99 protein-coding genes, 3 tRNA genes, 2 pseudogenes and 1 riboswitch (1 of these 105 cut by a window edge) are annotated in these 112813 nt (G+C 57.1%); of the genes and pseudogenes, 30 read left to right on the forward strand and 74 right to left on the reverse strand.

Annotation, left to right across the window (positions count from 1 at the left end; genetic code table 11):
* A protein-coding gene (locus FHC49_RS12590; protein ID WP_185668028.1) for an iron ABC transporter permease crosses the window boundary here: on the forward strand, positions 1-521 show its 3' portion. It extends 475 nt beyond the left edge of the window; 521 of the gene's 996 nt are visible here — the last part of the coding sequence; its start codon lies off the left edge, out of view; its stop codon occupies positions 519-521.
* The gene (locus tag FHC49_RS12595; RefSeq protein WP_220439929.1) at positions 514-1293 is read left to right on the forward strand and encodes a heme ABC transporter ATP-binding protein; all 780 of its coding nucleotides are present in this window, start codon (positions 514-516) and stop codon (positions 1291-1293) included. Before FHC49_RS12590 ends, FHC49_RS12595 begins: the two co-directional genes overlap by 8 nt.
* Positions 1294-1357: 64 nt before the next feature.
* Here FHC49_RS12595 and FHC49_RS12600 read toward each other — a convergent pair whose 3' ends face one another.
* The 3 genes from FHC49_RS12600 to yedE all read right to left on the reverse strand — a co-directional run bounded on the left by FHC49_RS12600 (position 1358) and on the right by yedE (position 4500).
* Positions 1358-2902, reverse strand: coding sequence for a DUF1593 domain-containing protein (locus FHC49_RS12600; protein WP_370631764.1), 1545 nt, complete (start codon positions 2900-2902; stop codon positions 1358-1360).
* Between the two features lie 156 nt (positions 2903-3058).
* The gene (gene yedF / locus FHC49_RS12605) at positions 3059-3292 is read right to left on the reverse strand and encodes a sulfurtransferase-like selenium metabolism protein YedF (RefSeq protein ID WP_035892595.1); all 234 of its coding nucleotides are present in this window, start codon (positions 3290-3292) and stop codon (positions 3059-3061) included.
* Positions 3289-4500: a selenium metabolism membrane protein YedE/FdhT gene (gene yedE / locus FHC49_RS12610; protein WP_185668026.1), complete on the reverse strand. Its 1212-nt coding sequence runs from the start codon at positions 4498-4500 to the stop codon at positions 3289-3291. The genes yedF and yedE overlap by 4 nt, the downstream gene beginning before the upstream one ends.
* Before the next feature lie 303 nt (positions 4501-4803).
* Here yedE and mutS point away from each other — a divergent pair, with 303 nt between their 5' ends.
* Complete coding sequence (gene mutS, locus FHC49_RS12615) at positions 4804-7365, forward strand: DNA mismatch repair protein MutS (protein ID WP_185668025.1); 2562 nt, start codon at positions 4804-4806, stop codon at positions 7363-7365.
* Positions 7366-8110: 745 nt separating this feature from the next.
* Here the strand turns inward: mutS and FHC49_RS12620 are convergent.
* The 3 genes from FHC49_RS12620 to FHC49_RS12630 are packed head-to-tail and all read right to left on the reverse strand — an operon-like array spanning position 8111 to position 10378.
* Complete coding sequence (locus tag FHC49_RS12620; RefSeq protein ID WP_035892892.1) at positions 8111-8347, reverse strand: non-oxidative hydroxyarylic acid decarboxylases subunit D; 237 nt, start codon at positions 8345-8347, stop codon at positions 8111-8113.
* A gap of 10 nt (positions 8348-8357) precedes the next feature.
* The gene (locus FHC49_RS12625) at positions 8358-9785 is read right to left on the reverse strand and encodes a non-oxidative hydroxyarylic acid decarboxylases subunit C (RefSeq protein ID WP_185668024.1); all 1428 of its coding nucleotides are present in this window, start codon (positions 9783-9785) and stop codon (positions 8358-8360) included.
* Complete coding sequence (locus FHC49_RS12630) at positions 9785-10378, reverse strand: non-oxidative hydroxyarylic acid decarboxylases subunit B (RefSeq protein WP_185668023.1); 594 nt, start codon at positions 10376-10378, stop codon at positions 9785-9787. Before FHC49_RS12630 ends, FHC49_RS12625 begins: the two co-directional genes overlap by 1 nt.
* Before the next feature lie 152 nt (positions 10379-10530).
* On the opposite strand from FHC49_RS12630, the gene FHC49_RS12635 reads away from it, so the two are divergent.
* On the forward strand, positions 10531-10935 hold the full coding sequence (locus FHC49_RS12635) for a MarR family winged helix-turn-helix transcriptional regulator (RefSeq protein WP_220439930.1): 405 nt from the start codon (positions 10531-10533) through the stop codon (positions 10933-10935).
* A gap of 61 nt (positions 10936-10996) precedes the next feature.
* Here the strand turns inward: FHC49_RS12635 and rpoS are convergent, their stop codons facing one another.
* The 12 genes from rpoS to cysD all read right to left on the reverse strand — a co-directional run bounded on the left by rpoS (position 10997) and on the right by cysD (position 20796).
* Positions 10997-11989, reverse strand: a complete 993-nt coding sequence (rpoS, locus tag FHC49_RS12640) for an RNA polymerase sigma factor RpoS (RefSeq protein ID WP_035892885.1) — start codon at positions 11987-11989, stop codon at positions 10997-10999.
* A 115-nt stretch (positions 11990-12104) separates the two neighbouring features.
* Positions 12105-13253 (reverse strand): murein hydrolase activator NlpD, encoded by a 1149-nt coding sequence (gene nlpD / locus FHC49_RS12645; protein ID WP_185668021.1) that lies wholly within the window; start codon positions 13251-13253, stop codon positions 12105-12107.
* Between the two features lie 122 nt (positions 13254-13375).
* Positions 13376-14005 carry a protein-L-isoaspartate(D-aspartate) O-methyltransferase gene (locus FHC49_RS12650; RefSeq protein WP_220439931.1) on the reverse strand — a complete coding sequence of 210 codons (630 nt, stop codon included), beginning with the start codon at positions 14003-14005 and terminating at the stop codon, positions 13376-13378.
* Entirely contained in the window at positions 13999-14760 is a 762-nt protein-coding gene (gene surE / locus FHC49_RS12655; RefSeq protein WP_185668019.1) for a 5'/3'-nucleotidase SurE, read from the reverse strand. Before surE ends, FHC49_RS12650 begins: the two co-directional genes overlap by 7 nt.
* Entirely contained in the window at positions 14741-15790 is a 1050-nt protein-coding gene (gene truD, locus FHC49_RS12660; RefSeq protein ID WP_220439932.1) for a tRNA pseudouridine(13) synthase TruD, read from the reverse strand. Before truD ends, surE begins: the two co-directional genes overlap by 20 nt.
* Entirely contained in the window at positions 15787-16266 is a 480-nt protein-coding gene (gene ispF, locus FHC49_RS12665; RefSeq protein ID WP_185668017.1) for a 2-C-methyl-D-erythritol 2,4-cyclodiphosphate synthase, read from the reverse strand. Before ispF ends, truD begins: the two co-directional genes overlap by 4 nt.
* Positions 16267-16281: 15 nt before the next feature.
* Positions 16282-16977 (reverse strand): 2-C-methyl-D-erythritol 4-phosphate cytidylyltransferase, encoded by a 696-nt coding sequence (ispD, locus tag FHC49_RS12670; RefSeq protein ID WP_220439933.1) that lies wholly within the window; start codon positions 16975-16977, stop codon positions 16282-16284.
* Between the two features lie 19 nt (positions 16978-16996).
* Positions 16997-17314 carry a cell division protein FtsB gene (ftsB, locus tag FHC49_RS12675; protein WP_185668015.1) on the reverse strand — a complete coding sequence of 106 codons (318 nt, stop codon included), beginning with the start codon at positions 17312-17314 and terminating at the stop codon, positions 16997-16999.
* Between the two features lie 161 nt (positions 17315-17475).
* Positions 17476-17802, reverse strand: a complete 327-nt coding sequence (locus tag FHC49_RS12680; protein WP_185668014.1) for a DUF3561 family protein — start codon at positions 17800-17802, stop codon at positions 17476-17478.
* A 43-nt stretch (positions 17803-17845) separates the two neighbouring features.
* Complete coding sequence (cysC, locus tag FHC49_RS12685; protein WP_185668013.1) at positions 17846-18451, reverse strand: adenylyl-sulfate kinase; 606 nt, start codon at positions 18449-18451, stop codon at positions 17846-17848.
* Entirely contained in the window at positions 18451-19878 is a 1428-nt protein-coding gene (cysN, locus tag FHC49_RS12690) for a sulfate adenylyltransferase subunit CysN (RefSeq protein ID WP_220439934.1), read from the reverse strand. The genes cysC and cysN overlap by 1 nt, the downstream gene beginning before the upstream one ends.
* A 9-nt stretch (positions 19879-19887) precedes the next feature.
* On the reverse strand, positions 19888-20796 hold the full coding sequence (gene cysD, locus FHC49_RS12695) for a sulfate adenylyltransferase subunit CysD (protein ID WP_185668011.1): 909 nt from the start codon (positions 20794-20796) through the stop codon (positions 19888-19890).
* Between the two features lie 331 nt (positions 20797-21127).
* Between cysD and FHC49_RS12700 the strand changes: the two genes are divergently transcribed.
* Positions 21128-22174: an aminopeptidase gene (locus FHC49_RS12700; protein WP_185668010.1), complete on the forward strand. Its 1047-nt coding sequence runs from the start codon at positions 21128-21130 to the stop codon at positions 22172-22174.
* A gap of 40 nt (positions 22175-22214) precedes the next feature.
* On the opposite strand, the pseudogene FHC49_RS12705 reads toward FHC49_RS12700, so the two are convergent.
* Both FHC49_RS12705 and FHC49_RS12710 read right to left on the reverse strand, forming a co-directional pair.
* Positions 22215-22993, reverse strand: a pseudogene (locus tag FHC49_RS12705) (SDR family oxidoreductase).
* Complete coding sequence (locus FHC49_RS12710; protein WP_220439935.1) at positions 22971-23303, reverse strand: nuclear transport factor 2 family protein; 333 nt, start codon at positions 23301-23303, stop codon at positions 22971-22973. The pseudogene FHC49_RS12705 and the gene FHC49_RS12710 overlap by 23 nt, the downstream one beginning before the upstream one ends.
* Before the next feature lie 103 nt (positions 23304-23406).
* Here FHC49_RS12710 and FHC49_RS12715 point away from each other — a divergent pair, with 103 nt between their 5' ends.
* On the forward strand, positions 23407-24309 hold the full coding sequence (locus FHC49_RS12715) for a LysR family transcriptional regulator (protein WP_220439936.1): 903 nt from the start codon (positions 23407-23409) through the stop codon (positions 24307-24309).
* A 37-nt stretch (positions 24310-24346) separates the two neighbouring features.
* Here FHC49_RS12715 and cysH read toward each other — a convergent pair whose 3' ends face one another.
* The 3 genes from cysH to cysJ form a co-directional block, all read right to left on the reverse strand.
* Complete coding sequence (gene cysH / locus FHC49_RS12720; RefSeq protein WP_185668006.1) at positions 24347-25081, reverse strand: phosphoadenosine phosphosulfate reductase; 735 nt, start codon at positions 25079-25081, stop codon at positions 24347-24349.
* A gap of 119 nt (positions 25082-25200) precedes the next feature.
* Positions 25201-26913 (reverse strand): assimilatory sulfite reductase (NADPH) hemoprotein subunit, encoded by a 1713-nt coding sequence (gene cysI, locus FHC49_RS12725; RefSeq protein ID WP_185668005.1) that lies wholly within the window; start codon positions 26911-26913, stop codon positions 25201-25203.
* On the reverse strand, positions 26913-28715 hold the full coding sequence (gene cysJ, locus FHC49_RS12730) for an NADPH-dependent assimilatory sulfite reductase flavoprotein subunit (RefSeq protein ID WP_220439937.1): 1803 nt from the start codon (positions 28713-28715) through the stop codon (positions 26913-26915). The genes cysI and cysJ overlap by 1 nt, the downstream gene beginning before the upstream one ends.
* Positions 28716-29019: 304 nt before the next feature.
* On the opposite strand from cysJ, the gene queD reads away from it, so the two are divergent.
* Together queD and agp are read left to right on the forward strand one after the other, a co-directional pair.
* A complete protein-coding gene (gene queD, locus FHC49_RS12735; RefSeq protein ID WP_163446301.1) occupies positions 29020-29385 on the forward strand; it encodes a 6-carboxytetrahydropterin synthase QueD in 366 nt (121 codons plus the stop codon).
* 166 nt (positions 29386-29551) lie between these two features.
* Positions 29552-30793: a bifunctional glucose-1-phosphatase/inositol phosphatase gene (agp, locus tag FHC49_RS12740; RefSeq protein WP_220439938.1), complete on the forward strand. Its 1242-nt coding sequence runs from the start codon at positions 29552-29554 to the stop codon at positions 30791-30793.
* Between the two features lie 88 nt (positions 30794-30881).
* Here agp and queE read toward each other — a convergent pair whose 3' ends face one another.
* The gene (gene queE, locus FHC49_RS12745) at positions 30882-31553 is read right to left on the reverse strand and encodes a 7-carboxy-7-deazaguanine synthase QueE (protein ID WP_220439979.1); all 672 of its coding nucleotides are present in this window, start codon (positions 31551-31553) and stop codon (positions 30882-30884) included.
* A 292-nt stretch (positions 31554-31845) separates the two neighbouring features.
* Here queE and FHC49_RS12750 point away from each other — a divergent pair, with 292 nt between their 5' ends.
* Both FHC49_RS12750 and FHC49_RS12755 read left to right on the forward strand, forming a co-directional pair.
* Positions 31846-33183: a gluconate:H+ symporter gene (locus FHC49_RS12750; protein ID WP_220439939.1), complete on the forward strand. Its 1338-nt coding sequence runs from the start codon at positions 31846-31848 to the stop codon at positions 33181-33183.
* 340 nt (positions 33184-33523) lie between these two features.
* The gene (locus FHC49_RS12755; RefSeq protein WP_220439940.1) at positions 33524-34633 is read left to right on the forward strand and encodes an SDR family oxidoreductase; all 1110 of its coding nucleotides are present in this window, start codon (positions 33524-33526) and stop codon (positions 34631-34633) included.
* A gap of 50 nt (positions 34634-34683) precedes the next feature.
* Here the strand turns inward: FHC49_RS12755 and eno are convergent, their stop codons facing one another.
* From eno to rlmD, 5 genes are all read right to left on the reverse strand, one after another.
* Positions 34684-35982 carry a phosphopyruvate hydratase gene (eno, locus tag FHC49_RS12760; RefSeq protein WP_035892853.1) on the reverse strand — a complete coding sequence of 433 codons (1299 nt, stop codon included), beginning with the start codon at positions 35980-35982 and terminating at the stop codon, positions 34684-34686.
* Between the two features lie 79 nt (positions 35983-36061).
* The gene (pyrG, locus tag FHC49_RS12765) at positions 36062-37696 is read right to left on the reverse strand and encodes a glutamine hydrolyzing CTP synthase (RefSeq protein ID WP_035892851.1); all 1635 of its coding nucleotides are present in this window, start codon (positions 37694-37696) and stop codon (positions 36062-36064) included.
* 223 nt (positions 37697-37919) lie between these two features.
* Positions 37920-38711 (reverse strand): nucleoside triphosphate pyrophosphohydrolase, encoded by a 792-nt coding sequence (gene mazG / locus FHC49_RS12770; RefSeq protein WP_185668000.1) that lies wholly within the window; start codon positions 38709-38711, stop codon positions 37920-37922.
* A gap of 60 nt (positions 38712-38771) precedes the next feature.
* Positions 38772-41009, reverse strand: a complete 2238-nt coding sequence (gene relA, locus FHC49_RS12775; RefSeq protein WP_185667999.1) for a GTP diphosphokinase — start codon at positions 41007-41009, stop codon at positions 38772-38774.
* Between the two features lie 50 nt (positions 41010-41059).
* Entirely contained in the window at positions 41060-42358 is a 1299-nt protein-coding gene (gene rlmD, locus FHC49_RS12780; RefSeq protein WP_220439941.1) for a 23S rRNA (uracil(1939)-C(5))-methyltransferase RlmD, read from the reverse strand.
* Positions 42359-42414: 56 nt separating this feature from the next.
* Here rlmD and barA point away from each other — a divergent pair, with 56 nt between their 5' ends.
* Positions 42415-45168 (forward strand): two-component sensor histidine kinase BarA, encoded by a 2754-nt coding sequence (gene barA / locus FHC49_RS12785; RefSeq protein ID WP_185667997.1) that lies wholly within the window; start codon positions 42415-42417, stop codon positions 45166-45168.
* 81 nt (positions 45169-45249) lie between these two features.
* Here the strand turns inward: barA and FHC49_RS12790 are convergent, their stop codons facing one another.
* The 6 genes from FHC49_RS12790 to syd all read right to left on the reverse strand — a co-directional run bounded on the left by FHC49_RS12790 (position 45250) and on the right by syd (position 50762).
* Positions 45250-46389 carry a glycerate kinase gene (locus FHC49_RS12790; RefSeq protein ID WP_185667996.1) on the reverse strand — a complete coding sequence of 380 codons (1140 nt, stop codon included), beginning with the start codon at positions 46387-46389 and terminating at the stop codon, positions 45250-45252.
* A gap of 62 nt (positions 46390-46451) precedes the next feature.
* Entirely contained in the window at positions 46452-47792 is a 1341-nt protein-coding gene (gudD, locus tag FHC49_RS12795) for a glucarate dehydratase (RefSeq protein WP_220439942.1), read from the reverse strand.
* A gap of 220 nt (positions 47793-48012) precedes the next feature.
* On the reverse strand, positions 48013-48456 hold the full coding sequence (locus tag FHC49_RS12800) for a flavodoxin (protein ID WP_185667994.1): 444 nt from the start codon (positions 48454-48456) through the stop codon (positions 48013-48015).
* A 15-nt stretch (positions 48457-48471) separates the two neighbouring features.
* Positions 48472-49254, reverse strand: a complete 783-nt coding sequence (truC, locus tag FHC49_RS12805) for a tRNA pseudouridine(65) synthase TruC (RefSeq protein ID WP_185667993.1) — start codon at positions 49252-49254, stop codon at positions 48472-48474.
* A complete protein-coding gene (locus FHC49_RS12810; RefSeq protein WP_185667992.1) occupies positions 49254-49583 on the reverse strand; it encodes a YqcC family protein in 330 nt (109 codons plus the stop codon). Before FHC49_RS12810 ends, truC begins: the two co-directional genes overlap by 1 nt.
* Before the next feature lie 633 nt (positions 49584-50216).
* Positions 50217-50762, reverse strand: coding sequence for a SecY-interacting protein (gene syd / locus FHC49_RS12815; RefSeq protein ID WP_220439943.1), 546 nt, complete (start codon positions 50760-50762; stop codon positions 50217-50219).
* A 69-nt stretch (positions 50763-50831) separates the two neighbouring features.
* On the opposite strand from syd, the gene queF reads away from it, so the two are divergent.
* The 5 genes from queF to xni all read left to right on the forward strand — a co-directional run bounded on the left by queF (position 50832) and on the right by xni (position 57246).
* On the forward strand, positions 50832-51677 hold the full coding sequence (gene queF, locus FHC49_RS12820; protein ID WP_185667990.1) for an NADPH-dependent 7-cyano-7-deazaguanine reductase QueF: 846 nt from the start codon (positions 50832-50834) through the stop codon (positions 51675-51677).
* Positions 51678-51792: 115 nt separating this feature from the next.
* The gene (gene ppnN, locus FHC49_RS12825) at positions 51793-53157 is read left to right on the forward strand and encodes a nucleotide 5'-monophosphate nucleosidase PpnN (protein ID WP_035892831.1); all 1365 of its coding nucleotides are present in this window, start codon (positions 51793-51795) and stop codon (positions 53155-53157) included.
* Between the two features lie 501 nt (positions 53158-53658).
* A complete protein-coding gene (locus FHC49_RS12830) occupies positions 53659-54948 on the forward strand; it encodes an HAAAP family serine/threonine permease (protein WP_185667989.1) in 1290 nt (429 codons plus the stop codon).
* Between the two features lie 53 nt (positions 54949-55001).
* A complete protein-coding gene (locus FHC49_RS12835) occupies positions 55002-56369 on the forward strand; it encodes an L-serine ammonia-lyase (RefSeq protein ID WP_220439944.1) in 1368 nt (455 codons plus the stop codon).
* A 121-nt stretch (positions 56370-56490) separates the two neighbouring features.
* Positions 56491-57246 carry a flap endonuclease Xni gene (gene xni / locus FHC49_RS12840; RefSeq protein WP_220439945.1) on the forward strand — a complete coding sequence of 252 codons (756 nt, stop codon included), beginning with the start codon at positions 56491-56493 and terminating at the stop codon, positions 57244-57246.
* A gap of 58 nt (positions 57247-57304) precedes the next feature.
* Here the strand turns inward: xni and rlmM are convergent, their stop codons facing one another.
* The 3 genes from rlmM to gcvA are packed head-to-tail and all read right to left on the reverse strand — an operon-like array spanning position 57305 to position 59730.
* The gene (rlmM, locus tag FHC49_RS12845) at positions 57305-58405 is read right to left on the reverse strand and encodes a 23S rRNA (cytidine(2498)-2'-O)-methyltransferase RlmM (RefSeq protein ID WP_185667986.1); all 1101 of its coding nucleotides are present in this window, start codon (positions 58403-58405) and stop codon (positions 57305-57307) included.
* Entirely contained in the window at positions 58398-58793 is a 396-nt protein-coding gene (locus FHC49_RS12850; protein WP_123650616.1) for a DUF423 domain-containing protein, read from the reverse strand. The genes rlmM and FHC49_RS12850 overlap by 8 nt, the downstream gene beginning before the upstream one ends.
* A gap of 19 nt (positions 58794-58812) precedes the next feature.
* Positions 58813-59730, reverse strand: coding sequence for a glycine cleavage system transcriptional regulator GcvA (gene gcvA, locus FHC49_RS12855; protein WP_185667985.1), 918 nt, complete (start codon positions 59728-59730; stop codon positions 58813-58815).
* 419 nt (positions 59731-60149) lie between these two features.
* Here gcvA and csdA point away from each other — a divergent pair, with 419 nt between their 5' ends.
* On the forward strand, positions 60150-61355 hold the full coding sequence (gene csdA, locus FHC49_RS12860; protein ID WP_220439946.1) for a cysteine desulfurase CsdA: 1206 nt from the start codon (positions 60150-60152) through the stop codon (positions 61353-61355).
* Positions 61355-61804: a cysteine desulfurase sulfur acceptor subunit CsdE gene (gene csdE / locus FHC49_RS12865; protein WP_220439947.1), complete on the forward strand. Its 450-nt coding sequence runs from the start codon at positions 61355-61357 to the stop codon at positions 61802-61804. Before csdA ends, csdE begins: the two co-directional genes overlap by 1 nt.
* Here the strand turns inward: csdE and tcdA are convergent.
* The gene (gene tcdA, locus FHC49_RS12870) at positions 61789-62601 is read right to left on the reverse strand and encodes a tRNA cyclic N6-threonylcarbamoyladenosine(37) synthase TcdA (protein WP_220439948.1); all 813 of its coding nucleotides are present in this window, start codon (positions 62599-62601) and stop codon (positions 61789-61791) included. The genes csdE and tcdA overlap by 16 nt on opposite strands.
* A gap of 64 nt (positions 62602-62665) precedes the next feature.
* Positions 62666-63763: a murein transglycosylase A gene (mltA, locus tag FHC49_RS12875; protein ID WP_185667981.1), complete on the reverse strand. Its 1098-nt coding sequence runs from the start codon at positions 63761-63763 to the stop codon at positions 62666-62668.
* Positions 63764-63970: 207 nt separating this feature from the next.
* Here mltA and FHC49_RS12880 point away from each other — a divergent pair.
* The 3 genes from FHC49_RS12880 (at position 63971) to FHC49_RS12890 (ending at position 64293) form a co-directional block, all read left to right on the forward strand.
* Positions 63971-64047: transfer RNA gene (locus tag FHC49_RS12880), tRNA-Met, on the forward strand.
* 48 nt (positions 64048-64095) lie between these two features.
* Positions 64096-64172: transfer RNA gene (locus FHC49_RS12885), tRNA-Met, on the forward strand.
* 44 nt (positions 64173-64216) lie between these two features.
* A tRNA-Met gene (locus FHC49_RS12890) sits at positions 64217-64293 on the forward strand.
* Between the two features lie 94 nt (positions 64294-64387).
* On the opposite strand, the gene FHC49_RS12895 is transcribed toward FHC49_RS12890, so the two are convergent.
* Genes FHC49_RS12895 through FHC49_RS12975 form a run of 17 tightly spaced genes read right to left on the reverse strand, consistent with a single transcriptional unit; the run spans position 64388 to position 78477 of the window.
* Positions 64388-65905: a cobyric acid synthase gene (locus FHC49_RS12895; RefSeq protein WP_220439949.1), complete on the reverse strand. Its 1518-nt coding sequence runs from the start codon at positions 65903-65905 to the stop codon at positions 64388-64390.
* Positions 65902-66708: an energy-coupling factor ABC transporter ATP-binding protein gene (locus FHC49_RS12900; protein WP_220439950.1), complete on the reverse strand. Its 807-nt coding sequence runs from the start codon at positions 66706-66708 to the stop codon at positions 65902-65904. The genes FHC49_RS12895 and FHC49_RS12900 overlap by 4 nt, the downstream gene beginning before the upstream one ends.
* Before the next feature lie 8 nt (positions 66709-66716).
* Positions 66717-67394 (reverse strand): energy-coupling factor ABC transporter transmembrane protein, encoded by a 678-nt coding sequence (locus tag FHC49_RS12905; protein WP_185668076.1) that lies wholly within the window; start codon positions 67392-67394, stop codon positions 66717-66719.
* Positions 67381-67662 (reverse strand): energy-coupling factor ABC transporter substrate-binding protein, encoded by a 282-nt coding sequence (locus tag FHC49_RS12910; protein ID WP_220439951.1) that lies wholly within the window; start codon positions 67660-67662, stop codon positions 67381-67383. Before FHC49_RS12910 ends, FHC49_RS12905 begins: the two co-directional genes overlap by 14 nt.
* Position 67663: 1 nt before the next feature.
* Positions 67664-68401 (reverse strand): cobalt ECF transporter S component CbiM, encoded by a 738-nt coding sequence (gene cbiM, locus FHC49_RS12915; protein ID WP_220439952.1) that lies wholly within the window; start codon positions 68399-68401, stop codon positions 67664-67666.
* A complete protein-coding gene (locus tag FHC49_RS12920; RefSeq protein WP_220439953.1) occupies positions 68398-69111 on the reverse strand; it encodes a cobalt-factor II C(20)-methyltransferase in 714 nt (237 codons plus the stop codon). Before FHC49_RS12920 ends, cbiM begins: the two co-directional genes overlap by 4 nt.
* Complete coding sequence (locus FHC49_RS12925; RefSeq protein WP_220439954.1) at positions 69108-69887, reverse strand: sirohydrochlorin cobaltochelatase; 780 nt, start codon at positions 69885-69887, stop codon at positions 69108-69110. The genes FHC49_RS12920 and FHC49_RS12925 overlap by 4 nt, the downstream gene beginning before the upstream one ends.
* Positions 69884-70684, reverse strand: coding sequence for a cobalt-precorrin-6A reductase (locus FHC49_RS12930; RefSeq protein ID WP_185667974.1), 801 nt, complete (start codon positions 70682-70684; stop codon positions 69884-69886). Before FHC49_RS12930 ends, FHC49_RS12925 begins: the two co-directional genes overlap by 4 nt.
* The gene (locus FHC49_RS12935) at positions 70681-71406 is read right to left on the reverse strand and encodes a precorrin-3B C(17)-methyltransferase (protein ID WP_220439955.1); all 726 of its coding nucleotides are present in this window, start codon (positions 71404-71406) and stop codon (positions 70681-70683) included. The genes FHC49_RS12930 and FHC49_RS12935 overlap by 4 nt, the downstream gene beginning before the upstream one ends.
* Positions 71400-72461 (reverse strand): cobalt-precorrin 5A hydrolase, encoded by a 1062-nt coding sequence (gene cbiG, locus FHC49_RS12940; protein WP_220439956.1) that lies wholly within the window; start codon positions 72459-72461, stop codon positions 71400-71402. Before cbiG ends, FHC49_RS12935 begins: the two co-directional genes overlap by 7 nt.
* Positions 72442-73215, reverse strand: coding sequence for a cobalt-precorrin-4 methyltransferase (locus FHC49_RS12945; RefSeq protein ID WP_220439957.1), 774 nt, complete (start codon positions 73213-73215; stop codon positions 72442-72444). The genes cbiG and FHC49_RS12945 overlap by 20 nt, the downstream gene beginning before the upstream one ends.
* Entirely contained in the window at positions 73208-73777 is a 570-nt protein-coding gene (locus FHC49_RS12950) for a decarboxylating cobalt-precorrin-6B (C(15))-methyltransferase (RefSeq protein ID WP_220439958.1), read from the reverse strand. The genes FHC49_RS12945 and FHC49_RS12950 overlap by 8 nt, the downstream gene beginning before the upstream one ends.
* A complete protein-coding gene (locus FHC49_RS12955; protein WP_220439959.1) occupies positions 73767-74372 on the reverse strand; it encodes a cobalt-precorrin-7 (C(5))-methyltransferase in 606 nt (201 codons plus the stop codon). Before FHC49_RS12955 ends, FHC49_RS12950 begins: the two co-directional genes overlap by 11 nt.
* Complete coding sequence (cbiD, locus tag FHC49_RS12960; protein ID WP_185667968.1) at positions 74366-75505, reverse strand: cobalt-precorrin-5B (C(1))-methyltransferase CbiD; 1140 nt, start codon at positions 75503-75505, stop codon at positions 74366-74368. The genes FHC49_RS12955 and cbiD overlap by 7 nt, the downstream gene beginning before the upstream one ends.
* Complete coding sequence (locus FHC49_RS12965; protein ID WP_220439960.1) at positions 75502-76137, reverse strand: cobalt-precorrin-8 methylmutase; 636 nt, start codon at positions 76135-76137, stop codon at positions 75502-75504. The genes cbiD and FHC49_RS12965 overlap by 4 nt, the downstream gene beginning before the upstream one ends.
* A 10-nt stretch (positions 76138-76147) precedes the next feature.
* On the reverse strand, positions 76148-77107 hold the full coding sequence (gene cbiB, locus FHC49_RS12970; protein ID WP_220439961.1) for an adenosylcobinamide-phosphate synthase CbiB: 960 nt from the start codon (positions 77105-77107) through the stop codon (positions 76148-76150).
* Positions 77104-78477: a cobyrinate a,c-diamide synthase gene (locus FHC49_RS12975; protein WP_220439962.1), complete on the reverse strand. Its 1374-nt coding sequence runs from the start codon at positions 78475-78477 to the stop codon at positions 77104-77106. The genes cbiB and FHC49_RS12975 overlap by 4 nt, the downstream gene beginning before the upstream one ends.
* A 95-nt stretch (positions 78478-78572) precedes the next feature.
* Positions 78573-78749: riboswitch (cobalamin riboswitch) on the reverse strand.
* A 133-nt stretch (positions 78750-78882) separates the two neighbouring features.
* Here FHC49_RS12975 and FHC49_RS12980 point away from each other — a divergent pair.
* Positions 78883-79752, forward strand: a complete 870-nt coding sequence (locus FHC49_RS12980) for an L-threonine kinase (protein ID WP_220439963.1) — start codon at positions 78883-78885, stop codon at positions 79750-79752.
* On the opposite strand, the gene cobD is transcribed toward FHC49_RS12980, so the two are convergent.
* Entirely contained in the window at positions 79737-80813 is a 1077-nt protein-coding gene (gene cobD, locus FHC49_RS12985; RefSeq protein WP_220439964.1) for a threonine-phosphate decarboxylase CobD, read from the reverse strand. The two genes, FHC49_RS12980 and cobD, sit on opposite strands and share 16 nt — an antisense overlap.
* Positions 80814-80819: 6 nt before the next feature.
* Positions 80820-82070: an N-acetylmuramoyl-L-alanine amidase AmiC gene (amiC, locus tag FHC49_RS12990; RefSeq protein ID WP_220439965.1), complete on the reverse strand. Its 1251-nt coding sequence runs from the start codon at positions 82068-82070 to the stop codon at positions 80820-80822.
* 229 nt (positions 82071-82299) lie between these two features.
* Between amiC and argA the strand changes: the two genes are divergently transcribed.
* Positions 82300-83631: an amino-acid N-acetyltransferase gene (argA, locus tag FHC49_RS12995; RefSeq protein WP_220439966.1), complete on the forward strand. Its 1332-nt coding sequence runs from the start codon at positions 82300-82302 to the stop codon at positions 83629-83631.
* A gap of 89 nt (positions 83632-83720) precedes the next feature.
* On the opposite strand, the gene recD is transcribed toward argA, so the two are convergent.
* The 12 genes from recD to rppH all read right to left on the reverse strand — a co-directional run bounded on the left by recD (position 83721) and on the right by rppH (position 102144).
* Entirely contained in the window at positions 83721-85559 is a 1839-nt protein-coding gene (recD, locus tag FHC49_RS13000; RefSeq protein ID WP_220439967.1) for an exodeoxyribonuclease V subunit alpha, read from the reverse strand.
* A complete protein-coding gene (gene recB, locus FHC49_RS13005; protein WP_220439968.1) occupies positions 85556-89095 on the reverse strand; it encodes an exodeoxyribonuclease V subunit beta in 3540 nt (1179 codons plus the stop codon). The genes recD and recB overlap by 4 nt, the downstream gene beginning before the upstream one ends.
* The gene (gene ptrA, locus FHC49_RS13010) at positions 89092-91977 is read right to left on the reverse strand and encodes a pitrilysin (protein WP_220439969.1); all 2886 of its coding nucleotides are present in this window, start codon (positions 91975-91977) and stop codon (positions 89092-89094) included. Before ptrA ends, recB begins: the two co-directional genes overlap by 4 nt.
* Positions 91978-92130: 153 nt before the next feature.
* Entirely contained in the window at positions 92131-95502 is a 3372-nt protein-coding gene (gene recC / locus FHC49_RS13015) for an exodeoxyribonuclease V subunit gamma (protein ID WP_220439970.1), read from the reverse strand.
* Positions 95503-95514: 12 nt separating this feature from the next.
* Positions 95515-95835 carry a prepilin-type N-terminal cleavage/methylation domain-containing protein gene (locus tag FHC49_RS13020; RefSeq protein ID WP_220439971.1) on the reverse strand — a complete coding sequence of 107 codons (321 nt, stop codon included), beginning with the start codon at positions 95833-95835 and terminating at the stop codon, positions 95515-95517.
* Positions 95820-96224 carry a DUF2509 family protein gene (locus FHC49_RS13025; RefSeq protein WP_220439972.1) on the reverse strand — a complete coding sequence of 135 codons (405 nt, stop codon included), beginning with the start codon at positions 96222-96224 and terminating at the stop codon, positions 95820-95822. The genes FHC49_RS13020 and FHC49_RS13025 overlap by 16 nt, the downstream gene beginning before the upstream one ends.
* Positions 96221-96769, reverse strand: coding sequence for a prepilin peptidase-dependent protein (locus FHC49_RS13030; RefSeq protein WP_370631765.1), 549 nt, complete (start codon positions 96767-96769; stop codon positions 96221-96223). Before FHC49_RS13030 ends, FHC49_RS13025 begins: the two co-directional genes overlap by 4 nt.
* Complete coding sequence (locus FHC49_RS13035; protein ID WP_220439974.1) at positions 96769-97233, reverse strand: prepilin peptidase-dependent protein; 465 nt, start codon at positions 97231-97233, stop codon at positions 96769-96771. Before FHC49_RS13035 ends, FHC49_RS13030 begins: the two co-directional genes overlap by 1 nt.
* Positions 97234-97440: 207 nt before the next feature.
* Entirely contained in the window at positions 97441-98235 is a 795-nt protein-coding gene (gene thyA, locus FHC49_RS13040; RefSeq protein WP_123650647.1) for a thymidylate synthase, read from the reverse strand.
* 6 nt (positions 98236-98241) lie between these two features.
* Positions 98242-99114, reverse strand: coding sequence for a prolipoprotein diacylglyceryl transferase (lgt, locus tag FHC49_RS13045; protein ID WP_185667950.1), 873 nt, complete (start codon positions 99112-99114; stop codon positions 98242-98244).
* Between the two features lie 240 nt (positions 99115-99354).
* Positions 99355-101601 carry a phosphoenolpyruvate--protein phosphotransferase gene (ptsP, locus tag FHC49_RS13050; protein WP_185667949.1) on the reverse strand — a complete coding sequence of 749 codons (2247 nt, stop codon included), beginning with the start codon at positions 101599-101601 and terminating at the stop codon, positions 99355-99357.
* Positions 101602-101613: 12 nt separating this feature from the next.
* Positions 101614-102144: an RNA pyrophosphohydrolase gene (gene rppH, locus FHC49_RS13055; RefSeq protein ID WP_035893962.1), complete on the reverse strand. Its 531-nt coding sequence runs from the start codon at positions 102142-102144 to the stop codon at positions 101614-101616.
* A gap of 441 nt (positions 102145-102585) precedes the next feature.
* On the opposite strand from rppH, the pseudogene FHC49_RS24430 reads away from it, so the two are divergent.
* The 5 genes and pseudogenes from FHC49_RS24430 to FHC49_RS13075 form a co-directional block, all read left to right on the forward strand.
* A pseudogene (locus tag FHC49_RS24430) lies at positions 102586-102696 on the forward strand (hypothetical protein); the annotation flags it as partial.
* Positions 102697-102827: 131 nt separating this feature from the next.
* Positions 102828-103523, forward strand: coding sequence for a DNA mismatch repair endonuclease MutH (gene mutH, locus FHC49_RS13060; protein WP_185667948.1), 696 nt, complete (start codon positions 102828-102830; stop codon positions 103521-103523).
* A 192-nt stretch (positions 103524-103715) separates the two neighbouring features.
* Complete coding sequence (locus FHC49_RS13065) at positions 103716-104429, forward strand: TerC family protein (protein WP_220439975.1); 714 nt, start codon at positions 103716-103718, stop codon at positions 104427-104429.
* Positions 104430-104552: 123 nt separating this feature from the next.
* Positions 104553-104771 (forward strand): YgdI/YgdR family lipoprotein, encoded by a 219-nt coding sequence (locus tag FHC49_RS13070; RefSeq protein WP_035893968.1) that lies wholly within the window; start codon positions 104553-104555, stop codon positions 104769-104771.
* Positions 104772-104897: 126 nt separating this feature from the next.
* Positions 104898-105938, forward strand: a complete 1041-nt coding sequence (locus tag FHC49_RS13075; protein ID WP_185667946.1) for an NADP(H)-dependent aldo-keto reductase — start codon at positions 104898-104900, stop codon at positions 105936-105938.
* 86 nt (positions 105939-106024) lie between these two features.
* Here the strand turns inward: FHC49_RS13075 and lplT are convergent, their stop codons facing one another.
* Both lplT and aas read right to left on the reverse strand, forming a co-directional pair.
* Positions 106025-107218 (reverse strand): lysophospholipid transporter LplT, encoded by a 1194-nt coding sequence (lplT, locus tag FHC49_RS13080; protein WP_185667945.1) that lies wholly within the window; start codon positions 107216-107218, stop codon positions 106025-106027.
* Entirely contained in the window at positions 107211-109370 is a 2160-nt protein-coding gene (gene aas / locus FHC49_RS13085; RefSeq protein WP_220439976.1) for a bifunctional acyl-ACP--phospholipid O-acyltransferase/long-chain-fatty-acid--ACP ligase, read from the reverse strand. The genes lplT and aas overlap by 8 nt, the downstream gene beginning before the upstream one ends.
* A gap of 615 nt (positions 109371-109985) precedes the next feature.
* Here aas and galR point away from each other — a divergent pair.
* Positions 109986-111002 (forward strand): HTH-type transcriptional regulator GalR, encoded by a 1017-nt coding sequence (galR, locus tag FHC49_RS13090; RefSeq protein ID WP_185667943.1) that lies wholly within the window; start codon positions 109986-109988, stop codon positions 111000-111002.
* On the opposite strand, the gene FHC49_RS13095 is transcribed toward galR, so the two are convergent.
* Positions 110963-111439, reverse strand: coding sequence for a GNAT family N-acetyltransferase (locus FHC49_RS13095; RefSeq protein WP_220439977.1), 477 nt, complete (start codon positions 111437-111439; stop codon positions 110963-110965). The two genes, galR and FHC49_RS13095, sit on opposite strands and share 40 nt — an antisense overlap.
* A 194-nt stretch (positions 111440-111633) precedes the next feature.
* Here FHC49_RS13095 and FHC49_RS13100 point away from each other — a divergent pair, with 194 nt between their 5' ends.
* Positions 111634-112635: a LacI family DNA-binding transcriptional regulator gene (locus FHC49_RS13100; protein ID WP_185668074.1), complete on the forward strand. Its 1002-nt coding sequence runs from the start codon at positions 111634-111636 to the stop codon at positions 112633-112635.
* Positions 112636-112813 lie beyond the last annotated feature (178 nt).

Genomic DNA, 112813 nt, shown 5'->3' on the forward strand with positions numbered 1-112813 from the left:
TGGTGGGCATGCTGTCATGGATTAGCAACGACACGCAGCTTCGCCAGATGTCGCTCTGGGGCATGGGCAGCCTGGGGCAGGCCGAGTGGCCAACGCTGCTGGTCGCCGCCACGCTGATTATCCCTGCGTCGCTGGTGGTCTGGTGGACGGCAGCGCGTCTGAATTTGCTTCAGTTGGGTGATGAAGAGGCGCACTACCTCGGCGTTAACGTGCGGGTACTGCAACGGCTGTTGCTATTGTGCAGCGCGGTGCTGGTAGCCGCTTCGGTGGCCATCAGCGGCGTCATTGGTTTTATCGGGCTGGTAGTGCCGCACCTGATGCGAATGTGGCTGGGGCCAGATCACCGGGGGCTTATCCCCGGTTCTTTGCTGGCAGGCGCGATTTTACTGCTGATTGCCGACACCCTCGCCCGCACCATCGCCGCGCCGGCCGAAATGCCGGTTGGACTGCTAACCAGCCTGCTCGGCGCGCCGTGGTTCCTGTGGCTTATTTTCCGCCAGGAGAGGGGGATGCGTGGATAACCAGTATATTGCACGTTCGCTATCGCTGAAGCTCGGTAAACGCCGGGTGATTGATAACGTCTCGCTGGCGCTACAGCCCGGTGAAGTCACGGCGCTGATTGGCCCTAACGGCGCAGGGAAATCGACCCTGCTGCGGCTGCTGACCGGGTTTTTAACCGCCGACAGCGGTGAACAACATATCGAAGGCAAAGCGCTTAGTACCTGGCCCGCCCCCGCCCTCTCCCGCCGCCGCGCGGTGATGCTGCAACGTACGCAGCTCAACGCCAACTGGCCGGTTGAAACGGTAATTGCCATGGGACGTGCGCCGTGGGGAACGCAGGTTGACCCGGCGCTGATTGCGCGAGTGATGGCCGAAACCGGCTGTACGCATCTGGCAGGCCGCCTCTATCCGGCGCTCTCCGGTGGCGAACAGCAGCGCGTACAGCTGGCGCGGAGCCTGGCGCAGTTGTGGGGTGAAGATGGTCCGCAGGGCTGGCTGTTTCTGGATGAACCCACTTCGGCGCTGGATCTTTACTATCAGCAGCATCTGCTGCGGCTGCTAAAAAAGCTGACTCGTCGCGGCAAGCTTCACGTCTGTATCGTGCTGCACGACCTCAACCTCGCCGCGCTGTGGGCCGACTCAATACTGCTACTCCATCAGGGAAAGCTGGTGGCGCAGGGCACACCGCAGGAGGTAATTCAGCAATCGGTGATCCACCGTTGGTACGGCGCGGATATCAGCCTGAGCCAACATCCGGATGCCGATGTACCCCAGGTTTATCTGGCGCCATAACGCGCGACACCACTGCGGATTTCCTGAGATAAAGCGGGTGACCGATGCCACCCGCTCACCTCGGTTACTTCACGGAAATGATAATTCGGCGGTAGGAGGTCAGCGACGGTTTACCGTCATCGGTCACCGCCAGAATCAGATGCTCAGTCCCCGCTCGTTTTGCCGTTACCTCAACCGTCGGATGCCCGTTTTCCCCCATCGTTAACACTGCGGGAGCGTTGAGATTATCTTCCCCACGACGTCCCTGTACATCAGCCACCGCCACCGGCTGAGAACTAGCAGAACCCGCTTCAGGATAAAGGAACCAGTTGTAGCCTAACGCGTTGCCATCCGGGTCTTTGGTACCGTCCGCGCTTACCGTCACCACATCACCTACCCTGGCTGTCAGGTAAACCACATCCTGTCCGCCCTGACCGTTGACCACCACCTGCGGATTATGGTTGGCAGATGCAAAGTCCTTCACGCTCCAGTCCATTCTGGCCGCAAAGTCGTGCTGGAAGGCTTCACGCCAGCGCCAGATAGTGGCCTGATTCGAGGTGTACTGCTTACCGTCAACGCCGGTTACCGTATCCGCCGCATTAGGGTTGCCAGGATAAAAATCACCGCCGCTGGTCCAGATAGGCCGCGTTTCATGCTGCGGCTGGCGCACGATATAGCGCCCGCCCCATCCGCCCCAGCCCGGGTTCATGTCGCCGTTAAGACCGTTGCGAATCAGGTTGAGGAAAGCCGGGGTATCGCCTTCCATAATAAAGAGGTAATGCAGATAGCCTTTCCCCATTGGCCCTTTCGCGCGGATATTTTCATCCAGCCAATGCTGAGACACCGTAGTGAAATCAGCGCCCGGCGCATTACGGTAATACATATCGCCGCTGATACCGGTCCAGGTCGCGCGAGCATAGTCTTCCCCGTTCTGGCTCGATGGATCGACAATATAGGTGATGTCTGGGTAATGTTCACGAACCCAGCTCCCGGCATCATCCTGATCGGAAATGGAGTACACCACCAGATTACGGGTCAGCGCTTGTACCTTTTGCGCTGGCTGCTGGCGAGAGAGATCCTGCAACGCTTGCGCCAGAGTATTCGCACCGCCCCAGAGGTTAATAAACAGCGGGTGCTGCGCGTCTGTACTGCGTTCAATGGCTTTGAGTAACAGGTCGGAACCCGCCGTATTTTTCCCCTCCCCCGTTGCCGCCATGCCATAGCTGGCAAGGCCTGGCGCGACGACCGATTTTAACTGCGCTGACGTCGGGAAACCGGCTGCATGTTTCAACAGGTTAGGTTGCACCTCTGCATAGTGCCCCACCACCAGGTCAATCATATCGGTATGCACTTTTTCACGCTGCCAGGTGGAAGTCGTTGCCACCAGCCCCTCGACGTTCATCTCATTGGAATAGAGTAAAAAACGAGTCAGCGACATCTGGTCATCGGGTTCGTTGCCGATATCCGACAACACGAAAACGCGCGGTTTTGCCTGATACGGCAGCACCTTACCGGCGATCTGCGGGATAGTGGTGTCGGCATGGGTCAGCAGCGGCGTGGCTAACGCCATCATGCCGCTCATTGCCAGTAATACACCTTTCGTTAGCTTGCTCATTCGTTGGTTAATCACGTAAACCTCAATGCGGTGTGTCGGATAGAAAGTACAAACAACATAGTAAACCAAGGAAACAAAGTAAACTGCGCAGGCCGGTTCTGTGATCAAACACACATTGGGATTTTATGATTAAAGGGAAATACGCCCTCGCCGGACGGCGAGGGCGACAGGTTACTTCTGGATTAAATAGCGGATGGTTGGCCCATCCTGCTGGATGTCGAGCACGGTGTAGCCATGATTGCGTGCATCCACCGGGATGTTATTAATCGACTGCGGACAGTCGCTCACCACTTCCAGTATTTCGCCTTTCTTTAACTGCGGCATCGCTTCAAGCGTCGCGACTGCCGGGTACGGACAAGGTTCGCCCACCATATCCAGACGATAGTCCGGGACGATCGTTTTCATACACTCTCCTTCGCAGGAATACTGGTGGAAGCCTGACGGCGGAAGAACCGTTTTTCCCAGCCAAGAATTAACAACAGCGCAATCAGCAACAGGCCATAGGTGACCAGCAGGCCGCCGAGCGGGCCAAACGTGGTCAGCAGGTTAACTTTGTCCCAGCTCGTGGCGAGCGACGGGGAAATGTCGTCCCAGTAGTAGGCCAGAATGGTCGAGCCAATCACGTTGCCGAGCCCTACCCACCAGTAGTGCACTTGCCCTTCAACGGCACGGTACATCCAGCCGGTTTCGCAGCCGCCAGCCAGCACAATGCCGAAGCCAAACAGCAGGCCGCCAATTACCGCATTCGGGCCAGCCCACATAATTTTTGGCGCCACGCCCAGCTGCACGTAGCTGAAGATACCGATGGCGCTTACCGCCATGCCGAAGATAATGGCCTTCGCCATTTGTGTGCGCCCGGTGATCCACAGGTCGCGGAATGCCGACGTAAAGCAGATTTGCGCCCGTTCAATCAGCAAGCCAAAGCCCACGCCGAACAGCATCGCCAGCCCCAGTTTCGGGCTGCCCGCCGCCGTCAGCAGCGCCCAGCCGACCATGCCGATAAACACCAGCATGCCCAAACGGAAGCGGCGGCGCGCCTGCTCAGGGCGCTGCGTCAACGGCGATGCCGCCGAGACTTTGACCATTTTGACCGGAATACGGAAGATAGGCAGCAGCGTGAAGCGTGCGCCAAACCATGAGCCGAGGGCCGTCGCCAGCGCGAAGAACCAGGCGTGCAGCGAGAACTGCGGAATGCCCGTAAAGAAAGCCGCGAGATTACAACCCATTGCCAGACGCGCGCCAAAGCCGGCAATCATGCCGCCGACAATCGCCTGCACAATACGGATGCGGCTTTTCGGCAAACGCAGCTTAACGTTATTGGCCCACAGCGCCGCGGCAAAGCAGCCGCCGAACATGCCGATAATCATCATGCCGTCGATACGCGTCAGCGGTGTGCCGTCGAGGCCAATCAGCTTGTAATAGCCCCAGGTCTCAGTATGTACGCCCGCCAGTTGCAGCAGTTGCCCACCCCAGCGCGTGAACTCGCCCGTCACCGCCCAGAAGGTGCCGGTGATGCCGAAGTAATAGGTGGAGAGAATACCGGCCGCGATTACCGCAGGAACCGGAGACCAGAATTTGATCAGGAAGGTGTGTTTAAATTGTTGCCATGTCATCGATGTTAGCCTCTGAACTCAGAAGGAGCCTTGTACGAAGAACCGCACAAGAGCCGGGGATTATAGCGGCTAACGCTTTCAGGAGAATGACAACCGTCGCAAAAGGTCGGCGAGATCAATTTGCCGACGAGGCCATTTCAGGACGAGGCCCCCTCTTCTGTTTTCCTGTCCTTCAGACTCCGTTATCATGCAGCCTACGTACTCATGAAAAAAGAGGCCGGATTTCATGAGATCCACGGCACCAGATGAGTCCGAACACATTACGCACTCAGTAAAATTCAAGAAAATGGACATCACAAACGGATGAGTACAATCGACAATTTCGACGCACACACGCCGATGATGCAGCAGTATCTGAAGCTGAAAGCGCAGCATCCCGAGATCCTGCTGTTCTACCGCATGGGTGACTTTTACGAGATGTTTTATGACGATGCGAAACGCGCATCGCAGCTGCTCGACATCTCGCTAACCAAACGCGGCGCTTCTGCCGGTGAACCGATTCCGATGGCGGGTATCCCGCACCACGCGGTAGAAAACTACCTCGCCAAACTGGTGAATCAGGGCGAATCCGTCGCCATTTGCGAACAGGTTGGCGACCCGGCCACCAGCAAAGGTCCGGTCGAGCGCAAAGTCGTGCGTATCGTCACGCCGGGTACCATCAGCGATGAAGCGCTGCTGCAGGAGCGCCAGGACAACCTCCTCGCCGCCGTCTGGCAGGACAGCAAAGGCTATGGCTACGCCACGCTGGATATCAGCTCCGGGCGTTTTCGCATCAGCGAACCGGCCGACCGTGAAACCATGGCCGCTGAACTGCAGCGCACGAACCCTGCCGAGCTGCTGTACGCCGAAGACTTTGCCGAGATGGCGCTGATTGAAGGTCGCCGCGGCCTGCGCCGTCGCCCGCTGTGGGAGTTCGAAATCGACACCGCGCGTCAGCAGCTGAATCTGCAATTTGGCACGCGTGACCTGGTTGGCTTTGGCGTTGAAGGCGCACCGCGGGGGCTTTGTGCTGCAGGCTGTCTGCTGCAATACGTGAAGGACACCCAGCGGACCTCGCTGCCGCACATCCGCTCCATCACCATGGATCGCCAGCAGGACAGCATCATTATGGATGCCGCCACGCGCCGTAACCTGGAGATAACCCAGAACCTGGCGGGCGGGCTGGAAAACACCCTTGCCTCCGTGCTCGACTGCACCGTCACGCCGATGGGCAGCCGTATGCTTAAGCGCTGGCTGCATATGCCGGTGCGCGATATCAAAACCCTGACCGAACGTCAGCAGACCATCGGCGCACTACAGGATGTCACCGCCGATCTGCAACCGGTGCTGCGCCAGGTCGGCGACCTGGAACGTATCCTTGCTCGTCTGGCGCTGCGTACCGCCCGCCCGCGCGACCTCGCCCGTATGCGTCACGCCTTCCAGCAATTGCCGGAACTGCGTGCGCAACTGGAAAGCGTCGACAGCGCGCCGGTGCAGATGCTGCGCGAGAAGATGGGCGAGTTCACCGAACTGCGCGAGCTGCTGGAACGGGCGATTATTGATGCTCCGCCGGTGCTGGTGCGCGATGGCGGCGTGATTGCCCCAGGTTACCATGAAGAGCTCGACGAGTGGCGCGCGCTGGCCGATGGCGCGACCGACTACCTCGACCGTCTGGAAATTCGCGAACGCGAGCGTACCGGGCTGGATACGCTGAAGGTGGGGTATAACGCCGTCCACGGTTATTACATTCAGATCAGCCGCGGTCAGAGCCATATGGCGCCAATCAACTACGTGCGCCGCCAGACGCTGAAAAACGCCGAACGCTATATCATCCCTGAGCTGAAAGAGTACGAAGACAAAGTTCTGACCTCGAAAGGTAAGGCACTGGCGCTGGAAAAACAGCTCTATGACGAACTGTTCGACCTGCTGCTGCCGCATCTGGGAGACCTTCAGCAGAGCGCCAGCGCGCTGGCGGAGCTGGACGTGCTGGTGAACCTCGCGGAGCGCGCCTACGCGCTTAACTACACCTGCCCAACGTTTATCGATAAACCTGGCATCCGGATTATCGAAGGCCGCCATCCGGTGGTGGAACAGGTACTGAACGAGCCGTTTATCGCCAACCCGCTGACCCTGTCGCCGCAGCGTCGAATGCTGATCATTACCGGTCCAAACATGGGCGGTAAAAGCACCTATATGCGGCAAACGGCGTTGATTGCACTGCTGGCCTATATCGGTAGCTATGTTCCGGCGCAGAGCGTGGAGATTGGCCCTATCGACCGTATCTTCACCCGCGTGGGCGCGGCGGATGACCTGGCCTCCGGCCGCTCAACCTTTATGGTGGAGATGACCGAAACCGCCAATATTCTGCATAACGCCACCGAAAACAGCCTGGTGCTGATGGACGAGATTGGCCGCGGTACGTCAACCTATGACGGTCTGTCGTTGGCCTGGGCCTGTGCGGAGAATCTGGCGAATAAGATCAAGGCGTTAACGCTGTTTGCGACCCACTACTTCGAGCTGACACAGTTGCCGGAGAAAATGGAAGGCGTGGCGAACGTCCATCTGGATGCGCTGGAGCACGGCGATACCATCGCCTTTATGCACAGCGTGCAGGACGGCGCGGCCAGCAAGAGCTATGGTCTGGCGGTAGCGCAGCTGGCGGGCGTGCCGAAAGAGGTTATCAAGCGTGCGCGTCAGAAGCTACGCGAGCTGGAAAGCATCTCACCAAACGCAGCAGCGACACAGGTCGATGGTACGCAGATGTCGCTATTGTCGGCTCCAGAAGAGGTCTCTCCGGCGGTAGAAGCGCTGGAAGGTCTGGATCCTGACTCGCTGAGCCCGCGTCAGGCACTGGAGTGGATTTATCGTCTGAAGGGAATGGTGTAATTATCCGCGCCGCTTCGCTTATGTTGAAGTGGCGCCTTTATCGCGGTTGAATTTATCGAAAAATAAAAATGTACGCATACGTCAAATGAAAAAAAGCCCTCACCAGTACGGCAAGGGCTTTTAGAATACTACAAACTTCAGGTTTAACATTAATTAACTTACTGAATTATTACTACAATTTATACTGCTTTCAAATGCACCCGTTTACTACAGATAATATTGGGCATTAAAACTTAAAAACCTCCCTCCATTTATCCTGTTGCACATACCGCCAGCCTTATCACGAAATTAAGCATGGCGCCTTAAACAAGTACATTCCCCATCGCGACATATACTCTTTGATGCGTTGCCTTATTACCGTTGCGTTTACCATGATACGATAATCGCAGAAAATCACTTTAAAACAAGACCTTACATCGTCGCGCATACTCTACCATTTTGCGTTCCAGCACAATCACTACGAGGCCTTAAAACATACTGCATCCCAAACTACAAACTTCGTGGCCTTATTTACAAAATGGTTAACCCCAGTACTTCTGAATAAACACTTACTTTTATTGTGCTGTTAATACTTAATCTACGCATTTATCGCACGGTGTCAACACTGTTTTTAAAACCATGGCTATATTTACATATCCTGGAATATTGAGCGTCTCAGAAATAAGAAAAAATCCAGAATATGAGCAGCGTTCCTCGTATAAAAAAACAACAGCAACGAGGCGAAACCCCATCGCTGTTGAGTGCATTAGCGCTTATCTTCCGCCAGCAGCGGTGGAATGCTTGGCACCATTGGCGCGTCATCAATATCTTTCTGCGTCATGCGGAACGCTTCCGGATAATGTTCGCGGCTAGTGCGGCGTAGCGGTTCGGTATCGCGCCAGGTGTACAGGCAATGCTGGCACTGGTATACGGTCCAGACATCTTTTACCGGCGATTTCGCCATCACTTCAATATGTTCATCGGCGCAACGTGGACAAATCATCTTTTCCTCCTTACTTACGATTAGCCAGCATAGCGGTCAGTTTTTCAGACCAGGCCTTGGTTTCAGGTAAATCCTGTACCGGCTGGCTGTAGTGACCACGGTTGTCCGGCGCAACCGGCGTGGTAGCGTCGATAATCAGTTTGTCGGTAATCCCCGCCGGGCTTGAGCCAGGGTCGAGCTCCAGCACCGACATATTCGGCAACTGCACCAGATCGCCCGCCGGGTTCACCTTCGACGACAGCGCCCACATCACCTGCGGCAGGTTGAACGGGTCGACGTCTTCATCGACCATAATCACCATCTTCACGTAGCCCAGACCATGCGGCGTGGTCATGGCACGCAGGCCAACCGCGCGGGCAAAGCCGCCGTAGCGTTTTTTGGTGGAGATGATCGCCAGCAGGCCGTGGGTATACATGGCGTTGACTGCCTGCACTTCCGGGAACTCGGCTTTTAGCTGCTGATACAGCGGTACGCAGGTGGCCGGGCCCATCAGGTAGTCAATTTCAGTCCATGGCATGCCGAGGTAGAGGGATTCAAAAATCGGCTTCGTGCGATAAGAGACCTTATCAATTCGCACTACCGTCATGTTGCGGCCGCCGGAATAGTGGCCGGTAAACTCACCGAACGGGCCTTCGATTTCGCGCTTACGCCCTTCGATAACCCCTTCAATGATCACCTCAGAGCCCCACGGCACATCAAAACCGGTCAGCGGCGCGGTGGCAATCGGGTACGGGCTTTCGCGCAGCGCACCGGCCATCTCATATTCGGACTGATCGTATTTCAGCGGTGTGGCGCCCATCAGGGTAATAATCGGATCGTTACCAAGGGTGATAGCAATCGGCAGGTCTTCACCGCGCTCTTCCGCTTTATGCAGGTGCAGCGCGATATCGTGCATGGGAACAGGCTGCAGGCCGAGCTTACGCTTGCCCTTCACTTCCATACGGTAGATGCCGACGTTCTGCTTGCCGAAGTTGTCCGGGTCCAGCGGGTCGCGAGAAACGACGCATGCTTTGTCGAGGTAGAAACCGCCGTCACCATCGTTCAGGCGGAACAGCGGCAGGATATCGAACAGGTTAATATCGTCACCATCAACGGTATTTTCCGCCCACGCCGGGTTAGCACGACGCTCCGGTGTAATCGGGAACTTGTCCCAGCGGCGAATAAACTCATCAATCTGTTTTTTCACCGGCGTATTCATCGGCAGGCCTAGCGAAATCGCATGGTTCTGCCAGGAGCCGATGGTGTTCATCACCACGCGGGCATCGGTAAAGCCGCGGATATTGTCAAACCATACGGCTGGCGCACCGTCGCCAATACGTCCTGTCGCATTGGCCGCGGCCGCCAGATCCGGTTCGGCGTTTACCTCTTCACTGATTTTGAGCAGCTGCCCCTGGTCTTCCAGCGCCTGCAAAAAACCGCGTAAGTCATCAAAAGCCATTATGCATTCTCCTGTGAAAGTTGTTTCGTCGCCGGTAACCCCTGCCAGCGGCGCGCTTTATCGTGTTTGAGGCCGAACTGATCGAGCACTCGCGTCACCACATGCTGAACAATGTCGTCTACCGTTTCCGGGTGGTTATAAAAAGCCGGCATCGGGGGCACCATCGCCACGCCCATGCGGGAAAGCGCCAGCATATTTTCCAGATGAATAGTGCTGAGCGGCATTTCGCGCGGCACCAGCACCAGCTTGCGCCCCTCTTTCATCACCACGTCGGCAGCGCGCCCGACCAGCCCTTCGGCATAGCCTGCCCGGATACCGGCCAGCGTTTTCATACTGCACGGGATAATAATCATGCCGTCGGTCTGAAAAGATCCGGAGGAGATGGTCGCCGCCTGATCCGCCGGGCTGTGGCTGAAATCGGCCATGGCCGCGACGTCGCGCGCGCTCCACGGCGTTTCCAGTTCGATGGTGGTCTTTGCCCATTTCGACATAACCAGATGCGTCTCCACCTCAGGCATCTCGCGCAGCGCCTGGAGAAGCGCAACGCCCAGCGGTGCCCCGGTCGCGCCCGTCATGCCAATAATCAGTCTCATCACTCACCCCAATTTCATTCGTATACGAACAATATATTTCAACTTACTCCTGTCGAATGAGGCTGACAAGACGGTTCGTCTTTGCTCGCATTTTTTGTTCAAATTGCCGGGAACGGCTATCATAGGCACCCGCACCCCGCAGGAGAGCCATCATGAAAATCAAAAACGAAGCGTTCCACCTACTTCGCCATCTTTTTCAGCAGCATACTTCGCGCTGGCAGCAGGAATTACCCGAACTGACCAAGCCACAGTATGCGGTGATGCGCTCGATTGCTGAAAGCCCAGGCATTGAACAGGTGGCGTTAACCAGCGTGGCGGTCAGCACCAAGGCCACGCTCGCCGAGATGCTCAGCCGGATGGAGCTCAAAGGGCTGGTGAGACGCGAGCACGACCCTGACGATAAACGTCGCCGGTTTGTTTTTCTAACCCAGGAAGGTGAAGCGCTGCTGGCAGCTAGCCAGCCGGTGGGAAATCGCGTCGATAACGAATTTTTGCAGCGTTTAACGCCCGAAGAACGCGAGCAGTTTACGCACCTGGTGCGTAAGATGATGGAATAGCGCGGAAAAAAGGCAAAGAAAAAGGCCAGCATTGCTGCTGACCTCTTTGAACAAAACTTTATTACTCGCGGAACAGCGCTTCGATATTCAGCCCCTGAGTCTGCAGAATTTCGCGCAGACGACGCAGACCTTCAACCTGAATCTGACGCACGCGCTCGCGGGTCAGGCCAATCTCGCGACCGACATCTTCCAGCGTAGCTGCTTCATACCCCAACAGACCAAAACGACGCGCCAGCACTTCTCGTTGTTTGGCGTTCAGCTCGAACAGCCATTTCACGATGCTTTGCTTCATGTCATCGTCCTGCGTGGTGTCTTCCGGGCCGTTTTCATTTTCATCGGCCAGGATGTCCAGCAGCGCTTTCTCAGAATCCCCGCCCAGCGGCGTATCAACTGAGGTGATGCGTTCATTGAGACGCAGCATACGGCTTACGTCATCAACCGGTTTATCCAGCTGTTCGGCAATCTCTTCCGCACTCGGTTCGTGATCCAGCTTGTGCGACAGTTCACGCGCGGTACGCAGATAAACGTTCAGCTCTTTAACAATATGGATTGGCAGACGAATAGTACGGGTTTGGTTCATGATAGCCCGTTCAATAGTCTGACGGATCCACCAGGTGGCGTAGGTTGAAAAACGGAACCCACGTTCTGGGTCGAACTTCTCTACGGCACGAATCAGCCCCAGATTGCCCTCTTCGATAAGATCCAGCAGCGCCAGACCACGATTGCCGTAACGGCGGGCAATTTTCACCACCAGACGGAGGTTGCTTTCAATCATCCGACGGCGTGAGGCTACATCGCCACGCAGAGCACGACGAGCAAAATAGACTTCTTCTTCAGCGGTCAATAACGGAGAATAGCCGATCTCGCCTAAGTAAAGCTGAGTCGCATCGAGTACACGTTGAGTGGCACCCTGCGATAAGAGCTCTTCTTCCGCGAGTTCGTTGTCACTGGGTTCCTCTTCACTCAAGGCTTTCTCATCGAAAACCTCTACTCCATTCTCATCAAATTCCGCGTCTTCATTTAAATCATGAACTTTCAGCGTATTCTGACTCATTAAGGTGACTCCTACCCGTGATCCCCAGGCAATGCACCTTAGCATGTTACTTTTCAGGCGGCTCCAGCATCGGCCAGCGTCGCCTGAAAGCGTTCATGTGAAGGACTTTGCCGAATTATCGCTGCGGTAAATACTGCAGCGGGTTGACGGATTTCCCCTTGTAACGAATTTCAAAATGCAAACGTGTTGAACTGGTTCCGGTGCTACCCATGGTAGCGATTTTCTGCCCCGCTTTTACGTCCTGTTGTTCCCGGACCAGCATCGTATCGTTATGAGCGTAGGCACTCAGGTAATCATCGTTGTGTTTGATGATAATAAGATTACCGTAACCGCGCAGTGCGTTACCGGCATAGACGACGCGCCCATCGGCGGTTGCGACGATTGCCTGTCCTTTACTGCCCGCAATATCGATGCCTTTGTTGCCACCGTCGGTGCCGCTAAAGTTTTCGATAATCTTGCCGTCAGTTGGCCAGCGCCATGATGAGATTGGCGAACTGGTTGAAGTACTGCTGGCAGTCGGTACGGTTGTGCTCGCAGTTGGTGCCGTTACAGGCGCTGTGACGGTGCTCGTCGCAGGCTTGTTATTAGGCAACATTTTGTTAGCACTTTGTTCACCTGAATCCTCAGAATACGTAATTGTCGTGGTCGACGCAACAGGTGCGGTTGATTTTTGTGCAGGTTTTGAGACTAATCCGGAACTTCCGCTGCTGGCCTGTGAGCTGGCTATCGCCACCGGGTTATTGCCGGTGATCGGCTGCCCGGAAGCGTTACCCACCTGCAGCACCTGACCAACGTTCAACGCGTAAGGCGCGGCCACGTTGTTGCGCTGGGCAAGGTCACGGAAATCATTGCCGGTGACCCAGGCAATGTAAAACAGCGTATCGCCGTGCTTCACCGTATAGGTGCTGCCGCCAGCATAGCTGCCTTTTGGAATATTACCGTATTTACGGTTGTAAACGATGTGGCCGTTCTCCATCTGTACCGGCTGCTCAGCAACGGGCTGAGCAATGCGCGGCTGGGTTTGAACGGGCTGCGTCTGAACCGGCTGTACCGGTTGAATCTGAGGAGTCGACTGCGCCGTGCTGCCCATTTTCGGCGGCGGCGTAATTAACATGCCGGAACTCGTGCTGCTGGAACCGTTACTGTTCACGGAGCTGACTGGCGCTGGGGCATTATTCGATGATGTACAACCGGCCAGCCAAAGTGAAGCCAGTGATAATGCCACAATACGATTAACGGTAAATTTAGGGCTTCCCGCGCTCATTTATCCCCCAGGAATAGGTTAACTGCCAGTGACTGAATACCGCGCAACGCACGTGCTGAACACTGGAAAACGTGTCCACCATACGCTGAATTGGGCCAAAAAACCTCAGAATAATCCGGGTCTCAGGCCAGTTCCCCTTTCACCAGGGGAACGAAACGGACGGCCTCTACGGTATCGATAATGAATTCGCCTCCCCGCCGATGAACGCGCTTCAGATATTGCTGATCATCGCCCACGGGCAAAACGAGAATACCGCCTTCGTCGAGCTGCGACATCAGCGCAACCGGAATCTCCAACGGCGCCGCCGTGACGATAATGGCATCAAACGGGGCGCGCGCCTGCCACCCCTGCCAGCCATCGCCGTGGCGGGTAGATACATTGTGTAAATCAAGCTGCTTCAGGCGACGACGCGCATGCCATTGCAGGCTTTTAATCCGCTCAACGGAACAGACGTGATGCACCAGATGGGCGAGAATTGCGGTTTGGTACCCCGAACCGGTGCCGATCTCCAGCACCCTTGAATTGGGGGTCAACTCCAACAGCTCCGTCATTCGCGCCACCATATACGGCTGCGAAATGGTCTGTCCCTGCCCTATCGGCAGCGCAACGTTATCCCACGCGCTGTGTTCAAACGCTTCATCAATAAATTTTTCGCGCGGCACCTGCGCCATCGCGTCCAGCACCCGCTCGTCATGAATGCCGAGCTGGCGCAGCTGATTAAGCAGGCTCTGGATGCGTCTACTGACTACCATTGCACGTCAACCCTCGCCTGCTCCAGCCAATCGGAAACCACCTCATGCGCGCTATGGGCAGTGAGGTCAACGTGCAGCGGCGTGACGGAGACGTATCCTGCATCAACGGCAGCGAAATCGGTGTCCGGGCCAGCATCGCATTTGTCGCCAGGTGGGCCAATCCAGTAAAGCGTATTGCCACGCGGATCCTGCTGCGGGATCACTTTATCTGCCGGATGGCGGCTGCCGCAGCGCGTGACGCGAATACCTTTGATTTGATCGAGCGGTAGATCCGGAACGTTAACGTTCAGAATGCGCCCGGTACGCAACGGCTCACGCGCTAAAGCGCGCAGCAGCGAGCAGGTGATGGCGGCGGCGGTGTCATAATGCTGATGGCCATTTAGCGAGACCGCCAGCGCGGGAAAGCCAAGGTGGCGGCCTTCCATCGCGGCCGCTACCGTGCCGGAATAGATAACGTCATCGCCCAGATTCGGCCCGGCGTTAATGCCAGAAACCACGATATCCGGGCGCGGACGCATCAGCGCATTCACGCCCAGATAGACACAGTCCGTTGGTGTGCCCATCTGGACGGCGATGTCGCCGTTTTCGAAAGTGAAGGTACGAAGCGAGGACTCAAGCGTCAGCGAATTCGACGCACCGCTGCGGTTACGATCGGGTGCAACTACCTGAACCTCGGCAAACTCCCGTAAGGCTCTGGCCAGCGTCTGAATACCTGGCGCATGGATCCCGTCATCGTTACTCAGCAATATTCGCATAATCACCTGTTGTATTGATAAGTTCCCTTACCACGCTGGTCGCAAAGCTTCCTGCCGGCAGCCAGAAACGCAGTTCGACGGTGACGTCATCCCACCAGTTCCAGCTAAGCTGCTGCGGATAAAGCAGCTGGGCGCGGCGTGCGGCTTCGACCTTTTCCCGCTGCAGCAGTGACTGCAGCGCGGTCTCTTCGGCCAGCGTATTTTGTTCAAATTCCAGCGCGGTCCGCTGGGTGCCCCAATCGCCGCTACCGGGCAGCGCGGCGGTAATCATCAGTTCACGCGCGTCCACGCGAGCCTGCAGCACCGCAAGCTCGTCGTCGGTGGCCACAAACCAGCTGCCACGCCCCGCTAATTGTAGCGCATCGCCGTCAACAACTTGATTAAAGTCCGGTTTTTTTAGGCGCTCACTCACAATCTGATTAAACAACGCGCTGCGGGCCGCCGACAACCAAAAACTGCGTTTATTACGATCGCGCACCGGCGCGCCGCTCTCGGCCCAGCGCAGCGCGCCAAGCAGGTTGCTGCCGCCAATGCCAAAGCGCTGAGCGCCAAAGTAGTTTGGCACGCCACGTTCAGCAATCGCCTGCAGCCTAGCTTCGACATCGTCGCGACCGCTCACTTCACGCAGAACCAGCGTGAACTGGTTACCTTTCAGCGCACCTAAACGTAATTTACGCTTATGGCGGGCATATTCCAGTACCTGGCACCCTTCCAGTTGGAACTGGCTTAGGTCCGGCATTGCATTGCCCGGTACGCGAGCGCACAGCCACTGTTCGGTGACCGCATGCTTATCTTTTTGCCCGGCAAAGCTTACTTCACGGGCATGTATTTTAAGGAATTTTGCCAGCGCGTCGGCAACAAACCGGGTGTTGCAGCCATTTTTCAGAATGCGCACCAGTATATGTTCGCCTTCGCCGTCCGGCTCAAAGCCTAAATCTTCGACCACCAGAAAATCTTCCGGGTTGGCCTTCAGCAGCCCGGTTCCCTGCGGTTTGCCGTGCAGGTAGGTGAGTGCGTCAAACGGAATCATGGTTTCGCCTTATGCAGCAGCGCGACCGCTTCACAGGCAATGCCTTCACCGCGCCCGGTAAAGCCGAGCTTTTCGGTGGTGGTCGCTTTTACGTTAACGTCGTCCATATGACAGCCGAGGTCTTCGGCAATAAACACGCGCATTTGTGGGATATGCGGCAGCATCTTTGGTGCCTGGGCAATAATAGTGACGTCAACGTTACCCAGCGTGTAGCCCTTGGCCTGCACGCGTTTCCACGCTTCGCGCAGCAAAGCGCGGCTGTCAGCCCCTTTAAAGGCCGGGTCGGTATCGGGGAACAGTTTGCCGATGTCGCCCAGCGCCGCCGCGCCCAGCAGGGCATCGGTCAGCGCGTGCAGCGCGACGTCGCCGTCGGAGTGCGCCAGCAGCCCTTTTTCATAAGGGATACGTACGCCGCCGATGATAATTGGGCCTTCGCCGCCAAACGCGTGTACGTCAAAACCGTGTCCAATGCGCATTATGTCTTCTCCAGGTCAACCCAAGCGGGTGAGGTAAAATTCGGCAAGCGCCAGATCTTCCGGGCGAGTAACCTTAATATTATCAGCACGTCCGGCAATCAACTCGGGATGAAAGCCGCAATATTCTAATGCCGATGCTTCGTCGGTAATCGACGCCCCTTCGTTCAGCGCGCGGGTTAAACACGCCAGCAGCAGCTCACGAGGGAAAAATTGCGGGGTCAGGGCGTGCCACAAATCGTTACGATCGACCGTGTGCGCAATCTCTGCTTTACCGGGTTCGGCACGCTTCATGGTATCGCGTACCGGCGCCGCCAGAATGCCGCCAACGCGGCTGGTGTCGCTTAAGCGGAGTAGTCGCGCAAGGTCATCCTGATGCAGGCACGGGCGCGCCGCATCGTGCACCAACACCCATTCGGCGTCATCAATCGCACGCAGACCGGCCAGCACGGAATCGGCGCGTTCGCTGCCGCCTTCAACGACGGTAATCTGCGGGTGTTGCGCAAGCGGAAGCTGCTGGAAGCGTTCGTCTCCGGCGGAGACGGCGATGATCACCCGCTGGACGCGGGCATTAGCCAGCAGCGCATCCACCGAATGTTCGAGAATCGTTTTGTTACCGATTGAGAGATATTGTTTTGGGCAGTCCGTTTGCATGCGGCGGCCAAATCCGGCTGCCGGCACCACGGCGCATACGCCCGGAAAAGTTACGGCCATGTCGTCATCCTGGGACTGTTTATCGATTAGTTTGCGTTTGCCCCGCACCCTGGCTGCGCTTAGACGCATCCGGAACCAGACGATAGAAAGTTTCGCCCGGACGGGTCATGCTGAGTTCGTTACGTGCGCGTTCCTCGATCGCCTCCTGGCCACCGTTGAGGTCATCAATTTCAGCAAAGAGCTGATCGTTGCGCGCTTTTAATTTCGCGTTGGTTGACTGTTGTACGGTCACATCATCACGGACCTTGCTGAAGTCATGAAGACCATTTTTTCCAAACCACAACGAATATTGTAGCCAGACCAGCAAAGCCAGTAATAGCAGCGTTAATTTACCCATCCTGCCCCCTGAAAAACGGCACTATCATCCCATAACTTGCCGTCATACTCCACTCCAGCCACAGGCGATACCGCATATCGCTGGAAATGTACCATATTTCAAGCGCAGAAAGGCACGTCTGGTCATCGCTCACCTCACGGGTAAGCGCTAATGCAGACGCATTAACTCATAAGCCACATGAATAACAAACCACACAGAATAGCGACCGTTACCAGGGTTGCAACAATGGTGTAGCCGAGTTTGCCTTTCACTAATGAGTGAAACGCAACGCCGATTACGACCGCGACAGGCATCAGGGCGAGGAAGAAAGGCCAGGTGTACAAAAAGAAGAACAGCGTATTATTGCCGTAATGCAGATAGGGAATACCCAGCGCCATCAACCACGCGACAAAGCCGACAAAAGCCCCTGACAAAGACCATGTGGTCTCATCATAGGTAGGGGCGAGTGACTCGGATTCGGCCACGTTGATGTTCTGAGTATTGCGCATAAATAATCCTGTTAGGCCGGAGCCAAAAAACTCCGGCACGTTTTCAGGATCTGATAATATCGCTCTGCTTGAGTAGATCTAATAATTGCGCAACCAAATTTGTTACTAATTGTTCACCATCAAGGCGGATTGCAGGCCGCTCGGGAGATTCATATGATGAATCAATTCCGGTAAAATTCCGCAGTTCACCGGCACGCGCTTTTTTGTAGAGCCCTTTCGGATCGCGCGCTTCACAGGTCGCCAGTGACGTATCGACAAACACTTCAAAGAAGCGGTCATCGCCGACGCGCTCACGGACCATTTGACGCTCCGCCCGGTGCGGTGAAATAAACGCGGTCAATACAACCAGCCCGGCATCCACCATCAGCTTTGCCACTTCACCCACGCGACGAATGTTTTCCTTACGGTCCGCGTCGGTAAAACCTAAATCGTTACACAAACCGTGGCGCACGTTATCGCCATCAAGCAGATAGGTGCTGACGCCGATTTGATGCAGCGCCTCTTCCAGCGCTCCAGCCACGGTAGATTTCCCCGAGCCCGAAAGCCCGGTGAACCACAGCACAACCCCACGGTGACCGTGGAGCTGTTCGCGCTGCTGTGCAGTGACAGGATGGGCGTGCCAGACGACGTTTTCGTCATGCTGAGCCATTACTTGCCTCCCAGCAGATCGCGCGCACCCCAGTGTGGGAAGTGTTTACGCACCAGCGCATTCAGCTCCAGCTCGAAGGCGCTGAATTCAGAGGTGGTCACGGTATCCTGGGTATTTGGCTCGTGCACCATACCGGCGCCAACGGTGACGTTGGTTAAGCGGTCGATAAAGATAAGGCCGCCGGTCACCGGGTTCTCCTGATATTTGTCGAGCACCAGCGGTTCGTCAAAGGTCAGGTCTACAAGACCAATGCCGTTCAGCGGCAGCGCATCCACTTCACGCTGGGTCAGGTTGTTGATATCTACCTGGTACTGAATGCCGTCCACGCGGGCGCGGGTTTTCTTGCCAGCGACTTTGATGTCGTAGCTCTGCCCCGCCGCCAGCGGCTGTTCAGCCATCCATACCACGTCAACGGCGGCACGCTGTACCGACGGCAGCGCATCCTGCGCGTCCAGCAGCAGATCGCCACGGCTGATGTCGATTTCATCTTTCAGCACCAGCGTCACCGCTTCACCGGCGTAGGCTTCCGGCAGGTCGCCATCAAAGGTAACGATACGGGCAACCGTGGATTCCACGCCTGATGGCAGCACTTTAATGCGCTGGCCGACCTTCACGCTGCCCGAGGCAACGGTGCCGGAGAAGCCACGGAAGTCGAGGTTAGGACGGTTAACGTACTGCACCGGGAAGCGCATTGGCTGGGTGTCCACCGTACGGCGGATCTCCACGGTTTCCAGTACTTCCAGCAGCGTCGGGCCGCTGTACCATGCAATCTTGTCGCTGCTGCTGGCCACGTTATCGCCTTCCAGCGCGGAGAGCGGTACGAAGCGAATATCGAGGTTGCCCGGCAGCTGTTCGGCGAAGGTCAGGTACTCTTCGCGAATGCGGTTAAAGGTCTCTTCGCTGTAGTCGACGAGATCCATTTTGTTGATAGCCACTACCAGGTGTTTGATCCCCAGCAGCGTCGAAATAAAGCTGTGACGGCGGGTTTGATCGAGCACGCCTTTACGGGCATCGATCAACAGGATCGCCAGATCACAGGTGGACGCACCGGTCGCCATGTTGCGAGTGTACTGCTCGTGCCCCGGGGTGTCGGCAATAATAAATTTGCGCTTCTCGGTGGAGAAGTAACGGTATGCCACGTCGATGGTAATACCCTGCTCGCGCTCGGCCTGCAGGCCATCCACCAGCAGCGCCAGATCGAGTTTTTCGCCCTGGGTACCGTGACGTTTGCTGTCGTTATGCAGCGAGGAGAGCTGGTCTTCATAAATCTGACGAGTGTCGTGCAGCAGGCGGCCAATCAGCGTACTTTTGCCGTCATCCACGCTGCCGCAGGTCAGGAAGCGCAGCAGGCTTTTGTGCTGCTGGGCGTGCAGATACGCTTCCACGCCGCCTTCATCAGCGATTTGTTGTGCAATAGTGGTGTTCATGGCGGCTCCTTAGAAATAACCCTGACGTTTTTTAAGCTCCATGGAGCCAGCCTGGTCGCGGTCAATCACGCGGCCCTGACGTTCACTGGTGGTTGAGACCAGCATCTCTTCGATAATTTCCGGCAACGTCTGCGCGTCGGACTCTACCGCGCCGGTCAGCGGCCAGCATCCCAGGGTACGGAAGCGCACCATCCGTTTTTTAATCACTTCACCCGGCTGCAGGTCGATACGGTCGTCATCGATCATCATCAGCATGCCATCGCGTTCCAGCACCGGACGCTCAGCGGCCAGATAGAGCGGAACAATATCGATGTTTTCCAGGTAGATGTACTGCCAGATATCCAGCTCGGTCCAGTTGGAGAGCGGGAAGACGCGGATGCTTTCGCCTTTGTTAATCTGGCCGTTGTAGTTGTGCCATAACTCCGGACGCTGGTTTTTCGGGTCCCAGCGGTGGAAACGGTCGCGGAAGGAGTAGATACGCTCTTTGGCGCGAGACTTCTCTTCGTCACGGCGCGCGCCACCGAACGCGGCATCAAAGCCGTATTTGTTCAGCGCCTGCTTCAGCCCTTCGGTTTTCATAATGTCGGTGTGCTTGGCGCTGCCGTGCACGAACGGGTTAATCCCCATCGCCACCCCTTCCGGGTTTTTATGCACCAGCAGCTCGCAGCCGTAGGCCTTCGCGGTACGGTCACGGAATTCGTACATTTCGCGGAATTTCCAGCCGGTATCAACGTGCAGCAGCGGGAACGGCAGCGTACCAGGATAAAACGCTTTGCGCGCCAGGTGCAGCATTACGCTGGAATCTTTACCGATGGAGTACATCATCACCGGATTAGCGAATTCGGCGGCCACCTCACGGATGATATGGATGCTTTCCGCCTCCAGTTGCCGCAGGTGAGTAAGTCGTTTTTGGTCCATAACCGTTCCTTAAGCCTGATTCATTGCACGTCTGTTGTGTTGATGCCGGATTGTGTCGTGTCGTCGGGCGCTTTTTTTTGTTGTTGCGGGTGTCGTGCTACAACTCGCTAACAATCAGCAATAGAGGGACTATAGGGGGTGGTTTAGACCAAATGAAATTACGAAAAGGAATGAGTTGTTACTCAAAGGAATAACGAGCTGAAAAAGCAAATATCAAAAAGTGCTTAACGCCCGCTATTTCCGGCATTTAGGAGGTTTTGAAATTGTGTAATCCCCTTCACGGTTTCATACTACTTACGACTATTTTTTTGCATCGTTGTAAGGACTTCCTATGTTCTCCGCACTGCGCCACTGTCTGACAGCCATGGCGCTCGGCGTCTGCACTCTTCTTCCAGCACAGGCGGCCACCACGCCTCTGGGAACCATCGCTAATACGCAAGCTCGCTATATCGCCACCTATTTCCCTGGCCGCATTACCGGTACGCCAGCCGAAATGCTCTCCGCTGACTACATTCGCCAGCAGTTTGCGCAAATGGGCTATCAGAGCGATATCCGCACCTTTAACAGCCGCTATATCTACACCACCAAAGATAACCGTAAGAACTGGCATAACGTGGTTGGCAGTACGGTGATCGCCGCTCATGAAGGGAAATCACCGCAGCAGATTATTGTGATGGCGCATCTGGATACCTACGCGCCGCATAACGACAGCGACGTGGAGAAAAACCTTGGCGGCCTGACGCTTCAGGGGATCGACGATAATGCGCTGGGCCTGGGCGTTATGCTGGAACTGGCTGAGCGTTTTAAAAGCATTCCGACGCAGTACGGCATTCGCTTTATCGCCACCAGCGGCGAAGAAGAAGGCAAGCTCGGCGCAGAGAACCTTCTCAAACGCATGAGCAGCGCGGAGAAGAAAAACACCCTGCTGGTTATCAACCTCGATAACCTGGTGGTCGGCGATAAAATCTATTTTAACAGCGGCGTGAAAACACCCGCCTCGGTGCGCAAACTGACCCGCGACCGCGCGCTGACCCTTGCGCATAGCCGCGGTATTGCGGCGGCAACCAATCCCGGCCTGAATGCGCAATACCCACAGGGAACCGGCTGCTGCAACGACGCGGAAATTTTCGATAAAGCCGGGATTCCGGTGCTCTCCGTTGAAGCGACGAACTGGTCACTCGGTAAAAAAGATGGCTACCAGCAACGAGCAAAAAGCGCGAGCTTCCCTGACGGCACCAGCTGGCACAATGCCCATATCGACAATCAGCAGTATCTCGATAAAGCGCTGCCGGGGCGTATTGAGCGCCGCAGCCGTGAAGTGGTACGGGTGATGATGCCGCTGATGCGTGAGCTGGCAAAGGCGAAAACGCGCAGTTGATACCATCAAGGTCAGGCGCCCTGCCTGACCTTTTTTCTCATTACACCGTCGGGATCGTGCCACCATCAATGACGTATTCGCTGCCGGTAATCGAACCGGCCCGCTCAGAGGCCAGGAAGGCAATCAGGTTCGCCACCTCATCTGGCGTTGATGGACGGCCGAGCGCAATACCGCCCAGTGAATCCATAATGATCTTTTTACTGCCTTCGTAGTCAATCCCCTTCTCAACGGCAAGCCGTTCGGCAAAACGAACCGCGGCCTCGGTTTCAATCCATCCCGGCGACACCGTTAAAACGCGCACGCCTTTTGGCGACACCTCTTTGGACAGGCTTTTACTGTAGGTGGATAACGCCGCTTTCGCCGCCGCGTAGGCCGTGGTGGACTCCGGCAACGGCAGCGTGCGTTGAATAGACGAGACGTGAACCACTACCCCCTTCCCATTAGCGACCATTGCAGGCAGCAGCAGGCGATCCAGACGGACGGCAGGATAGAGGTTCAACGCCAGCTCCTGCTGCCAGATATCATCGCTGAGCACGGCGTAACCTCCAGCTGGCGATGACGACCCGCCCAGCATATGGACGACAATATCAACGCCGCCAAGCTGCGTCTGTACCGCATCGGCCAGCGTCGCGCAGCCTTCTGCAGTAGTGAGGTCCGCGGCGACAAACAGCGCCTCGCTGCGGGACTCCGGCTGATGTCTGGCACTGATCATCACCCGCGGCCCTGTGCTAAAAACAGCGCAGCCGTCGCCGCCCCCGCGCCTTTGGTCCCTGACGTGACCAGCACTCGTTTCCCCTCAAGCCCCAGGAAGCTCAGCATAGCCAATCTCCAGTTCAACAATACGGTTCATCATGAGACGGAAATCGTAGTCCAGCACCACCGGGCGCCCAGGAAAGTTACCGCTGACGTTAGCGCGAATCGTGACGATATCGCCACGTGAAAACATGTCGAACGGCTCGGAGACAAAATCATATTGTTCCCTTGAGGCAACACGCCATGCGCGGATAGCCGTGCGGCCGGTGTAAGTATTCCCCTCGTCTTTGACCACCGCATATTCGGCAAAGGCGCTCATTGCCGTATCGAGGCTCTCTTCATTAAAGAAATGCTGTATTGCCATTGGCATGTTCATGCTGCCGCTCCTCTTAAATAAACGTTACGGGTTTACTTTAAGGAGCCGCTATAATTTAAACAATCAGGACAAACATTGATGAAGTAATGAAGGAAACGGGATAATGTCGCGCGTTACGCTCACCGATTTAGAAGCCGTTATGGCCATTGCGCGTCGGGGTACTTTCCGCGCGGCGGCGGTCGATTTAGGAGTCTCCACCACGGCGTTAAGCCACACCATTGCCAAATTTGAGTCCGGGCTTGGCGTCCGACTGTTTAACCGCACCACCCGTAGCGTCAGCCTTACCGATGCAGGCCGCCTGTTTATTGATAACGTCGGCCCGTCGCTCCAGGGGGTTTATGACGCTCTGGAGGTCGTCCGCGCCCGTCGCGAAACGCCGTCGGGCCTGCTGCGGATTAACACGCCGCCCTTTGCGGCACGCACGATCCTCTCTTCGCTGGTGCTGAAATTTCTGCAGCGCTATCCCGAAATGCAGGTGGATATTGTCACCGATGGCCGACTGATTGATATCGTGGCGGAGGGCTTTGATATGGGCGTCCGCGTGGCGAAGCTTATCCCCAATGACATGATTGCCATTTCATTAGGCCAGCCGCAGCGCCACGCAATTGTTGCCTCGCCGCAGTATTTGGCGCAGCACGGCAGCCCAGAAACGCCCCTCGACCTTCTTCAACACGCCTGCATCCGGGTCAGGTTGCCAGACGGCACGATTTATCGCTGGCATCTGGAGAACGCCGGAGAGGTGGTTCAGGTGGATGTTCGCGGGCAGCTCACGCTTGATGAAGCCTCTTTAGCGAGGATTGCCGTGCTGGAAGGTTCAGGTATTGGCTGTTTTCTGGAGCAGGATGTGGTGGAAGATATTGCAGCAGGCCGCTTGATTCGCCTGCTCAGCGACTGGACGCCGCCTTTCCCCGGATTGTGTATCTACTACCCCGGACGTCGCAACCCTTCCGCGGGGCTTGCCGCGTTTCTGGCGATGGCGAGGGAGTCAGCTAGCCAGCAGGGTTGATATCACGCAGCGGAAAAGCCGCTGCGCAATAATGTGATTACCCTTCGTGCAGCCCGCACTCGCGCTTAAGCCCGAAGAAGCGCGTCTCTTCTTCCGCCATGCCCGGTTCCCATTTGCGAGTGGTGTGGGTATCGCCCACTGACAGATAGCCTTGATCCCACAGCGGATGGTACTTCAGGCCGTGCTTTTGCAGGTACTGGTAAACCGTACGGTTGTCCCAGTCGATGATCGGCAGCACTTTAAAGACGCCGCGCTGAATGGCCAGCACCGGCAACGTAGCGCGGCTGCCTGACTGCTCGCGGCGCAGGCCAGCAAACCAGGTTTGTGCGTTAAGGTCGCTAAGCGCCCGGTTCATCGGCTCAACCTTGTTGATGTCATTGTATTTCTCAATGCCCTCAACGCCCTGCTCCCACAGCTTGCCGTAGCGCGCTTCCTGCCAGGCCGCGCTCTCTTTCGCGCGATAGACCTGCAGGTTGAGTTTGAGTTTGTCCGTTAACTCGTCGATAAACTGATAGGTTTCCGGGAACAGATAGCCGGTATCGGTGAGGATCACCGGGATATCCGGGCGAATCTGATTCACCAGATGCAGGCTTACCGCCGCCTGGATACCAAAGCTTGAGGAGAGCACGTATTCGCCGGGCAGGTTTTCCAGCGCCCAGGCTACGCGCTCCTCGGCGCTCAGTTTTTCCAGCTGGGCGTTGGTTTCGGCCAGTGCTAATACGCGATCGACTTTCGGCAGTTCGTTCAGCGCGCTTAAAGACAGTACGGACATAGCAACCTCGTTTGTGTGTTTTCCCCTCACCCCGGCCCTCTCCCCAAAGGGACGAGGGAGAAAACTGAACAGTCCCCTCTCCCCTATGGGGAGAGGGTTAGGGTGAGGGGGAAACGGAGTTATTCCCAGAAATCACGCGCTGGATCGAGCACCGGGCGAATGATGCCCGCACGCACCGTAAAGTCGCCGAAGCCTTCACCCGCTTCGCGCTCTTTCGCCCAGCGCCCAACCAGTTCGTCTACGGAAGCGAGAATTTCCGTTTCCGTAATGTTTTCACGATACATACGCGGTATGCGCGTCCCCATGCGGTTGCCGCCCAAATGCACGTTGTAGCGGCCCGGCGCTTTACCTACCAGCCCCAACTCGGCGAGCATCGCACGGCCACAGCCGTTCGGGCAGCCGGTCACGCGCATCACAATGTGCTCTTCAGGAATACCGTGTTTTTCCAGAATATCTTCCACTTTGTCAGTGAACGACGGCAGGAAACGCTCGGCTTCCGCCATCGCCAGCGGACAGGTCGGGAACGACACGCAAGCCATGGAGTTTTCACGCTGCGGCTTTACCGCATTCATCAGCCCATGGTCACGCGCCAGCTTCTCGATCTTCGCCTTCTGGCTTTCCGGTACGCCAGCGATGATCAGGTTCTGGTTCGCAGTGATGCGGAAATCGCCTTTGTGGATCTTCGCGATCTCCAGCAGTCCGGTTTTCAGCGGACGGCCCGGGTAATCGAGAATACGACCGTTTTCGATAAACAGCGTCAGGTGCCAGTTATCGTCGATCCCTTTCACCCAACCAATGCGATCGCCGCGACCGGTGAACTCGTAAGGGCGGATTGGCTCAAATTTGATCCCCGCACGACGCTCAACCTCTTCCTTGAAGGTATCGACGCCGACGCGCTCAAGGGTGTATTTGGTTTTGGCATTTTTACGGTCGGTACGGTTACCCCAGTCGCGCTGAGTCGTCACCACCGCTTCCGCTACCGCCAGCGTATGCTCAAGCGGCAGATAGCCGAACTCGCTTGCCGTACGGGCGTAGGTTTTCTTGTTGCCGTGCTCAATGGACAAACCACCGCCGACCAGCAGGTTGAAGCCCACCAGCTTGCCATTTTCGGCAATCGCCACGAAGTTCATGTCGTTAGCGTGCAGATCGATATCGTTCTGCGGCGGGATCACCACGGTGGTTTTAAATTTACGCGGCAGATAAGTTGAACCGAGGATCGGCTCTTCGTCCGTCGTCGCCACTTTCTCCTGATCGAGCCAGATCTCAGCATAGGCGCGGGTGCGCGGCAGCAGATGCTCAGAAATTTTCTTCGCCCACTCGTAGGCCTCGGCGTGCAACTCGGACTCATACGGGTTGGAGGTGCACAGCACGTTACGGTTCATGTCGTTGGCGGTGGCCAGCGCATCAAGCCCGACGGAGTGCAGCATCTGGTGAACCGGCTTCACGTTCTTCTTCAGAATGCCGTGGAACTGGAAGGTCTGACGGTTGGTCAGACGGATGCTACCGTAAATGGTGTTGTCAGCGGCGAATTTATCGATGGCCTTCCACTGCGTGGTGGTGATCACCCCGCCCGGCAGACGGCAGCGCAGCAGCATCGCATGGCGCGGCTCCAGCTTCTGCTCGGCGCGCTCGGCGCGAATGTCACGGTCATCCTGCTGATACATACCGTGGAAACGGATCAGCAGGAAGTTATCGCCGTGGAAGCCGCCGGTCAGACCGTCGTTCAGGTCTTCCGCGATGGTGCCGCGCAGGAAATTACTTTCACGCTTCATGCGCTCGGCGTCAGTCAGTTTGCCTTCGACCACTAAAGGCCCTGGGTATTTTTCGCTCATTAGTAGACATCTCGCTGATAACGGCGCTCAACGCGCAGCTCACTTAAAAATTCATCCGCCGATTCGATATCCATTGCACCGAATTCAGCAATCACTTCCAGCAATGCCTGCTCAACGTCTTTCGCCATGCGATTAGCGTCGCCGCAGACATAAATGTGGGCACCGTCATTGATCCAGCGCCACAGTTCCGCGCCCTGTTCGCGCAGTTTGTCTTGTACGTAGATTTTTTCTTTTTGGTCACGTGACCAGGCCATATCGATACGGCTCAGCACGCCTTCTTTTACGTAACGCTGCCACTCCACCTGATAGAGGAAATCCTCGGTGAAGTGCGGGTTACCAAAGAACAGCCAGTTTTTGCCTTCAGCGCCATCGGCCGCGCGCTGCTGCATAAAGGCGCGGAACGGTGCAATACCGGTACCCGGGCCAATCATAATAACCGGCGTCTGCGGGTTAGCCGGCAGGCGGAAGTTATCGTTATGTTCGATGAATACGCGGACTTCGCCCTCTTCTTCCACGCGGTCGGCGAGGAAGCTGGAGGCGCCACCGGCGCGTGCCCGGCCTTCAATCTCGTAGCGCACAACGCCAAGGGTCACGTGCACTTCGCTCTCGACTTCCGCCTGCGACGAGGCAATAGAGTAGAGGCGCGGCGTCAACGGACGCAGCAGGCCAATCAGCGCATCGGCATCCAGCTGAGCAGGAGAGAAACGCACCATGTCGACAATCGGCGTAGTCGCGGCATACTGCTGCAGCTGCGCTTTATCGCCCACCAGCGGCAGCAGAGATTCACTGCGGGTCAGCGTGGCGTAGTTTTCCACGATATTGGCGGTGTTGACCGTCAGCTCGAAGTGCCACTGCAGTGCATCGGCGAGCGGCAGCGTTTTGCCCTCAACCGTGACCGACTCGTCACCCTTGAGCCACAGCAGTTCAACCAGCTCTTTGACCAGCTCTGGGTCGTTCTGATACCAGACGCCCAGCGCATCACCAGGCTGGTAGCGCAGGCCGGAGTCGCCGAGATCGATTTCGATATGGCGAACATCTTTTTCTGAATCACGGCCGGTGATTTTCTGGTTCACCGACAGCGACGCCGTGAGCGGGGCTTCTTTGGTGTACGGGCTAGAGTGGATGTCGTTAACCGCTCCGCTCGCCGCCGCCTGAACGGAAGGTGCCGCTGGTGCACGCGCTTTCAGCACCTCAACCAGACGCGCACGCCATTCGGCGGCCGCCGCCTGATATTCCACGTCGGCATCCACGCGGTCGAGCAGGCGTTCACCGCCGAGCTCAGCCAGCTTGCTGTCGAAATCTTTACCGGCCTGGCAGAAGAATTCATAAGACGTGTCGCCCAGCCCCAGCACCGCAAAGGCGGTATCAGTGAGCTTCGGCGCTTTCTTCGAGAACAGGAACTTATGCAGCGCCACGGCTTCTTCCGGCGCTTCCCCTTCACCCTGTGTAGACGCTACAACAACCAACAGCTTTTCTGACGCGATTTGTTTGAATTTATAATCCCCGGCATTCACCAGGTTCACGTTCAGTTTGGCAGCCAGCAGGTCGTCACGCAGCGCTTCCGCCACGCGGCGGGCGTTGCCCGTTTGCGACGCAGAGATAAGCGTAATGCTCGGGACTTCAGCGGCGACCGGTGCGGCAGCGACTGCGCCCGCACCAGGCTGCTGATTAAGCACGCCCCAAAAATAGCCGGAAACCCAGGCAAGCTGGGTTGGTGATAAATCGGTTGTGGCCGCCTGAAGGCGTGCCATCTGCTCCGGGTTTAGCGGGAGCAACGCTGAAGGGGGGGACTGTGTTGTCATGCGTCGTTATGTTCCAGTAGCAAAGCTGTTTCTAATCAGGAAAAACAGAACTGAATGTAAGGTTAACGACGTCGATAATAACAATTAAAGAAGTGATAGAAATATCAAATAACCAAATGGACTAACCTGTTTTCCTGGTAGTTATTAGCGATAAAACAGGTTGAATAACACATTGATATAATTAGAAAATAATCATCATCAAGATTAATACTTGTACTCGTTGTCTATTTGGCCGTTTTAGTTAATGCAGAAAAATGTGCATTCGGGTACTATGCGGCGTTTTTTTCCGCAAGACTGAGAGTTCATGATGTCCACCACACTGTTTAAAGATTTCACCTTCGAAGCCGCCCACCATCTGCCGCACGTGCCGGAAGGACACAAATGCGGTCGCCTGCACGGCCACTCGTTTATGGTGCGTCTTGAGATCACCGGTGAAGTCGATCCTCATACCGGTTGGATCATGGATTTTGCCGAACTGAAAGCGGCATTCAAGCCAACCTACGATCGTCTGGATCACTACTACCTGAACGATATTCCGGGCCTCGAAAACCCAACCAGCGAAGTGTTGTCCCGCTGGATCTGGGAACAGGTAAAACCGGTCGTTCCGCTGCTTAGCGCAGTAATGGTTAAAGAAACCTGCACGGCCGGCTGCGTTTATCGCGGCGAGTAAGTCAGCCTGCAAGCGGGGAGTCGGTTCACGTCTCCCCCGTTTTCCCTTCTGCAGCGTCCTATCACATTCATTTCCCTAATCTTTCAGAATGCGGCCTCCGCCCAGGAAAAATGACGAAGTTCTGTCACACTCATTGGGTTGGTTAATACATTGTGAGGAATAAGGGATGAAGAAAACGCTTCTCGCCGCAGCGATGCCGGCACTGTTATTGTTCTCAGGACTGAGTCAGGCGCAAACCCCACCCGAAGGCTATCAGCTTCAGCAGGTACTGATGATGAGCCGTCACAACCTGCGTGCGCCGCTGGCGACCAACGGCAGCGTGCTGGAGCAGTCAACGCCGAACGCCTGGCCTGAATGGGATGTCCCCGGCGGCCAGTTGACCACCAAAGGCGGTGTACTCGAAGTCTATATGGGCCACTATATGCGTGAGTGGCTGGCGCAGCAGGGTATGGTCACCAGCGGCGAATGCCCGGCGCCCGACACGGTATACGCCTACGCCAACAGCCTGCAGCGTACCGTCGCTACCGCACAGTTCTTTATTAACGGTGCCTTCCCTGGCTGTGACGTCGTGGTTCATCACCAGGAAAAAATGGGCACGATGGACCCCACGTTCAACCCGGTGATCACCGACGACTCTGCCCAATTCCGCGAGCAAGCGGTACAGGCAATGGAGAAGGCGCGCCAGGCCAAACAGCTCGACGAGAGCTACAAGCTGCTGTCACAGATTGCCCGCTATCAGGATTCTCCATCCTGCAAAGAGAAGCAGCAGTGCTCGCTAACCGAAGCAAAAGACAGCTTTAGCGCCAACTACCAGAAAGAGCCCGGCGTCAAAGGGCCGCTGGCGATAGGTAACTCGCTGGTTGATGCGTTCACGCTGCAATATTACGAAGGGTTCCCGCTGGACCAGGTGGCCTGGGGTGAGATCAAAACCGACCAGCAGTGGCGTCTGCTTTCACAGCTGAAAAACGGCTATCAGGACAGCCTGTTCACCTCGCCGGAAGTGGCGCGCAACGTGGCGAAACCGCTGGTGAAATATATCGATAATGCGCTGGTGACCGAGGCGGCGAAAACGCCAAAAATCACCGTTTTGGTTGGGCACGACTCGAATATTGCCTCGCTGCTGACGGCGCTTGATTTCGACGCCTATACGCTGCCTGGGCAGTACGAGCGCACGCCGATCGGCGGGAAAATTGTGTTCCAGCGCTGGCATGATACGAAAGCAAATCGGGAATTGATGAAGATTGAGTATGTTTATCAGAGCGCCGATCAGCTGCGTAACGCCGATACGCTGACGCTGAAGACGCCGCCGCAGCGCGTCACGCTGTCGCTGAAAGGCTGTCCGGTAGATGCCAACGGTTTCTGCCCGATGGATACCTTCTCGAAAGTGATGAACGACGCGGCGAAATAACGCTTAACGTAGCCCGGCCGAGCATCGCGCCGACGCCGGGAATTCCCCGGCGTCGGCGCGATGCGCCTCGTCCGGGCTACGAATCTTGTCAGGCAATATTCAGATATTTGTGCGTCTGCATCGACAGGCGCCAGTTGCGCGCAATGCAGGTTTCAATGCACAGGCGGGTGGCATCATCTTTCTGGCTGATTGGCTGCAACGCAATAATGCGCGGTTTTTCATCGCTCAGCGTATCCAACAGTTCATCCAGCGCTTCGATATCGCGCACGCGGCCTACCGGATGTTTGATTTCATCGGCACGTTCCAGCGCCTGTGACAGCACGTCATAGCCGCCGCGCATATTCACCTTCGGCGACACGGTGACCCAGGTACCCGGCGTGCAGCGCACTTCATGAGTACCGCTGGTTTCAATCTGGCAGCTGTAGCCGTTTTGCTCAAGCAGCGCCGTGAGCGGCGTTAAATCGTGGATGCAGGGTTCACCACCGGTAATCACCACGTGGCGCGCGGTCCACCCCTGGCGGCCAATAATTGCCAGTAGGTCATCGCTGCTCGCCGCCCCCCATTTGTCGCTCTCTTTGGTTTTTGCCAGGATACTGAACAGCGAAACTTCCCGATCGCTAAGCTTTTCCCAGGTATGCTTAGTATCACACCAGGCACAGCCTACCGGGCATCCCTGTAAACGAATAAAAATGGCGGGGACGCCAGTAAAATAACCTTCACCCTGCAGGGTCTGGAACATCTCATTAATCGGGTACTGCATCATCAACTCTTCAGTAGTGGTAAACCGTTATTATCGCATACTTCGCGCCAACTATCCCTCGCACTTATTGCGCAACCGCTTCCATACCTTTGGCCTGGATACCACGTCACTCTTTTCTGTGATGAATCAGCTTATTTTTATGAAATTAACAATTTCATTACATCAATCTTTTGCCGGGCTTCATCATTTAACATGTTGCTATGTCAATCAAATTGGTATGACACATTTGTATAGGTAATATCCTTCGCTGGCTACATATCATACCAATTATAAATTTTGACAAGGAAAATGGATGAACGCGTTTGCTGAAGCCTTGCCGGTGATCTGGGTCGCCCTGGGCGTGGTACTGCTACTTATTCTCAATATGAAATTTAAGATCAATGGCATGCTGGCTCTGTTGCTGGCGGCTATTTTTGTAGGGATCTGCGAAGGGTTGCCGCTGGAAGCGATCGGCAAGTCGATCGAGGCCGGTGTAGGAAGCACTCTGGGGCATCTGGCACTCATCATTCTGTTCGGGGCGATCCTCGGAAAATTGATGGTGGATTCCGGTGCCGCCCAGCGCGTCTCCTCAACGCTGCTTAATAGTTTTGGGCCGAAGAAAGTGCAGTGGGCCATTATGGTTATTGGGCTGATCTTCGGCCTGGCCATGTTCTACGAAGTTGCCTTCCTGATCCTTGCGCCGCTGGTTATCAGCATTGCACGTGAGGCAAAAATCCCGTTCCTGAAACTTGGCATCACCATGGTAGCAGCAGCAACCACCGCGCATAGTCTATTCCCACCGCAGCCGGGCCCAACGGCGCTGGTCGCTGCCTTCCACGCCGATATGGGGATGGTCTATATCTACGGGATTATCGTCGCGATTCCAACGGTGATTTGCTCCGGTATTCTGCTGCCAAAACTGCTGGGCAACCTTGAGCGCCCTATCCCGCAGCTGCTGGAATCACAAAAAATTTTCCGCGATGACGAAATGCCGTCGTTCGCCACCAGCCTGCTGGTACCACTGATCCCGGCGATTATCATCACCGGCGTTACCGTGATTAAGCTGTTTATTCCGGCCAATGCGGGTATCACCTCTTTCCTGAACTTTATCGGTAGCGCACAGGTCAGCATGCTGATAGCCGTTCTGGTTGCGCTCTACGCCTTTGGTACCGCGCGTGGCAAATCAATGACCGAGGTGATGAGCTCCTACTCAAAGGCTATCGAAAAAGTGGCGTTAGTGGTCTTTATCATCGGCGCAGGCGGTGCGTTCAAGCAAATCATCATGGATACCGGCGTGGGTGATTACATCGCTGATATGATGCGAACCTCTTCCGTTTCGCCGTTGATTATGGCGTGGTTTATTACCGTGCTGCTGCGTCTGGCTACCGGTGCGGGCACAGTCTCTGCCATTACCGCTGCAGGTATTGTGGGGCCAATGATTACCACTTTTAATGTTGATCCGGCGCTAATGGTGTTGGCGACCGCTTCAGGGAGCAACACGCTGACCCACGTCAATGATGCCGCCTTCTGGTTATTCAAAGAGTATTTTGGGCTGTCGATTAAAGATACTTTCAAAACCTGGGGACTTTTAGAATTAACTAACTCCGTTGTCGGTCTGTTAATTGTATTATTACTCGATTTGATTATCTAAGCCTTATTAAAAATATTTTTTATAAATAATCCGTAGTGCAGCCCACTACGGATTATTTTTCTTTCTTTTACCAGCCCATTTTTGATGTAACAAGAAATGTTTATTTTTACAGTTCAGACATAACCATTAGTTTAATATATTCATTAAAAAAACAACACGATACGCGACAATATAAAATTTATTGAATCTTTTTAAATATCAAATTGTCCAATTTAATCCGCGCTAGCCTGTAACCTTAAAATAAGCTTAAGCCCCTCCATTATTGCTCACTTCTTTATTTAAGCGCCGTTTACTTTTCCGATCCTAGAATCCGAAAACCAACCATGACGAGACAGTATTCATGAATACACTATTAATCACAGGCGTTACCGGTTTTCTGGGCGGTGCGGCACTGGAAGCAATCCTCAATAGCCACAGCGGCGTTAATTTACTGCTTTTAGTCCGTGCGGATAACGGTGAAGCCGCTGTCGCAAGGGTTAAGGAGAACTTACGTAAATTCAATATTGATGAAGAGAAGCTGGCGAAGATCACCCCACGCAATATCCTACTCGGTGACCTGGCCTCCCCGGATAGCTTTCTCAACGATGCGCGTCTGGACGGCGTAACCCACGTACTGAACTGCGCCGCCGTTGCGTCATTTGGCAGCAACCCGCTAATCTGGAAAGTGAACGTAGAAGGCACGCTGCAGTTTGCTCACCGTATGGCGAAGGTCGAGGGGTTACAGCGCTTCCTGCACGTTGGTACGGCAATGTCCTGCTCGCCTGAGCCGGATTCTCTGGTCGCTGAAAGCGCAGAGTTCCGCGAGCGCGCCGAGCATCTGGTGGAGTATACGCACTCTAAATCCACCATCGAACAGTTGATGCAGCAGCAGCTCCCGACGCTACCGCTGGTGATAGCCCGCCCTTCTATCGTTGTGGGTCACACCCATCACGGCTGCCAGCCTTCCAGCAGCATTTTCTGGGTCTTCAGCATGGGGTTAATGCTGCAAAAATTCATGTGTTCTATGGAAGACCGCATCGACGTGATCCCGGTGGATTACTGCGCCAGCGCGCTGCTTATGCTGCTGACGGCAACGGTCGCTCAGGGAGAGGTGGTGCATATTTCAGCCGGTGAAGAGAACAGCGTCCGCTTTGCCGATATCGACAACGCCATGGCTTCCGCACTGGAGCAAGCGCCGGTCGGCGATAAGTACGCCCAGGTGAGCTACGAAACGCTGGTCAAAATGCGCCGCGAGCTGAAAACCATTTTCGGCCCGTGCAACGAACGGTTGATGCTGAAGGCAATGCGCCTGTATGGGGCTTTCGCTACGCTGAACGTGCGCTTTAGCAACGACAAACTGCTGAGTATGGGGATGCCAAAACCCCCTCGCTTTACTGACTATATTGACCGCTGCGTGCAGACCACCCGCGGGCTGACCATCCCACAACAAATGGCGGTCGATTTTAAGTAAAAAAAATGCCAGCCCAAGGGCTGGCATTTTTATATCAGAGAAAGTCGGGCTTATGCCTGACCTTTGATCTCTTTACGACCGTTGTACGGCGCTTGTTCACCCAGAGCTTCTTCGATACGAATCAGCTGGTTGTACTTAGCAACGCGGTCAGAACGGCTCATAGAACCAGTTTTGATCTGGCCAGCAGCGGTACCAACAGCCAGGTCAGCGATGGTAGCGTCTTCAGTTTCGCCAGAACGGTGAGAGATGACAGCGGTGTAGCCAGCGTCTTTCGCCATTTTGATCGCAGCCAGAGTTTCGGTCAGGGAACCGATCTGGTTGAATTTGATCAGGATGGAGTTAACGATGCCTTTTTCGATGCCTTCTTTCAGGATCTTGGTGTTGGTTACGAACAGATCGTCACCAACCAGCTGGATTTTGTCGCCCAGTACTTTGGTCTGGTATGCGAAACCAGCCCAGTCAGATTCGTCCAGGCCATCTTCGATGGAGACGATTGGGTACTGTTTGGTCAGTTCTTCCAGGAAGTGAGTGAATTCTTCGGAGGTGAATGCTTTGTTGCCTTCGCCAGCCAGAACGTATTTACCGTCTTTGTAGAATTCAGAAGCTGCACAGTCCATCGCCAGAGTGATGTCTTTGCCCAGCTCGTAGCCAGCTGCTTTAACCGCTTCAGCGATAACAGCCAGAGCTTCAGCGTTGGAACCCAGGTTAGGAGCGTAGCCGCCTTCGTCACCAACTGCAGTGTTCATACCTTTAGCTTTCAGAACTTTAGCCAGGTTATGGAACACTTCGGAACCCATACGTACGGCTTCTTTCAGGGATTTCGCGCCAACTGGCTGAATCATGAATTCCTGAATGTCGACGTTGTTGTCAGCGTGCTCGCCGCCGTTGATGATGTTCATCATCGGAACTGGCATGGAGTATTTGCCTGGGGTGCCGTTCAGTTCAGCGATGTGAGCGTACAGTGGCAGACCTTTAGCAGCAGCTGCTGCTTTGGCGTTTGCCAGAGATACGGCCAGGATTGCGTTCGCGCCGAAGTTGGATTTGTTCTCAGTACCGTCCAGATCGATCATGATCTTGTCGATGCCAGCCTGATCTTTAGCATCTTTACCCAGCAGAGCCTGAGCGATTGGGCCGTTTACAGCGCCAACTGCTTTCAGTACGCCTTTACCCATGAAGCGAGATTTGTCGCCATCGCGCAGTTCCAGCGCTTCGCGGGAACCAGTAGAAGCACCTGACGGAGCTGCTGCCATACCAACGAAACCACCTTCCAGGTGAACTTCTGCTTCAACAGTCGGGTTACCACGGGAGTCGATGATTTCACGACCGATGATTTTAACGATTTTGGACATTAGGTTTTCCTCAGTACAAGTTAAACTAAAACTCCAGACAAACAACGCCCCTCGTGGGGCGTTGCCGTTCTAACTTTTCTTACTTCTGACGCTTCTGGTACTCGCTCGCGGCTTTCACGAAGCCAGCAAACAGCGGGTGCCCATCACGCGGCGTGGAAGTAAACTCCGGATGGAACTGACAAGCAACGAACCACGGGTGGTTCGGAACTTCGATGATCTCGACCAACTGATCATCCCCGGAACGGCCCGCAACGCGCAGACCAGCAGCTTCAATCGGTTTCAACAACATGTTGTTGACTTCATAGCGGTGACGGTGACGCTCAACGATAGTTGGCTCGCCGTACATCTGGCGGACCAGGCTGTCATCGCTAAGCTGGCACTGCTGTGCGCCAAGGCGCATTGTGCCGCCGAGATCGCTCTTTTCAGTACGAACTTCGACATTGCCATCTTCATCACGCCATTCGGTAATGAGCGCCACAACCGGGTACTTACAGTCTGGCACAAATTCCGTAGAGTTGGCGTTTTCCATGCCTGCAACGTTACGCGCGAATTCGATCAGCGCAACCTGCATACCCAGGCAGATGCCCAGATAAGGAATTTTGTTTTCACGCGCATAGCGTGCGGTAGCGATCTTACCTTCAACACCACGGTAGCCGAAGCCGCCAGGGATCAGGATAGCATCCAAATCTTTCAGAATTTCGACGCCGCGCGTTTCCACATCCTGCGAATCAATCAGCTTGATGTTGACGGTTACACGGTTTTTCAGGCCACCGTGTTTCAGCGCTTCAATCACCGATTTATAAGCATCTGGCAGTTCAATGTACTTGCCGACCATACCAATCGTGACTTCGCCTGCCGGGTTCGCTTCTTCGAAGATAACCTGTTCCCATTCGGCCAGGTTTGCTTCCGGGCAGTTCAAGCTGAATCGTTTACAAATATAATCGTCCAGCCCCTGAGATTTCAACAGGCCTGGAATTTTATAAATGGAATCGACGTCTTTCATTGAAATAACGGCTTTTTCTGGCACGTTACAGAACAATGCAATTTTTGCACGTTCGTTGGCCGGAACCGCACGATCGGAACGACAGATCAGAATATCTGGCTGAATACCGATAGACAGCAGCTCTTTCACGGAGTGCTGAGTCGGTTTGGTTTTGACTTCGCCCGCGGCTGCCATATATGGCACCAGAGTCAGGTGCATGAACAGCGCGTTTTCACGACCGATATCCACGGCCAGCTGACGAATCGCTTCCAGGAATGGCAGGGATTCGATATCACCGACGGTACCGCCGATTTCAACCAGCACCACATCATGACCTTCGCCACCGGCGAGGACGCGTTCTTTGATCGCGTTAGTGATGTGTGGGATAACCTGCACGGTTGCGCCCAGATAGTCGCCACGACGCTCTTTGCGCAGGACATCTGAGTAGATACGGCCGGTAGTGAAGTTATTGCGGCGAGTCATTTTGGTACGAATGAAGCGCTCATAGTGACCCAGGTCCAGGTCGGTTTCAGCGCCGTCTTCGGTAACGAACACTTCCCCGTGTTGGATCGGGCTCATGGTGCCAGGATCGACGTTAATATACGGATCCAGTTTCATCATGGTCACGTTGAGGCCACGGGCTTCAAGAATGGCTGCCAGGGATGCTGCGGCAATGCCTTTACCCAGAGAGGATACGACCCCGCCGGTCACAAAAATATAGTTCGTTGTCATGCTGGACCTGAGAAGTTAGGGTGAAACGATGGAATAACCAAGACGGGAAAGTAGTATACCCGAACATGGCGAGCGCCACAAACTTTCATTCTCGCTCCTCAATCGCCGCAGAAACAAACATGGGGAGTGAGAAAATAGCCCCTTTGGGGTAAAAGTTTTTGACGCAAATCAAGCGCTTGTCATTTAAGATTTCGCACTTTTCGCCCTTTCCCACAAAAATTCTTTAGAGATCAGATTCCTGCCGTTTTACCTGCTGCCAAACTTCTTCCATCACATCCAGATCCACACCGGTCATTTCCAGGCCACGCGCGGCGACAATCCGCTCAACTTCGCGGAAACGGCGCTCAAATTTTTCGTTCGCCTTCTGCAATGCGGTCTCTGCTTTTACCCCTAAATGGCGAGACAGGTTAACGGTGGCAAACAGCAGGTCGCCCACCTCTTCTTCCAGTTTAGCCTCGTCGACCACCGCCTGCCTCGCTTCGTCCATCACTTCGTCGATCTCTTCGTAAACTTTATCGAGCACCGGGCCAAGCGTGGTCCAGTCAAAACCAACCGCTGAGCAGCGTTTCTGGATTTTATGCGCCCGCATCAGCGCCGGGAAGGCACGTGGGATATCGTCCAGCGCGGAGTGCTGGGCTTTCTCTGCCCGTTCAGCGGTTTTGATTTTCTCCCAGCGGGTCAACACTTCCTGGCTGTTTTCAGCGCGGGCGTCGCCGAAAATGTGCGGGTGACGACGCTCCAGCTTGTCGCTGATAGCGGCACAAATATCATTGAAATCAAAGCGCCCCTCTTCTTGAGCCATCTGCGCGTAAAACACCACCTGGAACAGCAGGTCGCCCAGTTCGCCGCGCAGGTCGTCAAAGTCTTCGCGCGCAATGGCGTCGAGCACTTCGTATGTCTCTTCCAGCGTGTAAGGGGCGATGGTGCTGAACGTCTGCTCTTTATCCCACGGGCAGCCGTTTTCCGGGTCACGCAGGCGCTGCATGATGCCGAGCAGTCGGTCGATTTGAGTCATGATGATTCCTTGCAAAAAGAGAGAGTTACCCTCCCCCATTGGGAGAGGGTAAAAAGAACATTAACCGCCGTGCAGTCGACGGGCGTCGATCACGTCCGGCACCTGGTTCAGCTTGCCGAGCACACGGCCCAGCACCTGCAGGTTGTAGATTTCGATGGTCATGTCGATAGTCGCCATCTGCTGCTTGGTGTCGCTACGGCTGGCCACGCCCAGCACGTTCACCTTCTCGTTGGCGAGAATGGTGGTGATATCGCGCAGCAGGCCGCTGCGATCGTTGGCCTGAACGCGCACCACCAGCGAGTAGCCCGCCGAGTAGCTTTCGCCCCACACGGCATCAACGATGCGCTCCGGCGCGTGCGACTGCAGCTCCGCCAGCTGTTCGCAGTCCGCCCGGTGCACGGAAATCCCGCGCCCCTGGGTGATAAAGCCGACAATCTCGTCACCGGGAATAGGCTGACAGCAGCGCGCGATATGGTGCATCAGGTTACCGACACCTTCCACCACGACGCGACCGTTGTCTTTACTGCGGTTCTGCGGCGTATACGTCTTCTGCTGAAGCTGTTTCAGCGCGGCGGCGTCCTGCTCGGCGGCGCTCGGCTTATTGAACTGCGCCTGCAGGAAGTTCACCATCTGGTTGAGACGAATGTCACCGCCGCCGATGGCCGCCAACAGTTCTTCTACGTCGTTAAAGTTGTAACGCGGCAGCAGGTGCTTCTCGGCCTCCTTGAGGCTGATGCCCAGATGCTCCAGCTCGTCGTCGAGGATCTGCCGCCCCGCCAGCACGTTCTTGTCTTTGTCCTGTTTACGGAACCAGGCGTGGATTTTCGAACGTCCACGGCTGGTCGTTACGTAACCGAGGTTCGGGTTCAACCAGTCACGGCTCGGGTTTGGCTGCTTCTGGGTGATAATTTCAATCTGGTCGCCCATCTGCAACTGATAGGTGAACGGCACGATGCGCCCGCCAATCTTGGCGCCGATGCAGCGGTGACCGACGTCGCTATGAATATGGTAGGCAAAGTCCAGCGGCGTGGAGCCTGCCGGAAGGTCCACCACGTCGCCTTTTGGCGTAAACACATACACGCGGTCGTCGAAGACCTGGCTGCGCACTTCGTCGAGCATTTCGCCGGAGTCGGCCATCTCTTCCTGCCACGCAATCAGTTTACGCAGCCAGGCGATACGATCTTCGTGGCCGGAACGCGGCCCGCTCGCCGTGCCAGTGCCCTCTTTGTATTTCCAGTGCGCGGCAACGCCCAGCTCGGCGTCTTCGTGCATCTGCTTGGTACGGATCTGGATTTCAACCGTTTTTCCGCCCGGCCCTAATACCACCGTATGGATGGACTGGTAGCCGTTGGGTTTCGGGTTTGCGACGTAGTCGTCAAACTCATCTGGCAGGTGGCGATAGTGAGTGTGCACTATCCCCAGCGCGGCGTAGCAGTCCTGCAAACGTTCCGCGACGATACGCACCGCGCGCACGTCAAACAGCTCGTCAAAAGCGAGGTGCTTTTTCTGCATTTTGCGCCAGATGCTGTAGATGTGTTTCGGGCGACCGTACACTTCGGCCTTCACGCCTTCGGTCTTCATTTCGCTGCGCAGGTGGCCGACGAAATCGGAAATATAGTGCTCGCGGTCAATACGGCGCTCGTGCAGCAGCTTCGCGATGCGCTTGTATTCCGCCGGGTGCAGGTAGCGGAAGCAGTAATCTTCCAGCTCCCATTTGAGCTGACCGATCCCTAAGCGGTTAGCCAGCGGCGCGTAGATGTTGGTACATTCTTTAGCCGCCAGCACGCGTTCATCTTCCGGCGCATCCTTCACTTCGCGCAGGTGAGCAATACGTTCGGCAAGCTTGATAACCACGCAGCGGAAATCATCTACCATCGCCAGCAGCATGCGGCGGACGTTATCCACCTGCTCAGATGAGACCGCATCGGTATGGGTGGCTTTCAGTTGGCGAATAGCCGCCATGTCGCGCACGCCGTGAATCAGGGTCACAACGGATTGGCCGGCGCTTTCGCTCAGCACTTCTTCACTGACAACATTAGCGTCTACTAACGGAAACAGCAGCGCGGCTCTCAGCGTGTCGTTATCCATACTCAGCGTGGAGAGGATTTCGACCATCTCTACGCCGCGCCACAGCATCAGCTCGGCGTCATCATGTCCCACGGTCTGGCGACGACAATAATCCCAGGTCTCGGCTAAGCGTTCACACGACTGCTGGCTGGAAATTCCCAGACTTGCGATCCATTTTTGTGGGTCAAATTCACCAGCTTTATTGAGATGTGCACTTCTTACCGCAACCATTGTCCTCTCCTTTCAGGGACCGGCCTGTCGAAGTCGACAAGCCACCGTTATTACCTACGCTCAAACAGCACCATAGATTCCTGGTGCCCAGTGTGCGGGAACATATCAAGCATTGCCATACGCTGAATTTGGTACCCCGCATTCAACAACGCCTCGCTATCGCGCGCCAGCGTTGCCGGATTGCAGGAAACGTATACCACCCGCGTTGGCGCTAATTTTATAACATGCTGCATCACGCCCGGTGCGCCAGCACGGGCGGGATCGAGTAAAACCTTGTCAAAACCATGCTTAGCCCACGCCTGAAGCGTGACATCCTCTTCCAGATTCTCGTGGAAGAAGGTGACATTCTCCAGGTGGTTCAGCGCGGCATTTTCTCGCCCTTTCGCCACCAGCGCCGGGACGCCTTCAACGCCGACGACGCTTTGCGCGCGGGTGGCCAGCGGCAGGGTAAAGTTCCCCATTCCGCAGAACAGATCGAGTACACGGTCGGTTGACTGTACATCGAGCCACGACAACGCCGTTGCAACCATCTGCTGATTCACACCGTCGTTTACCTGAATAAAATCGCGTGGGCTGAAGGTTAAGCGTAGCCCGTCTGACGAATACCAGGGCTCCTCGCCGGTCACGCGTTCAAGTATCTCGCTTTCCGGCGCCAGATAAAGCGCAACGCCGGAAGAATGCGAAAAGCGTTCCAGTTTTTCTTTATCTGCATCCGAGAGTGCCGCCGTATGACGCAGTACCATCAGCGGACCGTTGTCGGCACTGACCAGTTCAACGTGTCCTAGCTGGCGCTTTCCCTTCAGACTCTCCAGACATTCCCGCACGGTGGGCAGCAACGCCTCAAGATTGGGCACCAAAACGGGGCACTGCACCACGTCAACAATATCGTTCGAATTCGCTTTGCGAAAACCCATCTGCAATTTTTGGGTTTTAGGTTGATAATTCACACTCAACCGCGCCCGGCGGCGGTATCCCCAGGGTTCGCCCGAGATAACGTCATCGACGTCGTGTTTCATTAACCGGTTCAACGCCTCGCGTTTGCTGCGCTGTTGTAGTGCAACGGCAGCCTGCTGCTGCTGGCAACCGCCGCAGACGCCGAAATGGGGGCAACGCGGGGTTTCACGCTCGGAACTGGTGGTCAGACGGCGTTTTACCTGCCCGCGCGCGTACTGTTTTTTATCTTCCGTCAGGGTCACTTCCGCGCTTTCACCTGGCAATAAGCCATTGATGAATAATGCTTTACCGTTGTGGCGCGCCACACCTTGCCCGAAGGGATCAAGACTGCTGACTGTCACGGTTATGATCTGGCGCGTCGTCACGCGCCGTTTTGCAGAGTAGAATTGCGCCATCGTAGAGATTGTTCTCAATCAAAAATATTGCCCTGATTCTCCCACAACGGACCTCCATGACCAACTACAGCCTGCGTGCAAGAATGATGATTTTGATCCTGGCGCCAACCGTACTTATCGGTTTACTGCTCAGTATCTTCTTCGTCGTACACCGCTATAACGACCTGCAGCGTCAGCTGGAAGACGCCGGTGCCAGCATTATTGAACCGCTCGCCGTCTCCAGTGAATATGGTATGAACTTGCAAAATCGCGAGTCGATCGGCCAATTGATCAGCGTGCTGCATCGTCGCCATTCCGATATTGTGCGCGCCATTTCCGTATACGATGAACACAACAAGCTGTTCGTCACCTCTAACTATCAGTTGGACCCCAGCGAGCTGCAGCTGCCGCGCGGCACGGCGTTTCCCCGAAGGCTAAGCGTCACGCGGCTTGGCGATATCATGATTCTACGTACGCCGATTATCTCCGAGCACTACTCGCCGGACGAGTCGCCGCAGTCGGATGCCAAAACGCCGATCAACATGCTGGGCTATGTGGCGCTAGAGCTGGATCTTAAATCGGTGCGGCTCCAGCAGTACAAAGAGATTTTCATCTCCAGCGTGATGATGCTGTTCTGTATCGGTATTGCGCTGATCTTCGGCTGGCGGCTGATGCAGGACGTCACGGGGCCAATTCGCAACATGGTGAATACCGTTGACCGCATCCGACGAGGGCAACTCGATAGCCGCGTTGAAGGCTTTATGCTCGGCGAGCTGGATATGTTGAAAAACGGCATCAACTCGATGGCCATGTCGCTGGCCGCCTATCATGAGGAGATGCAGCATAACGTCGACCAGGCCACCTCGGATCTGCGGGAAACGCTTGAGCAAATGGAGATCCAGAACGTGGAGCTGGATCTGGCGAAAAAGCGCGCGCAGGAAGCCGCGCGCATCAAGTCCGAGTTCCTTGCCAACATGTCGCACGAGCTGCGTACGCCGCTTAACGGGGTGATCGGCTTTACCCGCCTGACGCTCAAAACCGAGCTAAACCCAACCCAGCGCGACCACCTCAACACCATCGAGCGTTCGGCCAACAACCTGCTGGCGATCATCAACGACGTGCTCGACTTCTCGAAGCTGGAAGCCGGTAAGCTGCTGCTGGAAAGTATTCCCTTCCCGCTGCGGAACTCTCTTGATGAAGTGGTCACCCTGCTGGCGCACTCGGCCCACGATAAAGGGCTGGAGCTGACGCTCAATATTAAGAACGACGTGCCGGATAACGTCATCGGCGACCCGCTGCGTCTGCAACAGGTGATCACCAACCTGGTGGGTAACGCCATCAAGTTTACCGAAAACGGTAACATTGATGTGCTGGTTGAGCAGCGCGCCGTCAGCAATAACAAGGTGCAGATTGAAGTGCAGATCCGCGATACCGGGATTGGTATTCCAGAGCGCGATCAGTCTCGTCTGTTCCAGGCCTTCCGTCAGGCGGATGCCAGTATCTCCCGACGCCACGGCGGCACCGGGCTGGGGCTGGTTATCACCCAGAAACTGGTGCGCGAGATGGGCGGTGATATCTCCTTCCACAGCCAGCCAAACCGCGGTTCGACCTTCTGGTTTAACATCAACCTCGATCTGAACCCGAACGTCATCTCCGATGGCCCGGATACCAGCAGCCTGAAGGGCAAACGCATTGCCTACGTGGAGGCTAACGCCGCCGCGGCGCAGGCCACGCTGGATATGCTCGCCTCTACGCCGCTAGAGGTGGTCTACGCCGTCAGCATCGCTGCGCTCCCGGCAGAGTTTTACGACATTCTGCTGGTTGCCGTGCCGGTCTCCGTTCGTGACCTGACTATTCACCGCGAGAAGCTGAGCATGGCGCTGAATATGACCGATCACCTGGTGCTGGCGCTGCCGTGCCACGCGCAGGTTGATGCTGAAGCGCTGAAGAAGGACGGGGCATCAGCCTGTCTGTTGAAACCGCTGACCATTACCCGGCTGATGCCGGTGCTGCTGGAGTTTAGCCTCAGCACATCTTCTCAGATTGCCGTTCCGCATACCGAACATCGCCTGCCGATGACGGTCATGGCGGTGGACGATAACCCGGCCAACCTGAAGTTGATTGGCGCACTGTTAGACGATCAGGTGCAGCACGTGGAGCTTTGCGAAAGCGGCCACCAGGCCGTTGAGTGCGCCAAACAGATGAAGTTCGATCTGATTCTGATGGATATTCAGATGCCGGACATCGACGGCATTCGCGCCTGCGAACTGATTCGCCAGCTTCCGCACCAGCAGCAAACGCCGGTGATTGCCGTCACCGCTCACGCCCTTGCCGGGCAGCGCGAGAAGCTGCTGACCGCCGGTATGAACGACTATCTGGCGAAGCCGATTGAAGAGAACCGGCTGCACGATTTACTGCTGCGCTATAAGCCCGGCGTGAATGTGGTGCCTCGCCCGATGCACACCGACCCGATTGAACCACCGGTCGACCTCAACGCGACGCTGGACTGGCAGCTAGCGCTGCGCCAGGCTGCCTATAAGCCTGACCTGGCGCGCGAGATGTTGCAGATGCTGATCGCCTTCCTGCCGGAAGTGCGTAACAAAGTGGAAGAGCAGCTCGTGGGCGAGCAGCCGGAAAATCTGGTTGATGCCATTCATAAACTGCACGGTAGCTGCGGCTACAGCGGCGTTCCGCGTCTCAAGCATTTGTGTCATCTGATTGAGAGCCAGCTGCGTAGCGGCACGGCGGCGGAAGAGCTGGAGCCGGAACTGCTGGAGCTGTTAGATGAGATGGACAATGTGACTCGGGAAACCCGGAAGATATTGGGATAGGTGCCGATCCCGGCGGCGCTTCGCTTGGCCGGGCTACATTTGATTGGTAGCCCGGGCGAGCGCAAGCGACCCCGGGGAAACCTACAGCGCCTGCCCTAGCTTAATGACCGCCGCAATATTCCGCGCTGCCATTCTCACATTCTCACCCGCCTCCGACAGTGCCTCCTCCAGCGTGCAAATGCGATACATCACACTGAACACCGCATCAATCCCATGCTGATGCACCACACCGACGTCCGGCGTCAGGCTGCCAGCAATGCCAATCACCGGGATACCGTAGCGCTTAGCCACCTTCGCCACGCCCACCGGCACTTTGCCGTGAATAGTCTGGCTATCCATCCGCCCTTCACCGGTAATCACCAGACTGGCATCCGCCACCAGCGCATCAAGATGCAGCGCCTCGGTGACAATCTCAATGCCGGGCCGCAGCGTTGCGCCGCAAAATGCGTACAACGCCGCCCCCATTCCACCCGCCGCGCCACCGCCCTCAAGCGTCAATACATCGCGGCCTAAATCCCGCTGAATACACGCCGCATAGTGCGCCAGCGCCCGATCCAGGAACGCGACCATCTCCGGCGTCGCCCCTTTTTGCGGCCCAAACACCGCTGATGCCCCTTCTGCGCCGGTCAATGGGTTCGTGACATCGCAGGCAACATCAATCTGACAGCCCGACAGCCGGCTATCCAGCCCGCTGATATCAATACCTGCCAGCGCCTCCAGCCCGGCGCCTCCCGGAGGAATCGGCTGTCCGTCCGCTGCCAACAGCGTTGCCCCCAGCGCCTGCACCATCCCCGCGCCGCCGTCATTAGTGGCACTGCCACCAAGGCCAATAATAATCCGGCTCACGGCATGGTCCAGCGCGTGGCGAATGAGCTCTCCCGTTCCCCAGGAGGTGGTTTTTAGCGGATTACGCTTTGCGATAGGCACGCTTTCCAGCCCGCTTGCCGCAGCCATTTCAATAAACGCACATTGCCCATCGCCGGAAATACCGAAGAAGCCTGGCACGGGAGAACCCAACGGGCCGGTCACCTCAACCTCAAGCACTCGCCCCTGCGTTGCCGCCACCATCGCTTCTACCGTCCCCTCACCACCGTCGGCAACGGGCAGCTTGCAGTATTCAGCATCGGGAAACACTTCGCGAAAGCCATCCTCTATCGCACAGGCAACATCGAGCGCACTCAGGCTTTCTTTGTAGGAGTCAGGGGCAATCACAATCTTCATGGGCTGTCCTTATGCGAATTTGTGGCTGGGTTCTGCATACTCCAGCAGAGTCGGCGGTAAGCTTAGCGCACCATGCACGGGCGTTTGTTATCAAATGTCCAGTTTGCGATCAGGTACTGCATTCCCATTGCATCATCACGCGCGCCAAGACCATGCTTTTTGTACAGCGCGTTAGCCTTCATCACCTGGTCCATATCCAGCTCAACGCCCAGACCCGGTTTGTTCGGTACCTGCACCATACCGCCTTTGATTTCAAACGGTTCTTTGGTCAGGCGCTGATTACCTTCCTGCCAGATCCAGTGGGTGTCAATCGCCGTAATTTTCCCCGGTGCGGCGGCCGCCACGTGGGTGAACATCGCCAGCGAAATATCAAAGTGGTTATTGGAGTGCGATCCCCAGGTCAAGCCGAACTCATGGCACATCTGCGCTACGCGCACCGAGCCCTGCATGGTCCAGAAATGCGGGTCCGCCAGCGGAATATCCACCGATTGCAACGCCAGCGTATGGCCCATCTGACGCCAGTCGGTGGCAATCATGTTGGTCGCCGTCGGCAGCCCCGTCGCACGGCGGAATTCGGCCATTATTTCGCGCCCGGAGAAGCCCTGCTCCGCCCCGCACGGATCTTCGGCGTAGGCGAGCGTTCCCTTAAGGTATTTGCCAATCTTAATCGCTTCGTCCAGCGACCATGCCCCGTTCGGGTCTAGCGTCACGCGCGCCTGCGGGAAACGTTTTGCCAGCGCGACAATAGACTCCGCTTCCTCTTCGCCTGCCAGCACGCCGCCTTTCAGCTTAAAGTCGTTGAAGCCGTACTTTTCATACGCCGCTTCCGCCAGACACACCACCGCATCCGGAGTCATCGCTTCGTCATGGCGTAGCCGATACCAGTCACATTTCTCGTCCGGCTGGCTTTGATATGGCAGCGGAGTTGCGTGGCGGTTCCCGATAAAGAACAGGTAGCCCAACATTTCGACTTCACTACGCTGCTGCCCTTCCCCCAGCAGCGATGCCACGTTCACGCCCAAATATTGGCCTAACAGATCCAGCATCGCCGCTTCGATACCGGTCACCACGTGAATAGTGGTGCGCAGATCGAAAGTTTGCAGGCCACGACCGGTCGCATCACGGTCGGCGAAGGTGTTGCGCACGGCGTTCAGTACATTTTTGTACTCGCCCAACGTTTTCCCCACCACCAGCGGAATGGCGTCTTCAAGCGTCAGGCGGATCTTCTCACCGCCGGGGATCTCTCCTACGCCCGTATGACCCGCGTTATCTTTGATAACCACAATATTGCGAGTAAAGAACGGCGCATGAGCGCCGCTCAGGTTCATTAGCATACTGTCGTGCCCGGCAACCGGGATAACCTGCATAGACGTCACTACGGGCGTGGAAGCGTGAATCGACATGGTTCAATCCTTGTTAACAATAGCGATAGCGAGAATGGCGCATAGCATTGTGCCTCTCGCTATCCATAAGATGGGATGACTTAACGCAGTATAGGAAGCGGCGAGCGGCAGCTCATCGTGCATATGCACAATTTTATTGGGGGATATTATGAGATGATATGGCTAATGTACAAATAGCAGCCGGTACGACAATATCGTACCGGTGCCTGAAGCAAAGCGTTTATTTCAGCAGCGTTGCCCACTGCTCCACCCACGGATTGGAGATGCTCTCCGGCTCGGGGTCTTCAGACGCATCAATCATCAGCATGTCGCCGATGCGCTGTGCGCCCTGCTCCTGCAACAGTGCGTCAAACCGCTTACCGCCGCCGCAGAAATTAGCGTAGGTACTATCACCCAGCGCAATAATGCCGTAGCGCAGGTGGGGCTGATACATATCCTGCAGATCGTTAAACAGCGGCACGATGCTATCAGGCAAATCGCCCTGACCGGTGGTGGACGTCACCACCAGCACATACTTCCCGGTATAGCTTTCCCAATCGGAGACCATCGGGTCTTCAAACACCTTCGCCTGATGGCCAAGACCGCTCAGAATGGTTTCCGCTTCCTCGGCCACCAACAGCGAATTGCCGTACATGGTGCCGACAAAAATCCCTACTTCAGCCATGATTTAACTCCCTGTTTACTTCTCGATAGCTTCATCCTGACCGGAGTCGGCAACAAACTCAACCCTTTCATTCTCGGGGAGAAGCCCGCGCCAGCCGAAATGTGATAGCGCCTGCATCCAGACGTCATCCAGCCCGGCGCGAATGGTCAGCGGCTCGCCGGTAAAGGGGTGGGTTAATGAGAGCTGGCTGGCGTGCAGCATCAGGCGATGGCAGCCAAAATGCTCTGCGGCGCTGCGGTTCTGGCGCAGGTCGCCGTGCTTGCTGTCGCCAAGAATCGGGTGACGAAGATGCGCCAGATGGCGACGCAACTGATGCTTACGGCCGGTTTTCGGCTCTAGCTCCACCAGCCCGTAGCGGGTGGTCGGGTAGCGACCAGTGGCGACCGGCATTTCCACCGTCGCCAGACCGCGATAGTGAGTTACCGCTGGCTGCGGGTCTTTATTTTCGCGGGCGAACTTATCGGCGATTTTATCGAGCTCTTCCACCAAGGGATAGTCGAGCACCGCTTCATCCGTCAGCCAACCGCGTACGATGGCGTGATAGCGTTTCTGCATCTGGTGCTGTTCGAACTGCTGCGACAGCAGGCGGCCTGCTTCGCTAGAGAGCCCCATCAGCAGTACGCCGGAGGTTGGGCGGTCGAGGCGATGGGCGGTGAAGACGTGCTGACCAATCTGGTCACGCACCGTTTGCATCACCACCACTTTTTCATCACGGTCGAGCCAGCTACGGTGAACCAGCCAACCGGAGGGCTTATTCACCGCCACCAGCCACTCATCCTGGTAAATAATTTCCAGCATCAGTGCGCATCGCTCACGAAGAAGGCGTCCAGCTGTTCCAGCGGCGGCAGAATGATCGCGCGCAGCGGATGGGCGGCATCCAGCGCCATTTCATAATAGGGAGCGATAGCAAACCCGGTTGGCAGCGGCATGCCGCCATCGAGAAGTTGGTGCATGCGCGGAATCAGCACCCATTGCAGCCACTCTAGCGGCTCCAGCGTATCCATACAGAACGGCTGGTCGCTGGCAAATGCGCTCTCATGCGGTGCCGTCTCCTGCCAGTGTTCATGCTGACGCAGCAGGTTTTCAATAAGCAGTAGTTGGTCGCGTAGGTTGTCGTGGCGTGTCATGGGAACCTCAGAGGAAACAAAATCGGGCGCAGGATATCACTAGTTGGCGGGAAACAAAAAAAGGGAGCACTGTAAAAACAGTGCTCCCGGTTCGTTTCGCAGCAATCCAGCTACTTTTGGTGCTCCCTGCTCGTCCGTGACAACTTTTCCTGTGGTCTCCTGACCATGTTCATCCATAAACGGTTGCATCCTGCATCACACCACCCCGATGTGATTTCACCCAATCCGTGAGTGTATCCTGATCTTCCTGATCCACCAGATATCCTGTCTGGCTCTCATTCTCCGTCCTGGAGGTGTCCTTTAACGCGTACCTGCGTTATCCTCTTGCTTCATCCTGAAGCCTTTCCTTGAATCACCTTCCCGGTGTGTCCTATGAAGCGTCATCATCCTGATGTTCACTTCATTGTGCGACTCCCTGTCGACGTAGATAGAATCCGCTATTCCGCCCCGTCTTACAAGTGCCTCTCAGGCAAACACTTAAGGCTTACATCAGAGATTAAGCCTGTAGGATTCATTTATCTTATTGATATACAACGAAATGACTAAACAAATGGGATGAGTGTCTTACTTATGTTCTGGCGATCTCTCACAGGGCGTGTAAGAGATCTCTCACAAGGTGATGGGCGAATTGTCTTACAGGAGAGGCTCGAGTTGAGTCAGGAAACTCGCAAGGGAGGAGGCAAGAGGCAGACGATTACGGGTTCCGAGCGTCTCTTTGACCACTTCACCGGTCACGTTGCACACGGAAATCACGTCCAGTTCGCTGTCCAGCGTCGCGATAAAAAGCGTCGGCGAAAGCTTCAGGCGCTTTTGCGTGACCAGGTGACCAATCAGGTTTTCCTGCACGCGACGGAAATCGTCGGGGCTCCACACCTGCAGCAGCGTCAGGGCTTCGCCCATGAACATCGCGTGCATATCACCCGCATACTGAGTGGTATAATAGGTGTGAATGGGTTGTTGTACCACAATCTCCATTGCGCGTTCAACGCCATTTACATTCTGCTCGCCGTCAAACGGTTGAGGCTGCCAGAGCACCTCATCATCGGTCGTTGAGACCTGGCACGGGGACGGAATGCCGTAAAGTTCCTCGCTGTGCGGCAGGCTGTTGTGCTCACGCTGCCAGGCATCGCAATAGCGTTGGGTGAAAGCGTGTAATGCGTCTGCGGTCTGCTGATCCACGAATTTCTCTCTTCTGGTTAGCTAAGATACACTAGAAACAATAGTGTACCTGCTTTGTAACGGTGAAACATGTCTTCTTATGAGAACCATCAGGCGCTGTCTGGCCTGACCCTGGGTAAAACCACAGATTATCGCGATACCTACGATGCCTCTCTGCTTCAGGGCGTACCGCGCAGCTTAAACCGCGACCCGCTGGGGCTGCACGCTGATACTCTGCCATTCCACGGCGCGGATATCTGGACGCTGTATGAACTCTCCTGGCTTAACGCCAAAGGGCTGCCGCAGGTCGCGGTGGGCCACGTCGAACTGAGCCACGCGACGGTCAATCTGGTGGAGTCCAAAAGCTTCAAACTGTACCTCAATAGCTTCAACCAGACGCGCTTTGATAGCTGGGAAGCGGTACAGCAGACGCTGGAGCGCGATCTGAGCGCCTGCGCACAGGGTGTGGTGACCGTCGCGCTGTATCGTATCGATGAGCTGGAAGGCCAGCCTATTGCCCACTTCCACGGTAGCTGCATCGACAATCAGGATATCGAGATTGAGAGCTACGAATTCAACGCCGACTATCTCGACGGCGCGGCAGGAGACAACGTGGTACAGGAGACGCTGGTCAGCCATTTGCTGAAGTCCAACTGCCTGATCACCCATCAGCCAGACTGGGGCTCCGTGCAGATCCAATACCGTGGCCGGCAAATCGACCGCGAGAAGCTGCTGCGTTACCTGGTATCGTTCCGTCATCACAACGAATTCCACGAGCAGTGCGTTGAACGAATCTTCAATGACATTCTGCGTTTCTGCGCGCCGGAAAGCCTGAGCGTATACGCCCGCTACACCCGTCGCGGCGGTCTGGATATCAACCCATGGCGCTCAAACGGCGAGTTTGTCCCGGCTATTGGACGACTGGTACGTCAGTAAGCTTAACAAAATCTCAATTTTGCGCGCTTTGTTCCGCGCTGAGGTTGTAGTAAACGGGCCAGCGAGGCTATTGTAATCATCAAGGAAGACGATTTTCGTCCCGTAAGGAGTTCACTTGATTACACATATTAGCCCGCTTGGCTCAATGGATATGTTGTCGCAGCTGGAAGTTGACATGCTTAAACGCACGGCCAGCAGCGACCTGTATCAATTGTTCCGCAACTGTTCCCTGGCCGTACTGAACTCAGGTAGCCTGACCGATAACAGCAAAGAGCTGCTATCCCGTTTTGAAAGCTTCGACATTAACGTGCTGCGCCGCGAGCGCGGCGTGAAGCTTGAACTGATTAATCCCCCGGAAGATGCCTTCGTTGATGGGCGGATCATACGCTCGCTGCAGGCTAACCTGTTTGCCGTCCTGCGCGATATTCTGTTTGTCTACGGGCAAATCCATAACACCGTCCGCTTCCCGAATCTCGATCTGGAAAGCTCGACCCACATTACCAACCTGGTCTTCTCTATTCTGCGTAACGCCCGCGCGCTGCACGTCGGGGAAGCACCTAGCATGGTGGTGTGCTGGGGCGGTCACTCCATTAATGAAAACGAATACCTGTACGCTCGTCGCGTCGGTAACCAGCTTGGTCTGCGTGAACTAAACATCTGCACCGGCTGCGGCCCAGGCGCGATGGAAGCACCAATGAAAGGCGCCGCGGTGGGTCACGCACAGCAGCGCTATAAAGAAGGCCGTTTTATCGGCATGACCGAACCGTCGATTATTGCCGCTGAGCCGCCTAACCCGCTGGTGAACGAACTGATCATCATGCCGGATATCGAAAAGCGTCTGGAAGCCTTTGTCCGTATCGCCCACGGCATCATTATCTTCCCTGGCGGCGTTGGTACGGCGGAAGAGCTGCTGTACCTGCTGGGCATTCTGATGAACCCAGCGAACAAAGACCAGGTGCTGCCGCTTATCCTCACCGGCCCGAAAGAGAGCGCCGACTACTTCCGCGTGCTGGACGATTTTGTCGTGCATACGCTGGGCGAAGGCGCACGCCGTCATTACAAAATCATCATTGATGATGAAGTGGAAGTGGCGCGTCAAATGAAGAAAGCGATGCCGCTGGTGAAAGAGAACCGTCGCGATACCGGTGATGCCTACAGCTTCAACTGGTCGATTCGCATTGCGCCAGACCTGCAAATGCCGTTCGAGCCGTCGCACGAAAACATGGCAAGCCTGAAGCTCTATCCCGATCAGCCGGTTGAAGTGCTGGCCGCCGACCTGCGCCGCGCCTTCTCCGGCATCGTGGCAGGGAACGTGAAGGAAGTGGGCATTCGCGCTATCGAAGAGTTTGGGCCGTACAAGATCCACGGTGATAAAGAGATGATGCGCCGCATGGATGAACTGCTGCAGGGCTTCGTGGCCCAACACCGCATGAAACTGCCAGGCTCTGCCTATATTCCGTGCTACGAAATCTGCGCCTGAGTCTGACCTCAGCGTAATTCACTCCCCATCCGGCGGTCTTTTCCGCCGGAATTTCTCCCAAAACAGCCCGCTTAGCTCCACCTATTCATTCACAGCCAATCGTTTGCGTGCATTATCCAACCACATATTATTAGCAATAATTATGATTGAGCGCTAAAAAACGCCATTTTCACCATTTTTATCAGCGAAAACATCGCATTTACCCCCTCAACCATTTACCACACATACTGCGAATGGTAGCCTTCGCGACCATTAATTTCTGCATATATTGCAATTACAGTAAAAACGCCTGCAATAACCCACACTAAAAGTGGATTATTACATTTGCGATCATGATCACTGATACATTTACCAGTTAAATGTACATTTGCGCTCGTCTAAAACGGTATCGGGTAAAAATCACAAAAAAGCCGATACTTATAAAATTTAATCTTGGTTTTAACGTTATTTTTATTTTATTTGACTAAAAAATTAGCATTTTCCTTCCTCCAGGAGATACAGATGGAAAACACTCAAACCAGCACTATCGTCACAGCAGAATCTGCTAGCGGATGGCGCAAAACAGATACAATGTGGATGCTGGGTCTTTACGGCACCGCAATCGGTGCAGGCGTTCTGTTCCTGCCAATCAACGCCGGCGTTGGTGGCATGATCCCGCTGATCATCATGGCTATCCTTGCTTTCCCGATGACCTTCTTCGCACACCGCGGTCTGACTCGCTTCGTGCTGTCCGGTAAAAACCCGGGCGAAGACATCACTGAAGTGGTTGAAGAGCACTTTGGTATCGGCGCAGGTAAACTGATTACCCTGCTCTACTTCTTCGCTATCTACCCAATCCTGCTGGTTTACAGCGTGGCAATCACCAACACCGTCGAGAGCTTCCTGGCTCACCAGCTACACATCACGCCGCCGCCGCGCGCGCTGCTGTCGCTGATTCTGATCGTCGGTATGATGACCATCGTTCGCTTCGGTGAGCAGATGATTGTTAAAGCGATGAGCATCCTGGTGTTCCCGTTTGTCGCCGCCCTGATGGTGCTGGCTCTGTACCTGATCCCACAGTGGAGCGGTGCAGCGCTGGAAACCCTGTCCTTCAGCAGCGCAGCCTCTACCGGCAACGGCCTGTGGATGACCCTGTGGCTGGCAATCCCGGTAATGGTGTTCTCCTTCAACCACTCACCAATCATCTCCTCCTTCGCGGTCGCGAAGCGTGAAGAATACGGCCAGGGTGCAGAGAAAAAATGCTCCTCTATTCTGGCTCGTGCCCACGTGATGATGGTACTGACCGTGATGTTCTTCGTCTTCAGCTGCGTACTGAGCCTGTCCCCAGCGGACCTGGCGGCGGCAAAAGAGCAGAACATCTCCATCCTGTCTTACCTGGCGAACCACTTTAACGCGCCGGTTATCGCCTGGATGGCACCGATTATCGCGATTATCGCTATCACCAAATCCTTCCTGGGCCACTACCTGGGCGCACGTGAAGGCTTTAACGGTATGGTTATTAAGTCTCTGCGTAGCAAAGGCAAAACCATCGAAATCAACAAACTGAACAAAATCACTGCGCTGTTCATGCTGATTACCACCTGGATCGTGGCAACCATGAACCCAAGCATCCTGGGGATGATTGAAACCCTGGGCGGCCCAATCATCGCGATGATTCTGTTCCTGATGCCGATGTATGCTATCCAGAAAGTACCGGCAATGCGTAAGTACAGCGGTCACATCAGCAACGTCTTCGTTGTCCTGATGGGTCTCATCGCTATCTCCGCTATCTCCTACTCTCTGTTTAGTTAATCACCCTGCGCCGTCCCTTGGGGCGGCGCTCTTCAATACCATAGGGACGCCTCATGATTAGCGTATTCGATATTTTCAAAATCGGCATTGGTCCTTCCAGCTCACACACCGTTGGGCCAATGAAAGCAGGCAAACAGTTCACGGACGACTTGATTGCGCGTGGGATCCTCAATGATATTACTCGCGTAGTCGTCGATGTTTACGGCTCACTCTCTCTGACCGGTAAAGGTCACCATACGGATATCGCCATCATTATGGGTCTGGCAGGAAATCTGCCTGATACGGTCGATATCGAGTCTATCCCGGCGTTTATCCAGGATGTGAACACCCACGGTCGCCTGATGCTTGCTAACGGTCAGCACGAAGTGGAATTCCCGGTTGACCAGTGCATGAACTTCCATGCCGACAACCTCTCCCTGCATGAAAACGGCATGCGTATCACCGCACTGGCGGGCGATAACGCCGTTTACAGCAAAACCTATTATTCCATCGGCGGTGGTTTTATCGTCGATGAAGAGCACTTCGGTCAGCAGACTGAAGCGCCGGTGGCCGTACCTTACCCGTACAAAAACGCCGCCGACCTGCAGCGTCACTGCAACGAAACCGGGCTGTCACTCTCTGGCCTGATGATGAAAAATGAACTCGCGCTGCACAGCAAAGAAGAGCTGGAAAAGCACTTCGCTGACGTCTGGGCAGTGATGAAGGGCGGTATCGAACACGGCACCACCACTGAAGGCGTCCTGCCGGGCAAACTGCGCGTTCCGCGCCGTGCCGCAGCGCTGCGCCGCATGCTGGTAAGCCAGGATAAAATCAGCAGTGACCCAATGGCGGTGGTGGACTGGATCAACATGTTCGCGCTGGCCGTTAACGAAGAAAACGCCGCCGGCGGCCGCGTCGTGACGGCGCCAACCAACGGCGCTTGCGGGATTGTTCCTGCAGTGCTGGCGTACTACGACAAGTTTATCCGTGAAGTGAACGCTAACTCGCTGGCACGCTACATGCTGGTCGCAAGCGCGATTGGCTCACTGTACAAGATGAACGCCTCTATCTCCGGCGCTGAAGTGGGCTGCCAGGGTGAAGTGGGCGTGGCCTGTTCAATGGCGGCTGCCGGTCTGGCTGAACTGCTGGGCGCAAGCCCTGCGCAGGTGTGCATCGCCGCGGAAATCGGCATGGAACATAACCTCGGTCTGACCTGCGACCCGGTCGCTGGCCAGGTTCAGGTACCGTGCATTGAGCGTAACGCCATTGCCTCGGTGAAAGCGGTAAACGCCGCGCGTATGGCGCTGCGCCGTACCAGCGAGCCGCGCGTGTGCCTCGATAAAGTTATCGAGACCATGTACGAAACCGGTAAAGACATGAACGCCAAATATCGCGAAACTTCTCGCGGTGGCCTGGCGATGAAAGTGGTGGCCTGCGACTAACGTCATCCCCCCAGAGGCCTCGTGCAGTTTTGCGAGGCCTCTTCCCGTTTTATCCCTCGCCAATAGCCTCACTGTGCCGTGAATGTTACCCTTACCGCTCGAATCGTTAGGGAGAACACCTGTGGCCGTCCATTTGCTGATTGTTGATGCACTCAACCTGATACGCCGTATTCATGCCGTTCAGGGTTCCCCCTGTGTGGAAACCTGCCAGCATGCGCTGGATCTGCTGATTGCCCATAGCCAGCCGACTCATGCGGTGGCGGTGTTTGACGATGAGGCACGCAATAGCGGCTGGCGACACCAGCGTCTTCCTGACTACAAGGCGGGCCGCCCGCCGATGCCAGACGATCTGCATGCCGAGATGTCTGCGCTCCGCGCCGCCTTCGAGCTACGCGGGGTTCGCTGCTGGGTCTCCAGCGGTAACGAGGCCGACGATTTAGCGGCAACGCTGGCGGTAAAAGTCGCTGGCGCGGGCCATCAAGCCACCATCGTCTCCACCGATAAAGGCTACTGCCAACTGCTCTCGCCAAACCTGCGCATTCGCGACTATTTTCAAAAACGCTGGCTCGACGTGCCGTTTATCGAAAACGAATTTGGCGTCCAGCCGCATCAGTTGCCGGACTACTGGGGGCTGGCGGGCATCAGCAGCTCGAAAGTGCCGGGTGTGGTGGGCATTGGCCCGAAGAGCGCCACCCAGCTGTTAACGCAGTTTCCCACGCTGGAAGCGCTGTATGAACATCTGGATGAGGTGCCGGAGAAGTGGCGCAAGAAGCTGGTAGAACATCGGGATATGGCATTTTTATGCCGCGATATCGCACGACTGCAGACGGATTTGCATATTGATGGGAATTTGCAGCAGCTAAGGCTGAATAGATAACACCGCCCTGAAGGCGGTGCTGAACCCGGCGTCGCTGCGCTCGGCCGGGCTACAATCCTTAACGCTCGTCGCGACGGCCACCGACAGCGGCCCACAGACGACGCACGTGAACGGTTACCTCTTCGCGGTCATGGTACAGCTGACGCGCCTGAATCTGGGCGTTAATCCCGTTCTCATCAAGCCTTGCCTGGATGTGCGCCAGGTTCTGCGACAGCTCTTCATAGCGCTTTTTCATCGGTAGCTTGAGGTTGAAGATGGTCTCACGGCACCAGCCATTTACCAGCCAATCGGCCATCAGTGAGGCCACTTTCGCTGGCTTCTCAACCATGTCGCACACCATCCACGAGATGTTGCTACGAGTCGGACGATAGCGGAAACCATCTTCGCGCAGCCAGGTCACCTGACCGGTATCCATCAGGCTCTGCGCCATTGGGCCGTTATCCACGGAGGAGACCCACATGTTGCGCTTCACCAGCTGATAGGTCCAGCCACCTGGGCAAGCCCCGAGATCGACTGCGTACATGCCGTTCGCCAGACGCTCGTCCCACTCGTCGGCAGGGATAAAGACGTGGAACGCCTCTTCAAGCTTAAGGGTTGAGCGGCTTGGGGCATCGGCCGGGAACTTCAGGCGCGGAATACCCATGTAAAACGGCGAGTTGTTGTTGCTATAGGAGTACCCGGTATAGCAACAGCCTGGCGCGATAAAGAACACGTGTACCACCGGACGCTTGGCGGTCTCGTACGGTGCCAGCACGTTGGCTTCGCGCAGCGCAGCGCGCAGCGGCACGGTGAATTTGCGGCAGAACTTCATCAGCTCTTTGCTTTCGTTGGTGTCTGCTACTTCAACGCGCAGATCGCCACCTTTCTCCACCACACCCTGCAGCATGCCGACAACCGGGGTCACGCGGTCTTCAGCCGGTAAATCTTTCAGCAGTTCGCCCACCACAATCATCTGACGCGCAAACACCAGCGAGCTAAACGGCAGCTCGCGCGCCAGTTTGTCGGCATCCCCTTCCTGATAGCATTCGAAAATCACATAGCCGGAGTTATCTTTAACGCGCGCAAAGCCAAACACTTCGCGGCGACCGGCTTTATCGGTAATTTCCGCAGCACACTCTTTCTCAAACCCAGGGCGGCAATACAGCACAACCTTATTCATGAACAACACCCTTACGCTTAAGTCGAATCGCACCAATCAACATCAAAACCCAACCGGCGAGGAAGCTGACGCCGCCCACCGGGGTAACATACGCCCACAGGCGTAAATGGGAGAGCGCGAGGCAGTACAGGCTACCGCTGAACATCACGGTACCCAGCGCCAGAAACACGCTGCTCCAGTAGAACCAGATACTAATGCGGCGCTGCATCGCCACCGCGAGTCCGAAAATCGCCAGAGTGTGGAACGCCTGATACTCCAGGCCGGTCTGGATCCAGCCCATTTCCACAACGCCCAACGATTTACTCAGCACGTGCGCGCCAAACGCGCCCAGTGCGACAAAGATAAAGCCGCTGATAGCGGCAAAAATCAGCATAAAACGGCTGGTCATGGTATTACCCTAAATTCATTTATTGTTCGTAACGGAAACGGAACGTTTCTTGTTCATGGGCCGCTTTCGCCAGTATCCACTGTCGAAAGGCCGCTATTTTACCCAGTTCAGCCTGACTGTCATGACAAACCAGATAAAACGCATTCTTACTGACCAGAACATCATTAAACGGGCACACCAGACGGCCTGCCTCAATTTCAGACTGCGCCATCACGTTGTTCGCGAGCGCAACCCCCTGTCCGTGGATGGCAGCCTGTAGCACCATGGCGCTATGGCTGAAGATCGGTCCCTGTTGTACGTTGATATGGGTGAGCCCCAGCTGGCGCGTATACGTTTGCCAGTCGCGGCGGGAAGCATCATGCAGCAGCGTGTGTTTAGCGAGATCGGCAGGCGTCTTTAACGCTTTCTCGCCGGTCAGCAGCAGTGGGGAGCAGACGGGGAGCAGATACTCAGCGTACAGTTTTTCCACGCGTAGCCCCGGCCAGTTGCCGCGACCATAAAAAATCGCCACATCTACGTCGTCCGCAAGCTTATCTTCCTGGCGGTCTACGGCCTGGATTCTGACATCAATTCCCGGATAAGCTGAGTTAAAGCTTGAGAGACGCGGCACCAGCCACTGAATCGCAAAACTGGGCAATAAACTGACGGTTAACGCCCCTTTCGCGCTTCGTGCCTGTAGTTTACGCGTTGCCTCTGTTAATTGCGAAAAGATCTCTTTGATATCCTGAAAATAGCTCTGCCCTTCTTCGGTCAGAAGCAGAGAACGATTGCGCCGCCGGAACAGCTTCAGCCCCAGAAAATCCTCAAGAGACTTGATTTGGTGGCTTACTGCGGCCTGCGTCACAAAAAGCTCATCGGCCGCGCGCGTGAAGCTTAAATGGCGTGCGGCTGCATCAAATACACGTAATGCATTAAGAGGTGGCAAACGCTTTGACATGGTCCCAGAACTCAATTGTTAACTGAATTTAACAAATAGGAAACAACGGTTAACCTATTAGTTTTTTTTATCTGAGCCATTATAATTTGTCCGTTGAGCTTCTACCAGCAAATACCTATCATGGCGGCACTTCCTGAGCCGGAACGAGAAGCTTTTTTTGGAATGCGTGTTCTGAAGGGCTTTTGGCTTACGGTTGTGATGTTGTGTTGTTGTGTTTGCAATTGGTCTGCAATTCAGATCACGGTAGCAAGGCTACCCTTTTTCACTTCCTGTACATTTACCCTGTCTGTCCATAGTGATTAATGTAGCACCGCCTATTTGCGGTGCTTTTTTTTGCCTCAAATTCCCCCGAACCGCTCGTCAAAGTTGAAAGCCGGGCAAAATTGCGCGACGATCTCCTTATTGATATGAGGAATTTCATGAACGCCTTCTCCCCCGCGCACTTTCGCGCCCAGTTTCCCGCCCTGCACGATGCCGGGGTGTACCTTGATAGCGCCGCCACCGCGTTAAAACCGCAGGCGGTTATCGAGGCGACAACAAATTTCTACTCGCTGAGCGCGGGTAACGTTCATCGCAGCCAGTTTGCTGAAGCACAGCGCCTGACCGCGCGCTATGAGGCCGCCCGCGACCAGGTCGCCGGTTGGCTCAACGCGCCAAGCGGCAAGGATATCGTCTGGACGCGTGGAACCACCGAAGCCATCAATATGGTAGCCCAGTGCTACGCACGCCCGCGTCTGCAACCGGGCGATGAAATCATCGTCAGCGTCGCCGAGCACCACGCCAACCTGGTGCCGTGGCTGATGGTCGCCCAACAGACCGGCGCGAACATCGTCCAGCTACCGCTAGGCGCCGATCGCCTGCCCGACGTTGAACGGCTAACCGCGCTGATTACCCCACGCAGCCGTATTCTGGCGCTGGGGCAGATGTCCAACGTCACCGGCGGCTGCCCCGATCTGGCCCGCGCTATCACCCTCGCCCATCAGGCGAATATGATAGTGATGGTCGACGGCGCACAGGGTGCCGTCCACTTTCCGGCGGACGTGCAGGCGCTGGATATCGATTTCTACGCTTTCTCCGGTCATAAGCTTTACGGGCCAACCGGCATCGGTGCGCTGTATGGTAAAAGCGAACTGCTCGATGCCATGACTCCGTGGCTCGGCGGCGGCAAGATGATAAGTGAAGTGACTTTCGATGGCTTCACCACGCAACCGGTGCCCTATCGCCTGGAAGCGGGTACGCCAAACGTCGCCGGGGTGATTGGCCTGAGCGCGGCGCTGGAGTGGCTGTCCGAAATTGACATGGTACAGGCCGAATCCTGGAGCCGGGGTCTGGCGACGCTTGCGGAAGAAGAACTGGCAAAACGGCCGGGCTTTCGCTCCTTCCGCTGCCAGGACTCCAGCCTGCTGGCCTTTGATTTTGCTGGCGTTCACCACAGCGATATGGTGACGCTGCTGGCGGAATACGGCATTGCGCTGCGCGCCGGTCAGCACTGCGCTCAGCCGCTGCTCGCGGCGATGGGCGTGAGCGGTACGCTGCGCGCCTCGTTTGCCCCTTACAATACGCAGGACGACGTACAGGCGCTGGTCAGCGCCGTCGATCGTGCGCTCGAACTTCTGGTGGATTAATGACGATGCCTTTACTCGCCGAACACCCGTTCGGCACCCGCGTAACGCCTGAGACGTTGCGCCAGCAGTTTGCGGCGCTATCGCAGTGGGAAGAGAAATATCGCCAGCTGATCCTGTTAGGGAAAAAGCTTCCAGCGCTCTCGGATGAGCTTAAAGCGCAGGCGCGCGAGATCCCTGGCTGCGAAAACCGCGTCTGGCTGGGCTACACTCAGACGCCAGACGGTGCGCTGCACTTCTTTGGCGATAGCGAAGGTAGGATTGTACGCGGCCTGCTGGCCGTGCTGCTGACGGCGGCGGAAGGCAAACAGCCGGCAGAGATTCTGGCAGACGATCCGCTCAACCTGTTCGATGAACTGGGGCTGCGCGGTCAACTCAGCGCCTCACGCACTCAGGGCCTGACGGCCCTAAGTGAGGCGATGATGGAAGCCGCGCGTCAGGCGCTGGCCTGACGTGCCGCTTTCGCGAGCATTTTCTTCAGCGCATGGGACACCGCTACGAAGCCAAAGGTGGCGGTAACCATGGTCGCCGCGCCAAACCCGGCGGCGCAGTCCATGCGCTTCGGCCCTTCCGCCGGGATTTTCATGGCACAGACCAAACCGTCCGCCTGTGGGTACACCAGCGCTTCAGTTGAGAAGACGCAGTCCACGCCAAGCTTGCCTTTGCTGTTCTTCACCACGCCAAAATCGCTTTTCAGCCGCTCGCGCAGCTTCGCCGCCAGCGGGTCCTGAATGGTTTTCGCGAGGTCACTCACCTGAATCTGCGTCGGGTCAATCTGCCCGCCCGCGCCGCCGGTGGTAATCAGCGGTACCTTATAACGACGACAGTAGGCAATCAGCGCCGCTTTCGGGCGAATGCTGTCGATAGCATCCACCACGTAGCTGTAGCCCGCTCCCATGTACTCAGCGACGTTATCCGGCGTGACGAAATCGTCCACCACGGTGACGCGGCACTCGGGGTTAATCTGCCGGATACGCTCGGCCATCACTTCCGCTTTCGCCAGCCCGACGTTACCGCCAAGGGCGTGAATCTGACGGTTGGTGTTGGTGACGCAGACGTCATCCATATCGATAAGCGTGATCGCACCAATGCCGGTACGCGCCAGCGCTTCCGCCGCCCAGCTACCTACGCCGCCGATACCGACCACGCACACGTGCGCATCAGCAAAAACCTGCAGCGCTTTTTCACCGTACAAACGTGCCGTGCCGCCAAAACGCTGGCGCCAGGCGTCACTGATAACCACAGACATAAAACCTCAAATTCATTGATATCGAGCATTCCCGGCGTCGCGTTGCTCGGCCGGGCTACAAGACTTAACCGCTAAACACATTCCCGCCGCTGGACGCCGTTTTCAGCACCCATACGCGGCCGTAGTGATTATACCAGCCTGCGCGATGCCCGGCATCCGGGCCGATGCCCTGGTAGATGTCGAAGTGCTGGCCCTTAATCGCGCCGCCAACATCCAACGCCACCATCAGGCGCAGCTCGTACTGACCGTTAAACTTACCGTTATTGTCGAGTTGCGGCACTTCAGCCAGCAGCGTCGTGCCCGGCGGAATGATGCTGCGGTCAGACGCCACGGAGGCGCGGCCAATCAGCGGTACGGCGCTAGCGCCTTTCACCGGGGCAAACGACTGCGGTTTAAAGAAGACGAATGAGGGGTTTTGCTCGAGCAGTTCGCGGACTTCCGCTTCGCTGTGGGTTTCACCCCAGTGGCGGATCGCCTGCATCGACATATCTTCACGCTTCACTTCACCACGGTCGATCAGTACCTTACCGATGCTTTTATACGCCCAGCCGTTTTTGCCCGCGTAGCTAAAGAAGTTCAGCGGAGAACCATCACCGAAATCAATATAACCGCTGCCCTGCACATCCATGATGAAGTTATCCATCAGCGAATTACTGTAGGCCAGTATGTAGTCATCGCTCAGCCCACCGGCATAAATGCTGGCGCGGGACGGCAGCTTGCCGCGTTTAGGAGGCATGCGGTAGATCGGGTACTGGAATTCGCCCTGCCGCGTATGGCGCGCCTGGACAACCGGGGTGTAGTAACCGGTAAACTGTACGTTGCCGTAGTTGTCGGTCCCTTCCATCTGCCAGGCATCAATGCCGTACTGACGCATGGTGCGGGTATCGCCACCGGCCAGCAGCCACTGCTGCACGGCGCTATAAAGGTTGCTCTGGTTGCCGTAAAGGCGCGGAGAGGCGTTACGAATCTCATTTAACTGCTGCGCAAAGTCACCCGCGTTAATTGGCGCGCCGACGGCATCAGGTTGATTCACGAGTGAGAAAGGCTGGGTGAGTTTCCCGTCTTTATACTGTTGACCGCGATCGGTCGGTTTTGACGAACAGGCGGCTAGCATTGCCAGCAGTGCGCCCGTTGCCACATATTTGGCCCAACGTCCTTTCATGGTATTTTGTGTTCCGCATAGTCGAAAGTGCCCGGTGAAGATAACAAACCCCCAGGGGTATTGAAATGCGAACGCGACCCACGGTAACCAATTCGCACAAAAAAAGCGCAAATTGCGTCGTATCCGTACAACTTATAAAAAAATGAGTGATTTGCCGCAAAAATGGTTGCAACAAATGCTGAGCAGAGTATAGTGCGCATCCACGGACGCGGGGTGGAGCAGCCTGGTAGCTCGTCGGGCTCATAACCCGAAGGTCGTCAGTTCAAATCTGGCCCCCGCAACCAATTAAAATCAGAAGCAGTAACGTTACTCGATGGAAGAGTAATGACGGACGCGGGGTGGAGCAGCCTGGTAGCTCGTCGGGCTCATAACCCGAAGGTCGTCGGTTCAAATCCGGCCCCCGCAACCAATTAAAATCTGATGCAAGTTTACTCGATGAAGAGTAAAGACGGACGCGGGGTGGAGCAGCCTGGTAGCTCGTCGGGCTCATAACCCGAAGGTCGTCGGTTCAAATCCGGCCCCCGCAACCAATTAAAATGACACCCACATGGGTGTTTTTTTTTGCCTGTCATTCAGCCTTCCGGCTACTCTGCGCCACCCTTTCGAATGGCGCATTCCCGCACACTACGCTTCTTTATGCTCGCGCATAATCGTATAAATCTTTTCGATATCAATATGCTGACGCATTGATGCCGCCAGAATATCAAACTGCTGTGTCTTATAACGCGCATAGTGAAGATCATTATCCAGCGCCGCCAGCCCTTTACGCCCACGCAGGCCGTTGACCAGCGTACGGGTAAATTCGTCGCTATCAAACAGGCCGTGAAGATACGTACCGAAAACCAATCCGTCCTCACTGACCGCGCCGTCAGCGCTGTACTGGCCGTTTTTGCAGAGCTGCATCAACGCACAGCCCGTGCCTGACGGCGTAGTCTCACCCATATGAATCTCATAGCCACGTAACGACAGACCTGACACTGGCGCCAGCCAGCCCGGCAGCGCATCGCTAAGCATCGCCGTCGCCTGAGTGGTGGTTTTCGTCGGCGCAAAACGCGTCACCACGTTCAGCAGTCCCAGGCCGGGCAAGGTCCCCAACCCCGATTCGACGTCATCGGTAAGCGTATCGCCAAGCATTTGATAGCCGCCGCAGATCCCCAGCACCGGCACGCCCTGACGTTGCGCCTGTAAAATCCCGTGCGCCAGACCGCTATCCTGCAACCACAGCAGATCGCCCAACGTATTTTTACTGCCAGGCAGGATAATCAGGTCCGCGCCGGACAAATCTTCCGCATGCCGGACGTAGCGCACCCGCACGTCCGGCTGGGCCGCCAGCGCGTTGAAGTCGGTAAAGTTGGAGATATGCGGTAGCTGTACCACCGCCACATCAATCTCATAGGCTCCGGTATGACGGTATTTGCCCTTTTGCAGCGCCACGCCGTCCTCGTCTTCCAGGTCAACGTCCAGCCACGGCATGACGCCCAATACCGGCACGTTGGTCAGCGCTTCAATCTGTTCAATGCCGGAGTGCAGCAGCGAAACATCACCGCGAAACTTATTAATAATCACCCCTTTCACCCGCGCCCTTTCGTGCTCATGCAGCAGCGCCAGGGTGCCGTAGATAGAGGCAAACACGCCGCCGCGATCGATGTCGGCTATCAGAATCACCGGGCACTGCGCCATCTCGGCCATGCCCATATTGACGATATCACGGTCGCGCAGGTTAATTTCTGCCGGGCTGCCCGCCCCTTCCAGAACCAGCACGTCAAACTCGCTCGCCAGACTCTGGTAAACCGCCATGATCTGCTCACGCAACCGCGGCTTGTAATCGTGATAGCTGACGGCATCCATGCTGGTTGCTACCTCGCCCATCAGCACAATCTGCGCTTTGCGGTCGCTGGTTGGCTTGAGCAGAATCGGGTTCATTCGCACGTCTGGCGCGATGCCCGCCGCTTCAGCCTGAAAAATCTGCGCGCGCCCCATCTCTTTGCCGTCCGGCGTAATACCGGAGTTGAGCGCCATATTCTGCGACTTAAACGGCGCGGTGCGCAGGCCGTCCTGATAGAAGATGCGGCACAGCCCCGCCACCAGCATACTTTTGCCAACATCAGAGGCGGTACCTTGCAGCATTATGGCCTGGGTCATCGATTTCCTCGTTCACGCATTTGACGGAAAAACTCCGCCTCGGTTTTACACAGCGGCAGCCCCAGCTCCGCATGCAGCTTCACCAGCCACGGCTGGCTCAGCCCCGCCTGTTCAATCAGCGCGGTACGGGCAAACACCTCGCCCGGCTCCCCCTCGGCCAGCACTTCGCCGTGGCGCAGCACGTACACCGCGTCGCTGACCTCATAAATTAAATCAATATCGTGACTGGAAATCACCACATGATTGCCCTGCGCCACGATGCGCTTGATGATTTCAATCATCTGCGCGCGCCCGGAGGGGTCCAGCCCGGCGGTCGGTTCGTCCAGCAGTAGGTATCGCGCCTGCAATACCAGCGCGCTGGCAATCGCCACCCGCTTTTTCTGCCCGTGGCTCAGACACTGAATCGGCTGCTGACGGAAGTGCTGGGCATCGACCAGCGTCAGCGCATCGTCTACCCGGCGAGCAATCTCATCCTCCGCCACGCCGAGATTACGCAAGCTGAAAGCGATGTCGCTATCAATATCGGTGTAGAAAATCTGCTGGTCCGGGTCCTGAAATACGGTCGCTACCTGCTGGCGCAGCGCCAGCAGCCCGCGCTTGCTGTAGTCCAGCGGCTTGCCTTGCCACAGCACCGCGCCCTGCTGCGGGCGCAAAAGCCCGCTGAGATTCATAAACAGCGTCGATTTCCCGCAGCCGTTGGCCCCAACGAGGCCGGTGACGGCCTGGCGCGAGAAGTCCAGCGTCAGCCCTTTAAGCGTCGGTTCCTGCTGGTAGCGAAACCAGAGGTCAGTGGTAGCCAGCATGGCGTTCCTTAGAGGTGAAAATCACCCTGATACAGTTTGATATCCAGCACGGTACTCATCTGCTGATAGCGGATTAACACACGCGTAAACAGCAGGCTCACCAGCATCGCCAACGAGCGATAGCCCAGACGGACGTTACGATAACCAAAGCGCAGCGTCTGCGCCCGGTGAATCGCCATCGCCTCATCCAGCAGGATAAAGATAAAGCGCCAGGTCAGCAGGATCTGCTCGATCAGCAGGCGCGGCACACGGCCGCGCTTGAGCAGCACGATAAGCTGCGGGAACGGCAGGTTCAGCACCAGCCAGAAGGTCGCGGACAATGCCGCCAGGCTACGCCAGAAGGTCTCGTTGGCGGTCGCTAGCCCGGCAGCGGTAATGCCGAGCGAGAACGACCCCAGCGGCACGCTGACCAGCAGCGCGTGTGGGTCGCGGCTGACGCTAAAGATAATCGTCACCACCCCCACCAGCAGAAAACCCAGCGGCAGCGCCATCCAGCGGAGCCAGCGCCACAGCGAGATGCGCAGCAGCCAGCAGGTAAAGCCCGCCGTCAGCGCCATCAGCAGCGCCTGCCCCAGCGGCGGCAGGCTAAAGGCCAGCACCATCATCAGCAGCCAGAGCAGAAACTTACGCTCTGGGGCGACGTGAAACCAGCGGCTCTGATAGCTCAGCCGATCAAGCCCGGTCATCATGGCGCTGGCGGCCCTTGTAGTAGCCAAGAATATAGAAGATCACCGCCGCGCCGAGGGAGCCTTGCAGGGTAAACAGCAGGCTCTCAATCTCGCCGCTCGCGGGTTCATACAGCGGGTGGAACCACGGCTCATAGCCAGGATCCACGGCGGTAATCACCCCTTCAGCCTGATCGTCCGAGCCGCCGTATTCGCCACCGTGGTTGATAAAGAACGGCAGGATAACCAGCGCAATCACCATCGCCAGCAGAATTAATGTCTTTTTCATCTTAGCGTCCCTCAGTGGCGATCAGCTGTCGCTTGGTTAACTGGTCGTAGATCATCACCGTCAGCAGACCTTCGGCAATGGCGATTGGAACCTGAGTCAGGCAGAAGATCCCCATAAATTTCAGGCTCGATCCCACAAAGCCCGTCTGCGGATCCGGGAAGGCCACGCCAAGCTGGAGTGAGGTGACAAAGTAGGTCGCCAGATCCGCCAGCATCGCGCACAGGAACACCGACACATCGCGGCGAAACCCGGCCTTGCAGGCCATTTTCCACACCAGATAGCCGACGATTGGCCCAATTACCGCCATCGACATACCATTAGCGCCGAGCGTCGTCAGGCCACCGTGCGCCAGCAGCAGCGCCTGGAACAGCAGGACGATAGCGCCGAGAATGGCCACCACGCCCGGCCCAAACAGGATAACCGCCAGCCCGACGCCGGTTGGGTGCGAACAGCTACCGGTAACCGAGGGGATTTTCAGCGCCGAGAGCACGAAGATAAATGCCCCGCACAGCGCCAGCAGCACCTTCTGGTTGCTGTCCTCCTGCACGATGCGACGCAGGCGCACCAGCCCGTACCACAGGCACGGTAAAAACAGCAGCCACCAGGCCAGCGCCCACATCGGCGGCAGGAACCCTTCCATGATGTGCATCGCAAAGGCTTCTTGTGGCACCACCAGCAGCAGTACCGCCGCTGCGAATCCGCTGAGCGACAGTCGCTTCAGCTGTTGTTCCAGTTTCATTGTCCTTGCTCCCACTGTTTATTCACCAGAATGGTGGAGAAATACGGCAACGACAGGTCGTCAGCGACCTCACCTAACTGCCGCCAGCACTGCTCGCCGGGCAGCGTCGCCTCGGCCATCAACAGCGCGTTATCCAATAAACCTGCTTTAGCCAGCAGCGCTTTGATGCGCGGGAAACGGCCGTAGACTTTCATCAGCACCAGGCTGTCGTGCTGCGCCAGCGCGCGCTCAATCTCGTCTTCCGGCGCGGTACAGGCCACCACCGCCAGCGACTGTTGTTCCATCGCCAGCGGCGTTTTACTGCGGGCGGCAATGGCGGCGAAGGAGGTCACGCCGGGGACAATCTCCAGCCACTCCGGGCTGCCGATGCGCTGGAGTAAAAAGACCCAGGTGCTGAACAGCATGGCATCGCCGAGGGTGATAAAGCCGACGTTTTTCCCGGCTTCCACTTCACGCACCAGCGCCGCCGAAACGTCGTCCCACACCGCCTCTTTTTCGGCGCTGTCGGCACTCATGGGGAAGTGGCAGCAGCGCACCTCGGTCTGTTCACCGAGGTATTCACGCACGATGGAGAGCGCCAGGCTGTCGCCCCCCTTGCGCCCTGCCGGGGCGTAAAGAATATCCAGCGAGCCCAGAATGCGCGCCGCGCGAACGGTAATCAGGTCAGACGCACCCGGACCGGTGCTTAGGGCGTACAGTTTGCCGCTCATGCTGCCTCCAGAGACTGCTGCAGATGTTCAACGAACATGGCGCGCACCACCGGGTTTTCGCCCAGCCCGCACAGCCACGGCGTTGCCGGAATGCCCGCCGCGTTAAACAGCGTTTTCCACGAATCCTCTTCGTCAGAGGCCATGTCGTTGATGGCGTGATCGCCCGCCACCAGCATCAGCGGCATCAGGTGGACGGCGCTGACGCCCTCTTTGCTCATACTCTCAATCAGCACGTCTACTTCCGGGTAACTCTCCACCGCGCCGACTCGCGCCGGGAAACGCTGGGCAGTCATCATATGGTCGAGGCAGGCGTAGGCGGCAAAGGCGTGGTGGCTGGCACCGTGGCCCATAAACACCACCTTTTCGTTGGCATTCAGCGCAGGCATCTGCTGGGTCAGCGCGTCCATCAGACGCACATAGTCGTCGTGGCCACTCAGCAGCGGCGTGCCGAGCGTCAGGCGTTTAAACCGCGGGCGCAGGCTCTGCACTTCGCGGGCAATTTTTTCATATTCGTCGCCGTTGATGATGTGCAGTGACTGCACCGCTACGTCTTCGTATCCGAGATCCGCGAGCTTTTGCAGCGCTTCCAGCGGCGTATCGGTTTCAATGCCGTCGCGCGTTTTCAGCTTGCGGATGATCATGCCTGAGGTAAAGGCGCGGAACAGGTCGCGGTCGGGGCAGCTGGCCGCCAGCTCGCGTTCGCAGGCAACAATATTCTTCTCGCAGGTATCGTGGTAGCTGGTGCCGAAGCTCACCACCAATAGGGCTTTTTTCATGCTTGATTCCTTTTGTCGTCGGCCTGCCAGCGCGCTAAGCGCTCGGCGAAAGCGGACTGACTTTCCAGTAGTTCATCGCCGGACACTAGCGGTGCCGGGCGGGTAATCACGATGCAGGGAAGCCCGGCATCCAGGCAGGGCTGCACCTTTTCCAGATAGCCGCCTTCCGCGCCGGAGGCTTTGGTCACCACCACATCGGCGCGGCAATGGCGGTAAAACGCGGCGTTAAACTCGGCGCTGAACGGCGCGCAGATGGCAAAAATTTCGCCCACACCAAAGCCGAGGTCGGTGCACTGCTGCACCACGTTCGGCACCGGCAGCACGCGGGCCAGCAGCGTTTTCTCCGGCAGCCCAGCGCGCCACAGCGCCAGATCTTTGCTGCCGGTGGTCAGCAGCACGCGCTGGCCCAGCGGTTTAATCCGCTCACAGGCTTCATCAATGCTGGTGACGTAGCGCAGCAGCGGGTGCGTCAGTGCGCCCTGCTGATCCGGGCGCTGGTAGCGGCTCAGCAGTACGCCCGCCTCGGTGCACGCATCCAGCACGTTGCGGCTGACCGCTTCGGCGTAAGGATGAGAAGCGTCAATCACCCAGCGCGTACCGTGCTCGCGAAGCCAGGCCACCATTTCCGACTTTTCCAGACGACCGCAGCGCACTTGCCCCTGAATATCCCCCGCCAGCGCTTCCCCCGTGGGGGTGGCTACCGATACGGTGTAGCGCACCTGTGCGGCATCCAGCTGCAGACAAAGCGCGCGCGCATCGCTGGTACCGCCGACCACCAGCACATCACCGAAACTCACAGCACATAGCCTCGCGGTGTGATCATCAGGTCATCCTGCACGTAGGTGGTTTTGTTGCCGACGATGACCAGGCTGGTCATATCCACCGGTTCAAAGTCCATCGTGCCGAGGGTCGTCAGCCATTTTTCCTGCTTTTTACGCCCGGCGGACTTCACCACGCCCACCGGCGTATCGGCACTTTTGACGGCGGAGAGCAGTTCAAAAGCGCGCGCCAGATGCCCTTCACGGCCCCGGCTGCGCGGGTTATAGAAGCAGATAACAAAGTCGGCTTCCCCGGCGGCGATAATGCGTTTTTCAATTACCGGCCACGGGGTGAGCAGGTCGCTCAGGCTGATATGGCAGAAGTCGTGCATCAGCGGCGCGCCCAGCAGCGAGGCCGCGGCAATACTGGCGGTCATGCCTGGAATCAGGCGCACTTCCACGTCCAGCTTCTGTTTGCTCACCAACTCCAGCACCAGCCCCGCCATGCCGTAAATGCCCGCGTCGCCGCTGCTGATCAGCGCCACGTTGTGCCCCGCCTGCGCCAGCTCAATCGCCGCCTGGCAGCGTTCAATCTCTTTGCACATGCCGGTTTTAATCACCTGCTTGTCGCCGGTAAAAGCCTTCACCAGATGGGTATAGGTTTTGTAGCCCACGACGATTTCCGCCGCCTGCAGCGCCTCGACGGCTTCCATGGTCATCATGGCCTGCGAGCCAGGGCCGATTCCGATTACGCTTAACATCTGTCTGTTACTCCCAAGGTAATGGTGATGCCCTGTTCACGCAGGGTCTCGCCTACTAGATTTCCGTTACTCATCCGCCACGCTGACGGACCAGAAACGCTGCCCACCCCGACCGTCTGCTTCACAAACAGCGAGGAGGGAAAACGGTGTTCGTGTTCGCACAAGGCAGCCACGCTAAAAATGTCAAACGGCACATCGAGGTTGCTCGCCAGCTGTATCAGCCCCAGTTCATCCTGCTTCACAACAATGCTGCCGATGGCTTTCAGCGCCAGCGGGTCGAGGTGATGTGCAGCAAGCTGGCGATGGAGCAGTTCGCTTATCAACGCGCAGGGCGTTCCACGGCGACAGCCAATGCCCGCCACGATGCGCCGTGGCACCAGCTTCCAGTGCGGCAATGGCAGCGCCGGCAGCGTGTCGCGCAAGGTGATGCACACCAGCGCATCCAACGGCGGGAGCGCGTTAAGGTCGGTCACGGTGATAAACCCGCGTCGGTCGCAGCGACTCACCGCCTCCGTCAGCGGTTCATCCCACCACAGGCCAACACGCTGCTGACTGACCAGCATCTGGTTGACGGTTTTCACCGCCGAGCGGAAGTCGTGCATCCGCGCATTGAGCTGGCAGGCCAGCGTATCCAGCGCCGCCACGTCGTTGACGTCTGTCGCGGTGGTGATAACCGGGTCAACGCCGAGAATGCCCGCCAGATGCCGGGCGAGGTCATTCGCCCCGCCGATATGCCCGGAGAGCAGGCTAATAACGTGCTGGCCGCGCTCATCAATCACCACCACCGCCGGGTCGTGGAATTTATCCACCAGCAGCGGCGCAAGCGTGCGCACCGCAATCCCGGTTGCGCCGATAAAAATCAGCGCCGTATCGCGTTGAAACGCCTGACCAACGCTGGCAGCAAAGCTACCGTCAAACGGCAGAAATCCCGGCTCTACCAGCCCTTCGCGGGTGTAGCAGGCCATCGGCAGCACTGCGCTAAGCCGTTTTGCCAGCGCCACGCCGCCGGGGGTCAGGCAGAACAGCGCAATGCGCTCAGGCTTTGCGGTATTCATGGCTAAAATCAGCGGCGTAGAGGCGCGAGTAGTGGTACTCCTCGCCGAGGAAGTCGCCGACCAGAATCAGCGCCGTTTTGCGGATGTCGGCGTCGCGCACTTTGTCGGCGATATCCGTCAGCGTGCCGCGTACGGTCTGGCTCTCGGGCCAGGTGGCCTTGTAAATCACTGCCACCGGCGTGGTCGCCGGGTAGCCGCCGTCAATCAGCCGCTCGGCGACTTTGTTGATGCGCTGCACGGAGAGGTAAATCGCCATCGAGGTACGGTGCTGGGCAAAGGACTCCAGCTGCTCGCGTTCCGGCACCGGGGTGCGCCCTTCGAGACGAGTGATGATGAGGCTCTGCGACACTTCCGGCACCGTGTACTCGACGCCCAGTTCTGCCGCCGCGCCGAGAAACGCGCTCACGCCCGGCACCACCTGCCAGTCAATGCCGCGACGGGTCAGCTCTTCCCCCTGCTCACGCACCGATCCGTACAGCGACACGTCGCCCGTTTGCAGGCGCACCACCGTTTTACCGGCCTTCACGCCCGCTTCCATCAGGTCGAGAATTTGCTCAAGGTGCAGCTTAGCGCTGTCGTGGCACTCGGCCTCTGGCGGGCAGTAGCTCAGCAGTTCGGGGTTAATCAGCGAACCGGCGTAAATCACCACCTGCGCCTGTTGCAGCAGGCGATAGCCTTTCAGGGTGATAAGCTCGCGGTCACCGGGGCCAGCGCCCACAAACCAGACGCTGCGGGGGTCAAAGGCTTCAGCCATGATGTTCTTCCTTCTGACAGGCGATAACAAAAACGGGATTATTCGGTTTGAAATAGTGGCCGCTGCCGAGGGCGGTCATGGCGGAAACGCTCAGTTGCTGGCAGTCCAGCGCCGTGACGTTGGCCTGGCGCAGGTGGTCCAGCGCCTCATGCAGGTTCTCCTGCAAAATAAAGGTCATCACCAGCCGCCCGCCGGGGCGAAGATGATGCAACGACCAGTCAATCAGCGCCCGCAAATGGCCGCCGCTGCCGCCCATAAAAATGGCGTCGGCAGGCTCGACGGCAACCTCAGGCGCTTCGGCTGCAACCAGTGTGATATTGCCGCAGGCAAAGCGTTCGCAGTTTTCCGCCAACAGGCGCAGCGCGGCCGGGTTGCGTTCAATGGCGGTGACGGTAAGCGTGGGATTTTGCAGCGCCGCCTCAATGGAGACGCTGCCGGTGCCGGCGCCGATATCAATCAGGTGGCTGGCCCGGTGCAGTTCCAGTTTGGCCAGCGCCAGCGCGCGTACTGCCTCTTTGGTCATCGGCACCTTTTCGCCGCGTAAAAACAGCTCATCTTTCATCGAGGATCACCACCGTGTTCATCTCATAGTCGCTCTCCACGGCGCTGACCGGCAGCCAGTGGATACGTTCGTTGTCCTGCGCCAGGTTCTCGCCAATCACCATCCAGCGATGCCCTTTACCCCGCGCCACCAGCGCCTCGGCGATGGCTTTTGGGCCGCAGCGTTTATCGGTAACCATCGCCACTTTGCGATGGCTCGCCAGCATGTCGAAGTCCACCTCGCGCCCGTGGCTGCTGGTCAGCCACATGTCGTTCATATCAATGCCCGCCTGCGCGCACAGGTACTGCACGGCGCTAACGCCGGGGATCACCCGCACGTTTTCACGGCCAAAATAGGCGATAAGCCGCGTACCAATGCCGTAAAACAGCGGGTCGCCGGAGGCCAGCACCACTACGTTTTGTGCCTGCCGTTCCTCAATCCACCCCAGCACCTGGGCAATGTTGGCCCCCAGCGGGCAGCGTTCGCCGCCAAACGCCGGAAACTGCGCCAGATGACGTACGCCGCCGACCAGCGCATCGGCATGTTTCACCGCATCTGCGGCCAGCGGCGTCATCAGCTGCACGCCCGCTGGGCCCATTCCGACGACGGTTAACATTGCATGTCCTTGACGATCTCGTTGACCGGGCGGTTGCTGCCGAGGATCTGGTTATCAAAAGCGAACATGATGGCATCGCAGATGGGCGGGTTTTGCGTGAAGCGCAGCCGCTCCAGCACGCGCTGGCAGATGCGGGCGGCAAGGTGGTTGTAGATTTTCTGGAAGCCGTAGGCGTCGATATGCTCCATAGCGGCTTCAGTGGTATCGCACTCGCTTACCAGGGTGAGCAGTTCAAGCGGCGCGCCGAGCAGCGCCAGATGGGCGACCAGCGTCTCCATGCGTCCGTCGGCGATATGGCTGTGGGTGTGGAAAATTCCGGCGGCGATTTTAACCAGCTTGCCTGGGTGGCCAATCAGCACAATCTGGCGGAAGCCAAGGCGCACCGACTCTTCAATCATGTAGCCGACGAAGTTGCTCATGGTAACCACCACCTGCGAGTCAATGCCCATCTGCTCGCGCACGAAGCGCTCACCGTGGTTGCCCGGCACCAGCACCACACGCTCCAGCCCAGCGGCGCGCTTCATCTCCAGCTCCAGCGCCAGCGAGCGTTTCCAGCTCTCTTCCGACATCGGCGTCACGATGCCGGTAGTGCCGATAATCGAAATGCCGCCCAGAATGCCCAGCCGCGCGTTATAGGTTTTCTTCGCCCGCTCTTCCCCTTCCGGGGCAAAAATCTCCACCTCGGCGCCGCGCGCCGGGCCAATCGCCTCACGGACGGCGGTTTCAATAGTGTGTCGCGGGGTGCGATTAATCGCCGCGCTGCCGATGGGCAGCCCGATGCCTTTACGGGTGACGGTACCCACGCCCTCACCGCCGCGCAGGGTAATTTCACCGCTGTCGTTGACGGTGACGCGGGCGAAAATCAGCATCCCGTGGGTGGCGTCGATATCATCGCCGCCATCTTTGCGGATGGCGGCAATACCCTGCTGGCCTTCGACGTGCGGTGATTCAACGTTCAGGTTCAGCGTCACGCCCGACGGCGTGACAATCGAAACCTGGTGAATCAGGTGCTGGCGCATCACCATCAGCGCAGCCACTTTCGCCGCCGCCGTGGCGCTGGAACCGGTGGTGTAGCCTTTGCGCAGCGCTTTGCCGTTATGCCACACCGGGGCGTCGAAGGCGGGTTCGCTCATCGCGCCCCCTGCAGATGGTAAAGAATGGCGTTGACGATCGCCGCCGCCACGTTGCTGCCGCCTTTACGTCCCAGCGCGGCAATGCCCGGCAGGCCGCTTTTGCTCAGCGCCTCTTTGGATTCCGCCGCGCCGACGAAGCCAACCGGCACGCCGATTACTCCGCCAACTTCCAGCTCTTGATGCTCCATCAGACGGAACAGCGCGGTCGGCGCGTTGCCAAAGACAAACACTTTGTCACCCTCTTCTTTGGCGGCGATATCCACCGCCGCCATCGAACGGGTAATGCCCTGCGCTTTGGCCTCGCGCACCACGCGTGGGTCGCTGATATAGCAACGGCATTCGCCGCCGAAGGTCGCCAGCAGATTTTTATTAATGCCGGAGAGCGCCATGGTGGTGTCGGTGTAAAGCGTGCACGGGCGGCTCAGCGCGTCGCACAGGCGGGTTAATGCATCCGGCGAGAACCACAGAATATCCAGCCACTCGAAGTCGGCGGTGGTGTGGATCACCCGTTTGATAATCGCTTCGTGCAGCGGACTGGCAAAACGATACTCCGGGCGCGTGTCGGCGATAATCTCGCTGATTATCTCGAAGCTCTTGCTCTCAATCGCTTGCGGTTGCTGGATATAGTTCATGCAGTACTCCTCAGGCCGCGCCGACAAGCCAGAACCTGACTGCCATAAACAGCAGCAGGGCCAGCGTTGACGCTACCCACATCAGTCGAATCGTTCGGGAAATATCATCAATGGCAATCGGGCGATGTTCGTCGCCAATCCACGGCTTATTCACCCGCTCGCCAAAATAGTCGTTCGGGCCGCCAAGGCGAATGCCCAGTGCCCCGGCGACGGCCGCTTCCGACCAGGCGCAGTTGGGGCTGCTGTGATTTTTACGATCGCGCCAGCCGATACGCAGCGCGCGCGCGCCGTTATCACGGCAGATAAAGGCAGCAAGGCCAATCAGCAGCCAGCTCAGGCGAGCGGGAATAAAGTTCGCTACATCGTCGAGGCGTGCGCTCACCATGCCAATGGCCCGGTATTTTTCGTGCTTGTAGCCGACCATAGAATCAAGGGTGTTGACCGCTTTATAGGCCATCGCCAGCGGCGCACCGCCGAGCAGCAGGAAGAAGAGCGGCGCGATAATGCCGTCGACGGTGTTTTCCGCCACCGTCTCCACCACCGCGCGGTTGATCTGTTCCGGCTGTAGCTGCGATGTATCGCGCCCGACAATCCACGACAACTTAATGCGGCTCTCAGAGAGATCGCCAGCCCGCAGCGGGCGTTCGACCGCCTGCGCCGACTGTGCCAGGCAGCGCCCGGCCAGCACGGTGAAAATCATCCATACCTCAACGCCCCAGCCCAGCCACGGATGCACGCGCGCGGCGAGGTGCAGCACGCCCCAGGAAACGGCGTAGGTCAGCCCTACCACCACCAGCCACATCACCCCGCCGCCGATACGCAGCGCAAGGTCGGAATGACAAACCCGACGCACCGCGCGTTGCACGGCGTTAATCAGGTTGCCTATCCAGCGCACCGGATGCGGCCAGTTTTGTGGGTCGCCAATAATGAAATCGAGCCCCCATGCCAGACACCAGGCCAGCAGCGTCATTGGGCGCTCCTTGCGGCGGCAAACCAGTGGTTAAGCATCGACGGGTGCTGGGCGAAATGGAGGTGCAGATAGCTGGCAAAGGTATTCCCGCGCTGCCAGCCGCCGGACCACTGCTGGAGCACCGCGCCATCACGGGTTTTGTGGCACGCCATCACCGCCGGCGTGTGCGCGGTGAAATCGGAATAGTGGAATTCGTGGCCGCGCAGTACATCGCCGGGAGCAGCAAGCAGCGTCTGCTGCAGCGCCTGCGCTTCGCAGTAGCCAAAGCGGGTCAGTCGGGTACCCATTTTGCTGTGGCCGGGCAGAATATCGGCCATCGCGTGGATATCACCGTTTTTATCTTCAAGCGTAGTGCCAAGGTACATCAGGCCGCCGCATTCGGCGTAAATCGCCACGCCGCGCGCGTGCGCGGCGCGCAGTTGCGCCAGCATCGGCCTGTTGCCTGCGAGCGCCTGGGCGTGCAGTTCCGGGTAGCCGCCGCCGAGCCAGATCATCTGGCATTCGGGCAGAACCGCATCATGCAACGGGCTAAAACGCACAATCTTCACGCCAGCGCGCGCCAGCAGTGCCAGATTGTCGGGGTAGTAAAAGTTGAAGGCTTCATCGTCGGCAAGCGCAAGGGTCAGCCCCTCACCGCAAAGCGGCTCCGGCGGCCACTGACCGGCGGGCAGCGCGCTCAGTTCAGTGAGTGCCAGCAGCCTGTCGATATCCAGCGTACGGGACAGCGTCGCGGCAAAATCCTGCCATGGTTGCTTATCAATCGCAGATTCACGGGCGGTCACCAGCCCCAGATGACGTTCGGGCAGCGCCACGCCTTCTGCACGCGGCACGTAGCCCAGCACTGGCAGCGCGCAGTAGCGTTCGATGGCGCTTTTCAACAACTGGAAATGGCTCTCGCTATTGACGCGGTTAACGATAACGCCCGCAATGTTGAGGCTCGGGTCGAAGTGCTGGAAGCCCATCACCGTGGCGGCAATGGAGGTGGAGACCGCTTTTCCGTCGACCAGCAAAATCACCGGGCAGCCTAGCTGTTTGGCCATCGCCGCGCTGCTGCAGTAGTTGGGATCGGTGCCGTAGCCGTCGTACAGCCCCATGACGCCTTCAATCACGGCGATATCGGCCTGCTGCATATGTTCGCTGAACAGCGCATTAAGGATAGAGGGGGGCAGCATGAACGCATCGAGATTGCGGGAGGCAACGCCACACAGCGCGGTGTGCCAGCCGGTATCGAGGTAGTCCGGCCCCACTTTATAGGGCTGAACCCGCAGGCCACGCTGTTGAAGCAGCGTCAGCAGGCCGAGCGCCACCGTGGTTTTCCCACAGCCGCTACCGGTGCCGGCGAGAACGAATGCATGCTGTCTGGCTGCCATACCCTAACCCTGTTCAGGGTGGATTTTGGGTATAGCCACGCGCGCACCCGGCCTGACGACCGTGCGACGCAAAGCAACCCGCTTCCCACCGAAGCTGTTGAAATAAATCAACAGGCAGGTCTTCTGGCTTAGCGTCATCCTCACCCGGCCTTCCCGATCGGTCGATCAGTGGTCATTACGGGGTCGTCAGCATCACAGCAGCGGGGGCTGCGGAGGGTTTACACCTCCTTCCCTGGCACATAACATGCCAAACCTGTTGATTGCAGATTTATGCCGACACGATGGCCCGCATAAAATAAAAGCAGGTTACTCTAGCGCCCCGGTAAAATGATTTCGTTGCGCTGCGACAATACCGGTATATTTATTTACGGTAGTTATATTTGGAACCACAAGGCAAGGGAAATCATGAGCGTTGCGCGCTGTCCGGGCTCCTGTGGAGAGCTGATTCAGGGCTGGATTCTGGGCAGTGAAAAGCTGGTCTCCTGCCCAATAGACTGGTATAGCACGGTGGAAGTGCGCCGGGGAACGCCGCGCCCTGATGAACGCCCGCTGACGCGCCGCATGGTCAATACCCTGCTTGTCCACTGGAATTATCCCCTCGCCCTGAGCCAGACGCTGCGCATTGAAGTGGACTCGACGCTGCCGATTGCCAAAGGGATGGCGAGCAGCACCGCCGACATTGCCGCGACCGCCGTGGCCACCGCTATGCATCTGGGCCATTCACTCAGCGAATCCGAACTCGCTTCGCTCTGCGTCTCGCTTGAGCCAACGGACAGCACCCTATTCCGCGCGCTGACGCTGTTCGACCACCATCATGCCCGCACGCAGATTACCTGCGCGCCTGCGCCTGATTTCGATCTGCTGATCCTGGAAAGCCCGCTGATGCTGCGCACCGCCGACTATCACCGCCTGCCGCGCGAGGCCGCGCTCACGGCCAGCGCCAGCACGCTGCAGCTGGCCTGGGAAAAGGTGCAAGCCGCCTGCGACAGCAACAGCGCCAACCTGATGGGAGAAGCCGCGACGCTCAGCGCCATCGCCAGCCAGACGCTGTTACCTAAGCCGGGCTTTGACGTGCTTTTAGAGATTGTAGAGTCCTGCGGATTATACGGCCTGAACGTGGCCCATAGCGGCAGCGTGGTCGGGCTGATGCTCGACCGTCGCCGTCACGATGTGGAGTATGTGAAATGGTCACTGGCGCAAAGCGGGCTTGCTGAAATCTGGCCGCAGCAGCACCTGCTAAAAGCGGTGGCGGGCGGGGTTCAGCCCAGCACCTGATGCAGCGCGTCCAGCAGCTGCTGGTTTTCCGCCTCGCTGCGAATCGCCACGCGGAAATAGCGCCCGTCCAGCCCCGGATAGTTGGCGCAGCTGCGGATTAAAATCCGCCGTTGCAGCAGCGCATACTGCAGTTCAATCTCCGTGCGTTCACAGCGCAGGAACAGATAGTTGGCCCTGCCCGGATAAACCTTCAGCCCCGGAATACTTTCCAGCGCCCGATAAAATCGCGCCCCTTCCGTATCAAGCCAACGCCATGTGGTCTGTTGATACTCATGGTCGTTCAGCACGATTTCTCCAGCCAACGCCGCAAAAGCGTTGATCGACCACGGCATCTGATGCTGGCGCAGCTGCGCCACCGCTCGTTCATCGCTGTTGAGCAAATAGCCCAGACGCAGGCCGGGGATGGCGTAAAACTTGGTCAGCGAGCGCAGCACCCAGATATGCGGGTTTTGCGCGAGCAGCGGAATAAAGCCCTGCTCGCCGGGAATAAAATCGATAAAGGCTTCGTCGAGAATCAGCGCAATATTCAGCGCCCGACAGCGTTCGGCCACCGCCAGCAGCAGCGCACGTTCCGGCAGCAACCCGGTCGGGTTATTCGGCGTGCAGAGAAACAGGCAGTCCAGTTCTGGGGTTAACGCATCGAGCAGACACGAGGTCAGCTGCCAGCCGTCCTCTTCGCGAAGCGCAAAAGTGTCAATCGCACAGTCGATAGTTTCCAGCGCCCGGCGGTACTCAGCAAAGCCCGGAGCAACCACCATCGCCCGCTTAGGCTTCAGACCATGCACGAGGGTGAAAATGGATTCGGTTTCGCCGTTGCCCGCCAGACACCACGCCGCAGGCACGCCGTGGTGCGACGCCAGCGCCAGGTGCAACTGCTGGTAGTCAACGTCCGGGTAGCGCTCCGCGCAGGAAAGCTGGGCAACGATCGCCTGCTTCAGGCTTTCGGGCATGCCCAGCGGATTGATATTGGCGCTGAAGTCCAGCAACTGGTCGGCGCGCAGGCCCATCAGCGCCGCCGCCTCGCGCGTGTTGCCGCCGTGGGCGCTTTTCAGCCGTGACATCGCCGGTTACCCGCGCCGCGCCAGCGTCGCGCCGTCGGCAAAGTAGGCTTTGATCCCGGCGAGAATAGATTCAGCCACTTCCTGCTGGAAGGTGGCGGTCTTGAGCTTGCGCTCCTCTTCAACGTTACTGATAAACGCCGTTTCGACGAGGATCGACGGAATATCCGGTGCTTTCAGTACCGCAAAGCCGGCCTGCTCAACCTGGTTTTTATGCAGGTCGTTCACCTGCCCCAGCTTTTTGAGCACCGCTTTACCAAACTTCAGGCTGTCGGCGATGGTCAGCGACTGCACCATATCGAACATGGTGTGGTCGACGTAGCGGTCGCCGCTCTTGCTCACACCACCGATTAAGTCCGAGGCGTTCTGGGTCTGGGCAAGGTATTTCGCCGCGGTACTGGTGGCCCCTTTAGTCGACAGGGCAAACACCGATGAGCCGCTCGGCTGGCGGCTGGTGAACGCATCCGCGTGAATGGAGACGAACAGGTCGGCACGCTGCTTCTGCGCTTTCGCCACCCGCACCTTCAACGGAATAAAGATATCTTCGTTGCGCGTCATGTAGGCTTTCATGTTGCCTTCTTTTTCAATCAGCGCACGCAGGCGACGGGCAATTTGCAGCACCACGTCTTTCTCCCGCGTTTTATACAGCCCCACCGCACCGGAGTCTTCGCCGCCGTGGCCAGGGTCAAGCATGATAACAATCGGACGGTCGCGCCCGGCTTTGCCCGGCTGCGGGCCGCTTTGCGACGGCGGCACCTGCTTTTCGAGGTCGCCCTTGTTGTAGTCTTCGAGCAGCGCCAGCAGCGGATCCTGCTGCTCTGTGCTGCTGGCAGGGTAGAGATCCATCACCAGGCGTTCTTTAAAGTTCGCCACCGGCGCAAGGGCGAACAGTTGCGGCTTCACGTCCTGCTTCAGCTCAAACACCATGCGCACCGTTTGCGGATCAAACTGCCCCACCCGCGCGGATTTAATGAACGGGTCATCGCTGCGGATCTGCGCCCCCATGCCTTTCAGCACCGAGTTCAGGTTCACCCCTTCGAGGTCGACCACCAGACGGTCAGGATTGCTCAACGCAAACTGTCGATACTTGAGCTCACGGCTGGACTCCACCGTCACGCGCGTGTAGCTGGACGCAGGCCATATGCGCACCGCCACCACCTGACTGACGGCAGCTAACCCGACCTGACTCACGCTTAACAACCACATGGCACCGGCACCTTGTAGCAGGCGACGACGGCTCAAAGACTGACTTCCCGACATGCTCCATCCCAGGTAAAAAAAGAGAAACAAAGAATTCGCATAATACGATTGACCGAAAACTTTAACCAAAGCCGCATAAACTGTCATCTATAAAAGGGTAAACATTCGTTGGATCAGCGAAATTTGGCCGGAGGTTTTCCAATGTTTAAGCAAATTCTGGCTTGCGTTTCCGCCGAAAACAGAATAAAAATACAGTAATTACGAATAATCATGCATTGAGGGTTGTGCCGTGGTGAAGGAACGTAGAACCGAACTGGTAGAGGGGTTTCGTCATACCGTCCCCTATATTAACGCCCACCGGGGGAAGACGTTTGTCATCATGCTTGGCGGCGAAGCCATTGAGCATGAAAACTTTTCCAGCATCGTCAACGATATTGGCCTGCTGCACAGTTTAGGCATTCGTCTGGTGCTGGTCTATGGCGCGCGCCCGCAGATCGACGCGAATCTGGCCGAGCATCACCATGAGCCAACCTATCACAAACATATCCGCGTCACGGATACGAAAACCCTTGAGCTGGTGAAACAGGCCGCGGGCCTGCTGCAGCTGGATATTACTGCCCGCCTGTCGATGAGCCTGAACAACACCCCGTTACAGGGTGCGCATATCAACGTGGTCAGCGGTAACTTTATCATCGCTCAGCCGCTGGGCGTCGATGACGGCATCGACTACTGCCACAGCGGACGTATTCGTCGTATCGATGAAGAAGCGATTCATCGTCAGCTCGACAGCGGCGCTATCGTGCTGATGGGGCCGGTGGCCGTTTCAGTTACCGGCGAAAGCTTTAACCTGACGTCGGAAGAGATTGCCACCCAACTGGCGATTAAGCTGAAGGCCGAGAAGATGATCGGCTTCTGCTCCTCTCAGGGCGTATTTAACGAAGCGGGCGACATTATCTCTGAGCTATTCCCGAACGAAGCTCAGGCGCGCATTGAAGAGCTGGAAAAAGAGGGCGACTACCTTTCCGGCACCGCCCGTTTCCTGCGCGGCGCGGTCAAAGCCTGCCGCAGCGGGGTACGCCGCTGCCACCTTATCAGCTATCAGGAAGACGGCACGCTGTTGCAGGAGCTGTTCTCCCGTGACGGTATCGGTACGCAGATTGTGATGGAGAGCTCCGAGCAAATTCGCCGGGCGACCATCAACGATATTGGCGGTATTCTCGACCTGATTGCACCGCTCGAGCAGCAGGGCATTCTGGTGCGCCGCTCCCGCGAACAGCTGGAGATGGAGATCGATAAATTCACGATTATTCAGCGTGATAACACTACCATTGCCTGCGCCGCGCTCTATCCTTTCCCGGAAGAGAAAATTGGCGAAATGGCCTGCGTGGCGGTGCATCCGGATTACCGCAGCTCCTCACGTGGTGAAGTGTTACTGCAGCGGATTGCCGCCCAGGCGAAGCAGATGGGGCTTAACCACCTGTTTGTGCTGACGACGCGCAGTATTCACTGGTTCCAGGAACGCGGCTTTAAGCCGGTGGACGTGGAACTGCTGCCGGAGAGTAAGAAGCTGCTGTATAACTATCAGCGCCGGTCGAAGGTGTTGATGACGGATTTGGTGTAAGCCATATATTACGTAGCCCGGGCGAGGCGCTTGCGCCGATCCCAGGGTCGCTGGACGCTCGCCCGGGCTACACCGGGCACCGTGCCAACCTATTCCATCTCTGCAAAAATCGCCGACAGGCCGCTGCGCCGTTCGGTACGCGTGGCGATTGCCTGAATAAGCAGATTTTTATCGGCGTACATCGACAGCCGCGCTTTCGCGCGGGTAATCGCCGTATACACCAGCTCACGACTCACTACCGGGACAATCTGCGTCGGCAGCACCAGCGCGGCGTGGGTGAACTCGGAACCCTGCGATTTATGCACCGTCATCGCCCAGGCGGTGTCGTGCTCCGGCAGACGGCTTGGCTGCACCGATTTAATGGTGCCATCCGGCATCGGGAACCAGACGCGCATGCCGTCACCGCGATCCAGCGCGACGCCAATATCACCGTTAAACAGCCCCAGCGCGCTGTCGTTACGCGTAATCATCACCGGACGGCCTTCATACCAGCGAGAATGACGCTGCGGCACTATCTGCCGGTGGCGCGTCAGCAGCTGTTCAAACTGTTGGTTAAGCCCGCTCACGCCCCACGGCCCTTCGCGCAACGCGCACAGCAACTGATATTCGCCAAACGCCGCCAGCACGACCTCAGGGGCGGCCTGCTCGCGTAGCAGTTGAAGATAGTGGCCGTAACCCGCTCGCGCATCGTCGAGCATTGCGGCGTAGTCGTCAGTCGAGTGCTGCGGTTTCAGTTCAATATCGCTAAAGCCCCGGGCAAACACGGCATCGATCTCTTTCTTATCGCCCCGGTTCACTGCGCTGGCAAGCTGGCCGATACCGGAGTCGCTGCCAAAGCGATAGCTGGTTCGCAGCAGGCAAAGACTGTCGCGTAACGCCCCTGCTGTCTGGCCGTCACCGGCGGGAACCGTGGCCCCGACCAGGCGGCTAAGCTGCGCGGCGCGCTCTACCGTATAGCCCGCGTTCACCCAGCTACAGATATCGCCGAGTACCGCTCCGGCCTCCACCGACGCCAGCTGGTCGCGGTCGCCAAGGAAGATTATCCGCCCGTGCGGCGGCAGCGCGTCAATCAGCCGCGCCATCATCGGCAGGTCAATCATTGAGGCTTCATCCACCACCAGCACATCCAGATGCAGCGGGTTTCCGGCGTGGTAGCGCATCTTCCGGCTACCGGGCTGAGCACCCAGCAGACGGTGCAGCGTGCTGGCATCGGTTGGCAGCATCGCTTTTTGCGCGTCGGTTAAATCAAGTTTTCGCAGTGCCGCGCCCAGCGATTCCGTCAGGCGCGCCGCCGCTTTACCGGTTGGCGCCGCGAGGCGAATACGACACTTCTCCGTTCCCGCCATCTGTACCAGCGCCGCCAGCAGTTTAGCAACGGTGGTGGTTTTCCCGGTGCCGGGGCCGCCGGAGATAACCGAAATACGGCGCGTCAGCGCCACGCCGGCAGCCACTTTCTGCCAGTCGATCGTATCGCTTACCGGGAACAGCGCGTTGAGCGTTGCCGCAAGCTGGGCTTCATCGACGGCAAACGGCGCGTTGGTTTCGCTAAAGAAGCGCGCCACGGTGAGTTCGTTGCGCCACATGCGGTTGAGATAAAGCCTGCCACGGCTCAGGATCAGCGGCGATGGACGCTCTCCACCGCTAACGGCCTCAGAGCTCAGCAATAGGGGTTCCCATTCCTGCGGCACGTTCGCTTCGGCAAACAGCATCTGCCAGAGTTCGCGGGCGCGGCCTTTCGGCTGCATTGAGGGGCTGAGATGGGAGAGCGGCAAACAGACGTGCCCTTCCCCGGCGTCGCGGCTCAGCATCGCAGCGGCGAGCATCACCGCCGGATGCTCATCTTTTGCCACCATCAGCGCAAACTGCACGTCGAGCGGGCGTAGCAGCTTCTGCTCGGCGGCTTCCAGTAAACGTTGTTCGAGCGTCATACGTTGCTCTCCTCTCCGGCAAACAACGCGTCCATTGCCGTTATCAGCGCCGGGTCGGGCCGGGTGGTAAAGATTCCCTGCTGCCCTGCCTCGCTGTCCACGCCGCGCAGGAACAGATAAATCACGCCGCCGAAATGACGATCATAGTCATAGTCGGCCATGCGATGGCGCAGGTAGCGGTGCAGCGCCAGGCTGTAGAGCTGATACTGCAAGTCATAGCGGTGAGACTGCATTGCTTGCGCCATCGCCTCTTGGGTATAGGCTTCGCCGTTTTCGCCAAGCCAGTTGGACTTGTAATCCAGCAGGTAGTAGCGACCGTCGTGGCGGAACACAAGGTCGATAAAGCCCTTCAGCATGCCGCGCACCTGGCGGAAATCCAGCTCTGGGCAGCCCGCCGACAGCGGGTCATAGCGGCGAGTCACCGCATCCAGCGCACGCGCGTCCAGCGTTTGGCTAATGGGCAGATAAAACTCCATCTCCACCTGTTTTTGCCGCTCGCTAAGCTGGTTAAGCGCAATGCCGATATCCGCCAGCGGCGCGTCCAGCACCTGGGTTATCCAGCGGGTCAGCACCGGCTCCCACGCTTCATCAAAGCCGTTGTTTTGTAGCTTTTCACGCATCCATTCCGGCGACACCGGCTGGGTAAAGTCGAGGTCTTCAAACAGGCTATGCAGGAAGGTTCCCGGTGAGGCGCCGCGCGGGAAGTGGTGTGGCGTCATCTCCGGCTCAGTTGGGGAGTCCACGGTACCCGAGGCGTCAATATCGATACGTGGCAGCAGGTCTTGCGCCACGCTATGCCCGCGCTGCTGTAAACCGGAGTAGCTGGTAACACGCCAGTCATCAACCACGCGGCGTAGCACCTGACGTGCCGCCAGCTCCGGCATCTCGGGTTGGGTCGCCTGCCAACGAGCGTCGTCGGGTGCCGTCGCCAGCGTCAGAGAGATATGTTCGTCACATACGGCCTGCAGGCAGGCGTGCAGCCCGGAGGCGTCCAGTACTTCGCCTTTTTGCAGCAGCCTTCCCGGCGCGCTGTGGTGTAATTCCGTGTCGGTCGGTTTATCGCTGCGCCGGGACGTTAGCGGGGCAATACCCAGACTGCAATGCCAGATGGCGCGCGTTAAGGCCACATACAGCAGGCGCAGATCTTCCGCCAGACGCTCAGCCTCCGCTAGCTCCAGGCTCTCGTCGCTTTCGTTAAGATCCAGCACCGCTTTGAAGGATTCGCGGTCGTGGTAAAACGCCTGTTTCTCTTTGCGGAAACGGGCGATAAACGGCAGCCAGACCAGCGGGTACTCCAGCCCTTTTGACTTGTGAATGGTGACTATCTGCACCAGGTGTTTATCGCTCTCCAGACGCATCTGCTGACTGGAGGCATTGGTGTCCGGTTCGGCAACCTGCTGGTTCAGCCAGCGCACCAGCGCATGCTCGCTTTCAAGCTGGGTGGCCGCTTCCTGTAGCAGCTCGCTCAAGTGCAGAATATCGGTTAAGCGCCGCTCGCCGCCGTGGGTCGCCAGCAGGTTTTCTGCCATTGACCGCGCGCTCATCAGGGCGCGAATCATCGGCATCACGCCGCGCCGCTGCCAGATAAGACGGTAGTCGCTAAACTCTTCCACCAGCGCATCCCAGGCGTTTTCGTCCTGATTCAGTCGTTCAATATCCTGCGCGTTCAGGCCAAACATCGCCGTTGCCAGCGCGCTGCGCAGCGTATTTTCCCGTTCAGGCGTCAGCACCGCCTGAAGTACCCACAGCAGTTCCTGCGCTTCCGGGGTTTCAAACACGCTGTCGCGGTTGGAGAGGTAGACCGACGGGATCGCCAGCGCGTTCAGGGCATCACGGATTAACGACGCTTCCTGGCGGTTACGCACCAGCACGGTGATATCCGACGCCTGTACCGGGCGAGCGTTATCGCCTCGCCACAGCAGCGCGCTCCCCTGCTGGCCGCCGGTCAGCCAGTCGCGAATTTGCGCCGCGCACTGCTGAGCCATAAAGTTCTGATAATCCCCCGCGCTGATGCCTTCGCCGGGCATCAGCCACAGGTTCATGGCTGGCTGGTTTTCGCCGTCAACTTCGAAGCGCAGTGAGGCATTTTTTGGCGCTGATTTCACCGGCAGGAACGGAATATCACGAAACATAAAGGGGTTATCAACCAGCCCAAACAGGCGGTTGACGCTTTCGACCATCCCCGGCGCGGAGCGCCAGTTGGTGTCGAGGGTGTAATGGGCAGCCACGTCGCTGCGCGCGCGCATATAGGTAAATATATCCGCGCCGCGGAAGGCGTAAATCGCCTGCTTCGGGTCACCGATAAGCAGTAGTGCAGTGTCCGGTTGCTGCCGCCAGATACGGCGGAAGATGCGGTACTGCTGCGGGTCGGTATCCTGGAATTCATCGATCATCGCCACCGGGAATCGCTGACGGATAGCGGCAGCCAGCGCGTCGCCGCTGTCGCTCTCCAGCGCTTCATCAAGGCGGCTGAGCATATCGTCAAAGCCCAGCTCGCCACGTCGGCGCTTCTCACGGGCAACCGCTTCACGGATCTCTTTCATTGCCTGGGCGATCACCAGATCGTTAAGCGTCAGCGGCGTGGACAATAAGTTCTCGATGGCGCTGAACAGCGGATGAGTAGGGACTTCACCGCCCGCTTTGGTGCGCTCGGCGAGGAACGCCTGACTGAATTTTTCCAGTGCGTCGGGCAACTGGTAGTTTTTGCTCTCTTCCTGCGCCCAGGCGCTGATCTTATCGATCCACTTACCCTGATTGCCGCGGTTGAACTTGCGCCGGTCGATGCCGGAATTTTCCAGCAGCGCATCCAGCTCGCCCACGCTCGCCAACCAGTGACGTTTGATCTCAGCAATTTGCGCGAGGATCTTCTGGTGACGTGACGCTAGCGTTTCGGCGTCGCCGAGCGGTATTTTAAGCTCCGGCGCTTCCCCCTGCAGATAGCGGTCGATAGATTTAAGTAAGTCCTGCGGCCCTTTCCACGACTCGACAATCACCTGTGCAATTTCGCGATTGAGCGGGTAACAGTGGCGTCGCCAGAAGTCGGCGCAAGCCTGGTAGCGGAGCTGGGATTCGTCTTCAATCAGCTGCTGCTCAAACAGCATGCCGGACTCAAAGGCGTTGAGGCTCAGCATGCGCTGACAGAAGCCGTGGATGGTAAAGACGGCGGCATCGTCCATCTGGCGCTCCGCCAGCAGCAGCACGTTGGCCGCCTGCTGAAGGTCGTCAATTTCCGCCAGCAGGCTGGCATAGAGTGGGTTGTCGGTGGCGTTACGCAGACAGGCGACGCGCAGTTCGTGAATGTTGCTACGAATACGCCCGCGCAGCTCTTCGGTGGCGGCCTCGGTGAAGGTCACCACCAGCAGTTCTTCGACGTTGACGGGCCGAGTAAAGGCGGCTTCGCCGCCCAGCCCCAGCAAAAGCCGCAGGTAGAGTGCGGCGATGGTGAAGGTTTTTCCGGTGCCCGCAGAGGCTTCAATCAGGCGCTCGCCGATAAGGGGTAAGCGCAGGGGATCAAGGGACTCGGCGGTTTCGGTCATTCGTTTTCTCGTCGTAAGGGTAAGGTTTGCTGCAACTCAGTAATGCTCTGCCACACTTTCCAGCCTTCAGGGTGCGCGTAGTCGGTTTTGCCATTCTGGCTACCGGAGACCTGAGACAGCACCGTCATGCCCTGTGGAGCAACCACGGTCTGGTGGAAGAAGTCGGCCAGTTTTTGCGGCGTTAACAGCTTAATCTGGGCCACTACTTTAGCACGTGAATCAAAGGCCATATTACCGCGATCGAAATCTTTGCTCAGCTGCGAGGCTTCATCGCTCAAGGTTTGCGGCGCCTGCAGCATGTCTGCCACCACCGACTGCTGAATCTGGGCAAACTCTTCCGGTTTCATCGCGCGCAGTTTCTGCTCGGCGGTCGGGAAGAAGGCTTTGAAGCGCTGCCACAGGAACGACGGCTGCTTGTCGTTACTTTGCAGCAGGAACCCCATCCCCCACTGGCGGCCGACGTTCATCGAGAAGGCAAAGACGGCGTAGCCTAACTGTTCTTCGGTGCGCAGCTGTGTGTAGAACCACGGCTGGACGATTTGCGCCAGCATGGCGCTCGCCGCCGAGCTTGAGAACTCATCAACGTTTGGCGGCACAAACACCGCGGCCAGCGCCGAGTCGGTACTGGCACCGGCTTTCTCAAAGATGACGTTTTGCTGTTTATCGACCAGCACATCTTTGTTACGACACCATTCGCTGCCGTTGGCGCCAAGCTGGGTCTGAATGCTGCGCGCAAGGGTCGTGGACTGGTCAGCGCTCAGGTTGCCAATCACCATAAACTCTGGACGTGCCCCGGCTTTCAGCCGATCGCGGTAGTCCATCACCTCTTTGAGCGTAATTGACGGCAGCAGCGCTTTGCGGTCTTCACGCTGGAAATAAGGCACCTGCGATACCATCTGCACCGGCATAATCGCCTGTTCGTAGGCTTTGCCTTTATCGGCAGAGTCCATCATCTGCAGGTACCAGGATTTCGCCTGTTCCAGCTGCTCTTCGGTTGGCGTGTAGCTGAAATAGCCCTGCAGCAGGGCGTCAAACAGCTGCGGCAGACGCTGGGTGTAGCCGTTAGCGTTGAGCATCAAGCCGTTATTAGCGCCGGTTGAGAAGCTGATCCCGCCGACGGCAGCCTGGTTGCTCAACTGATCGAGTGCAATACCGGCCAGGTAGTCATTCAGCGCAAACATCACCTGGTTACGGGCGCTGTCCATCGCTTTCGGGTTACGCAGAATCAGCGTGATATCAGCCTTCGGTTCGCTGGCAAAATAGCGGCTCGGCATATAGACCAGACGCAGGTTTTGCTCATCAACAATCAGCTCCGGATGCGTGTACTTTTTCTCGCTTTTAATCAGCGTGAAGTCGTCAGGAATATACGGGTTGAGCTGCGGCAGATTCAGCGTAATGCCGTTAGAAGCCTTCTGCCATTTGGCGAAGGTGTCCGCGCTAATTTTATCCACCTGATACGGCGCATCAACAAAGTAAGCGGTCTTGTTATGCGGCTCGTTCGGGCTGATATACCAGATGCGCGCGTTCTGTGGCGTCATCATCGCCAGACGGTCTTTTACCGCCTGCGGGTCGTACTGGTCGGCAATGTTCACCGCATCGAGGGTATGCGCAACCGGCACACGAATCATGGTGTCTGCCAGCCATTCGACGTAGCCCATGTCACGGGTGATGGACGGGTAGCGGAAATCGAGGTTCAGCACATGCGCCAGCTCGTCAAAGTCGCTTTTGTCGATGCCTTTCTGGCGCAGCGTATCAAGATAGCTAAAGATAGCGGCGACCACTTCATCGCGGTGCGCCAGTCCTTTATCGGTTAAGGTGGCGGAAATCGCCAGCACGCCACTGTTGCCGTTCACTACCGGATCGGAGTCTGCGCGAATGCCCTCTACCAGCCCCTGCTTTTGCAGCCAGTCGGACAAGGTGCCCGGCGTGCGGTTGCCGATAAGATAGGTGATCAGCTCGTCGGTTTTGCTGCGGAACTGCGCGGAGTTGTTATCGATGCGGAATTCCACGCGCAGCACTTTACGCGGCAGCGCTGGCACGTAGTGAATGATGATGCCTTTCTGCGCATCGGTGACCACCGGGACGGTGATTTCCGGGCGTTCGATAGATTTGTTCGGCACACGGCCGTAGGTTTGCGCCGCAATCTGCGCCAGCTCAGGCAGCGGTTTGTTGCTGTAAATGACTGCCTTCATCAGGTTCGCGGAGTAATACTTATTGCGAAACGCCAGCAGCGCTTCATACACCGGGCTGTCGGGCTTGTCGCTCAGCGTTTCGAGGTTACCGCCAGAGAAGCGCGCGCCGGGGTGAGCCGGGTTGATGGTTTCAGCACTCACCTGCGCCATGCGCATACCGTCGCGAGTACGCGCCATAGTCAACTCAGCATTGACAGCGTTACGCTCGCGGTCGGCGTATTTCTTTTCCAGCAGTGGTGCAGCAATGGCGTCCGCCAGGCGGTCTACCGCCCCCTGCAGCGCATCGTTTTCCACTTCCAGATAGAAGGCGGTGCGATACGGCGCGGTACTGGCGTTGTGGCTGCCGCCGTGCATTTTTAAGAATTCAGCGAGGTTGTCAGGCTGCGGGTAGTTTTTCGAGCCCATCAGCGTCATGTGTTCGAGGAAATGTGCAAGGCCCGGATGCGAGTCAGGATCTTCCAGCGAGCCGACGGGCACCACCAGCGCCGACAGCGATTTCACCGCCTGCGGATCGGAAACCAGCAGGACGACCATCTTGTTGTCGAGCGTAATCGCTTGATACTGACGGGTGTCTTTTTCGCTTTTGCGGATGGTTTCCTGAATCGGTTGCCATCCGGTTTCTGCCTGACCTACGGTCGCCCAAAGGGCGGTGACGAAAACAACAATACTCAACCAGATACTGCGGGGCATTCACGGACCTCACCATTAACAGATACTTCAAAAATCAGCATGCTCTTGTGGGCAGTTTCAGCCTCAGCTTACCGCTTCGTCCGCTGCCACTCATCAGTCCGTGACTTGTGCGCATAGTAAATGAACCGATTAACTTGCGCAATTTTTATACAGTCAGGATGACTGGTTAAACCTAAATACGGGCAGCAGATACGGCGTCGTCTGCGCGATAATCGCTTCATACTGCGCAGGTTCCAGGGTACGCCATAAACGCTGATACCAGACGTCGGCCCCTTCGCCGCTCACCACCATGTTGCCTTCGTAAGCCTGTAAAAACTTGCTGCGCGCTTTCTGCAGCGAGTCTTCGTCTTCTAAGATGGCATCATTTTCGGCATCGTAACAGGCTTTTATCCATGCGCCGCCGCTCTCCGGCAGGAACAGCAACGGCTGACACATCCCCTCACGATAACCTGCAACCAGCTGTGACAGATAGGCTTTGGCCTCCTCGGCCGCCAGCGGCGGGAAGCACCACTCCCCGTCTTTGCGCAGCAGCAGACGGCTTTCACCTGCTCCACCGCTAGCACAGTAGACAAGGTGTTCCAGCCAAAGTTGCATTCCCTGTGAAACGCTAAGCAGCGAAGGCCGCCAGCGCAGCAGGCCATTTTCCTGAACCTGCGGCAGCCAGCCGGTGATATTCACCCCGTCGCAGTCGAGATCGATCTCCATACTCTGCCCGCTACGACGATACTCAATCACCCGGCTCGCCAGCGCGCTCATCTCCTGGTGCTGCGCTTCCCAGGCAATCTCACCGAACGGGCCGTAAGGCAGTTCACCGGCGGCACGATAGCGGCGGTACATCATGCTGGCATCCTGTTGCTCTATCAGAGAATTCAGCAGCTGCTGGTTGAGCTGGTAGCGCGTCAGCCCTTCCAGGGTGAACGGCTCGGTATCGGGAATATCGCTCTCTTCATTACGGAAATTAACCTGCAGGCGCATCTGGAAAAAGGCGCGCACCGGGTGCGCCCAGAAGCGCTGAAGTTGTTCGAGCGGCAGCGTGGTCAATGCGAGTGGTTCCAGCGGCTGGATAAAGTCGGAATGCGCTTCGCCCTGCTGGCTTGCCGCCGCCAGCCACTCCTGGGCATAGCTTTGCTGCTCACCGGCTTTGTAGTTGTCGGCATCAAACGGCATGCGCGGGTGCAGATGCATCACGTGACGCTTCACGCGCTGCTCGCTTTCGTCACAGTTGAGCGCTTCATCGCCCTCCAGGCAGTGGCTCTGGCCGATATAGTCCATCAGTTCCTGCACCAACACCGACGGGTAGCGTTCGCTGTTATCCTGAATGGAACGGCCGATATAGCTGATATAGAGCGCTTTCTCCGCCGACATCATCGCCTCAAGGAACAGATAGCGGTCATCGTCGCGACGGCTTCGGTCGCCACGTACCGGTTTCTGGCTCATCAGGTCAAAGCCGAGCGGCGCCAATGCGCGTGGGTAAATACCGTCGTTCATGCCCAGCAGGCACACCACTTTGAACGGGATGGAGCGCATTGGCATCAGGGTACAAATGTTAATTGGGCCTGCCAGGAAGCGCTGGCTGATGCGTTCCTGATCGAGGCGCTGCGCCAGTTCGTCACGCAGCAGCGTCAGCGGCACCTCACCGGCGTACTGCGACTGCACGCCCTGGGCGATAATCGCCTGCCACTGCTGCTCAATCAGCGCCAGAGCGGCTTCGGTGTCCTGATCCGGCAGGAAGAAGTCGTTCAGCATCTCACGGCATACCGGCAGCCATTCCTCCAGCGAACGCGCCTGCGTCAGCACCTGCCGCCAACGATTAAGCTGCATCAGCAGCGAGGCCAGATGCCCCACCAGTTCGGCAATCAGGCCGCTAGACTCGTCATACGGCAGCACCTCCTGCCATTCGCCCTGCTCGCTTTCCATCGCGTAGCCCAGCAGCATACGCGTGAGGCCAAAGCGCCAGGTATGCTGCCCGGTAGCCGGCAGGTCCATTTCGCGGACGTTATCGTCGTCCATACCCCAGCGTACGCCGGATTCGCTAACCCACTGACGCAGATGAAGCAGGCCCGCCTCATCAATGTTGAACCGCGCCGCCAGTACAGGCACATCCAGCAGCGCCAGCACGTCTTCGCTGGTATTGCGGCTATCAGGGAGTGACAACAGAGTGATAAACGCCTGCATCGCCGGGTGAGCCTGACGGGCGCGACGGTCCGAAATAGCGTACGGCAGATAGCGTTCACCGGTGGCGCTGCCAAACACGGCCTGAATGAACGGACTGTAACTGTCGATATCCGCCACCATGACGATAATGTCGCGCGGCGTCAGCGTCGGGTCGGCCTCCAGCATCGCCAGCAGGCGGTCATGCAGCACTTCAACTTCGCGCTGCGGGCTATGGCAAACGTGGACGGTGAGGCTGCGGTCATCTCGCGCCAGCGGGCGCTTATTGCCGCTGTGGGCAAACTCTTCGGCGGTACGCCCGGCAACGGCGGAGTTTTTCAACTCCAGTACGTCGTACTGAAGGTTGTGTAACAGGTTGTCGGGTTCGATATCGACAAACGCATCCAGCTCCTGATAGCGTTCAAGCCCCGCCAGCAGGTAGATATAGTCGCGCCCCAGCTTGCCCCAGGAGGCCAGCATCGGGTTACCAACGTCCTGCTCACCGTCGTCGTTAAACAGCCCCGGCGCGTGGCTGGCATCCTGGAACAGCGGCAGTTCACGCTGCTCGCGATAGTGACGACGCTGGCGCGCCATCAAGCGGGCCAGAAACGCCGGGTCTTTAATATCGCCCCAGTAGTAGCGGCACGGGTTGGTGAACAGCACGTAGATATCGACGTGTTTGCCCAGCGCCTGTAGCGCGTGCAGGTAAACTGGCGGCAACGCGGAGATACCACAGATAAAGACGCGTGCCGGCAGGCCTGCGGGCGGCTCGTTGCTCTTTTCCAGGGTGTCGATAAAACGCTGATAGAGGTTGGCACGATGCCACAGCGGCTGACCCAGCGCGGCGGTATGCTCCACCAGCGCTTTCCACAGCGGTGCTTGCCATACCTGCGCCTCGCCCACGCCGTCGACTAACCGTCCTGCTTCCCACTCCGTCAGCCATTGGGGGCGGTACACCAGGTATTGGTCATAGAGGTCAGCGACGCGGGAGGCCAGCTGGAACAGCTTGCGCTTGTCGGCATCGTCAGTCAGATAGTGGCGCAGCGGCGTAAAGGCTTCATCATCCAGCATGCCCGGCAGCAGGGTCATCAGCTTCCAGCTCATGCTCTGTTTGTTAAAGGCGCTCTCGCCGGGGATTTCGGGCAGCACGCGGGTGAACATGTCCCAGATAAAGCTCGCGGGCAGCGGGAAGTCGATATTCGCGGCAATGCCAAAGCGCTGGGACAGCGTCATCTGCAGCCACTGCGCCATCCCGGTACTTTGTACGAGGATCATTTCAGGCTCGAAAGGGTCCGCCAGGCGGTCCTGCTCAACGATGAACTCCATCAATGCTTCCAGCACGTCCAGACGGTTGGAGTGGTAGACCCTTAACATATTCGCTCCTGACTACTGACTGACCGGGCAATGCAGGCGGGACATGCGCCCCTGCTTACCCATTGGGGTGGTAATAGTAGCATTGATGCTGACACAACGTTGTGACGATGTCTGTCCCCGCTGGCTCGCCCAGCCCACTGGCAGTGCCGGTGCCTGCTGTTGCGTTTGCCCCCAGGCATAGCGCCACATCTGACGGTACTGATCAAGCTCAAGGCTGCTGGTTGCCAGCACGCGATAATAGCCGCCGAGCGCCGTGACAACACTGACCATCAGGAACATCGCCAGCACCACTTCCGGCAAGCTAAAGCCTCGTGCTTTCAGGGTATCTGGCATCGCGTCACCTCCTTTAACGGGCAAAAATCGCTCCAGCCATGCGCGGAAAACCGAATATTTCCCGCCGCCCAACTTCCCGATTGCCAGAGCATGAACGCCTCGTTTTTGGCCACCAGAAGCAACGTGCCGTCATCAAAGAGCCGCAGGCAAACCCGCGTTATGCCTCCATACACCAGGCATTGCGCTCCGGCCTCTGCCATCCAGTTCTGGCCTTTTCCCCACTGCAACACCGTATGTACCTCCGCGGTACGCTGAAGCGCCCGACTTTCTGCACTGACGCTCGCAGTCTGCTGCCGCAGTGCCTGGTTCAGCCCTTGCAGCATCAGGCTGCCGGTAACCAGCAGCATCAGCACCATCGCCAGCGACGACACCCCGCGCTGGCGATTCACAGGTTGTACCCCGTCACCCCATACTGCGCGCTGGCGGCAACTCCGCCCGTCGCCGTGGCCGATAAGCTAATCAACAGTTCCGGCGGAAACCCGCTGATGGTCTGACGCGATACCTGAAAAGCTGTAACGGTCGCCGTCGCCGGGTCGGTCATCTTATCCCAGCCGCTGCCGCTACAGGCTTTCGCCCCACGCAGCGTCTCCAGCACGCCGGAATTCAGGCGAAAGCCAATGCTATCGGCGTTCTCCGTCGGCGACGTTTCCCAGATACCGTTGCTGTTGCCATCCCAGCGGGCGATAACACACTGCCCCTGCTCCGCGATGTGCAGCGCTTCTCCCTGGCAGCTTTCGCCACCACAGTAACCCGCACGTTGAAGATGCTTTGCGACCGTATAAACACTCTGCCAGAGATCGTCCTCCAGCGTTTGCTGGCGCATTTGCAAGAATATTCCCCGCTGCAGCGCGGGCTGGAAACGAGAAGCGCCCAGCAGCAACACGCTGCTAATCGCCATCGCAATGAGCACTTCCAGTAGCGAAAACCCGCGCATCAGCATGTTCCCCCTTCGCATAGCCGCACTCGCCCCCCGTTTGAGATAACTACCGTCCAGCGACCCACGTCGCTAACCAGCGTTACGTTGCCCGCCCATGCGGTATTCCGCAGGCCAAAAAAGGCCAGGTTAGGCGTGATATGGCTGACGCTCACCTCCTCCCACATCGGGCGAAATACGGCGGGATTACCCGTTGGGCAGCCTGCCAGAACCGCCTCATCGGCCACCACGCACCAGCCGCTTTCGTGGCGGTGTAGTCGGAAGAAACGATCGCGGTTATGCCAGTTGGCATCGCTGCGCATCGCCATCAGGTAGCCGCGCAGTTCGCTGGCGGTTTGCCATAGCCGCTGCGACTGCTGCCAGCGGTGCCAGCCGTACAGGCCCGTTGCGCTGAGGATAAGTACCAGCGTCAGTGCTACCAGGGTTTCAATGAGGGTATAGCCCCGTTCTCTTTCTCTGCTCATGGCGGGCAGTATGGCGCGCGCATCAATGGGCTACGAGGCAGGGATTTGGCTTCTACGAGCCGTCTTCAGGGGAAAATAGTGGTTTACAGCAACGCGGGGGAAAACGTGGAAAGCGCTTCGCAAAACGGGGGATTGATAGTGCCAGGAATACCGTCAATCACGTATAAAAAAACGGCACCTAAGTGCCGTTTTTTTATGACCGTGAGATTAAATCGCCACTGGCGCTTTGATACCCGGGTGCGGGTCGTAGCCTTCGATTTCGAAGTCATCAAAGCGGTAGTCGAAGATAGACTCCGGCTTACGTTTAATCACCAGCTTTGGCAGCGCGCGCGGTTCGCGGGTCAGTTGCAGGGCGGTCTGTTCCATGTGGTTGCTGTACAGGTGGGTATCCCCGCCGGTCCAGACAAAGTCACCCACTTCCAGGTCGCACTGCTGCGCCATCATATGCACCAGCAGCGCATAGCTGGCGATGTTGAACGGCAGGCCGAGGAACACGTCGCAGGAGCGCTGATAGAGCTGGCAAGAGAGCTTGCCGTCAGCCACGTAGAACTGGAAGAACGCATGGCACGGCGCCAGCGCCATCTTGTCCAGTTCACCGACGTTCCACGCGGAAACGATAATACGGCGCGAGTCCGGATCGTTTTTCAGCTGGTTCATCACGGTGGTGATCTGGTCAATATGGCGGCCGTCAGGCGTAGGCCAGGCGCGCCACTGTTTGCCGTAAACCGGGCCCAGGTTGCCGTTCTCATCGGCCCATTCATCCCAGATGCTGACGTTGTTTTCGTGCAGATAGGCAACGTTGGTGTCGCCCTGCAGGAACCACAGCAGTTCGTGGATGATAGAACGCAAATGGCAGCGCTTGGTCGTCACCAGCGGGAAACCTTCTTGCAGGTTAAAGCGCATCTGGTGGCCGAAAATGGAGACGGTGCCGGTACCGGTACGGTCGTTTTTCTGGGTGCCCTCATCGAGCACCTTCTGCATCAGTTCAAGATACTGTTTCATGCTTCCTCAGGAGATCTGTTGCTGCGGACGGCGAAACGCCCAGACCATCATAATGATACCTGCAAGCACCATCGGAATCGAAAGAATCTGCCCCATGCTGATGTACTGCACCCACTCGCCGGTGAACTGCGCATCCGGCTGGCGGAAGAATTCAGAGATGATGCGGAACAGACCGTAGCCAATCAGGAACAGACCGGAGACCGAGCCCGCCGGGCGTGGTTTACGGATAAAGAAGTTCAGGATCAGGAACAGTACCACGCCTTCCAGCGCCAGTTCATACAGCTGGGACGCATGGCGCGGCAGCGAGCCGTAGGTATCAAACAGCGTTTGCCATTCCGGGTGAGACGGCAGCAGCGCCAGGTCTTCCGCACGGGAACCAGGGAACAGCATGGTGTAGTGGAAGCTCGGGTCGACGCGGCCCCACAGTTCGCCGTTGATAAAGTTCCCCAGACGGCCGCAGCCCAGACCGAACGGGATCAGCGGCGCGATGAAGTCAGAGACCTGGAAGAAGGTACGCTTGGTGCGTTTGGCGAAGATAATCATCACCACGATCACGCCAATCAGGCCACCGTGGAAGGACATCCCACCGTCCCAGACGCGGAACAGATAGAGCGGATCCTGCAGGAAGGAGTCGAAGTTGTAGAACATCACGTAGCCGATGCGCCCGCCGAGGAATACCCCGAGGAAGCCCGCATACAGCAGGTTTTCCACTTCGTTTTTGGTCCAGCCGCTGTTTGGGCGGTTCGCACGACGCGTCGCCAGCCACATAGCAAAGATAAAGCCCACAAGGTACATCATGCCGTACCAATGCAGGGAAACCGGTCCGATGGAGAAAATTACCGGATCAAAGTCCGGGAAACGCAGATAACCACTATTCATCTGTCACCACAAATGCTTGTTATTCCGCCGAAAGTGGACAGCGGTAGAGACGCGCGCCGGAAGCTTCAGGCGCTCCAAAGGTGCGAATGATAGCACAGGGGAGATGAGAGATGATGCGGAGAAGATGTAAAAGATATGTATAAGCTGGCGTAGCCCGGGCGAGGCGTTAAGCCGACCCCGGGGCAGCATGGTGCCAATCCCGGCGTCGCATACGCTCGGCCGGGCTACCAGGAAGAAGGCCTACAGGCCGCCGCGAATCAGGCCGCCAAGGCCGCGACGTTCCATAAAGGCCGCCACCTGATGGCGCACTTCAGTCGCCATCTGCGCCTCAAGACTGCGGCGCGCCAGGGTTTCGGCATCTTCGAGATCGATATTACGCAGCAGATACTTCACGCGCGGCACCGAGCGGCCGTTCATCGACAGATGACGGAAGCCGAGGCCCACCAGAATGGTGACACACATTGGGTCGCCCGCCATTTCGCCGCACAGGCGTAAATCAATGCCGTAACGCTCCGCTTCCTGGACAATCATCGACAGCACCCGAATCATGCCAGGGTGCAGGCTGTCATACATGCTGGCAACGCGCGTGTTGTTGCGGTCAACCGCCAGCACGTACTGAGTCAGGTCGTTGGTGCCCACCGAGATGAAATCGACGCGGTTTGCCAGATTCGGCAGCATAAAGATCATCGACGGCACTTCCAGCATGATCCCGATACGCGGTTTAGGGATCGCATAGCCGATCATCTCTTCCACTTCGCGTCCGGCACGGTCGATCAGGCGGCGGGCTTCGTCCACTTCTTCAAGATTGGTGATCATCGGCAGCAGAATGCTTAGATTGCCGGTTGCCGCATTGGCGCGCAGCATCGCACGAACCTGGATCAGGAAGATCTCTGGCTGATCGAGCGTGATGCGGATCCCACGCCAGCCAAGGCATGGGTTCTCTTCGCTGATCGGCATGTACGGCAGCTGTTTATCCGCGCCAACGTCAAGCGTACGCAGCGTCACCGGCTTGTCGTTGAACATCTGCAACATGCCCTGATACTGCGCCACCTGCTCTTCCTCCGACGGGAAGCCGCTTTGCAGCATAAACGGAATTTCGGTGCGATAGAGGCCAATGCCGTCGATGCGACGCCCCAGCTTCTGCTCATGTTCCGGGCTAAGGCCAGCATTGAGCATCACCTTCACGCGCTCGCCGCTTTTCAGCTCTGCCGGGCGTTCAACGTCCCCTTCCGCCAGGCGGCTAAGTTCGTTCTCTTCGCTAATAAGGCGCTGGTATTCCTGCACCAGGATCGGTTCGGGATCGACCAGCAGTTCGCCGCGATAGCCGTCCACCACCAGCGTGCGCCCATGAAGGATCGCCGGCTGAATGTCTGCCCCCATCACCGTCGGAATGCCCAGCGCACGCACCATGATCGCCGCATGGGAGTTGGCCGCACCATCGCGAACGACCACGCCGGCTAAACGATCCTGTGGCACTTCCGCAAGCGTAGCAGCAGAGAGTTCATCAGCCACCAGCACAAACCGCGCGGGCCAGCCGTTCGCGCCCTGCGTGGTGTCATCAAGGTGGAACAGCAGACGCTGCCCGAGCGTGCGTAAATCACCCGCCCGTTCTTTCAGATAGCCGTCGCTCAGGGCGGCAAACTGTTCGGCGAACTTCTCGATAATTTTTTTCACCGCCCACTCGGCGACCGAGCCTTTATCGACTTCCGCGAACAGTTCGCGGCGCAGGCTGGCGTCAGAGAGCAGGTGTGAATAGAGGTCGAAAATCGCCGCCGTCTCTTTTTGCGCCCCGGCGGCATAGCGTTTGCTGTAGCGACGAAACTCATTCGCCGCCTCTTCCAGCGCCGCAGTTAAGCGCTCGCGCTCAAGCGCGGTATCCAGCGATGAGGCTTCGTAAACCTGCTCCATCAGCGGCAGGGTGGCGTCCATCCAGCCTTCGGCAATCGCCACGCCCGGCGAAGCGGGCAGCGCGCGGATGCGCGTCTGGCGGTACTGACCAAACAGCGCCGTCAGCTGAGATTGAGAGAGGATCGCCGCCATCTGGGTAGCGAGCGTCACCAGGAATGACTCTTCGCTTTCGTCGAACTGACGCAGCTCGCGCTGCTGCACCACCAGCACGCCCAGCAGCTGGCGGCGCTGAATAATCGGCACGCCGAGAAAAGCGCGGAAGCGCTCTTCTTTTACAGAGGGGATGTATTTGTAGCTGGGGTGTTTTTGCGCGTCGGCAAGGTTGATGGGTTCAGCCAGTCGGCCAACCAGGCCAACGATGCCTTCATCAAAGGCGAGCGTGATGGTACGACCGCGTGGCTTCTTCAGCCCGCGGGTCGCCATCAGGTAAAAGCAGCGTCGATCGTTGTCGGCGAGATAGACCGAGCAAACCTCTGTCTCCATCGCCTGGCAGACATCGGTAACCAGAATATCCAGCGCCTCGTTCAGACGAGGCGCACTCGCGACCTTCTCAACAATTTCGCGTAGGCGCGTGAGCATAATGTGCGTGGCTTAACCTCTTTTGCGTCGATAAGCAGGCGCGCTTTGTGGCTTTGGCGCGCTCTCCGCAAGCGCCATCACTACACTGGCGAACTCTTTCATTACCCGGCGGTAGACGTCGCGTTTAAACGAGACGACCTGACGCACCGGATACCAGTAACTCACCCAGCGCCAGCCATCGAACTCCGGCGTGCTGCTGGTCTGCATATTGATATCCGCGTCATTGCCGATCAACTGCAAGAGAAACCACTTTTGTTTCTGGCCGATACACACCGGCTTAGTGTCCCAACGCACCAAACGTTTTGGCAACTTGTAACGCAACCAGTTTCGGGTCGAAGCGAGGATCCGCACATCCTTGCGGCTTAATCCAACTTCTTCGAACAATTCCCGATACATCGCCTGTTCTGCTGTCTCACCGGGGTTTATGCCCCCTTGGGGAAATTGCCAGGAGTGCTGACCATAGCGTCGGGCCCACATTACCTGACCCTGACGATTGCAAATTACAATACCAACGTTCGGGCGGTAGCCATCGTCATCAATCACCGGACTACCTCAAAATAAGCTTCAATGTGAACGATTGTTTCACACTCGCTGGAAACGGTAAACCACTCTATTACGCCTCTACCAACGAATAACATTTGAATAACTCACAGTAATCATCAGAGTTATAAACAGAGAACCGCGCTGGTCAGCGATTTTATTCACTTTTTCTGTGGATAGAGTTGTGAAGAAGTACGGAATTACCCAGGGAAAACCCAGAGTACTCTGAATAATCGCATGCCGACCACGCTCAGTAAAATGATATTTTTCATTATGTTATTATAGTTAATCTTGATGTATTAGCGCATAACGTGACGATCATCACATGGGCGATCCTTCAATTGATGAAAGATCGAACAACGTTGGTTTTATCCACAGATTGTGCAAACATCTTAGGCATCTTTTGTGCGAAAATTCGATTTTCGTCGCACGTCAAGGCTGTAAATTGAAACAGTAGTCAGGCTTTTCCCCAGTTATCCCACTTTTCTGTGGATAACATGGTGTAAGATCCTGTTCATTGTCAGTGACCAGATTTGGAAAACCTTTTTTCAGCGGATTTTTTTATGTAATTTCTGCGTAAAAAAACGATGATAATCATCATCTTGGTTTATTTACTCAGAAAAAGTTAAACTCTATCTACACCCGGTAAAACTGTCGTTCATTTTTTCACCAAAAGGCGCATTATCATGTCCACCCTCGCACCGCTTCCCGAATCGCCTAAAACCCAGGCTGAGCTGCTTGCTCAGGCGCAGCGTCTGGCGGGCTATTCGTTGGGAGAGCTGGCGGCGATGGCCGGTATCGTGGCGCCGAAGGATTTAAAGCGTGATAAAGGCTGGATTGGCGTACTGCTGGAGATCTGGCTAGGAGCCAGCGCCGGCAGCAAGCCCGAGCAGGATTTTGCTGCGTTGGGGGTGGAGCTGAAAACCATTCCTATCGATGCGCAGGGCCGCCCGCTGGAGACCACCTTCGTCTGCGTCGCGCCGCTGACCGGCAATTCAGGCGTCACCTGGGAGAACAGCCACGTGCGCCACAAGCTCAAACGCGTGCTGTGGATCCCAGTCGAAGGCGATCGTGCTATTCCGCTGGCCGAACGTCGGGTAGGCGCACCGCTGCTATGGACGCCAAGCGCCGAAGAAGAGCATCAGCTGCAGATGGACTGGGAAGAGCTGATGGATCTGATCGTGCTCGGTCAGGTGGAGCGTATTACCGCCCGCCACGGCGAGGTGCTCCAGCTCAGGCCGAAGGCGGCCAACAGTAAAGCGCTGACCGAAGCTATCGGCGCGCAGGGGGAGCCCATCATGACGCTGCCGCGCGGTTTTTATCTCAAAAAGAACTTCACCGCCGCCCTGCTGGCCCGCCATTTTATGTTACGTACTGATTAATTTTTTTGTCCTGCCGCGCTGCGGGCTTATACTCCTCCCTGCTGCACGCAACGTGCTCGCTGGTACGCCTTTGCTCCTTCTCTGGGCGATAGCATTCGTTTCAAAGGATGAGCTGGTGCCAGCGGCGGTTACGGGGAAGCACATCAACGTACATCGATTAACGCTTTTGTTCTATTTGGCAGGACTTATCTAATGTTATTTGCATGGATCACCGATCCCAATGCCTGGCTTGCGCTCGGCACGCTGACGATTCTGGAAATCGTCCTGGGCATCGACAATATTATTTTCCTCTCTCTGGTTGTGGCTAAGCTTCCTACTGCTCAACGTGCTCATGCCCGTCGTCTGGGGTTGATGGGGGCGATGGTGATGCGTCTGGCGCTGCTGGCCTCCATTGCCTGGGTGGTGAAGTTGACCCAGCCGCTGTTTACGCTGTTCGGCCAGGACATTTCGATTCGCGATCTGATTTTACTGGTTGGCGGGCTGTTCCTTATCTGGAAAGCCAGTATGGAGATCCACGAGACTATCGAAGGCGATGAAGAGAGCATGAAAACGAACGTCCATTCGTTTTTGGGCGCCATCATGCAGATTATGATGCTGGATATCATCTTCAGCCTCGACTCGGTTATTACCGCCGTGGGCCTCTCTGACCATCTGTTCATTATGATGGCTGCCGTGGTGATTGCCGTGTGTGTGATGATGTTTGCCGCACGTTCAATTGGCGAGTTCGTCGAACGCCATCCATCGGTGAAGATGCTGGCGCTGTCGTTCCTGATTCTGGTTGGCTTTACGCTGATCCTCGAGAGCTTCGATGTGCATGTGCCAAAAGGCTACATTTACTTTGCGATGTTCTTCTCTATGGCGGTCGAGAGCCTCAATCTGCTGCGAAGCAAGAAAAATCCCCTTTAATCGTTCATCAACAGCCCTCAATTGAGGGCTGCATCCGGTTTTTTTAAGATTTTCCTGCTTTATGCTGTGCCTTAGGTCGGTTATTACTAGACTATTAAGAGTGCGGCGATGAAGGGGATAACGATGACAAAATGGGCAGTGTTGATTTCCGCAGTAGGTTTAGCCTTTGCAGTTTCCGGCTGTAGCAGCGATTACGTGATGGCGACAAAAGACGGTCGGATGATCCTGACCGACGGTAAGCCGGAAGTCGATGACGACACCGGTCTTATCAGCTATGAAGATCAGCAAGGTAATAAAATGCAGATCAACCGCGACGACGTGTCGCAAATTATCAAACGATAATCAGAGAGGTCAGCCGCCTGCTGGCCTTTTTTCATTTTCTGCTTTCCCTTTTTCTCCCCCTCTGCCATTTTTATATTCCTTTGTCGGGACTCTCTCCTGACGCTGTTGATAAAAGGAAGCCGGCTTATGCAGTACCACCGTATCCCCCACAGCTCGCTTGAGATAAGCACCCTCGGGCTGGGCACTATGACGTTTGGTGAACAAAATAGCGAAGCCGACGCCCACGCACAGCTCGATTATGCCGTTAGTCAGGGCATCAATCTTATCGATGTTGCCGAGATGTACCCCGTTCCTCCGCGCCCGGAAACTCAAGGGCTGACCGAGACCTATGTCGGTAACTGGCTGGCGAAGCATGGCAACCGCGAGAAACTGGTGATCGCCTCGAAGGTGAGCGGCCCTTCGCGCAACAACGACAGCGGCATTCGCCCAAATCAGGCGCTGGACCGCAAAAACATTCGCGATGCGCTGCACAACTCGCTGACGCGCCTGCAGACCGATTATCTCGATCTCTACCAGGTACACTGGCCGCAGCGCCCGACTAACTGCTTTGGCAAACTGGGTTATACCTGGGCTGATTCAGCACCGGTCGTGTCGCTGCTGGAGACGCTGGAAGCGCTCACCGAATATCAGCGCGCCGGGAAAATTCGCTATATCGGCGTGTCGAACGAAACGGCGTTTGGCGTGATGCGCTACCTGCATCTGGCGGATAAACACGACCTGCCGCGCATCGTGACCATCCAGAACCCGTACAGCCTGGTGAACCGCAGCTACGAAGTGGCGCTGGCAGAAGTGAGCCAGTTTGAAGGCGTTGAGCTACTGGCTTACTCCTGTCTGGCCTTCGGAACGCTCACCGGTAAATACCTGAACGGCGCGAAGCCTGCGGGCGCACGTAATACGCTGTTTAGCCGCTTCACGCGCTACAGCGGCGAGCAGACGCAGAAAGCCGTAGCGGCGTATGTCGATATCGCCAAACGTCATAACCTCGACCCGGCACAAATGGCGCTGGCGTTCGTTCGCCGTCAGCCATTCGTGGCCAGCACGCTGTTAGGCGCGACGACGATGGAGCAGTTGAAAACCAACGTTGAAAGTCTGCATCTGGAGCTAAGTGCGGAAGTGTTGGCGGAGATTGAAGCGGTGCATCAGGTTTATACCTACCCGGCACCTTAAGTTCGAGCAGTCCCAGGGCGCTTGCGCTCGCCCGGGCTACATTGATAGTGGTAGCCCGGCCAAGCGTAAGCGCCGCCGGGTTTACATCAACGGCGCTTCCCCCACAGCCACAGCGCGAGAATCGCCAGCGCAAACAACACGCCAAAACCAATCCCCACGCCGACCACCGGAATATTAACCGCCACCGCCAATGAATAGAGCCCCAGCATAATCAGCATGGCGCTGTTTTCACCGAGATTTTGTACCGCGATCGCATTGCCGGAACCCACGGTCTTTTTACCGCGATCCTGCAGCAGCGCATTGAGCGGCACCACGAAGAAACCGCCGCAGATACCGATGATAAACAGCAGCACGTAAGCTGGCAGCAGCGCATGCTGGAACGCGAAAATAGCGACAACCACGCCAATCAACACCCCGGCAGGCATACAGCGTGCCACGGTCTCAAGCGTCACCAGTTTTGCCGCCGCCCCCGCGCCAACCACAATCCCGACGGCGACCATCGCGTTCAGATAGGTTGGCGTCGCGTTATCGGTAATCCCCAATGCCACCGGTACCCACAGTACCAACAGGAAACGCAGCGTCACCCCAGCCCCCCAGAACATGCTGGTGCCGAGCAGAGAAAAGCGCGTTTCGCCGTTGTGCCACAGCACGTTGCAGGCATTAAAAAAGCTGTGGGTCATTGGACGAAAACGCCAGGATTGCCCCGGACGCGCCGCAGGCAGTTTCGGAATAAAGAGGTTGGCCGCCACCGCGACGCCGTACACCACCGCACAAAGCACCAACGCCCCTACCACGCTCCAGTCGGCCACTACGCCACCGGCGACGGAGCCAATCAGAATGGCGGCAATGGTCGAGGCTTCCATTAAACCGTTGGCTTTCACCAGCTTATCGCCGGTAGTAATTTCACCGAGAATGCCGTACTTCGCCGGAGAGTAAGATGCCGCGCCAATGCCCACCAGCGTATAGCCGATAAACGGGTTCAGGCCCGCGCAAATCGTCGCCGCACCGACAAGCTTCAGGCCGTTGGCGAACATCATCACCCGGCCTTTACCGAAGCTGTCCGCCACCTGGCCGACAAACGGGGCAAAGATGATGTAAGCGCCCACAAACACCATCTGCAGAACCGGTTGGCTCCACTCCGGGTAGAACTGCTGCTTCATCAACGCCAGCACGGCAAACAGCAGCGCGTTATCGCCGAACGCCGAAAAGAACTGGGCCACAATCACTGCCATCATACCTTTCGACAGCAGGGAGTTGTTAGTGTGTACTGACTCACTCATTCGGATGTTCCGTCTCTGCGACCATGCTCTTAAGGGTGACGAAATCCGGTTTACCGCTGCCAAGCAGCGGCAGCTGTTTGAGCCAGCGAATATCTCGCGGCACCGCCAGCTCCGGTACGCCGTGGGCCCGCGCATACTGCAGCAGTTTGTCGCGGGTGAGTTCATTATCGGTGGTAAACAGCACCAGCGCTTCGCCTTTGCTGGCGTCGGTTTTCACTGAGGTGGCATGCATCTTCTCAGGGGATACCCCAAGCGCCAGTTGCTCAACGATTTCCAGCGATACCATTTCGCCGGCAATTTTGGCAAAACGCTTCGCTCGTCCCTGAATTTGCACAAAGCCCTGCGCATCAAAGGCCACGATATCACCGGTGTCATACCAGCCGGTTTCCAGCTCACCGTGTTGGTTTTCCGCCGTCGGCACTTCCAGCACGCCCGGATTCTCAACGCGCAGATAGCCCGCCATGATGTTCGGCCCCTTCAGCTGCAGGCGGCCGCCCTGTTCAATGCCCGGCACCTCCAGCAAACGTGCATCCATGCCCGGCAGAATACGCCCCACCGTACCCGGCTTCGCCGCCATCGGTACGTTGATGGAGACCACCGGCGCACATTCGGTCACACCGTAACCTTCGAGAATGCGCAGGCCAAATTTGTCCTGCCACAGTGCTTTGGTGCTCTGCTGCAGCTTTTCCGCCCCCGCCACGACATAGCGTAGACGATAGAAATCGTACGGGTTGGCGAAGCGCGCGTAGTTGGCTAAGAAGGTGGAGGTTCCAAACAGCACGGTGCAGTTGCGGTCATAGACCAGCTCCGGCACCACGCGATAGTGCAGCGGGCTTGGGTAGAGGAACACTTCTGCGCCGGTCAACAGCGGTGTGAAGAGCCCCACCGTCAGGCCAAAAGAGTGGAACAGCGGCAGCGCCGACATAAATCGGTCGTTAGCGGTGAAGTCAGCGATGGTTTTAATCTGCTCGACGTTCGCCAGGATACTTTTATGGCTGTGTACCACCCCTTTCGGATGGCCTTCCGAACCGGAGGTAAAGAGGATAATCGCCGGGTCTTCCGGCTTCTGCGGCACCTGAGCGAGGCGCGGCATCAGCACGCGGGAGAAGATCCACAGCTTATCGGTAGTCGTGACATCACCTTTTAAATCTTCAAGGAACACCCAGCGTACCTGGGTGAGCTGCTCGGTCAGGTGCCAGAGTTTGCCTTTATCCAGGAAGGTTCGAGAGGTAAAGATGGTGCCGATCTGTGCGGCGGTAATGGCGCTGGTCAGCCCTTTTACGCCAGCGGTGTAGTTCATCATTGCCGGGATACGCCCACGGGCAATGGCACCAAAAATCACCGCCGCGCTGATGCCCGCGTTCGGCAGCATCAGGCCAATTTTCTCACCCTGCTTACTGTATTTTTCCAGAATACGCGCCACAAACAGCGTTTTGGTCAGCAGCTTGCGGTAGCTATCCGGCTGGAAGTTAATGTCTTCCACGCACGGTTTTTTCTCGCCGTAGCGGTGCATGGCCGTCAGTAAAGATTCATACAGGGTTTCGCGCGGACGTACCGCCATGCGCGCTTCCATCATAATCTGGTGCAGCATTTCACCGGCAATTTTGCGGCGATCGCGCGCGCGCGGCGCTTCCGGCATAGGCAGCGTGGTTGGCGGCAGCAGATGCAGCGAGATACGCGGGAACAGACGCTGCTTTACCAGCCCTTTCAGGCGGCTGAAGTGGGTCAACTCCGCGCCTTCAATGCGCACCGGAATAATCGTCGCCCCGGACTTGGCCGCCACAAAGGCCGCGCCGTCGTAAATCTTCATCAGCGAGCCGGATACTGAAATACGCCCTTCCGGGAAGATCACTACCGGGCGGCCCTGTTCAATCAGGCGCACCAAATGCTTGATGGACATTGGCTTGGTGGGATCTAACGGGACGAAATCGATAATGGGCGTCAGCCACCGCATAAACCATTTTTGCGAAATTGAGGTATAGACGGCAAAAACCGGACGAACGGGGAGAAACAGCGCCAATAATATGCCGTCGAGGAATGAGACGTGGTTTGGCGTAATCAGCACCTTTGGCTGGTTCAGCGCGTCGGTGTTTCCCGTCATCCTGACCCGGAAGAGCACCTTAAAAAGCTGTCGGAAAAAACGCAGAAGCATACAAACTCCTTTTGCCATAGTTTTGTTCATGAAGGTTACACGAGAAAACTGAGGAAAAGCAGTCCGTGGCAGGATCGAGATAAAAAAAAACCTGCGCATCTGCGCAGGTCGGTGTAAGTGATGAAGTACGCAAGGCGTACCATGAAACATTCACCAATCAATACCTCTGGGACCGCTATTGTCGCGCCCTCCCCACTCTGCAACCAGCGGAAAAGCGCAAGAGAGTAAGCGGAAATGAAACGAGGTATTGCGATTGTCGGGAACTGTAACAGGCAGGCGCAAGGCAAAAAAAAACCTGCGCATCTGCGCAGGTTGGTGTAATCAAGTGGTCAACCTTGTGGGGCGACTTCACCTATCAATACCTCTGGGATAATCAGATTAGCAAGTCGCCTAACGCCTTCTCCAGCAGACATTCGCAACAGCGTTTCGCAAAGTGTAAGCAAACGTTTGAATTCTCGCGTTTCGTTGCAGGGCGGGAGTAACTTTTCCACAGAATGTCACGTTTGCATCATCATTGTGCAATTCGCCGTTCCGCCCTCCTTGAATAGCAGGGGAATTTCCGTAACACTGTTATGGTGTAAGCGTTTACCCCCTGAATTTTGATTAAGGCATATTATGGCGACAATTAAAGATGTGGCCCGGCTTGCAGGCGTCTCCGTCGCCACCGTATCCCGTGTCATCAATAACTCCCCAAAAGCCAGCGATGCCTCACGTCAGGCCGTTTTTTCCGCGATGGAGTCACTCAGCTATCACCCTAACGCCAACGCCCGCGCGCTGGCGCAGCAGTCGACCGAAACCGTCGGCCTGGTGGTCGGCGATGTCTCCGACCCGTTCTTCGGCGCGATGGTAAAAGCCGTGGAGCAGGTGGCCTACAACACCGGCAATTTTTTGCTGATCGGTAACGGTTACCACAATGAAACCAAAGAGCGTCAGGCGATTGAGCAGCTTATTCGCCACCGCTGCGCGGCGTTGGTCGTGCATGCCAAGCTAATTCCCGATGCAGAACTGGCCGGGTTAATGAAGCAGATCCCCGGCATGGTGTTAATAAACCGCATTCTGCCCGGCTTTGAGAAGCGCTGCGTGGCGCTGGACGACCGCTACGGTGCCTGGCTTGCCACCCGCCATCTGATTCAGCAGGGCCATACCCGCATCGGCTATATTTGCTCGAACCATACGATTTCGGATGCAGAAGATCGTCTGCAGGGCTACTACGATGCTCTGAAAGAGAGCGGCCTGCCGTGCAATGAGCGGCTGGTCACCTTCGCCGAGCCGGACGAGAGCGGCGGCGAACAGGCGATGACCGAACTGTTAGGCCGCGGTAAGCAGTTTACCGCCGTCGCCTGCTACAACGATTCAATGGCTGCAGGCGCGATGGGCGTGCTCAACGATAACGGTATCGATGTGCCGCAGGAGATTTCGCTGATTGGTTTTGATGATGTGCTGGTTTCCCGCTACGTGCGTCCGCGTCTGACCACCATCCGCTACCCGATTGTCACCATGGCAACCCAGGCGGCGGAGCTAGCGCTGGCGCTGGCGGATAACCGCCCTCTGCCGGATATTACCCACCTATTCAGCCCGACGCTGGTGCGCCGTCATTCGGTGATTGCACCGGGTGAAGAGGTAAGGTCGTAGCGATATAAATGCACGGTGGTGTCCGGATAGTCCAGCGCATCACCGATGTACCGCCAGCCAAAGCGTCCGTAAAAATCCCGGCAGGCGGAATAGAGGAAAAGCTGGTCAAAGCCCTGCTGACGGGCGTAGTCGATGACATACTGCTGAAGTTTCCCCGCCAGCCCACAGCCACGCGCCGATTCCTCTACGTACAGCGCCGCCATCCACGGCCAGAGATCCTGGCGGCTTATCAGGTCGCATCGCCACAGCCCGACCGTGCCGAGCAGCGTATCCCCTTCGGTCGCGATAAACGTTATCGGCAGCGCGGCGGGCGTCTGGCTATGCGCAATAATGCTGGCAAAAAAGTCGCGAGATAGCCCATCACCAAATGCCTCCCAGAGCCAGTCGGTAACCTGTAGGGCATGCTGCGGGGCAGCGTAGAGCGGTTGAATATTCATATCACTGTCTCGTTGTCGGCCATCAGGCATCGTCGATTATGGATTATTCGCTTATGCAAGGTGGATATTCTACCCGGCAGCGCTAAAAAGCGTGATCCCGGTGGTTATTTGCCGCTTTCATAGAGCTTATGCCGCTGAATGTCTGTGATAAACTGCGGAACAAAATGAAGTCTCAGGAAATAATAATGGCAACAATGCTGGATGTCTCAATACGTGCTGGGGTCTCAAAAGCGACGGTTTCTCGCGTGCTGAATGGTACGGGCCAGGTGAAAGAGAGCACGCGTCAGCAGGTTTTCAAAGCAATGGAAGAGTTAGGCTATCGCCCCAACTTCCTGGCACGATCGCTGGCTAACCGCACCAGCAACAGCATTGGCCTTGTGGTTTCCACCTTCGACGGCTTCTACTTTGGTCGACTGCTTCAGCAGGCGTCACGCCAGACGGAAGCCTGGGGCAAGCAGCTGATTGTCACCGACGGTCACGATACCCCGGAGCGCGAAGAACAGGCGGTGCAGATGCTCGCCGACCGTCAGTGCGACGCCATCGTGCTGTACACCCGTCATATGAGCGAAAAGGCGATCATGTCGCTGGTCAACAGCACGCCAATGCCGCTGGTCGTCATCAACCGTGACGTCAGCCAGGCGCGCGAACGCTGCGTCTTCTTCGAACAGCAGGATGCCGCGTTTCAGGCCGTCGAATACCTGATTACTCAGGGTCACCGCGATATTGCCTGTATTACCGTTCCTATCCACACGCCAACCGGTAAAGCGCGTTTACAGGGCTATCGCCGGGCGCTGGAGCAAAACGGTATCAAGTGGGACCCGGCAAAGGTGAAGCACGGTGATTCCACCATGAACTGCGGCTATGACATGTGCAATGCGCTGCTGGAGGAGAAAGTGAAGTTCAGCGCGCTGTTCGCCTGTAACGACGATATGGCGCTCGGTGCGTCAAAAGCGCTGCATCAGGCGGGGCTTAAGATCCCGCAGGATATTTCACTGTTCGGTTTCGATGATGCGCCTAGCGCCAAATGGCTGGAGCCGGGGCTCTCTACCGTCTATCTGCCGATCGATAATATGATCGTTACCGCTATCGATCAGGCGATTAAGCTGGCAAGCGGGGAAGAGATCGAAACGATCCCGCCGTTTACCGGTACGCTGGTATTGCGTGACTCGGTGACGACGGGGCCGTATTACAAATAGTGCCAGTCCCGGGGTCGTTTCACTCGCCCGGGCTACTTTTCACATGTAGCCCGGGCGAGCGCATGTACGACCGGATACATAGGTAACACTTCAGACCGGGAACATAGGTAACACTTTCCTAGTCTATCCGGATAATACTACGGCTTTTCCGGTCATAGTAAGCAAGCGTTATACCGTT

It is taken from the genome of Kluyvera sp. EC_51 (assembly GCF_019584505.1).
GTDB lineage: Bacteria > Pseudomonadota > Gammaproteobacteria > Enterobacterales > Enterobacteriaceae > Kluyvera > Kluyvera sichuanensis.

Bases quoted from the DNA above. Each gene is read 5' to 3' on its own strand.
- yedF (WP_035892595.1), bottom strand. From the start codon at position 3,292: ATGAAAACGATCGTCCCGGACTATCGTCTGGATATGGTGGGCGAACCT.
- yedE (WP_185668026.1), bottom strand. From the start codon at position 4,500: ATGACATGGCAACAATTTAAACACACCTTCCTGATCAAATTCTGGTCT.
- mutS (WP_185668025.1), top strand. From the start codon at position 4,804: ATGAGTACAATCGACAATTTCGACGCACACACGCCGATGATGCAGCAG.
- FHC49_RS12620 (WP_035892892.1), bottom strand. From the start codon at position 8,347: ATGATTTGTCCACGTTGCGCCGATGAACATATTGAAGTGATGGCGAAA.
- FHC49_RS12625 (WP_185668024.1), bottom strand. From the start codon at position 9,785: ATGGCTTTTGATGACTTACGCGGTTTTTTGCAGGCGCTGGAAGACCAG.
- FHC49_RS12630 (WP_185668023.1), bottom strand. From the start codon at position 10,378: ATGAGACTGATTATTGGCATGACGGGCGCGACCGGGGCACCGCTGGGC.
- FHC49_RS12635 (WP_220439930.1), top strand. From the start codon at position 10,531: ATGAAAATCAAAAACGAAGCGTTCCACCTACTTCGCCATCTTTTTCAG.
- rpoS (WP_035892885.1), bottom strand. From the start codon at position 11,989: ATGAGTCAGAATACGCTGAAAGTTCATGATTTAAATGAAGACGCGGAA.
- nlpD (WP_185668021.1), bottom strand. From the start codon at position 13,253: ATGAGCGCGGGAAGCCCTAAATTTACCGTTAATCGTATTGTGGCATTA.
- FHC49_RS12650 (WP_220439931.1), bottom strand. From the start codon at position 14,005: ATGGTAGTCAGTAGACGCATCCAGAGCCTGCTTAATCAGCTGCGCCAG.
- surE (WP_185668019.1), bottom strand. From the start codon at position 14,760: ATGCGAATATTGCTGAGTAACGATGACGGGATCCATGCGCCAGGTATT.
- truD (WP_220439932.1), bottom strand. From the start codon at position 15,790: ATGATTCCGTTTGACGCACTCACCTACCTGCACGGCAAACCGCAGGGA.
- ispF (WP_185668017.1), bottom strand. From the start codon at position 16,266: ATGCGCATTGGACACGGTTTTGACGTACACGCGTTTGGCGGCGAAGGC.
- ispD (WP_220439933.1), bottom strand. From the start codon at position 16,977: ATGGCCGTAACTTTTCCGGGCGTATGCGCCGTGGTGCCGGCAGCCGGA.
- ftsB (WP_185668015.1), bottom strand. From the start codon at position 17,314: ATGGGTAAATTAACGCTGCTATTACTGGCTTTGCTGGTCTGGCTACAA.
- FHC49_RS12680 (WP_185668014.1), bottom strand. From the start codon at position 17,802: ATGCGCAATACTCAGAACATCAACGTGGCCGAATCCGAGTCACTCGCC.
- cysC (WP_185668013.1), bottom strand. From the start codon at position 18,451: ATGGCTCAGCATGACGAAAACGTCGTCTGGCACGCCCATCCTGTCACT.
- cysN (WP_220439934.1), bottom strand. From the start codon at position 19,878: ATGAACACCACTATTGCACAACAAATCGCTGATGAAGGCGGCGTGGAA.
- cysD (WP_185668011.1), bottom strand. From the start codon at position 20,796: ATGGACCAAAAACGACTTACTCACCTGCGGCAACTGGAGGCGGAAAGC.
- FHC49_RS12700 (WP_185668010.1), top strand. From the start codon at position 21,128: ATGTTCTCCGCACTGCGCCACTGTCTGACAGCCATGGCGCTCGGCGTC.
- FHC49_RS12710 (WP_220439935.1), bottom strand. From the start codon at position 23,303: ATGAACATGCCAATGGCAATACAGCATTTCTTTAATGAAGAGAGCCTC.
- FHC49_RS12715 (WP_220439936.1), top strand. From the start codon at position 23,407: ATGTCGCGCGTTACGCTCACCGATTTAGAAGCCGTTATGGCCATTGCG.
- cysH (WP_185668006.1), bottom strand. From the start codon at position 25,081: ATGTCCGTACTGTCTTTAAGCGCGCTGAACGAACTGCCGAAAGTCGAT.
- cysI (WP_185668005.1), bottom strand. From the start codon at position 26,913: ATGAGCGAAAAATACCCAGGGCCTTTAGTGGTCGAAGGCAAACTGACT.
- cysJ (WP_220439937.1), bottom strand. From the start codon at position 28,715: ATGACAACACAGTCCCCCCCTTCAGCGTTGCTCCCGCTAAACCCGGAG.
- queD (WP_163446301.1), top strand. From the start codon at position 29,020: ATGATGTCCACCACACTGTTTAAAGATTTCACCTTCGAAGCCGCCCAC.
- agp (WP_220439938.1), top strand. From the start codon at position 29,552: ATGAAGAAAACGCTTCTCGCCGCAGCGATGCCGGCACTGTTATTGTTC.
- queE (WP_220439979.1), bottom strand. From the start codon at position 31,553: ATGCAGTACCCGATTAATGAGATGTTCCAGACCCTGCAGGGTGAAGGT.
- FHC49_RS12750 (WP_220439939.1), top strand. From the start codon at position 31,846: ATGAACGCGTTTGCTGAAGCCTTGCCGGTGATCTGGGTCGCCCTGGGC.
- FHC49_RS12755 (WP_220439940.1), top strand. From the start codon at position 33,524: ATGAATACACTATTAATCACAGGCGTTACCGGTTTTCTGGGCGGTGCG.
- eno (WP_035892853.1), bottom strand. From the start codon at position 35,982: ATGTCCAAAATCGTTAAAATCATCGGTCGTGAAATCATCGACTCCCGT.
- pyrG (WP_035892851.1), bottom strand. From the start codon at position 37,696: ATGACAACGAACTATATTTTTGTGACCGGCGGGGTCGTATCCTCTCTG.
- mazG (WP_185668000.1), bottom strand. From the start codon at position 38,711: ATGACTCAAATCGACCGACTGCTCGGCATCATGCAGCGCCTGCGTGAC.
- relA (WP_185667999.1), bottom strand. From the start codon at position 41,009: ATGGTTGCGGTAAGAAGTGCACATCTCAATAAAGCTGGTGAATTTGAC.
- rlmD (WP_220439941.1), bottom strand. From the start codon at position 42,358: ATGGCGCAATTCTACTCTGCAAAACGGCGCGTGACGACGCGCCAGATC.
- barA (WP_185667997.1), top strand. From the start codon at position 42,415: ATGACCAACTACAGCCTGCGTGCAAGAATGATGATTTTGATCCTGGCG.
- FHC49_RS12790 (WP_185667996.1), bottom strand. From the start codon at position 46,389: ATGAAGATTGTGATTGCCCCTGACTCCTACAAAGAAAGCCTGAGTGCG.
- gudD (WP_220439942.1), bottom strand. From the start codon at position 47,792: ATGTCGATTCACGCTTCCACGCCCGTAGTGACGTCTATGCAGGTTATC.
- FHC49_RS12800 (WP_185667994.1), bottom strand. From the start codon at position 48,456: ATGGCTGAAGTAGGGATTTTTGTCGGCACCATGTACGGCAATTCGCTG.
- truC (WP_185667993.1), bottom strand. From the start codon at position 49,254: ATGCTGGAAATTATTTACCAGGATGAGTGGCTGGTGGCGGTGAATAAG.
- FHC49_RS12810 (WP_185667992.1), bottom strand. From the start codon at position 49,583: ATGACACGCCACGACAACCTACGCGACCAACTACTGCTTATTGAAAAC.
- queF (WP_185667990.1), top strand. From the start codon at position 50,832: ATGTCTTCTTATGAGAACCATCAGGCGCTGTCTGGCCTGACCCTGGGT.
- FHC49_RS12830 (WP_185667989.1), top strand. From the start codon at position 53,659: ATGGAAAACACTCAAACCAGCACTATCGTCACAGCAGAATCTGCTAGC.
- FHC49_RS12835 (WP_220439944.1), top strand. From the start codon at position 55,002: ATGATTAGCGTATTCGATATTTTCAAAATCGGCATTGGTCCTTCCAGC.
- rlmM (WP_185667986.1), bottom strand. From the start codon at position 58,405: ATGAATAAGGTTGTGCTGTATTGCCGCCCTGGGTTTGAGAAAGAGTGT.
- FHC49_RS12850 (WP_123650616.1), bottom strand. From the start codon at position 58,793: ATGACCAGCCGTTTTATGCTGATTTTTGCCGCTATCAGCGGCTTTATC.
- gcvA (WP_185667985.1), bottom strand. From the start codon at position 59,730: ATGTCAAAGCGTTTGCCACCTCTTAATGCATTACGTGTATTTGATGCA.
- csdA (WP_220439946.1), top strand. From the start codon at position 60,150: ATGAACGCCTTCTCCCCCGCGCACTTTCGCGCCCAGTTTCCCGCCCTG.
- csdE (WP_220439947.1), top strand. From the start codon at position 61,355: ATGACGATGCCTTTACTCGCCGAACACCCGTTCGGCACCCGCGTAACG.
- tcdA (WP_220439948.1), bottom strand. From the start codon at position 62,601: ATGTCTGTGGTTATCAGTGACGCCTGGCGCCAGCGTTTTGGCGGCACG.
- mltA (WP_185667981.1), bottom strand. From the start codon at position 63,763: ATGAAAGGACGTTGGGCCAAATATGTGGCAACGGGCGCACTGCTGGCA.
- FHC49_RS12895 (WP_220439949.1), bottom strand. From the start codon at position 65,905: ATGACCCAGGCCATAATGCTGCAAGGTACCGCCTCTGATGTTGGCAAA.
- FHC49_RS12900 (WP_220439950.1), bottom strand. From the start codon at position 66,708: ATGCTGGCTACCACTGACCTCTGGTTTCGCTACCAGCAGGAACCGACG.
- FHC49_RS12905 (WP_185668076.1), bottom strand. From the start codon at position 67,394: ATGACCGGGCTTGATCGGCTGAGCTATCAGAGCCGCTGGTTTCACGTC.
- FHC49_RS12910 (WP_220439951.1), bottom strand. From the start codon at position 67,662: ATGAAAAAGACATTAATTCTGCTGGCGATGGTGATTGCGCTGGTTATC.
- cbiM (WP_220439952.1), bottom strand. From the start codon at position 68,401: ATGAAACTGGAACAACAGCTGAAGCGACTGTCGCTCAGCGGATTCGCA.
- FHC49_RS12920 (WP_220439953.1), bottom strand. From the start codon at position 69,111: ATGAGCGGCAAACTGTACGCCCTAAGCACCGGTCCGGGTGCGTCTGAC.
- FHC49_RS12925 (WP_220439954.1), bottom strand. From the start codon at position 69,887: ATGAAAAAAGCCCTATTGGTGGTGAGCTTCGGCACCAGCTACCACGAT.
- FHC49_RS12935 (WP_220439955.1), bottom strand. From the start codon at position 71,406: ATGTTAAGCGTAATCGGAATCGGCCCTGGCTCGCAGGCCATGATGACC.
- cbiG (WP_220439956.1), bottom strand. From the start codon at position 72,461: ATGAATACCGCAAAGCCTGAGCGCATTGCGCTGTTCTGCCTGACCCCC.
- FHC49_RS12945 (WP_220439957.1), bottom strand. From the start codon at position 73,215: ATGGCTGAAGCCTTTGACCCCCGCAGCGTCTGGTTTGTGGGCGCTGGC.
- FHC49_RS12950 (WP_220439958.1), bottom strand. From the start codon at position 73,777: ATGAAAGATGAGCTGTTTTTACGCGGCGAAAAGGTGCCGATGACCAAA.
- FHC49_RS12955 (WP_220439959.1), bottom strand. From the start codon at position 74,372: ATGTTAACCGTCGTCGGAATGGGCCCAGCGGGCGTGCAGCTGATGACG.
- cbiD (WP_185667968.1), bottom strand. From the start codon at position 75,505: ATGAGCGAACCCGCCTTCGACGCCCCGGTGTGGCATAACGGCAAAGCG.
- FHC49_RS12965 (WP_220439960.1), bottom strand. From the start codon at position 76,137: ATGAACTATATCCAGCAACCGCAAGCGATTGAGAGCAAGAGCTTCGAG.
- cbiB (WP_220439961.1), bottom strand. From the start codon at position 77,107: ATGACGCTGCTGGCCTGGTGTCTGGCATGGGGGCTCGATTTCATTATT.
- FHC49_RS12975 (WP_220439962.1), bottom strand. From the start codon at position 78,477: ATGGCAGCCAGACAGCATGCATTCGTTCTCGCCGGCACCGGTAGCGGC.
- FHC49_RS12980 (WP_220439963.1), top strand. From the start codon at position 78,883: ATGAGCGTTGCGCGCTGTCCGGGCTCCTGTGGAGAGCTGATTCAGGGC.
- cobD (WP_220439964.1), bottom strand. From the start codon at position 80,813: ATGTCACGGCTGAAAAGCGCCCACGGCGGCAACACGCGCGAGGCGGCG.
- amiC (WP_220439965.1), bottom strand. From the start codon at position 82,070: ATGTCGGGAAGTCAGTCTTTGAGCCGTCGTCGCCTGCTACAAGGTGCC.
- recD (WP_220439967.1), bottom strand. From the start codon at position 85,559: ATGACGCTCGAACAACGTTTACTGGAAGCCGCCGAGCAGAAGCTGCTA.
- recB (WP_220439968.1), bottom strand. From the start codon at position 89,095: ATGACCGAAACCGCCGAGTCCCTTGATCCCCTGCGCTTACCCCTTATC.
- ptrA (WP_220439969.1), bottom strand. From the start codon at position 91,977: ATGCCCCGCAGTATCTGGTTGAGTATTGTTGTTTTCGTCACCGCCCTT.
- recC (WP_220439970.1), bottom strand. From the start codon at position 95,502: ATGTTAAGGGTCTACCACTCCAACCGTCTGGACGTGCTGGAAGCATTG.
- FHC49_RS13020 (WP_220439971.1), bottom strand. From the start codon at position 95,835: ATGCCAGATACCCTGAAAGCACGAGGCTTTAGCTTGCCGGAAGTGGTG.
- FHC49_RS13030 (WP_370631765.1), bottom strand. From the start codon at position 96,769: ATGCGCGGGTTTTCGCTACTGGAAGTGCTCATTGCGATGGCGATTAGC.
- FHC49_RS13035 (WP_220439974.1), bottom strand. From the start codon at position 97,233: ATGAGCAGAGAAAGAGAACGGGGCTATACCCTCATTGAAACCCTGGTA.
- thyA (WP_123650647.1), bottom strand. From the start codon at position 98,235: ATGAAACAGTATCTTGAACTGATGCAGAAGGTGCTCGATGAGGGCACC.
- lgt (WP_185667950.1), bottom strand. From the start codon at position 99,114: ATGAATAGTGGTTATCTGCGTTTCCCGGACTTTGATCCGGTAATTTTC.
- ptsP (WP_185667949.1), bottom strand. From the start codon at position 101,601: ATGCTCACGCGCCTACGCGAAATTGTTGAGAAGGTCGCGAGTGCGCCT.
- mutH (WP_185667948.1), top strand. From the start codon at position 102,828: ATGTCCACCCTCGCACCGCTTCCCGAATCGCCTAAAACCCAGGCTGAG.
- FHC49_RS13065 (WP_220439975.1), top strand. From the start codon at position 103,716: ATGTTATTTGCATGGATCACCGATCCCAATGCCTGGCTTGCGCTCGGC.
- FHC49_RS13070 (WP_035893968.1), top strand. From the start codon at position 104,553: ATGACAAAATGGGCAGTGTTGATTTCCGCAGTAGGTTTAGCCTTTGCA.
- FHC49_RS13075 (WP_185667946.1), top strand. From the start codon at position 104,898: ATGCAGTACCACCGTATCCCCCACAGCTCGCTTGAGATAAGCACCCTC.
- lplT (WP_185667945.1), bottom strand. From the start codon at position 107,218: ATGAGTGAGTCAGTACACACTAACAACTCCCTGCTGTCGAAAGGTATG.
- aas (WP_220439976.1), bottom strand. From the start codon at position 109,370: ATGCTTCTGCGTTTTTTCCGACAGCTTTTTAAGGTGCTCTTCCGGGTC.
- galR (WP_185667943.1), top strand. From the start codon at position 109,986: ATGGCGACAATTAAAGATGTGGCCCGGCTTGCAGGCGTCTCCGTCGCC.
- FHC49_RS13095 (WP_220439977.1), bottom strand. From the start codon at position 111,439: ATGAATATTCAACCGCTCTACGCTGCCCCGCAGCATGCCCTACAGGTT.
- FHC49_RS13100 (WP_185668074.1), top strand. From the start codon at position 111,634: ATGCTGGATGTCTCAATACGTGCTGGGGTCTCAAAAGCGACGGTTTCT.